We start from the raw sequence: 92,191 nt of genomic DNA on the forward strand, positions 1-92,191 counted from the left end.
GCCGTGGGCGAACTGGGTGAGCCGCGGGGCGGTGCTCCGGGCGGGGCCAGCGGGAACAGAGGTGGTCACGCCGCGAGTGTAGGGGCCGGCGTCGGCCCGGAGTGTCGCGAACGTGGCGCCCGATCACTCGACGTCCAGCACTGGCATACATTGGCGCGCAGGGAGGCGTCTGGGTTCCTGGTGGTCCCCCCGGTCTTCAACACCGGTGAGGTCGAGCAGCTCGATCTGGCGGGTTCGATTCCCGTCCGCCTCCGCCAACCAGCTCAGCGCGGTGTCAGCACACCGTGCGACAGCGGTGTCACACCGTGGGACACCGGCGCACACGTCAGGAGGTGCAGGTGAGCAGCTCGGCCGATCCGCGGCGCGAGATCCCGCGCACCGACCAGCTGCTCGCGCACCCGCAGCTGCGCGCGGCGGCCGCCGACCTCGGGGCCGACGCCGTCCGGCAGCTGGTGCACGCCGCCCAGCAGTCCGCCCGGCAGGGCCGGCTCGCCCCCGGCGCGGTGACCGACGCGGTGCTGAGCGCAGCGGGAGAGGCCATGGCGAACAAGGCTTCTCGCCCCGGAGGGCTGACGCCGGTGCTCAACGCTACCGGGGTGGTGGTGCACACCAACCTCGGCAGGGCTCCGCTGTCGGCCGCCGCGACAGCGGCACTGACAACGGCCGCCGGCTACGTCGACGTCGAGCTCGATCTGGACACCGGCACCCGTTCCGGGCGCGGCACCGCGGCCAGGCAGGCACTGCTTCACGCCTGCCCGGCGGCAGCGGCCGCGCTGGTGGTGAACAACGGCGCTGCCGCGCTGCTGCTGGCCACCACGGCGCTGGCCGCCGGCCGCGAGGTGGTGGTCAGCCGGGGTGAGCTGATCGAGATCGGGGCGGGTTTCCGGCTCCCCGACCTGATCGAGTCGACCGGAGCCAGGCTCCGCGAGGTGGGCACCGCCAACCGCACCCACCCGCGCGACTACGCCGCGGCCATCGGCCCCGACACCGGCTGCCTGCTCAAGATCCATCCGAGCAACTTCCGCGTCAACGGCTTCACGGCCGAGGCGACCATCGCCGACCTGAGGCCGTTGGCCACCGAGCGTGGCGTCCCGTTGATCGCCGATCTCGGCTCCGGGCTGCTGCGCCCTGATCCGCTGTTGCCGGACGAACCGGACGCCGACACCGCGCTGACCGCCGGTGCCGACCTGGTGATCGCCAGTGGTGACAAGCTGCTGGGCGGTCCGCAGGCCGGGCTGCTGCTGGGCCGCGCCGACCTGATCGACCGGCTGGCCCACCATCCCCTGGCCAGGGCGGTGCGCGCCGACAAGCTCGCCCTTGCCGCCCTGACCGCCACCCTCACCGACGGTGCCGGCACCCCGACCTGGCAGGCCCTGCACGCCGACCCCGAGGTGCTGCGCCGGCGCACCGAAGCCCTCGCTAAAGCCGTTGGCGCGCCGGTAGTTCCGCATGACGGCAGGGTCGGCGGGGGTGGCGCCCCCGGGGTGCCGCTGGCCGGTTGGGCGGTGCAACTGCCGCCAGCCGCCGCCCCGGCACTGCGCACCGCGCAGCCCGCCGTGCTGCCTCGAGTGCACCATGGCCGTTGCCTGATCGATCTGCGCTGCATCCCGGCGGCCGACGACGCCAGGTTGCTGGCCGCGGTCCGGTCCGCGGTGGCGGCCGCAGGCCACCCGGTGGCCGAGGCGGGTTTGCCCGTTGTCGCCGCGGACTCCGGCAGCACGGCGCCGGCCGAGGCGTGACCGGTCCGCTGACGCCGGCTGTGGTCGCCACCGCCGGGCATGTCGATCACGGCAAGAGCAGCCTGGTCAGGGCGCTCACCGGGATCGAGCCGGACCGCTTGGCCGAGGAGCACCGCCGCGGGCTCACCATCGACCTGGGTTTCGCCTGGACGGCGTTGCCGTCCGGCCGCTCGGTGGCGTTTGTCGATGTTCCTGGGCACCAACGCTTCATCGGCAACATGCTGGCCGGGCTCGGCCCCGCGCCGGTGGTGCTGTTCGTGGTGGCCGCCGACGAGGGCTGGCAGGCCCAGTCCACCGATCACCTGGACGCGGTGCGGGCGTTGGGCATCGCCGACGGGCTGCTGGTGATCAGCAAGGTGGATCGGGTGGACGACGGTGGCGCCGCGGCGCTGGCCCAGGCCCGCGGCGAGCTGGCCGGCTCACCGCTCGCCGACGTCGAGGCGGTCGCCGTCTCCGCCGTCACCGGAGCCGGTCTCGACGAGCTGCTGCGCGAGCTCGACACCGTGCTGGCCGGCACGAAGGCGCCACCACCCGACGCCCGCGTCCGACTGTGGGTGGACCGGGCATTCTCGTTGCGCGGGACCGGAACCGTCGTCACCGGAACACTGACGGACGGCACCGTGCGGACCGACGATCAGCTGTGGTTGTCCGGCGCGGGCGGCCGGCCACAGCGGGTCACCGTCCGTTCCCTGCAGAGCGGGCAACAGCGGTTCGCCGAGCTCACCGGCGTCCGCCGTGCCGCGGTCAACCTCCGCGGGACATCGGCCGACCACGTCACCAGGGGCGACGCGCTGGTCACCCCCGGCGCCTGGCCCAGTACCGGGCAGCTTGACGTCCGGCGCTCCAGCGGACCGCAGCTCACCGACTTGCCCGAACAACTCGTCGTGCATGTCGGCACCGCCGCGGTACCCGCCAGAATGCGCCCGTTCGACGACCAGCACGCCAGGGTGCGATTGGACCGCAGCCTGCCACTGGTGGTGAGCGACCGGGTCGTGCTGCGCGATCCGGGCACCCGGCGCATTGCCGGCGCGGTGGTACTGGACGCCGATCCCCCGGCGCTGCACCGCCGCGGCGCCGGGCAGCGGCGCTCGATCGCCCTGTCCGGCATGCCGATCGGCGGTGATGTCGGCACCGAGGTGGCACGGCGGGGCGCGGTACCGGTGGCCGCCCTGCGGCGGCTGGGCATCCACCTGCCACAGCGCCCCGACGGGGTGCCGTTGCCCGACGGGGTGCTGCAGCGCAATGGCTGGCTGCTGCACGTTGACGCCCACGCCGGCTGGCAACGGCGGCTGCGCACCGCGGTAACCGGGTTGATCGAGCGAGACCCGTTGTCGCCAGGGCTTTCTCGGGCTGCGGCCCGCCGCGTGCTGGCGGAGCCGTCAGCACCGTCCGGTCCCCCGATCGCCGCGCTGCCTGCGGATTTCCCCGATGTCCTGCTTGACCAGTTGGCCACCGACGCAGGCTTGAGCAGCTCGGACGGGCGGTTTCGTCTGCCCGGCACCGACGCCCTGCCGCCGGAGGTCGACGCCGCGGTAGCGGTTCTGCGGCAACGACTCTCGACCACACCGTTCGCCGCGCCGGACGCCGACGAGCTGGCCGGCCTCGGCTTGGGCAGCCGCGAGCTGGCCGTCGCCGAACGGCTGGGACGTGTGCTGCGGTTGCCCGATCCGAGCGGCGGGGTGGTGGTGTTGCTGCCGACGGCGCCGGCGCTGGCGATGCGGGAGCTTGCTGGCCTTCCGCAGCCGTTCACCGCCGCGCAGGCCCGCACCGCCCTGCACACCAGCCGTCGGGTGACCATCCCGCTGTTGGAGCACCTGGACCAGCGCGGGTGGACCAGGCGGGTGACCGACAACCTCCGCGAGGTGCGTGCCCGGTGATCCGGCGACCGCTGCTGTGCGGCGGGTTTGGCGGCGGCGGACGGGACTGTGGCGGACGGGGCGGCCGGGCTGCGGGGCTGCTGTTGCGACCACCAGAGCAAACTGTCATGGTGAACAGGAATCGATTCCGGCAGTTCCCCGGCTGCCGCCGCCGCTGGGCGCACGAGTAGCGTCGAGGTTGCGGTAACGGGCCGCCGGATCGTCCGGCGGAGCTGCTCGTGGAGCAAATCCGTTACCTGGCAACAGCTTTGCGATTGCAGTGCAGCAGGCCACCTGGTGGTTGCCTGTGTGAGGTGTGGTTGAGGTGCGGAGTCGCATCCGGGTCCAGCAATGGCACCCGCAGCCCGCGAGGAAGCGCCTCGGCCCGTAGACACCCGGTGAACAACCGGCTCAACGGAGGAAGGCGACGCGATGGCCAAGGCAGTCGGAATCGATCTGGGAACCACCAACTCCGCGGTGGCAGCCACCATGGAAGGTGGCAGGGCGGAAATCATTGCGAACGCCGAGGGCGGCAGGACCACCCCGTCGGTGGTTGCCTTCACCGACGACGGCCAGCGGCTGGTCGGGCAGGTGGCGCGTCGGCAGGCGATCCTGAACCCGGACGCCACGGTCTATTCGGCCAAGCGGTTCATCGGCCGCAAGTGGGGCGAGGTCGACGACGAGTCGAAGGCCGTCCCCTACGAGGTGGACAAGGGCAACGGCGACGCCGTCCGGTTCAAGGTCCGCGGCCGAGAGTACGCGCCGGAGGAGATCTCGGCGCTGGTGCTCCGCAAGTTGGCCGAGGACGCCAGCAAGTTCTTGGGCGAGAAAGTGACAGAGGCCGTCATCACCGTTCCGGCCTACTTCAACGACGCCCAGCGCCAGGCCACCAAGGACGCCGGCAAGATCGCCGGCCTCGAGGTGCTCCGCATCATCAACGAGCCGACCGCAGCGGCGCTGGCCTACGGACTGGAGAAGAAGGGCGCTGAGACCGTCCTGGTCTACGACCTCGGCGGTGGCACCTTCGACGTGTCCATCCTCGACGTCGGCGACGGCGTCGTCGAGGTCCGCTCCACCAGCGGCGACGGGCACCTTGGCGGCGACGACTTCGACAAGCGGATCGCCGACTGGCTGGCCGACGAGTTCAAGAAGGACACCGGCGTCGACCTGCGCAACGACCCGCAGGCGCTGCAGCGGCTGTACGAGGCGGCGGAGAAGGCGAAGGTGGAGCTGTCGCAGACCACCACCACCACCATCAACCTGCCGTTCATCACCGCGGACGCCTCCGGGCCCAAGCACCTGAACATCGAGCTGACCCGCAGCAAGTTCGACCAGCTCACCAAGGATCTGGTGGAGCGCACCCGCGGACCGGTCGAGCAGGCGCTGTCCGACGCCAAGATGACGGCCAACGACATCGACGAGGTGATCCTGGTCGGCGGCTCCACCCGCATTCCCGCGGTGCAGGAGCTGGTACGCCGGCTCACCGGCGGCAAAGACCCGAACATGTCGGTGAACCCGGACGAGGTGGTCGCCATCGGCGCCGCGCTGCAGGCCGGCGTCCTCAAGGGCGAGGTGGAAGACGTCGTGCTGCTCGACGTCACTCCGCTCTCGCTCGGCCTGGAGACCATGGGCGGCGTGATGACCAAGGTCATCGACCGCAACACCACCATCCCGGCCCGCCGCACCGAGACCTTCTCCACCGCTGAAGACAACCAGACCGCCGTCGATGTGGTGGTGCTGCAAGGTGAACGCGAGATGGCCGCGGACAACCGGCAGCTGGCCCGCTTCCGGCTGGAAGGCATCCGGCCGGCGCCGCGCGGCACCCCGCAGATCGAGGTCACCTTCGACACCGACGCCAACGGCATCCTGAACGTCTCGGCCAAGGACAAGGACACCGGCGCCGAGCAGAAGGTGGAGATCACCGAGTCGGCCAACCTGATGACCGACGAGATCGATCGGATGGTGAAGGACGCCCAGGACAACGCCGCCCAGGACAAGGAGCGGCGCGGCGAGATCGACGCCCGCAACGAGCTCGACTCGTTGGTGTACTCCGCCGACCAGCTGGTGAACCAGCTGTCCGACAGCCTGCCGGTGCACGAGAAAGCCCGTGCCGAGCAACAGATCTCGGACGCCCGCAAGGCCGTCGAGGACAAGGTCGGACTGGACAAGATCCGCCCGCTGACGGCTGATCTGCAGCAGCTGCTGCAGAGCCTGCCAGCGGCGGCCAGGTCGAACGCCGATGCCGGCGGCGCCGACGGCGCGGCGGGTGCTGCCGGCCAGCAGGGCGCCGGTGGCACCCGGGGCGGTGGCCAGGCTTCCGGTGACGATGACGAGGTCGTTGATGCCGATTTCACCAAGGAGTGACGCCGGCGGCGGTCAGCAGTCCGATCCCGGCAACGGCACCCAGGGCGCACCCAGCGCCCAGGGCGCCGCTGCCGACGGATCGGCTGCGTCCGCCGGACCGCAGAATCCCCAACCCACCGGCCGGCCGGGCACCGACGCTGCCGGCGCGGCCCAGCCGAATGGCGCGGCCCAGCCCGCGGCGGACCAGTCCGCCGAGATCGCCAAGCTGCGCACCGAGCTGGCCCAGACCAAAGATCGCTACCACCGGGCGCTGGCGGACCTGGACAACTACCGCAAGCGCACCCAGGGCGACGGCGACCGGCGCGCGGCGGCGGCCCGCGACGATCTGCTGCGGCAATGGCTGGACGCGCTGGACAGCGTGGAACGGGCATTGACCATGGAGCCCAACGATCCCGGGCTGACCGCCGTGCTTGCCCAGATGGACACCATCCTGGCTCGCAACGGGGTGCAGCGACTGCCGGGTGCCGGCCAGCCGTTCAACCCCGAGTACCACGAGGCGATCGCGGTGCAGCCGTCGGCGGAGGTGCCGGACCAGACCGTGCTGAACGTGGCCAGGTCCGGCTTCGCCGCCGACGACGGCAAAGTGCTGCGCACCGCGCAGGTTGTGGTGTCCAAGCGTCCGGCGGACGGGTCCTGATGGCAGTCGGTTACCGCGACTACTACGACATCCTCGGTGTCCCAAGGGATGCCAGCGCCGACGACATCCGCACCGCGTACCGCAAGCTGGCCCGCAAGAACCACCCCGACGTCAACAAGGATCCCGGCGCCGAAGACCGGTTCAAGGACATCTCCGAGGCGTACGAGGTGTTGCGCGACCCGGAGAAGCGTGAGCTGTACGACCGGCTCGGGCCGAACTGGCGGCAGGGGCAGGACGTCGCCGGTGCGCAGGGCTTCCGGGGCGGGCCTGGCGGTCAGGGCGGCACCTACTCCAGCCCGTACGGCGACGTGCAGTTCGACTTCGGCGGCGGCGGACCTGGCGGCGGCGCCGATTTCAGTGATTTCTTCGAGAGCCTGTTCGGTGGTGGCGGCGGCGGTCCGCGCGGCTTCGGCGGCGGGTTCGGCGGCGGCGCTGGTTACGCCAACCGGCCGCGGCGCGGCGCCGATCACGAGGCCGAGCTGGACGTCACGCTGCCGGAGGCGGCGGCCGGCGGCAAGCGCCGGTTCACCCTGTCGGACGGCAAGAGCTACAACGTCACCATCCCCAAGGGCGTCCGCGACGGGCAGCGCATCCGGCTGGCCGGCGAGGGCGGCCCAGGCATGGACGGCGGCCCGGCCGGCGACCTGTTCCTTCGGGTGCATCTGTTGCCGCACAAGGACTTCCACCTCGACGGCAAAAACCTGCGGGTGGACGTGCCGATCAGCCCGTCGCAGGCCGCGCTCGGCGCCCAGGTGACGGTGCCGACGCTGACCGGTTCGGCCAAGGTCCGGGTGCCGGCCGGCTCGTCCAGCGGACGTCAACTGCGATTGCGCGGAGAGGGCATGCCCACCACCAAAGGTGCCGCCGGCGACCTGCTGGCCCGGCTGCAGATCGTGGTGCCCAAGCACCTCAGCGACCGCGAACGCGAACTGTACGAACAACTCGCGGCGGCGTCCGGCGAGACCTCAGGGACCGGCGCCAGCGGTTCTGGTTCTGGTTCTGGGACAACGGGTTCGACCGGGACGGGAGGTCAGTGATGAGCCAGCCACCGCGTGTGCAACGGCACTACCGCCTGTCGATCCGTGATCTCAGCCCCGAGGGCCGGCCGCTGGTCACCATCGAGATGCTGGCAGTTGAGTCCGGCCTGCACCCCGAGTTGGTGCAGCGGCTGATTGCGCTCGGCGCCCTTGAACCCGTAGGCGGCACCAGCTCTCAGCCCCGCTACCCGCGGGACGCCGCCGCGATCCTTGCCCGGATTGTGCGGCTGCGCGGCGACCTCGGCCTCAACTACGCAGGGGCCCTGCTGGCCAACGAGTTGCTCTCGCGCATTCAGCTGCTGGAACGCCAGCTCCGGCTGCAGCCGCCCGACACCGATGCGCCCGACACCGAAGCGGAGGCCGGCGAGATCACCGACTCCGACGCCGACGCCCACCAGGGCGCTGCCCAACAAGATGCAGCCCAACAAGATTCAGCCCAACAAGATTCAGCCCAACAAGATTCAGCCCAACAAGAATCAGCCAAGCAAGGTTCTGCTCAGCCCGATCCTGAGAGGTGACGAGTCCGATGGCACCCAGCCAACTCACCGAGAAGAGTCAGCAGGCCATTCACGACGCGCAGACCATCGCGCTGCGCTACGGCGCGAGTGAGCTGACCGTTGAGCAGTTGCTGCTGGCGCTGCTGGACCAGCCGGACGGGCTGATCCCCCGGCTGCTGGAGCGCGACGGTGTCGATGTCTCGGGGTTGCGCCGCGGCCTTGAGTCCTACCTGCAGCGGCAGCCAAAGGTGAGCGGCGCGTCCGGCCAGATCGGCCCGTCCCGCCAGCTCTCCGAGGTGCTGGCCAATGCCGGCGAGCAGGCAGAACGCCTCAAGGATGAATACATCTCGGTCGAGCACCTGCTGCTGGCCATCATCGGCACCGGCAGCCGCACCGAGGCCGGGCGGCTGCTGTCGCAGGCCGGCGTCACCGCCGACAAGGTGCTGAACTCGCTCACCGAGGTGCGCGGGAATCAGCGGGTGACCAGCTCGAACCCTGAGGCCGGGTACGAGGCGTTGGAGAAGTACGGCCGCGACCTGGTCGCCGCCGCCCGCGAGGGCAAGATGGACCCGGTGATCGGCCGCGACGCCGAGATCCGCAGGGTGATCCAGATTCTGTCCCGCAAGACCAAGAACAACCCGGTGCTGATCGGCGAACCCGGCGTCGGTAAGACCGCCATCGTCGAGGGCCTTGCGCAGCGCATCGTCCGCGGCGATGTCCCAGAAGGCCTGCGCGACAAGACAATCTGGGCGCTGGACATGGGCGCGCTGGTGGCCGGCGCCAAGTACCGCGGCGAGTTCGAGGAGCGGCTGAAGGCCGTTCTGAACGAGGTGAAGAGCGCCGACGGCCGCATCCTGCTGTTCATCGACGAGCTGCACACCGTTGTCGGCGCCGGCGGCGGCGACGGCTCGATGGACGCCGGGAACATGCTCAAGCCGATGCTGGCCCGCGGCGAGCTGCACTGCATCGGTGCCACCACCCTGGACGAGTACCGCAAGTACATCGAGAAAGATCCGGCGCTGGAGCGCCGCTTCCAGCCGGTGATGGTGGACCAGCCGACCGTCGAAGACACCATCTCCATCCTGCGTGGGCTGCGGGAGCGGTTCGAGGTGCACCACGGCGTGCGCATCACCGACGCGGCCCTGGTGGCCGCCGCGATCCTGTCCGACAGGTACATCAGCGATCGATTCTTGCCGGACAAGGCCATCGACCTGGTGGACGAGGCCTGCGCCGTGGTGCGCACCGAGATCGACTCCATGCCAGCAGAACTCGACCAGACCACCCGCAGGGTGATGCAGCTGGAGATCGAAGAAGCGGCGCTGCAGAACGAGTCTGATCAGCCCAGCCAGGATCGGCTCAAGGCGCTGCGCAAGGAGCTGTCCGAGCTGCGCTCGCAGGCCGATGCCATGTCGGCGCAATGGGAATCGGAGCGACGCGGCATCCGCAAGCTGCAGGACCTGCGCACCGAGATCGAGCAGGTGCGGCATCAGATCGAGGAAGCCGAGCGCAACTACGACCTGAACAAGGCCGCCGAGCTGCGGCACGGCAAGCTCCCCGAGTTGGAGCGCCGACTCGACGGCGAGCAGGAGCGGCTGGACGAAAAGTCCGGCGACAGCAGGCTTTTGCGGGAAGAGGTGACGGCAGGCGAGATCACCGAAATCGTCGCAAGGTGGACCGGCATCCCGGTGGCCCGGCTGCAGGAGGGCGAGCGGCAGAAGCTGCTGCGGCTGGACGAGGTGCTGGCCGAGCGGGTGATCGGCCAGTACAACGCCGTGCACCTGGTGGCCGACGCGGTGATCCGGGCGCGTTCCGGGGTGAAAGATCCGCGGCGCCCGATCGGCTCGTTCCTGTTCCTCGGGCCGACCGGCGTCGGCAAGACCGAGCTGGCCAGGGCGCTCGCCGCCTCGTTGTTCGACTCGGAAGACAACATCATTCGGCTCGACATGAGCGAGTACCAGGAGCGGCACACCGTCAGCCGGCTGACCGGCGCTCCCCCCGGGTACGTCGGCTACGAGGAGGGCGGGCAACTCACCGAACAGGTGCGCCGCAAGCCGTACTCGGTGGTGCTCTTCGACGAGATCGAGAAGGCGCACCCGGATGTGTTCAACGCGCTGCTGCAGATTCTGGACGACGGCCGGCTCACCGATTCCCAGGGCCGCACCGTCGATTTCCGCAACTGCGTGATCATCATGACGTCGAACATCGGCGCCATGTACCTGCTGGAAGACGGCGTGAACTCCGAGGGTGAGATCACCGAGGAGGCCCGCGACAAGGTGATGGGCGACCTGCGCGCGCACTTCCGCCCTGAGTTCTTGAACCGGATCGACGACATCATCCTGTTCACCCCGCTGACGCTGCCGGAGATCGAGCGGATCGTCGACCTGCTGGTCTCCGACGTGCGAAAGCGGTTGTCGGAACGCAGGATCACCCTCGAGGTGACGCCCTCCGGACGCGAGTTCATCGCCCGCGAGGCCTACGACCCGGTCTACGGCGCCCGCCCGCTACGCCGCTACATCACCCACGAGGTGGAGACCAAGATCGGCCGGGCGCTGCTCGGCGGCGACATCGAGGATGGCTCCACCATCTACCTGGACGCCGCCGACGGCGAGCTGCAGGTGCGCTGGGAGGCACCATCCGGAGACTCCGACGACGGCGCGTCCAACGACTCCGACGGCCCCGACCGCGACAAGGACAAGCGCGACAAGCGCAAGGACAGCAAGGGCGACAAGGGCGCTGCCTGACGCTCCAGTGGTCCACATCCGCTGGCAGCAGGTGGCCGACCCCGAGGCGTACGTGCGCGCCGTACTGCGGAATGAGGCGCCCGACATCCCTGCGTCCAAGCTCGCCGGCCGGTGGCGACAGACCGAAATCGCCGACACCGCACTGGAAGTCGACTAGCGAATGATCGCCGAACACGACGCGAATCCGGTCCATCAGGCGCGCCGGGACACCTTCGTCGCACTCATCCTCGACGGCGGACCGATTCCACCGTTGATCGCGCTCGGGACCCGCCACTACCTCGTCGACGGATACGCCAGGCTCCGAGCCGCCCGCCGGTTGGGAGTGCCAACCGTCGATGTCATCGTGCAGCTCACCCACCCGGCGAGCACAACCGTTTCCGCACAGCACACCCGTTCCAGCTGACCGAAACGGTTGTGACGTACCAATAGGTGTGTGCTCGCGACGGCCGTCGTGACCACCGGCGTCCCGTGACACTCAGCTCAGGGTGCGCACCAGCGCTTGGTCACCGGCGTCGAGTATCTGGCTGATCCTCGCGTCGAAGGTGACCAGCCGTGCCGAGTGCCGGGCAGCGAGATTGACCAGATGCAAATCCGGCACCTGCCGATACCCGCGCAGCCCGACAAGGTCGATACGCGGGTCGGCAAGTGACGAGTCGTCGGGCAGGAAGATGGCGCGTGGGTGCTCCCGGAGCGACCGCAGCGACGCCAGCGCAGCTGCTGGGTTCGCTGCCGGCACCACGGCTGGGTTGAGAGCCACGCGCACCAGGCCGGATTCCGTCAGCGGCGTCGTCGCAAAACTGCTGACCTCGACACACCAGTGCTGCGCCGCCCGGTGGTGCACATGGTCCGGGTGCAAGGGTGCCACCAGCACATTGACGTCTGGCAACTCCGTCTCAGTCGTCGAGAGCGGCATCCATCACCATCTCGTCGGTGACGACGCGGCCTGAGACAGACGGCAACAGGACCAACCCGTGCGTCGACGCGGCCGATGGCGAGGCGAGACTACTAAGCCCCGCCAGAGCCATGGCCGACACCGCCTCGCCAAGACTGACGTGCGTGCCGGCGTGCACGCTGGCACGAGCCGCGGCGAGCACGCGCGGGTCGATATCCAGTGTTGTCCGCATGCTTTCCAGCCTACGGCGTCACGCATCACCTACCGCCGACACCGCTCGCGGCACGAATCCCGGCGGTGCCGTTGCGACAACCTACGCGGCCACCGCTCAGTCGCGGCTGCCCCGCAGCACGTCCAGCAGCACCTGAGCCTCGCTGATGGCTGGGTCTTTGGTGGCGGTGATCAGGGTGAGTGGCCCGCCGGAGGCCCACGCCCGCAACTGTGTCAACGCCTCGGCGCGCTCGGAGTCACCGGTCAGCTCGGCGCGGTACCGCTGGGCGAACTCGTCGAACTTGGCCGGATCGTGCCCGTACCACTCGCGCAATTCGGTGGACGGGGCAATCTGCTTGAGCCAGTCGCTCAGGTCGGCGCGCTGCTTGCTGACCCCACGCGGCCACAGCCGATCGACCAGCACCCTGCGGCCGTCACTGGGTTCGGCTTCGGCATAGGCACGCTTGATCTTGACGTCAAATCCGTTGGGCTGCGCTGTCATTGCCTCATTCTCACGCTCTGAACGTCAGGTGGCGATCGGAACCGGATCATCACCACCACCGCTGCGGCGCGGCGCTCGTCCCGTCACCAGCGTCAAGAGCAGCCCGCAGGTCGTCAGACCGGCCGCGACCAGAAAGATGGGTCGAGGGCCCGCGGCCGAGTCGGCGATCAGCCCACCGACCAGCCCGGCAAAGGCCGCGGCCAGTTGATAGCCGGACGCGTTCACCGCCATCGCCAGGGCTGGGGCACCCGCAGCGGCCGCCATCACCCGCGCCTGCATGCCCGGGATGATCGCAAAGCCGAGGAATCCCACCACCAACACCACCAGCACCGTCAAGGTGGCGGACGTGGCGACGAACCAACTGGCGGCCAGCGCGACAGCCAACAGCCCCAGCAGGAATGGCTGAAACAGCCGCGGGCTTCGGTCGTACAGCGCGCCACCAGCCAGGTTCCCGATCGTGGACGAGTAGCAGCATCGGCAGCCTGCTGCCAGGGTGCCCCGCCACGTCAGTGAGCAAGGGTGCCAGGTAGCTGAACACCATCAGCACCCCCACGTTGCCGACCGCGGTGACGGACAGCGCCAGCAGCACCGGACGGCGCCGCAACACCCGCAGTTCGGCCAGCGCGGTGGGCCGGCGTTCGCCGCGCGAGGACGGCAGCAGCAACCACACCAGCACCAGCCCGAGCAGGCAGGCCAGTGTGATCGCGGCGAAGGTGGCGCGCCAGCCCCAACTGCCGCCTATCACCGTGCCAATAGGAGCTCCTAAGACCATCGCAAGGTTCATCCCGAACGCCAGCCAGGCGACCATGGTCGCGGACCGCTCCGGCGGCGCCGAGCTCACCGCGACCACAATGGCCTGCGCAAAGAACGTCGAGGTGACCAGCGCGGCAAGCACCCGCGCCGCCAACAACACAGCAAAACTCGGGGCCACCGCAGAGATCGCGTTCCCGAGTACGGCAACGGCCAGCAGGCTAACCATCAGCCGCTTCCGGTCGACCCCAGCTGTTACCGCCGTGAGCACCGGGCCACCGATGATCATGCCGACGGCGTAGGCGGTGACCAGCAGCCCCGCAGTCCCGACGCTGACCTGCAGATCGCCGGCGACCTCCGGCAAGATCCCGGCCACCACGAACTCACCGGTGGTGATGCTGAAGACGCAGAACATGAGGACGACGAGCGGCACCATGTCCCGGACGCTAAAGTCTCACGTCAATGTCAGAGTCAAGGCCAGTCGGACTCCCGCCGGACGAAGCCGCCGCCATGAAGATCGGCAAGCTGGCGGCACGTAGCGGGGTAAGCGTGCGCGCGCTGCGCTACTACGAGGAGAGGGGCGTCCTGGTACCTGACCGAACGCCCAGCGGCTACCGGGTTTTCACCCCAGCCGACGTTCGGAGGGTGGCGCACATTCAGACCTTGCTGGCCGCCGGCCTTCGGATGCAGCTCATCCGCGAGATCCTGACCTGCCTGTCGGGCGAGTCGCTGTTGCTGGACGAATGCCGCGAGCGGCTCGCGGCAGAACGCCGTCGGATCAGCGGCGACATCGACCGGCTGATACGCACCCGATCGCTGCTGGACGACCTGCTGGCAGGTGGGCACTCAGGGACTTGATGCCGGACGGCTCCCTGCGCGCGTCAGTCGCCGGCTGGCTCAGCTGCGGCGCAGCAGCGCCAGGAACATGGCGTCGGTGCCGTGCCGGTGCGGCCACAACTGCACGGTGCCTGGCACCGGGCCGTCGAGCGGCGCGTCGGCGGCGGGATTACCGGGAACCAGTTCGGTGGCGTCGACGATCTCCAGGTCTTTCGGGCGGCGGTTCAGCACCGCAGCGGTCTCGACCAGGTGCGGCGAGCAGGTGACGTAGCCGATCAGCCCGCCGGGCCGCACCAACCCGGCCGCCGACTGCAGCAGGTCGCGTTGCAGCCGAGTCAGTTCGGCGACGTCGGCCGGTTGCCGGCGCCAGCGGGCTTCCGGGCGGCGACGCAGCGCCCCGAGCCCGGTGCAGGGCGCATCCAACAGCACCCTGTCGTAGCTGCCCGCCGGCAGCCCAGGGTCGCGTCCGTCGGCGGTGTGCACCGTCACCGGCAGCCCGGAGACGGTGCGGCGCACCAGGTCTGCGCGGTGCGGCGAGATCTCGACGGCGTCGACGGTGGCGCCGCGCCTGGCTGCCAACGCGCCGAGCAGACCGGCCTTGCCACCCGGTCCCGCGGCCAGATCGAGCCAACGCTCGTCGCTACCGTCCAGCGGCGCCTCCGCCAGTGTCAGGGCGACCAGCTGCGAGCCCTCGTCCTGCACGGCGGCGCGGCCGTCGGCGACGGCGGCCAGCGCACCGGGGTTTCCCGCAGGTAGGTACAGCCCGTACGGCGAGTAGCGCGCGGGGGTGCCGCCGCTCTCTGCGGTCAGCTCGTCCCGCGCGATGCGGCCAGGACGCGCCACCAGATGCACGGCGGGCGACTGATTGTCGGCGGCGAGGGCGTCGGCGAGCTCGTCGCGCCGCGGACCGAGCGCGTCACCGATCGCGTCCACGATCCAGCTGGGATGAGCGGTGGTGAGTGCGAGGTGACCGGTCGGATCGTCGTCGGACGCCGGTGCCAGCTCGGCCAGCCAACCGTCGAGATCGTGGGCAGACACCTTGCGCAGCAGCGCATTCACGAAGCCGGCGGCGCCGGGCCGGCCACCGGCGCGCACCAGGTCGACGGTCGCCGACACCGCGGCGTGCGGCGGGATGCGAGTACGCAGCAGCTGGTAGGCGCCCAACCGGAGCGCATCCAGCACCGGCGGGTCGATGCTGTCCAGTGGTCGGGTCGAACAGGCGGAAAGGATCGCGTCCAACTGACCCTTGGTGCGGCTGGTGCCGTACGACAGCTCGGTGGCCAGCGCCGCGTCCCGCCCGGAAAGGCCATGCGCGGCAAGCAGTTCCGGCAGCTTCAGGTTGGCGTAGGCGTCGTCGGCCCGGACCGCGGCGAGCAGCTCGGCGGCTACCTGCCGAGCCGGGTCCACCTGCGGTGGGCGGCCGCCGGACGGACCGGACGCGCGCCCGCGGCGCGGGTCGTTGGGTCGCCGGCCGCGCCGCGGTGGATGACTCATGTCTGCACATCCGTTGCGGCGGCGGCGCTCTGGCCCAACAGGTCGTCCGCGGTCGGGCGGGCGCCGCGGGCCCAGTCCGCGGCCGGCATGGGCTTCTTGCCCGGAGCGGTGACGGTGCCGAGCCGGACCGCTCCCGACCCGGTTCCGACGACAACCGCGCGTTTGCTGACCACCAGCTGCCCCGGCTGGACATCGGGCGGGGCGTCCATCGGCGTCACCGGCCCGAGGGTGAGGCGCCCCCACCGGCTGCCGGTGGTAGCGCCGGGATCCGGTGTCATGGCCCGGATCAGCCTGTCGATCTCCCCCGCGGGGCGGGTCCAGTCGACCACCGCGTCGGCCGCGGTGAGCTTGCCGACGGTGCTGACGCCTTCGTCCGGTTGCGAGACCGGATGGGCGGTGCCGGCGGCGAGCGCGTCCAAGGTTTCCAGCAGCAGCCCAGCACCGCGGTCGGCCAGCCGGCCGAGCAGGTCGCCGGTGGTGTCGGTGAGGCCGATCGGCTCGGTGAGGGTGCCGTACACCGGGCCGGTGTCCAGGCCGGCCTCCAGCCGGAAGGTGCTGGCGCCGGTGCGCTGCTCCCCCGCGCGGATCGCCGCCGCGACCGGGGCGGCGCCGCGCCACGCCGGCAGCAGCGAGAAGTGCAGGTTGGTCCAGCCGTGCGGCGGAATGTCGAGGATGCGCTGCGGCAGGATCGCACCGTAGGCCACCACGGCGCCGGCGTCGGGGGTGAGGTCGGCGATGGTGTCGGCAATCGCGTCGCCGCGCAGGTTGGCGGCCTTGATCACCGGAATCCCCGCCTCGTCGGCGACAGCGGCGACCGGTGACGGCTGCAGGGTGCGGCCACGGCCCACCTTGGCGTCCGGGCGGGTGATGACGGCAACCAACTGGTGCCGACCCTGCCGATGGGCGTCCAGCAGTGCCCGCAGCGATGGGACAGCGGCGTCGGGGGTGCCGGCGAACACGATGCGCAGGACGGGCTCCTTTGTCTGGGTCAGGCAGATTCCAACCGCTTCGATCCTAGTCAGCGGGAATGCTCGCCCGGCCGGCTGCGGCTGCGGCGGCGAACCGCCAGCAGCCGGCGCCTGCCACCATGGAGGGATGAGAGACGCCGTCATCGTCGAAGCCGTCCGCACTCCCGTCGGGAAGGGCAAGCCCGGCGGCGCCCTGTCTGCGGTGCACCCGGCGGATCTGCTGGCGCACAGCCTGCGAGCCGTGCTGGACCGCACCGGCATCGACCCGGAGCTGGTGGACGACGTGATCGCCGGCGCCGTGACGCAGGTCGGTGAGCAGTCGACCAACATCGCGCGCACCGCGTTGTTGTCGGCCGGGCTGCCGGAGAGTGTGCCGGGCACGACGGTGGACCGGCAGTGCGGCTCCAGCCAGCAGGCGGTGCATTTCGCGGCGCAGGCCGTGCTGTCCGGTGCGCAGGATGTGGTGATCGCGGCCGGTGTCGAGTCCATGTCGCGGGTACCGATGGGCTCGAACGTGACAGCGGATTCGCATCCGTTCCACGGCGCCGGGCTGGCCGAGCGGTACCCGGAAGGCCTTGTTCCGCAAGGTATCTCGGCGGAGTTGATCGCTGCGAAGTGGGGCATCACCCGGACGGCGATGGACGAGTTCGCCTCGGCCAGCCAACAACGCGCGGCGCAGGCCACCGCCGCCGGGCGGTTCGCCGGGCAGCTGGCACCGCTGGCCGGATTGACCGCCGACGAGGGCATCCGCCCCGGCACCACCGCCGAGAAACTCGCGGCGCTGGCACCGGCATTCGTCAGCGACACGTACAGCCGGCGTTTCCCGCAGATCGACTGGAGCGTGACCGCCGGGAACGCCTCGCAGCTGTCCGATGGCAGCGCCGCGCTGCTGATCACCACCAGCGCGAAGGCCACCGAGCTCGCCCTGACGCCGCTGGCTCGCATCCACACCATGACGGTGGTCGGCTCCGACCCGCTGTACATGCTCACCGGGGTGATCCCGGCGACCGAGAAGCTACTGGCCAAGGCCGGGGTGCGGCTGGACGACATCGACAGGTTCGAGGTGAACGAGGCGTTCGCCTCGGTGGTCCTTGCCTGGCTGCAGGAGACCGGCGCCGACCCGGCGCGCACCAATCCGGATGGCGGCGCCATCGCCCTCGGGCATCCGCTGGGCGCCAGCGGCGCCAGGATCATGACAACGCTGGTGCACGGTCTACGGTCCGGCGGCGGGCGTTATGGGCTGCAAACCATGTGCGAGGGCGGCGGTATGGCCAACGCCACGCTGCTGGAGCGGCTGGGTTAGCTGTCCGTCGGGACGTCCGAGTAGCCGGACAGCGCGTCCGGAATACCCAGCACGGCAAAGTGATCGGCGAAGTGTTGCTGACTCAACTGCAGGGTGCTGGCGTGCGAGCCGAGGTCGGACTCGACCTGCCGATCTCTGCGGACAAGCCGCGACATCCGTTGCAGCTCAGCCAATGCCTCAGCGTCACCGCCGACGGCCGCGTCGAAGGTCCGGTAATGCTGGACGAAGGCCGGGTCGGACATGGCCTCCCGTTTGCGGGCGATCCAGGTCGTCACCAGATCGGGCGCGACCACCAGCCAGAGCAACCAGGAGTCTCGTTCGAGCTGGACGGTACGTTCACTGATCCCGCACTGCCGCAACAGATCAAGGAAGTCGGCGACATCGTCGGGCAGGTAAATGCGGTCGCCGCTGCGCAGCTGCCGTAGCCGCTTCCGCCTGGCCTGCAGCGCTTTGACCTGCGCGGCCAACTCCGCGTCGATGCGGTCGATGTGGACGTCGAATTCCTCGGTCGGCGCGGTGAGCACCTGGCGCACCTTGGCCAGCGGGACACCGGCGTCGGACAGCGCCTTGATCCGCACCAGCTCTATCACCTCGGCGGCGCCGTAGCGCCGGTAACCGGAGGCGTCCCGTGCCGGCTCGGCGAGCAGGCCGATCCGGTGGTAGTGCCGCACCGCCCGCACGGTGACCCCGACATACTCGGCGACCTGACCGATGGTCAACATGGGCCCATGTGTGCAGGGTTGACCCTGCGTCATGGTCAACCGTTTCCGGGATCGCTGTTTTGACCTTGACCCTGGGGTAGTCCGTCAGCATCGCCGGCATGACAACCTCACAACAGCGCGACAACGCGCAAAGTCCCGCCGACAGTGACACTTTCGGTCGTTCCGGCGCCCGACGCTGGTGGGTGCTGGTGGTGATGTGCCTGGCCATGCTGGTGCTGCAGATGGATGCCATGGTGCTGAACGTTGCGCTGCCGACGCTGGCCACCGACCTCGGAGCCGACGACGGGCAACTGCAGCTGATCCTGACGGCCTACATGGTGCCGTTTGCCGGACTACTGCTGTTGGCCGGCAGTCTTTCCGACCGTTTCGGGCGCCGGCGGTTGCTGATCATCGGGCTGGTGGTGTTCGGCGTTGCCTCCGGTTTCGCGGCCTGGGCGGGCAACCCTGAGGTGTTGATCGCTACCCGGTTCGGCATGGGCGTCGGCGGCGCGTTGATGATGCCGAGCACCATGTCGATTCTGATCGTCAGCTTCCCGGACGAGACCGAACGCCGAAAGGCGATGTCGGCGTTCGCGGTGATGAGCGTTCTCGGTCTGGTCGGCGGTCCGCTGGTGGGAGGCTTTCTGCTGCAACATTTCTGGTGGGGTTCGGTGTTCTTGCTGAACGTGCCGCTGGTCGTGCTGGCGTTGATCGCTGCCGCTACCCTGCTCACCGAGTCGACCGGGCCCGCCCGCCGGTTCGATCCACTGGGCGCGGCGCTGTCCATGGTCTGGACGGCGACGCTGATCTGGGCGATCGTCGAGTTGCCGGACGGGCTCACGCCCCCGGTACTGATCGCTCTGATCGTCGCCGGCGTCAGCCTTGCCGTGTTCGTGGTGTGGGAATGGCGCAGTCGTCATCCGATGGTGCCGATCGGCCTGTTCGGCAACCGCGACTTCTCCGGCTCGTGCTTCTCGATCCTGTTGGTGATGTTCGCCTATGGCGGCTTCCTGCTGGTGTTGACGCAGTACCTGCAGTCGGTGCAGGGTCGCACCCCAACGGCGGCAGCGCTGGCCCTGCTGCCGGTGGTGATCGCGATGATCGTCATGCAACCGATCGCCACCGCCATCGGGCAGCGCACCGGGCAAAAGCCTTTGCTGTTGGCAGGTTTGCTGCTGCTGGCCGCCGCGTTCGTGTTGCTGGCGCTGTGTGACGAAGACACCGGCTGGTGGCAGCTGGCCGGGATATTGGCACTCTTCGGCGTCGGCGGCGGTGTCGCTCAACCGGCCGCGATGACGATCCTGACGGGCGCCATCCCACACGAGCACGCCGGCGTCGGTTCGGCATTGAACGACACCATGCTGCAGACCGGATCGGCGTTCGGGGTCGCGGTGCTCGGCAGCATCCTGGCCGGCGGGTACAGCGGCCGGCTGGGCGAGGCCCCCGGCCCCGCGCGGGAATCGCTGGCCGGGGCGCTCCAGTACGCGGCCGTTCGGCGCGACTCCGCACTGGCCCAGACGGCCCGCGACGCCTTCGTCGGGTCCATGCAGCTCACGTTGGCGGTGAGCGCGGCAGTGGTGGTGCTGGGCGCGGCGTTGGCCGCTGCGCTCGTGCGGCGCCGGCAGCTCACGCCGGCGGCCGGTTAACCCATGCCCGGCATGGTTCGCCCGGTCTCTACGAAGGTCTTGAGAGACGAGATCACCAGCGAGGCGCCGCCGTCCACCTGCTGCTCGGTCCGGGTACCGACCGGCACGTCGGTGTGGGTGACGGTCACCCTCGTCACGTCGGGCTGCAACTGCTGCAGCGCCCACTCGTAGTGCGAGGCGGGGTCGGCGGCGGTCTCCGCCGACCAGGTGGCGCGGAAGGTGTGGGCCAGCCGCACCTCGGGTTCGATGGCGGTGATCTCGCCGGCGATCAGCGATGCGCCGTCGGCGTCCAGCCATTCGATCGGCGCCCCGACCGACCAGTCGCTGCGCACCAGACCACCGAAGAACCAGCGGCGGGTCTGCTCCGGATCGGTGATCGCGGCCCAGACCTGTTGCGGTGGAGCGGAAATCACCACGGTCGCGACGAGAGTCCGGGTGGTGGGCTCGTTCGCGTTGGGCACGTTTGCGGTGCGCTCGGCGGTGCTGCTGGCAGCGTTGGGCACGGTGGTGTTGGGCACGGTGGTGTCGGGCATGGTTGCTCCTTGGTTGGCGAGATCGGATTCGACGTGGTCGCGGAGCCGGGACAGCGCGAGCCCAGCGACAGCGGCGTAGTCGTCGAGCCAGCGGCGCGCCAGGTCGACGATCGGGACCGGATTGAGCTGGACGTACCTGCTGCGCCCCACCTTGCGGGTGGTGACCAGCTCGGCGTCCGCCAGCACCCGCAGGTGCTTCAGCACGGCGTGCCGTCCGAGCTCGGGCAGCACACTTTCCAACTCGCGCACCGGCCGGCCGTCGGCCTCCCGGAGCGCGTCCAGCAGCGCCCTGCGGTGCGGGTCCGCGAGCGCGCGGATGGTCACCTCGGGGTCGTCGGCCGGCATGTCACCGACGTTAGGTGACCACTTGGTCACCTGTCAAGGCCGGGCCGCACGCACCGGGGCGATTTGCCCTCAACTCGCCTTCAACTTCTACGCTCCCCGGTATGACAGTTCCCCAGCCGACGACCGATTCGGTAGCGGACCTTCCACTGACATCGCCGTTGGGCGATGCCGGAGTCCAAGGGTTCGGGCTGATGCGGGTCAGGGACGAAGGCTGGGGCGACGCCGACCGCGACCCCGGCGCGCTGGTCCGGGCCGCGCTGGACGGCGGAGTGCGGGTACTGGACACCGCCGAGATGTACGGCAACGAGGATGTCGTCGGGCGGGCCATCGCCGGGGTGCGCTCAGAAGTGTTCCTGTGCACCAAGTTCGGCGTCTACTGGGGTGAGTCCGGGCGCTTCGACGACTGGAGCGTGCGGGCCGACCCGGCGACCGTGCACCGCGCCATCGACGGCAGCCTTGGCCGGTTGGGTACCGACACCATCGACCTGTACTACCTGCACCACCGCAGCGACGACACCCCCATCGAGGACACGGTCGGCGCCATGGCCGAGCTGCGCGCGGCCGGCAAGATCCGCCGGTTGGGGCTGTCGAACGTGACCGAGGACGACATCAAGCGGGCGCACGCGGTGCACCCGATCAGCGCCGTCCAACAACCGTGGTCGCTGGCCGAACGCAAGGTCGAGACCATGCTTCCGCTGCTGCGCGAGCTTGGCATCGCGCTGGTGGCCCACTCCCCGATGAACCACGGCGATGTCGGCGCGGCCGGCCGCAGCACCGCCGTTCAGCAGGCCGCAGCACGTCACGGCATCAGTACCGCCCAGCTGTCCCTGGCCTGGGTGCAGCAGCGGGCGAGAACGCTTGACCAGCAGGTGATTCCACTTCCGGGAACCACCAGGGTGTCGCATCTGCGGGACAACATCGCGATGAGCACACTGGAACTCGACGACGCCACCATGAGCGAGTTGAGCTGAGGGACTCCGCGCTGGGCTGACCGACCTCGCCGATCGCCCGATCGATGGATGGTTACAGCACCGCGGCGGGATCGACCTGAACCCGAGGTGGCGCAGCGTCTTTGCGGACGCCGAGCTCGACCACCATGGTGCGCACTGCGGCGGCCAGCGCCCGCCGGTCGGCCAGCGGTCCACGCAGCAACAGCCGGTAACGCTCTTCGGCCGGATCGCCTGTGCCAGGCCGGGTTTCGATCGGCACCGGCCCCAGCAGCTGGGCGCCGGCCGGTGCCGACAGCTCGGTCTCGGCATCGGTGACGGTGCGCTCGGATCCCTCCAGCGAGATCATCGCGGTGGCCGGTGGGAAGCCGAGCTGCCGGCGGTCGGCCAGCTCCCCGGCGGCGAACCACGCTGGGTCCCAACGGATCAGCGCCTGCGCCGCCGGCAGGGCCCCGTCCACCCCAATCACCAGCTGGCCGCCGTCGGCGGCGGGTCGCACCAGCGCGGCGGCGTTGAACCAACGCCGGGTGGCCTGCTGGGCGGCGTCCAGGCTCGGCAATGCCAGCAGCGCCGAGCCGTCCAGCAGCAGCGCCGCCCCGTACCCACCGTCGGCGACGGGTTCCGCCCCCGGCGTCGCCACCACAACGGCGGCGGCATCCGGCACCCGGTCGCGGATGGCGTCGCCGGCCGAGGTGATCAGTGGCACCCCGGGGAATGCCCTGCCCAGCTCCTCGGCGGTGCGGCCGGCGCCGATGCTGATCGCCCGCAACCGCCGGCCACCGCACGCGCCGCAGACAAAGTTGGCCTCCGGCACTCCACACCAGCCGCAGGTCGGGATCTGACCGCGATCGGGCTCACCGGCGACACCCTGCCGGGCCGGCGGAATGCCGAGCGGCCCGTGACAACGACGACAGCGGGCCGGCCGGCGGCACTGGGCACACGCCAGCGACGGCAGGTAACCGCGCCGCGGCACCTGCACCAACACCGGGGCGTCAGCGGCCAGCGCCGATCTGGCGGCGGCGAATGCGGCCGGTGACAGCCGCGCCCTGGCGGCGGCCGCGTCGGCACCGATCGCGTAGCTGTCGCCCTGCGCCTGCACCCGCGGCATCCGTTCCCGGACCGTGGCCCGTGACGCCGACATGTCTTTGGCCCAACCGGATTCCACCAACAACTGCGCTTCAACACTGCGGCCGAACGCACCGACCAGCAGCGCGGCGCCCTCGGACGCCGAACGCAGCATGAGTACCTCGCGGGCATGCGGGTACGGAGCCCGCGGCTCGGCGAACGACGCGTCCGCGTCGTCGAAGATCGCCAGCAGTCCCAGCCGCTGCACCGGGGCGAACGCCGCCGCCCTTGTCCCGATCACCACCCGCACCTCACCGCGCCGGATGCGCAGAAACCGCCGGTACCGTTCCGCCGGACCCAGATCGGCGGTCAGCGTGGTGAAGGCTGTGGGTGAAAGACGTTCCGCCACAGCGGCTTCCAGCCGAGCGACATCACGCGCGTCCGGCACCAGCAGCAACGAACCCCATCCGGCTGCCGTGCTGATGGCGGCCGCCTCGGCCAACCGCGCCGGCCAATCCTCGCCAGGCAGGGCCTGCCACACCGCGCGGGCGGGGCGCCCGTCCGACACCGCGGACAGGAACGCCGGGCCGGCGGCGTATTGCCGCCACTGTGCTGAAACGTCTTGGCTTGCACCGTTTGTGACGGTAGGGGTCGCGTCCTCACCGGACGTCGGGTCCGGCGCCGGACCGGACGTCACCGCGGCCTCCGCCCTGGCGTGCCGCGGCGGGACGGCGAGCCGCAGCACGTCAGCCATGCTGCCGACGTATCGGTCGGCGACCCGGCGGGCCAGCGCGGCGATCTCACCGGTGAGCACCGGCTCCGGCGAGATCACCCGCTCGAGGTAGCCGAGCCGACCGGGATGATCGCTGGCGGGTAGCCGCCGCAGCACGTACCCGTCGACCAGCCGCCCGGCGAACCGCACCCGCACCCGCGCGCCCGGCACCGCGTCGTCGGCGAGATCGGCCGGCACCAAATAGTCGAACGGCCGGTCCAGATGGGTGAGCGAGACGTCTACCGCCACCTCGGCCACCGGCAGCGTCGCGGCCGGCGACTTCGGGGTACCCGGCTTCTTGGCCGTGCCGGACCTGCCGCTCCCAGCGCCGCCATTGCCGGATCGGCCCGCACCCGACTTCTTCGCAGTGTCTTGGCGTTTCGCGCCGCCGGAGTCCGCACCGTCGCCGACGGCCGGGTGCATACCCGAGCGCATGGTCGGCGGTGTTGCGGTCATCCTTTGTGGATACCAGATGCGGCCGTCGGTGCCGCCGGTGATCCACCGGCCGACCCCGTCTCTGCAACTTCTGGCCCTACCGAACGCCGAAGCGCCCGGCCTCCGCGCGGAGGTCGGGCGCTCGGTCACCTCACGACCGCTGTCGAGGTGGCTGCTCGGGTCGGCTACAGGCCCAGAGCCGACTTCAGTTCCTGCGCCTTGTCGGTGGACTCCCAGGGCAGCTCGATGTCGGTGCGGCCGAAGTGACCGTAGGCGGCGGTCGGCGCGTAGATGGGGCGCTTGAGATCGAGATCGCGGATGATGCCGCCGGGGCGCAGGTCGAAGACCTCTTTGATGGCCTCGGCGATCTTGTCCGGATCCACCTGCTCGGTGCCGAAGGTCTCGACGAACAGACCGACAGGAGCGGCCACGCCGATGGCGTAGGCGACCTGAACCTCGATGCGCTCGGCCAGCCCGGCAGCCACCGCGTTCTTGGCTACCCAGCGCATCGCGTAGGCGGCGGACCGGTCGACCTTGGACGGGTCCTTGCCGGAGAACGCGCCGCCGCCGTGCCGCGCCATGCCGCCGTAGGTGTCGACGATGATCTTGCGGCCGGTCAGCCCGGCATCACCCATCGGTCCGCCGACGACGAACCGGCCGGTGGGGTTGATGTGCTTGGCGTAGTTGCGGGTGTCGATGTCGACGTCGGCGATCACCGGCTCGATGACGTTCTGCAGGATCTCAGGAGCGAGCTGCTTCTCCAGATCGATGTGCTCGGCGTGCTGGGTGGACAGCACCACCGTGTCCAGGCGCAGCGCCTTGTCGCCGACGTACTCGATGGTCACCTGGGTCTTGCCGTCCGGCCGCAGGTAGTCCATGGTGCCGTCCTTGCGGACCTCGGTGAGCCGGCGAGAAAGCCGGTGCGCCAACGCAATCGGCAGCGGCATCAGTTCCGGGGTGTCACTGCAGGCGTAGCCGAACATCAGACCCTGGTCGCCTGCACCCTGCTTGGCGATCGCGGCGTCGTCGGAGTCAGCACCCTCGGCGCCCGCACCGCCGGCGGAGCCGAGGCGGACCTCCTCGGAGGTGTCGACGCCCTGTGCGATGTCGGCGCTCTGCTGCCCGATCGCGATGTTGACGCCGCAGGACTCGCCGTCGAAGCCCATCTCGGACGAGGTGTAGCCGATGTCCATGATCTTTTCGCGGACCAGCTTGGGGATCTCGACGTAGGAGTTGGTGGTGACCTCGCCGGCGACGTGCACCTGGCCGGTGGTCACCATGGTCTCCACCGCGACGCGGCTGGCCGGATCCTGCGCCAGCATGGCGTCCAGGATGGTGTCGCTGATCGCGTCACAGATCTTGTCGGGGTGCCCCTCGGTGACCGACTCGGAAGTGAACAGGCGGGACGTCACGTTGCAAATCTCCTTGGGGTCGGCGCGGCTGCGCGCGGATGCTGACCGGCAACCATCAGTGCTGGCCGGCGGCTAACTCTGCAGATTAGTCGGAATGTGCGGTGGAACCGGCATCGGGGCGCAGCCGCTGAGCGATGAGATCGCACACAGCCGCGCCGATCAGGGCCTTGGGCCCGCGGGCCAGCTGCCGCTGCAGCGGCTCGCCGGGCGCGGTGGTGTCAGGGTTCTGCAGGACGACGGCGGCGTTGTCGGCCACCTCGAAGCCCTGCCCGCCGCTGACCTCGTTGACCACCAGCACGTCGCTGCCCTTGCGGGCCAGCTTGGCCCGCCCGAAGTCGAGCGCGGACGTCTGCTGGTCGCCGGTCTCAGCGGCGAACCCGACGATGACGCCGATGGTCAGCTCGCCGGCGGCCCTGGCCCGCACCAGGCCGCGCAGGATGTCCGGGTTCTCGGTGAGCGCGATGCTGCGCCCGGCCTCCGCCGGTTCGGTTCTCCCCGGCCCGGTCTCCGCCGGCTCGGCAGGCGCGGTCCCGGCAGCGGCGGGCTCGGTGCCTGCACCCGACACCTTTTTGATCTTGTGGTCGGCGACGATGCTCGGCCGGAAGTCGGCGACGGCGGCGTTCATCACCACCGCGTCGACCCCGGACCCGCCGGCGCCGGCCAGCTCGCCCAGCAGCGCATGTTGCAGCTCAAGGGCGCTGCCCACCCGCCGCACGGTGACGCCCGGCGGGTCGAGCAGATCGGTGTTGGCGGCGATCAACGTGACGTCGGCGCCGCGGGCGGCGGCCACCAGCGCCAGCGCATAACCCTGCCGGCCGGAACTGCGGTTGCCCAGGAAGCGCACCGGATCCAGTGGCTCGCGGGTGCCGCCCGCGGTCACCACGATCCGGCGTCCGGCCAGGTCGTACGGCAGGGCGTCAGGACGATGCAGCAGCAGTTGCGCCAGCTGGGCCAGCTGCTCCGGCTCCGGCAGCCGGCCGGGCCCGGAATCCGGCCCGGTGAGCCGACCGACGGCCGGCGGGACGACCACAACACCGCGGGAACGCAGGGTGGCGACGTTGGCCTGGGTGGCAGGGTGCAGCCACATTTCGGTGTGCATCGCGGGGGCGGCGAGCACCGGTGCCTTGCTGGCCAGCAGGGTCGAGGTGAGCAGGTCGTCGGCCATCCCGGCGGCCGCTCTGGCCAACAGGTCGGCGGTGGCCGGGGCCAACACGATCAGGTCGGCGTGCTGGCCGATGCGCACATGCCTGACCTCGTCGACCCCGGTGAAGACCGAGGTGGAGACCGGACGTCCGGACAGTGCCTCGAAGGTGGCTGCACCGACGAACTGCAGCGCGGCCTCGGTGGGGACGACGGTGACGGCCGGTGCCGGCGCGTCGGCGTCCGCCGGGCTGGACGGGTCGGCGGCGCCCGGCAGCGCACGCAACCTGCGGATCAGCTCACCGGCCTTGTAGGCGGCGATGCCGCCGCCGACGCCGACGACGATCTCGGCGCCGGACTCAGCGGGGATGGGCATCGTCGAGGGTCAGCGTGGAGCTGACATCAGGCCTTGGCGTTGTCTTCGGTCTCGACACCCTCGGTGTGCTCCAGCTTGCTGTCGTTGATCTCGCGCAACGCGATCGACAGCGGCTTCTCCTTGGGCAGCGGCTCCACCAGCGGCCCGACGTACTCCAGCAGCCCCTCGCCCAGCTGGGCGTAGTACTCGTTGATCTGCCTGGCCCGCTTGGCGGCGTAGATGGCCAGGCCGTACTTGCTCGAGGTCTTCTCCAGCAGCTCGTCGATCGGCGGGTAGGTGATGCCCTGGGCGGCGATCTCAGCCGGGGTGGCGGTGGTTTCGGTGGTCTCGGCGGTGGTCACGGAAGGTCAACTCCTACGGCAGGGCGTGCTACGGCGATCGAACATCGATCAGGTCTTGGACAGATCGGCTGACATGTCGGGCTGGGCCGAAGGGCCGGTGGGCGACACCCGGGGGTGTCAAGACGGCTGGTCAGCGCCGGATCTACTGGTCAATGCTACCAATTCCGCGGTGGCGGCTTCGACGTCGTGATTGACGATCGTCCGGTCGAACTCCGGCTCGGCCGCCAGCTCTGCTCGTGCCGCCGCGAGCCGGGCCGCGCGCACCGGCTCCGGTTCGGTGCCGCGGCCGACCAGCCGGCGGGCCAGCTCCTCGTACGACGGTGGTGCCAGGAAGATCAGCATCGGTCCGCCGGCGCCCAGCGGCCCGAGCTTCGCACGGACCTGCCGCGCACCCTGCACGTCGATCTCCAGCAGCACGTTCTGCCCGTCCGCCAGCCGCTGCGCGACCGGTCCGGCCGGGGTGCCATAGCAATTGCCGGCGAACTCGGCCCACTCCAGCATCTCGCCGCCGTCGACCAGCTCGGCGAACCGCTCGCGGCTGACGAAGAAGTAGGAAAAGCCGTCCCGCTCCCCCGGCCGCGGCGTCCTGGTGGTCGCCGACACCGACAGCCACAGCTCGGGTTCGAGCACGCGCAGCCGCGCCATCACCGTGCTCTTGCCGACCGCCGACGGACCGGACAGCACGAACAGCCGGCCGGGCGTCGGTACAGCGGCGCCGGCGGGCGGGTCGGGGGCGGGCGTCATGGGACAAGTATTGCCTGGCGCACACCAACCGAGCCGACCGGCCGCGGTTGTCGCGCCGGCCGGTCAAGTTCCGCAACCCACAACGCTCTACGACGAGGGCGTTTCAGCCCCGAGCCGCGTCCAGCGCTCCGAAACTTGAGTAAGGACCCGGCAACGTGACTGGTGCGGACACCGTGCGTGGACCGTGCCCGCCGGCAAAGCAGCGACCCCGGACCGAACGCCGGGCCAGGAGCCGGCAATCGCCGTAACTCTCGGGCCCGGAGTCGATCCGGGGTCGGCTGGTGGTGCTTGGCTGGTGCTGGGGCTGTGCTCGGAGCTGTGCTTAGAAGCCGAACTCGTCCAGCAGGGCCTTGCGCTGGCGCTCGCCGAGACCGCGCACGCGGCGGCTGGGGGCGATGTCGAACTGCTCCATCAGCTGGCCGGCGCGGACCTTGCCGACGCCCGGCAGCGCCTCCAGCAGGGCGGACACCTTCAGCTTCGCCAGTGCCTCATCGGTCTCGGCGTCGGCCAGCACCTGCTTCAGCGTGGTGCCACCCCGCTTGAGCCGTTCCTTCAGTTCGGCGCGGGCCTTACGGGCGGCCGCGGCCTTTTCCAGCGCGGCTGCGCGCTGCTCGTCGGTCAGTTGGGGCAGTGCCACTTCGTCCTCTTTCGCACGCAGTGGCCCGTGCGGGCCACTGAATTGATTGTTGTCTTTGGTCTGGTCGCTTCGGCCGGCTGGCCAGCTCCGGCGTCCGGGGCCTCCGCCGGAGGTGGCCCGGTCCGTCCGTTGCTGCTCGACAGACCGCCACACCGGGTGCCGGGGCTGTCTGCAGAGCCAGTAGCGAACCTACCCACGTGCCGTGAGCTCGGCAATCATGGCTCTGGCTGCGTCCCGATTCCGGCGCTGTGGTAAACGGCACAATGCGCATGGTTCGGGCGCCTGGTGCCGCGCGGGCGCGCCGGCGACGGGCGGGGCGGCAACACCGGCGCCCGGTCGGGCGGGCTGGTCAGGAGCGCATCCGCGCGATCAGCCCGGTGTCGTACTCGCCGGAGCCGAACTCCGGGTTGTCCAGCAACTCGGCGTGGAACGCCAGGTTCGATTTCGGGCCGACGACGGTGAACCCGGCGACCGCCTCGCGCAGCCGGGCCAGCGCCTCGTCCCGGTCGGCGCCGCGGGCGATCAGCTTCGCCATCAGCGAGTCGTAGGCGGGGGTGACGGTGGTTCCGGCGGCGTAGCCGGCGTCCACCCGGATGCCCTCGCCGCTCGGTTCCACCCACTCGGTGATGGCGCCAGGGCCGGGCAGGAAGCGCTTGGAGTCTTCGGCGTTGATCCGCAGTTCGATGGCGTGGCCGGCCGGACCGGCGGTGAGCGCCGAGTCGATGCCGGGGTCCTGGCCCGCGGCGATCAGCAGCTGGGCGCGCACCAGGTCGATGCCGAGCACCTCCTCGGTGATCGGGTGCTCCACCTGCAGCCGGGTGTTCATCTCCAGGAAGAAGAACTCGCCGGAGCTGCCGTCACCGGCCGGGGCGAAGAGGAACTCGACGGTGCCGGCACCGCGGTAGCCGACCGCCTCACCGGCCGCCTGCGCGGCCTGCAGCAGCCGCTGCCTTGTAGCCTCGCCGAGCACCGGGCACGGGGTCTCTTCGGCGACCTTCTGGTTCCGGCGTTGCACCGAGCAGTCCCGCTCACCCAGCGCCAACACCCGGCCGTCCGGCAACCCGAGGATCTGCACCTCGACGTGCCGCACGCTGGGGAAGTACCGCTCGACAAACACCGAATCGTCACCGAACAAGCGTCCGGCGAAGCCGGTGACCTTCTCGTACTCGGCAGCGAGCTGCTCGGGATCGGACACCACGGCCATGCCCATGCCGCCACCGCCCGCCGAGGCCTTGATCATCACCGGGTAGCCGATCTGCTCGGCCGCGGCCGCGGCAGCAGCGGCGTCGGCGAGCGGCTCCTCGGTGCCCGGTGCCACCGGGACACCGGCGGACTGCATCAGGTTGCGGGCGGCGATCTTGTCACCCATCGCGGCGATCGCCTCCGGGCTCGGACCGACCCAGACCAGCCCGGCGTCGGTGACCGCCCTGGCGAACTCGGCGTTCTCCGACAGGAAGCCGTACCCGGGGTGAATCGCCTGCGCCCCAGTACTTTTCGCCGCTTCGAGGATCTTCTCGGCGTTACGGTACGACTCCGCGGGAGCGGCAGCGCCGAGGGCGACCGCCTCGTCGGCCTCGGTGACGAACGGCAGGTCGGCGTCCACCTCGGAGTACACCGCGACGGTCCGCAGAGCCATCTGTTTCGCGGTGCGGATCACCCTGCGGGCGATCTCGCCGCGGTTGGCCACCAGTACCGAGTCGAACATGTCCGAGTTCTCCTTGGGGGATGTGTCGAAGTGGGTCGGGGAAGGGTCGAGCGAAGGGTGCAGCCGCGCCGGCCGCCCGCTGACTGTAGCGAGCAGGGCGGTACCAGGGGTGCGCAGCACCGCGGTTCGCACAGGGCGCACAGAGGCTGGGTCACTAGAATCTGCTCAGTTCAGCAGGGTCGACCCGTGCGGGGGCGCTTTCACCACGCCTCCGCCCGGTGCACCCACCGGCAACCGAGCAATCATCAGAGGGATGCGTGTCATCGACGAGCACCGAGCGCAAGACGCCGGGGCCCGGCGATGCCGCGCCCGGCTCCACCAAATCCGACACCTCGGACAACGGGGAACGCAGCGGGCACCGCGGAGACACCGACACCCGACAGCAGTGCCCGGCACCACCGGCGCTGACACGGCATCGACCGAACCGGGTGCCCCAGGGGTGACCCGCCGGCGCACCGGCGACCTGCTCGTCGTCTCCGCCGTCGTTGCCATGCTGCTGGCGCTGATCGCGGTGCGGCTCGGGCCATCGCTGCTCGGCTCCCGCACCTTCACCGGCACCGATCTGCTGCGCACCTTCGCCCCGTGGGCCAACCCCGCGCACCCGGTGCAGCCGCAAAACGGCTGGGTCGGCGACTCCGTCGACTTCTGGATCCCGGCCCTCATCAACGCCCAGCACCGGCTGTGGCAGGGCGACATTCCATTGTGGGTGGGGGCCGGCGGCCCTGGCTCGCCGCTGTTGGCGGTCACCAACCTTGGTCTTCTGACGCCGTTGTCGATCTGGCCGCTGCTGCTCCCCCCCGAGTGGGCGATGGGCCTGGTCAAGTTGCTGCAGCTGATCGCGGCTTTCACCGGGATGACGTTGTGGCTGCGCCGGGTCGGCCTGCGCACGGCACCGGCCGCGGCGGCAGGTCTGCTGTATCTCGGCACCGGGTTCTTCGTCTCGTTCGGAACCTGGGTACCGCAGGCCACAACGGCGGCTTTGCTGCCGGCGCTGCTGTGGACGGTCGAACGGCTGGTGCAGCGCCGCACCTTGACGTCGGCGCTGCCGGTGGCTGTGGTCACGGCCTTCTTGGTGTTCGCGGGATTCCCGGCGGTGGCTGGGCACGCGCTCTACGCCGGAGCCGCATACTTCATCGTCCGATTGCTGGCCGATCGCCGGCCGGCCGCCGGCTGGGCATCGACGGTGCGGACCGGGTTGCTCGGGGTCGGCGCGGTGCTGGTCGGTGTTGCCGTCACCGCATTCCAGTTGCTGGGGCTGGCGAACCTGCTCAGCCAGAGCGAAACCGACTACCGCGCAGCGTCTTTCTTCGACACGTTGCCGATGCGGTCGCTGGTGTCGACGGTGCTGCCGCGGGCATTTCTCGACGACGGCTTCGAGGGCACCAACCCGGTCGAGGCTTACGCCTACGTCGGCGCCGGCACCGTGCTGCTGTCGCTGGCGGCGATCGTCGTCGGGCGCCGGCTACCGATCCGCCGCGGAGTGCTGACGTACCTGGCCGTCGGCGCGCTGTTCTGCACGTCGGTGATCTGGTTCCAGGGCTTCTGGACCGACTGGCTCGGGCACGTGCCGGTGTTCGCCGGGAGCCTGCCCGGCCGATTGCGCGGGATGCTGGCCGTCTTCGTGTGCGCGCTCGCCGGGATCGGATTGGCCGGCATCCTGCAACGCGGCGGCACCCGCCGGCAGTACCGCAGCCGAGCCGCGGTGGTCAGCGGGCTGGCCGTCGTCGGCGTCGCGACGCTGGTGTACCTGGGCCTGCGGTACAGCGGACGCGGCCTGATCCGCACCGGGGAGCTGTGGGCCGATGTCGGCATCGGCATCGGCGTCCTGCTGCTGCTGGCCACCGCAGCCTGGCTGTCCCGGCGCACGTTGCTGGGTGGGCTGGCCGCGGCCATGGCCATCGTCCTCAGCGGGGTGCAGATCGTGCTGAGCACGGCGAACTTCTGGCCCACCAGCGCGCCGACCGACTTCTACCAGCGCAACGACTTCGTCACCGCCGTGCAGCAGCGGCAGGGCACCGACCGGGTCCTCGGTCTCGGCGCCTTCTTCGGCTCGACCGGACAGGCCTACGACATCCGGACGGTGTCCGGCCACACGTTCCAACCTGCGGAGTGGTCGGAGTACCTGACCAGCATCGACCCCACCGCCTACACCGGGCCGTGGACCAGCCCGACAAGTCCGCGACTGTCGTTGAATCTGAACGACCCGATGATGCACGGTTCGCTGCTGGACCGGCTCGGCGTTGCATTGGTGGCGCTGGCACCGGGCGAACGGATCCCCGGCATCGCGCTCGGCCCCGACGGCAAGCCGCCCACCGAATCACCGTGGACGGGCCGGCAGGTGACGCTCGACCCTGGCGAGTCGTTGTCGCGCCGCATCGCCGCGGTCGACCTGCAGGGGGTGCGGGTGAACATGCCGATCCCGCGCGAACGCGGTGAGCCACTTGAACTTCGGGCCGAGATCTTCGACGCCGACGGCACCCGCTTGACCTCCGGATGGTTGAAGCTGGACGGCTCCCCCGCCGGCTGGGTGACCATCCCGGTGACGGGTTGGGCGTTGAGCAACGCGAAGGGGCCGCTGCGCCTGAAGGTGACCTCGTTCGGCGATCCTGTCGGGCTTTCCGTCGCGAACGGCGCCCCGGCCGTGCAGCTGATTAGCCCTGATCCCCAGGATCAGCTGCGGCTGATCCATTCCGACGAGTACGGCACGCTGTGGCAGCGGCTGACGGCCCTGCCCCGGATTCGCTGGGCCGCCGACACCGAAGTGATCGCCGATCCGCAGCAGCGCCTGCAGCGGTTGGCCTCGCCGCAGTTGTCCCGCTCGACGGTGGTGCTGTCGGCCCCTGGCCCGGCAGCCGCCGGCCGACCGGCGGAAGTCACCGTGACCCTGGACTCGGACGACCGGATGATCAACAAGGTGCGGGCCAAGGGTGCCGGATATCTGGTGGTCGCCGATCCGCTGGACCCGGAGGACTGGGAAGCGCGGGTCGACGGCACCATCGTCCCGCTGGTCCGCGCCGACCACGCCTTCGTCGCGGTCGCCGTTCCGGCCGGTGAGCACACCGTCGAGATTCGGTTCGTTGGGCGCAATTCGACGCTCGGCCTTGCCATCTCCGGCTCGGCAGTGCTCGTCTTGCTCGCCGCGGGCGTCACCGGATGGGTGCTGCGCCGGCGCCGGCGGGTGCGGACGGCCGGCGCGCCCCCCGGCTGACGCGGCACCGGCCGCTGCTGCCCGGCAGGGCGCTGTGCTTGCCGCACACCGGCAATCGTGGTCGGATGAGTTCGGAGCCCGGTTACAGCCCGTCGGTGGCCAGGAAAACCGTTGCGGCGCCGGTGATCCGCACGCCGGACTCATCGGCGGGGATCCATGCGGTGCGGCCCTTGGGAACCGTCAACGGGGCAGCGGCGGCGCCGTGCAGCTGCGCCGTTCCCGCGGTCACCAGCACCACCTGCGGCCCCGAGTGATCCAGCAGCACCCCGTCGGGAGCGTCGTCCGGAAGCAGCTTGGACAGCGCAAACTCCTTGGCGGGCGTGGGATACCGCCACACCCCCGGCCCGTCCGGCACCGGGTTGATCACCGGCACCGGGCCGACCGAGAAGTCGAGCACCCGCATCAGCTCGGGCACGTCGACGTGCTTGGGGGTGAGCCCGCCGCGCAGCACGTTGTCGGAGTTGGCCATGATCTCGACGCCGGTCCCGGACAGGTAGGCGTGCAGGTTTCCGGCGCCCAGGTACAGCGCCTGGTCCGGTTGCAGGGTGACGCGGTTCATCAGCAGCGCGGCCAGCACCCCTGGATCACCCGGGTAGCGCTCCCCCAGTTCCAGCGTGGTGCGGTACTCGGCGGAAAACTCCGACCCGTCCTTGACCCGCCGGACGCACGCGGCCAGCACCGCGTCCAGCAGCGGGTCGAGGGCCGCGGACGGCATCGAGATGATCGACGAGAACAGCGCCCTTGTCCCGTTCTCGTCGGGTTGTCCTGACAATAGTCCGAGGTAGCGTTCGAGTTCGGGGCAGCCGAGTTCGGCGAGCAACTGCACGGTCTGCTGCGGGTCGCGGAATCCGCACAACGCATGGAACTCGGTGAGCGCACAGATCAACTCGGGTTTGTGTGACGCGTCCTTGTAGTTGCGCCCGGCGGCGTTGATGTCGATGCCGGCCCGCTCCTCGGCAGCGAACCCGGCCTTCGCCTGTTCCATGGTCGGATGTGCTTGCAGCGACAGCGGTTCGGCAGCGGCCAGTACCTTCAGCAGAAACGGCAGCCGCGTGCCGAACTGGTCCACCGCCTCGCTACCGAGCTGCCCGGCGGGATCGCCGGCGATGCGGTCAACCAGCGACTGCGGCGCCGAGCCCGCGGACGATCCGGAACCGACCAGCCGCGACGGATCACCGGGATGCGCGCCGATCCATAACTCGGCCTGCGGATGCGCAGACGGAGTCGGTTCGCCGAGCAGTTCGGCCAACGCGGTGCGCGATCCCCAGGCGTACGGGCGTATGCGGTTCGACATCAACTCCACCGCCCCACGGTAGCCGTCGGCGGCGATCGGAGCGGGCACCGGTGGCGGTCCGGCAGTGTCGGCGCCGGGCGCCGGCGGGCGTCAGCGCAGGTCGCCGAACGTGGCGTCGCGGCTGAACGGATCGTCGCCGTCGAACGGGTCGGCGCTCGACCGGGCCTGACCCCAGCCGAAGCTGTCGGCCCGTACCGCACCCATCGCGGTTCCGGCCGGCCCCAAGCCGTCCGGCAGGTCGGTCGGCACCTGCTGACCGGCACCGTCGACCAGGCCGAGGTAGACGGCGGTGAAGGTCCAGCGCACCAGCTCGACCGCCGCCGCCAGCAGCGGATCTGCCGGGCTGTCGGCGTTCTGCACGGTGACCACCGGGGCGCCGGGCAGCGCCGCGGCCAGCGCACCGACGGCGGCAGCCGGCTCGCTGCGCCCGAGGACGATGGTGGCGGCCGCCGGCGCGTCGTCGACGGGGTCGTGGAAGATGTCGGTGGACGCGGCAGCGGCCGCACGCAACGCTCCCGGCGCCTGCCGCGGGGCCAACGCGGGCAGCAGCCCGACCGGCCGCCCGGCGAGACGCTGCAGCAGGTCGGCCGCGACCTGCCCGATCGCGACGCCGACCGGGTCGGCCGCCACCAGCAGCGGCGCCCCGGACGCGAGCCGCTCGGCGCGGCGGATCGCCGGATTGGCAAAGGGTTCCGCACCGGGGTGGCAGGCCAGCGCCACCTGATCGAGCGTGTCCGCCCAGCCGGAAAGGTCGCCGCCGGCCGGCAATAGCCCGCACGCTCTGGCCACCGCGGTGATCAACGCGAATCTGGTGGCAGCGGCGAAATCTTCGCCGACGGCCAGCGCCGGGCTCAGCAGCAGCGCGTCCGCGCCCCGCGCGGCATCGCCGACCGGTGCCACGTCGGCCGCCCTGACCACCAGCGATACCCCTCGCCGCCGGGCCGTCGCGGCAACCTCGGCGGCGGCCTCGTCGTCGCGGGTGGAGGCCAGCACCAGCACCAGGTCGAGCGGGCCGACGAAGGCCGGCAGCTCGGCCCCGACGACGATCGGCGCCGACGCGCCGGCGGCCGCAAAAGCCTTGACCAGCAGCGGCTCCGCGCGCCCAGCGGTGTCGACGATCACCAGGGCCCTTGGCCGTTCGGCCGGCAGCCGAACCTGCTCCAGCTGGGCGCCCAGCGCGCGCACCTGCGCGCCGGCGGTACCGGCCGCCGGCAGCAGCGCGGCACCGTCCGCCGCGGGCAGGGCGGCCTGGTCGTACAGCAGCTCTGGGCTCGGGGTGCTCACCGTTGTTCGCTCACCGTTGTTCGCTCACCGTTGTTCGCTCACCGGGAGCCGGCGGGTCCGGCGTCGGTTGCCCCACGGGCCGGCGATCCTGGATCGGTGGCTTCGTCCAGCAGCAGCACCGGAATGCCGTCGCGGATCGGGAACACTCGGCCACATTCGGTGCAGCGCAACGTGTCTGCCACCTGCTCCAGCGGTGCGTGGTGCTCTGCCGGGCAGGCCAACACGTCGAGCAGCTGCGGGTCGAGAGTGTCGGTCATGCGATCAGCCTGCCAGTTGTGGCAGGTTGCGCCAAGCGCGGGCGGCGGCATTCAACGCCGAATGATCGCCAGCACCTCGTCCCGCAACGCGGCCAGCGCTTCGGGGTCGGCCGCCTCCGCGTTCAGCCGCAGCAGCGGCTCGGTGTTGCTGGGCCGGACGTTGACCCAGCTGCCGTCCGGCAGGGTGACGGTGAGCCCGTCCAGCTCGTCGACGTCGGCGCCGCGCTCGGCGGCCCATGCCCGAATCCGCTCGAGCACCGCAGCGGTGTCGGTGACGGTGGAGTTGATCTCGCCGGAGGCGCTGTAGCGCTCGTACTCGGCGGCCAGTTCGGACAGCGGTCGGTCTTGTGAGCCAAGAGCGGCCAGCACGTGCATGGCGGCCAGCATGCCGGTGTCGGCCCTGAAGAAGTCGGCGAAGTAGTAGTGCGCGGAGTGCTCGCCGCCGAAAACCGCTCCGGTGCGGGCCATTTCGGCCTTGATGTACGAGTGCCCGACCCTGGTGCGCACCGCCGCGCCGCCGTGTTCGGTGACAATCTCGGGCACCGCCCTCGACGTGATCAGGTTGTGCAGAATGCTTGCGCCCGGCGCTTTTTCCAGCTCCCGCACCGCCACCAGCGCGGTGATCGCGCTGGGTGAGACCGGGTCGCCGTTCTCGTCGACGACGAAGCAGCGGTCGGCGTCGCCGTCGAAGGCCAGGCCGAGGTCGGCGCCGACCTCCCGCACCCTGGCCTGCAGGTCGACAAGGTTGGCCGGGTCGAGCGGGTTGGCCTCGTGGTTGGGGAAACTGCCGTCAAGGTCGAAGTACAGCGGATCGATCCGCAGCGGCAGCCCGTCGAGCACCGCAGGGACGGTGTAGCCGGCCATGCCATTGCCGGCGTCGATCACCAGGTGCAGCGGGCGGATGCCGGACAGATCGACCAGCTTCCGGAGGAAGGTGGCATAGTCGCCGCGCAGGTCGCGTTCGCTGACCGAGCCAGGGACCTCGGCGACGGCAGGGCCGGTGCCGGTGAGCGTCGCGATGGCCTCGTCCCTGATGCCGGCAAGGCCGGTGTCGAGGCTGATCGGCACCGCGCCGGCCAGGCAGGTCTTGATGCCGTTGTAACTGGCCGGGTTGTGCGAGGCGGTGAACATCGCACCGGGCAGATTCAGCTCACCTGAGGCGAAATACAGCATGTCGGTGGACGCCAGCCCGGCCGCGACCACGTCGACACCGGCGGCGGTGACGCCCTCGGCGAAGGCGCCGGACAACTCCGGTGACGACTCCCGCATGTCGTGCGCGATCACCACCGAGGTGGCGGGGGCGATGCCGTCCGGCAACGGGGCGGCCTGCCCTGAGACGAACCGGCCGAACGCCAGCCCGAGCGCCCGGCAGGTGTCGGCGGTGAGCTGGCTGCCCACCAGGCCGCGGATGTCGTAGGCCTTGACGATCTCGCGAAGGGGATGGTCGGCGCCGGCCTGCGGCGCTGGGTCGGGCCTGGACATGGCATCCTTCCGGGCCGGCAGCAAACCGCCGGCCGATTAGCTCGCGGTGCTCAGTGGGCTTGTTCGGTCGGGAACCGCAACACCCGCAGATGCCCGCGGCGGCCGGTGACCTGCGGCGGCTCCACCGGGCGCTCGACCCGGCCGGCCTCGCGGACGGCGTCGGCCAGCGCCTCCAGATCGTCAACCCCCGGACCCGAGGGCAACAGCTCACCGTCGGCCCTGACCACTTCCCAGCCCTTGGGCGCGGTCAGCCCGATGGCGTGTTCGGTGCACAGATCGTAGGAGTGCGGCTCGGCGGCCGTGGCGAGCGGCCCGACCACCGCGGTGGAATCGGCGTAGGCATAGGTCAACGTGGCGACTGCCGGATTCGTGCAGCCGGTGCGTGAGCAACGCCGAACTCGAGACACGCTCAGAAGGCTAATGGATGCCGAGCGGCATCCGATTTGCGCCGCGCCGGACGGGGCCGGTGGGGGCCTCGCCGGACGGCAGTTGCGGCCTTGCCGGGCGGGCCATTGGGGCCTTGCCGGACGGGCCGTTGGGGCCTCGCCGGCGCCGGTCCGCCCGGCCGCGCCCGGTCCCGTGGTGGCCGCCGGAAACCGGTGCTCCGCCGATACACTCCGGCTTGATGAGCAAGCCCCCAAGGAGCGCCCGGCGAGCGCCGGTGCGCCGCAGTGAGCGCCTCTCGAAGCTCCGTGAGCGCCGCGATGAGTGAGCCGGGTCAGCAGCCGAACGCTGCGCGGCCACGGCCAACTCAGGCTCGGCCCAGTCGGGCTCGTCCGGGTCGGCACGGCCGGGATCGGCACGGCCGGGGTCTGCGCGGGACGCTGTTGAGTTCTGAGGTTCCGGCCGGCAAGTCCCGCGCCGCGCAGTTCGATGCGGCGGTGCTGGTCGCGGTCAGCGAGGTCGAGGGGCTGTGGGGTGAGCGGGTTGCGGCCATCGAGTTCGCCGTCGACGAGGTGCCGCCGCTGCCGCGCGGCGCGGTGGCGCCGTCCGCCGACGTGGTGCTGGACGGCGCGGTGCCGCTCGCCCGGTTCGTTCCGCCGGGGGTGGACCGGCGCGGCCGGGCCACCAAGGCAAGAGTGGTGGTCTATCGCCGCCCGGTGGAATCCCGGGCGGTCGACTCCGCCGAGCTGGCCGAGTTGGTCACCGAAATACTCACCGAGCAACTCAACGCCGTCCTCGGCGAGCCGGACGAGCCGGCGTAAGCGGGACTCCCGGCAGCCGCTCGTCCCAGTCCGGGCGTGCGGCGAGCCGTGTCATGAGGCGAGGCCCTGGTTATGAGGCTGTGCCCGGGTTCCAGGGCACTGTTGGCCGGGTCCCCGGGCGCTATTGCTCGGCTCGACGTCGGTGGCCGGGCGGCACCGGGCGGTCAGACGGCGCGGCGCTTGAGCCGACGACGCTCCCGCTCGGACAGGCCGCCCCAGATCCCGAAGCGCTCGTCGTTGGCCAGGGCGTAGCTCAGGCACTCCGAGCGCACCTCGCAGCCGGTGCAGATGCGCTTGGCCTCGCGGGTCGAGCCGCCCTTCTCCGGGAAGAACGCCTCGGGGTCGGTCTGCGCGCAGAGCGCCTGGTCGTGCCACTGCTGATCCTCGGCGCCGGCCGCAGAGATCGGCAGATCCATGAGGCTGAACTCTGGGTTCGTCATGGTGGGTGTCCTCTCGGGTGCCATTCCGGTCGGTCTGCTTGGCGGTCGCATCTGGATGTCGGTGTCGGTGGTCGGTGGTGTGCTGGAGACTCGACGATGCTGGCCCTCTTCACGCCGGGCCCCGATGATGCTGGACCTGGTACAGCGCGTTGCGGATCGAACCCGAGTGGACCGCACCGCCGAATCACACTGTTGTGATTACACCCGTGTGTTGCGCTCACGTCAAGCCGTGATCGGTGCTATAGGAGCGCGAATCGTCCCCTTTTGGTGGTCCGCAGGGGTGGTCGCGTCCCCGTTTTTGCCGCTGTTCGGGTTCCGGACGATGGTCCGACCGGGTGAGAACCGACAGACCGGCGCGGCAAACGGGTGGCAGGCACGGAGCGGCGTCCGGCAAGAACAGTGCTTGACAGGCGGCGGCTGGCCAAGAACAGTGCCTGGCGAGACAGCGTCCGGCGAGGACAGTGCCTGGCACGAACAGTGCCTGGCAAGAACCGCGGGACCCCCAGCGCGAACACAACCCTTTCCGCACGTCACAACCGTTCCAGTCGGCTGAAACGGTTGTGACGTACCAGAACCTTTGTGCTCGCGACCGGCAGCAGCGCCCGCACCCGACGCAGCTCTCACGCCCGTCGGCAGCGGTTCGAGCGGCAGCGGCGGCTCCACCAGACCAGCGCCCAGGGGCTCCCAGCGCGAACACAACCCTTTCCGCACATCACAACCGTTCCAGTCAGCTGAAACGGTTGTGACGTACCAGAACCTTTGTGCTCGCGCCCGGGCGGTATCCCATGCTCGCGCCGACAGCGCAGGCCAGCCGTGCGCCACCCGGCGCGCCCGGCGCTGCCGCGGCAGGCTGCGTCGGCAACACTGGTCGGCATGACCATGAGGCCCTTGGCGACCCGCGGCGGCTCGTACGTCTTCCCGCTCATTTTGGCGATCACCGCGGCAGCCGCGGTGGCCTGTGCCTTGGACGCCGGGCCGGTGAACGTCTGGATCTTCGTGGTGGTGATCGGCGGCTGGCTGATCACGCTCAGCCTGCACGAGTTCGCGCACGCCGCGGTGTCGCTGGCCGGCGGCGACACCTCGGTGCGCGAGCGGGGCTACCTGACCCTGAACCTGTTGCGTTACTCCGACCCGGCCAACACCTTCCTGATTCCGCTGATCCTGCTGGCCATCGGCGGTATTCCGCTGCCGGGCGGCGCCGTGCTGGTGGAGCCGTGGCGGTTGCGGCACCGCTGGTGGTCGTCGCTGGTGTCGGCGGCCGGCCCGGTGACCAACATGCTGTGCGGTGTGGTGCTGGCCTGGATCTCCGCCGGCATCGACAATCCGCTCGGCTATGCGCTGGCGGCGCTGGCGCTGCTGCAGTTCGTCGCCGGCATCCTGAACATCCTGCCGATTCCCGGGTTCGACGGTTTCGGGATTCTCGAGCCGTACCTGCCGCGCGAGCTGCTGGAGCGGCTGCGCCCGATCCGGCCGTGGCTACCGCTGGTGGTGTTCGCCATCCTGTGGTCGGTGGACGGCGCCAGCGCCTGGCTGTTCAACCTCGGCGCCGACCTGATGGAAACCTTCGGCGGCAATGTCGCGCAGGCGGCCGTGGGACTGGCGCGCTTCCGGTTCTGGAACGTCTGAGAAAGCACTCCCCCGTCGCCGCCTGCCGGGCCGCGGCTGGCAGGATCGGCGGACGTGAAGATCACCGTGCTGGCCGGCGGCGTCGGCGGAGCGAAGTTCCTGCTCGGGGTGAAGCGGCAGCTCGGCTGGGACCCGTTCGGCCCCGCGCCGGCAGCCCGGCAAGCGGCGGCAGACGCCGTGACCGCGATCGTCAACACCGGTGACGACATCCGGCTGCACGGCCTGCAGGTCTGCCCCGACCTCGACTCCTGTCTGTACACGCTGTCCGGCGAGGCCGACACCGAGCGCGGCTGGGGGCGCCGGGACGAGACCTGGACGGTGCAGTCCGAGTTGCGCGGGTACGGGGCCGAGGCGCCGTGGTTCTCGTTGGGCGACAAGGACATCGCCACTCATCTGATGCGCACGCGCATGTTGGACGCCGGCTACCGGCTCTCCGACGTGACCGCCGCCCTCAGCGACCGCTGGGGTCCTGGGGTGAAACTGCTGCCGATGACCGACGACCGGGTGGAGACCCACGTCGTTGTCGACAACCCAGCCGCGAACACCTCCGCGGACGACACTCCCGCCGGCACCGAGCCCACCGCTGGGGAGGCCGACTTCTCCGAGCCGGTGGCCGCCGGCTCCACCCCGGCGGCCGCGCAACCGGAGCAGGTGGCGCTGCACTTCCAGGAATGGTGGGTGCGGTACCGCGCCGAGCTGCCGCCGCACGCGATCACGCCGATCGGCGCCGACGCGGCCACCCCTGCACCCGGCGTGCTCGAGGCGATCGCCGACGCCGACCTGATCCTCATCGCCCCGTCCAACCCGGTGGTCAGCGTGGGGATCGTGCTGGCGGTACCGGGCATCGCCGACGCCATCCGCGTCGCGGCGGCTCCGGTGGTCGCGGTGTCGCCGCTGATCGGCGGCGCCCCGGTGCGCGGCTACGCCGACAAGTGCTTGCAGGCCATCGGGGTGCCGGCCACCGCGGAGGGCGTCGGCCGGCACTACGGCTCCCGCTCCGGCGCCGGCGGCACCGGTCTGCTGGACGGCTACCTGATCGCCGAGGGCGACAGCGCCGACGTCCCCGGGGTGCGGGTGGGTACCGCGCCGTTGCTGATGAGCGACCCGGATGCGACCGCCGAGATGGTCGCCGCCTGCCGCAAGCTGGTGGGCGTATGACCGCCGCCGGCTCTTCCACCGAATCGACGCCCGCCGCGGCCCGGCCGGCTCCGGGGGTGGGCGCTGCTCCGGCCCCCGACGGGCTGAGCATTCTGCCGGTCACCGGGCTGCCCGACTTCCGCCCCGGCGACGATCTGGCCGCGGCGATCGCCGGCGCCGCCGACTGGATCGCCGACGGCGACGTGGTGGTGGTGACGTCCAAGGTGATCTCGAAGGTCGAGGGCCGGCTGGTCGCGGCCCCCACCGACCCCGCGGAGCGCGACAGCTTCCGCCGCGAGCTGGTGGCGCAGCAGACCGTCCGGCTGGTGGCGCGGATGGGCAGGTTCGTCATCGTGGAGAACCCGCTGGGCATCATCGCGGCCGCGGCCGGGATCGATGCCAGCAACGTGCACCGCGACGAGATCGCTTTGCTGCCAACAGATCCGGATGCCTCGGCCGCCGCGCTGGTGGCGGCGTTCGCCGAGCGCGGGCGCCGGGTTGGGGTGGTGATCACCGACACCATGGGCCGGGCCTGGCGGGCCGGTGTGATCGATGCGGCCATCGGTGCCGCCGGCCTGCCGGTGCTGGACGATCACCGCGGCGGCGTCGACGACTACGGCAACGAGCTGGTGGTGACGCAGGTGGCCGTCGGCGACGAGATCGCGGCGGCGGCCGATCTGGTGAAGGGCAAGCTGTCCGGGGTGCCGGTCGCCGTGGTGCGCGGGCTGGACGCACCCGGCGGCGCGCAGCACCCCGGTGGCGGCCGCAGCCTGGTGCGCCCTTTCGAGCAGGATCTGTTCCGGCTCGGCACCGACCTGGCGCTGGCCGAGGGTCGCCGCGACGCCACCCGGCTTGCCGCCGCCGAGCTGGATTTCGTCGATGTCGACGACCGGCACCTCGGCGGGACCAGCGGAACCGGCAGTGCCAGCGAGACCAGCGGTGCCGGCGGAACCGGCGGAACGGGCGGGGCCGGCAGGACCGAACCCGGTGCCACGCTGCTGACCGGCGAGATTCTGGATGCCACCCACCGCGCTGTCAACGAATTGGACGAGGTGTTGCCGCCGTCGCTGGCCGGTGTGCAACTCACCGTGAGCGCGACGGCGACCGGGCCGGTGCTGGTGACGGCCAGCGTTCCCGGCGCCAGGGACGACGACCCGAACGGCATGCCGCCGCTGGTGCGGGTCGGCGCGGTGCTGCAGACGCTGCGTGGACTGTTGTCGGCCGATGGGCTTGCCGCGCAATGGGTTCAACCGCCCGCGCACGGCGCCGAGCCCGCCGCTGCCGCACCGGACGCTGTCGCTCCGGACGCTGCCGCTCCGGACGGAACCGCATCGAAGAACACCGCACCGGACGGCACCGCTCCGAGCGCCGACCTGCCCGAGGTCGAGCGCCCGCCAGGCACAGTGGCCGGACTGCTCGTCGGGCGCCGGCGCCGCGCCGACGAACCGACCAATGCGCTGGCCGGACCTGGGCCGCAGCTGCCATGATCGCGCAACTGCCATGACGCACGCCGACCTGCGCGCCGACGCTGCGGCCCGGCTGCAGCGGCCGCTCCCCGGTGAGGACCCCGGTGCCGCCGCCCTGCGCCAGGCCTTCCTGAGCTACCTGCAGGCTGTACCGAATCCCACCGAAAGGGCCTGCGCGGCAGGGCATCTCACCGCCAGCGCGGTGCTGCTGGACGCCACCGGCGAGCGCACCCTGCTCACCCTGCACCCGCGGGTGGGCGCCTGGTTGCAGCTCGGCGGCCACTGTGAGAACGCCGACACCACGCTGGCCGGCGCCGCGCTGCGCGAGGCCGCCGAGGAGTCCGGCATCGACGGCCTGACGATCGATCCGGATCCGATTCAGCTGGATGTGCACCCGGTGACCTGCTCGCTGGGACTTCCCACCCGGCACTTCGACGTCCGGTTTCTGGTCACCGCGCCGCCGGGCGCGACGCCGGTGCGTTCGGCCGAATCTGAGCAGCTGGCATGGTGGCCGGTCGATGCCCTGCCCGAGCCGCTCGGCACCGGAGTGCCGGCCGCGTTGCTGGCCGCACTGGGGCGCTACTCGGCGGCCGCGGGAATCGACGGCTCACCGGCGGCTGCGGACCGGTGAGCGCGCTGCCGGCTCAGACCATCTGGCGATTCACGAAGTACGGCACCATGTTCCACAGCACTGCGCCCTGCAACAGCACCACCGCGGCCAGCATCGGGGCCGGCAGCCGGCGCAGCAGCGGGACCGCCAGCACCACGAACGCCTCGGACCGGTAGGTGCTGGCCTGGCCGCCGGCCACCAGCGGTACCAGCCAGGCCCCGAACGCCAGCAGCGCAAGCAGCAGATCCATCGCGTCCACCCGCGCGGCCAGCCAACGCGAGCAGCCGCCCAGCCAGAACCGTTGCGGCCCAGCCTGATCAGCACCGTCACGCCCGCCACCAGGGTCGCTGCCGCCCCTGGTCGGGAGCGGGCGCCCGAGCCCGGCGAGCTGGGCCAGCACGATGCCGAGCACCAGCACAATCACCCCGAAGGTCAGCAGGGTCTGCCAGGCCGCGGCGGTGCGGAACTCGGAGGCGTTGTGCCACAGCGGTTTGAGCCGATCGGCAAAGGTGTGCAGCGGGTTGCCAGGGTCGATCTGATAGCGCTGGGTGAAGCGGAAGTAGCCGTCCCACATGCCGGCCGGCCACTGCATCTGCAGCAGCACCAGCCCGAATCCGGCGGCCGCTCCCCCGGCCGCGGCCAGCGCCGAGCGGCGGCGTCGTCCGGTCAATACCAGCACCGCCACCGCCAGCATCGCCGGAACTGCCACCACCGACGTCAGGTAGGCGTTGCCGGCGACCAGCGCGCAGCCGAAAGCGGCCGGCGTCGCCCAGCGCCAGCGCGAGCGGATCACGAAGTACACCGACCACAGCAGCCCGGCCAGCGCCAGGCTCAACGGGAAGGCGGCAGCGAAGTACACCGCGCCGGTCACCGTGCCACCGGCGGCAAGCGTCAGCCAGCGCCGGGCCGGCCCGGCGCCGGTGGTGAGCCGCCAGAGCGCACACAGCAGCAGGTACCAGGCGATCCAGCCGATCCAGAGCTGCCCGGTGTAGCTGGACACGCCGGTGACCCGGCTCAGCAGCCGGCCAAGGGTCGGGTAACCGGGGAACCAACCGACGTTGCCGGCGAACCAGTCCTGCGGTGCGATCCAGCCGGGTCGCGGCCTGGCATCGCCGGGCGGGCCCACCCAGTACCCGTGGTCGGCGATGTCGTTGTACCAGTTGGAATCCCAGCGGGCCCAGCTCTCGACCGCGAACCAGCGCGGCAGCCGGTATCCGGCTCGGACGGCGAGGAACCCGAAGCTGGCCAGCAACGCCAGCAGCGGCGGCAGCCAGTTGTTGGCGGTGAGCCACCGCAGCCATGCCGGTCCGGCACCTACGGCACCGGTCCCGCGGCGAGCTGCGCCGGTTCCGCGGCGAGCGGGTCCGGCGCCGCGGCGGGAGGCGCCCGCCCCCGGGCGCCAGGCGCGGCTCCCGCTGCGGGCGCTGGCGGAGCGCCGTGACCGGGCGGGCTTGGCCGTGGATTCGGCCTGGGATCCGGCCCGGGACTCGCCCCGGGAAGCGTCCGGGGAGGACGCAGCGGAAGCGGCCGAGCGCTGCCGAGCAGGAGGCACCCGCCCACCCCCATCCGATCGCCGGGCCGCACCGAACTTCTTCCGGTGAACTTCCGTCGGTGGCGTGACGACGGTCGCCCTCGCCCGTCCCAGTATCGCGACACGCCACCGGACGCGGCGCCCCGCCCCGTCCGCGACGTATGGTCGCTGTGACCAATGTGACAGTTGTGACAACAGTGACTCCGCCGCGACCGTGACAACGCGCGACCACACCCGTCAAACCACCCGACACCCGCACGCGACGACCGCACAGGAAAGGCCTTCCGATGAAGCCGATGGCCAGAGCCGCCGTCATCTTTCACTGGGCGCATGCACGCCAGCCGATGGCCGTGCTGCCCGACCAGGTGCTCTCACCGATGGACGCCCAGCGCACCGTCACCATCAGCCGCAAGGTGATCGACGAGTGCGACCGCCGGGCCGCCTCGTCCCGCCCCAGCGCCAGCTGACCCGCCCCAGCGCCAGCCGACCCGGCCCAGCACCAACTGATCCGCATCAAGCACCAGCTGACCACCCCAAGCACCAGCGTGACGCGCGGCAACCCTCACCTACCGCCCGGCAGTTAGGCGAGCCGGCCGCCCTCCGCGGATCGGATCGGATCGGCTGCCCGGTGCGCTGCGCTGGGCGGATGAGCGACGGGATCGGGGCCATCGGTGGGCGGGACGGTGAACTGCGAGCCGGTCGGCGCCGGAACCGCCGGCGCCGAACCTGCAGGCGCCGGCACTGTCGACGCCGGCGCGTCATCCGTCGATCGCCAAGGGCGCGGGGCGGGTTCCGTCGGCATCTGCGCCACCACGATGACCAAGCCGACCGCGAAGGCCACCATCAGCGCCATCACGATCGGCACCGGAACACCACCGGCCGTGTTCTGATTCAACGACCAGCCGAATCCCCACTGGTAGCGGTAGAGCCACTGCACGCCGGGCAGCAGCGCCGCCACCAGCAGCAGGGCAAGGCCCCACCGGCGCCAGCGCACCGGGAGGGCCATCAGGCCGCACGCCACCAACAGCGCGAAACCCAGCAGGGCGGGAAGAAAATAACGGGCGGCGCTACCGCCGGTCCCGGTCCGGTAGAGCACGAACATGGCGTAGGTGCCGACGAACTGGGCGGCGACGACGCCGACCACCGCGATCAGCTGCCAGGTGACCGCTCGCCGCCGCAGCGCTCGCACCAACAGCACCGCAGCGCCGATCACACCGGCGGCCATTGCAACGGCGGCGGCGCCCCTGCCGATCTCGAAATAGGGGTGGAACACCCTGGCCGAGGCATGGGTGAACCACTGCGGCTGCCACAGTCCGAGGGACGGGTCGGTGCGGATGATGTGCCAGACGGACAGCTGGTGCCTTCCCAGGTTTTCCGCGGCCCAGTCCGGATGGCCACCGGTCCAGCCGCCGGTCAGTCTGATGTTGCGCAGATAGAACCAGCCGGCGCCGGCGGCCGCGGCCAGCGCCGGGACCGCCCCGGCCAACCCGGCCGCCAACCACCGTCGCGCCTGGCCACCCTGGGCGCCGCGCCAACCGGCGATGGCCACCGCAAGCACCAGCAGGGCAACCATGATGACGGTGTTCGCCCTGGTCAGCAGCAATCCCACCGCGACGACGGCGGCAGCCGTCAGCCGCCGGGCGGTCAGCCCGGCCCACAGCACCGTTGCGGCGATGCCGGAGCCCAGCGCGATGAAGACCACCGCCAGCTCGTCGTTGTAGAAGGCGGCGACCCTGATCAGCGGACTCACCGCCGCCGCCACGGCGGTACCGATGTACGTCCAGCTTCGCGCCCGTTGTCCAGGGGCGATGCGGGAGATCGCCCAGGCGATCGCGATCAGTGCCACCACTGCGATGACGGTGTTGAGGCTGCGCCCCACCAGGTTCGCTGTCTCCGGATGACCAGCGGCCAGCAGCGGCCCGACGAACGGCGCGGCGAGCAGGTAGAACAACGGCGGGTGTTGGGCGGTCCACTGCACCGGAGGCGACTTCTCGACCTGCAGCAGCAGGCCGTTCTCGAACACCGGCAGGCGCCCGTTCCACACCTGGCAGGCGTAGTCGAGGTGCGCGACCTCGTGGCTGTTGGGCAGCTGGACCTGGGTGAATCCGGTCGCCAACGCAATCGCGGCGAACATCAGCAGGATGGGGGCGACCAGGCGCGTCACCGTCAACAGCGGCAGGAACCGCACCGGGTCGGTGACCCGCTGCTGTCCGGCCGGCGGCCGCCCCCCTGGCAGCGTCACGGCAGCTGCCCGCGCCCTGCCGGGTCGCCTGCCACCGGGTCGCCTGCCACCGAGTCACCGGGCTTGACGCTGCCGATGGACCGGGTCGGCTGGTCGAGGCTGTGGCTGTCCGCCGAGCCGCCGGGACGGGCATCGCCGAGACCGTCACCGAAACCGTCGCCCCGCTCGCCATCGGCGCCGGCAACACCGGGGCCGTCCGTGCGCTGCTCCCGCCGGCCGCGGCGTCATCGTCAGCGCCGGCAGCGCTGACCGCAGCGCCGGCATCAACTGGCTGGGGCCCCTGGGGTTCCGAGCCGGGCCGGCCACGATCGGTCGACCCGGACAGCATCGCGTGCTCGTCCACCGGATAACGGACGATGAACAGCACCAGCCCAACGGCGAACACCACCCAGAGCAGCCACAGCGTCCACACCGGCAGCGTCGCGCCGGTGGTCGAACCCCACCCCCAGCCGTACTTCTTCTGGTAGCCGACGATCGCCTGCGCCCCGGGGAACCACACCAGCAGCACCGCGACGGCGGCCGCGACCTTGCGCGCTCTTGGCGGGATGACCATCAGCAGGCAGGCACCGAGCATGGCCATCGGCAACACCGCTGGAAGGAAGTAGCGGGCGCCGGTTCCGCCGCTGTTCATCCGGAAAACCACATACATGGCGAAGGTTCCCAGGAACTGGGCAAGCAGGCCGAGCGCGATCAACACCTGTTGGACTCGCAGGCGACCGGCGGAGAACCGCCGTGCCATCAGGCCGAGCGCGGCCAACGGCCCGGCCACCAGCATCACCCCTGCGGTCCAGCGGCCCACCTGGAACCCGGGCCGGTAGAACCCCGAGCCGGAGTAGGCGTACCAGTGCGCTTGCAGCAGCCGCAGCGATTGATCGGTTCTGAATACTTCACCGGCGGTCAGGTACTTCCGGTGCAGGTTCTTGATCGCCCAGTCGGCGTCGCCGCCCGTCCAGCTGCCGGTGAGCCGGATGTTGCGGAGATAGAACCAGCCGGCAAAGACCACAACGGCGATGACGGGAACCAGCGCCGAGAGCACCGCCCGGCCGAGCCGGGCCGGCCAGGCCAGCTCGGTGCGATGGATCAGCACCGCTACCCCGATACCTGCCACCAGCAGCGCGACGGTGACGATGCTGTTCGATCGGGTCAGCATCGCCATCGCCGCGACCGCCGCGGACGCGATCAGCCGCCGCGTGGTGACTCCGGCGTTGAGCACCGTTGCGGCGACCCCGATGGTCAGCGCGGTGGACAGCACCGCGAGGTTGTCGTTGTAGAAGCTGCCGCCGGTGCGGATCAACGGGCTGATCGCCGAGGCGAACAGCATGGTGCTGGCCGCCCAGCCGCGCGCCCTGCGCCCCGGCAACACCCGCGACGCTGCCCAGCCGATGGCAAAGACCGCTGCCACCGTGACGACGGCGTTGAAGCCGCGTCCGAACATGTCCGCGTACCAGGCGTGATCGGCGTCGATCAACGGCCCGACAAACCACGCGGTCAGCACGTAGAACAGCGGCGGGTGCTGGGAGACCCACTGCACCGCGGGCGGTGAATAGGCCGGATCCCGCCAGAGCAGGCCGTCATGAAACACCGGCAGCTGGCCGTGCCAGATCTGGTACGCGTAGTCCAGATGGGCAAGCTCGTCGGCGCTGAAAATGGGCTTCAGAATGATCGCCAGCATCAGTTGAGCGGCCATCATGGTCAGCGCTATCGGCCAACCGAGCCGAAGAATCTCGCGCCAGCGCAGAAACACCATCGGCACCGATCCGGCGCCGCCGTCCGTCCGCCGCGCCGCCGACCCGGCCTGCTGGTAGCGGCCCTGGTCGGTCAGCTCCTTGTCAGGTGAGGTCCACACGGCCGGTCGCTTTCAGCTCGTCGACCAGCCGTTTGACGTCCTGGGCTCGTTCCACCGTGGTGACCAGCAGCGCGTCGGGGGTGTCCACCACGACGACGTTCTCGGTGCCGATGGTCGCCACCAGCCGTCCCGTCCCCGGGATCACGACGCCGGCGCCGTCGGCCATCACCATGGCCTGGTCACCGAGCACCGCGGTGCCGGCCGCTGTCCTGGGCAGCCAGCGAGCCAGCGACCCGAAACTTCCGATGTCGTCCCACTGGAAATCGCCCGGGACGACGGCCATCCGGCCGGCGGCCGCCGCCGGTTCGGCAACAGCGTGGTCAATGGTGATCTTGGTGAGCTGCGGCCAGCGCTCGGGCATCGACGCCGGGTCGGCGGCGATCTCGCGGAGCGCGGTGGCCATCGCCGGCAGCTGCTCGGCCAACAGGTCCAACAGAACCCCGGCCTTGACCACGTACATGCCGGCGTTCCAGCGGTACTCACCGGATTCCAGATAACCGGCCGCGGTGGGTCCGTCCGGCTTCTCGACGAACGAGGCGACCGCCCTGGCCGCCGGGGCGTCCGGCAGCGCCATCGACTCGCCCGCCCTGATGTACCCGAACTCGGTCGCCGGATAACTCGGTTCGATGCCGATGGTCACCACGAACCCTTGGCGGGCGACCGAGATGGCTTGCCCCACTTCACGTTCGAAGGTCTCGGAGTCCCCCACCACATGATCGGCGGCGAACGACCCGATGACGGCCTCCGGATCGATCCGCTCGATCAGCGCCGCTGCCAGGCCGATCGCCGGCATCGAATCACGGCCGGACGGTTCGGTCACCAGTTGGTCGCGCGGGATGTCCGGCAGCTGCTCGCGAACCGCGGCGATGTGTGATTCGCCGGTCACCACCATGATCTGGTCGCCGCACAGCGGCCGAAGCCGGTCGACGGTTTGCTGCAGCAGGGTGCGGCCGGTGCCGAGCAGATCGAGCAAGAACTTCGGTCGGGTCGATCGCGACAGCGGCCAGAGCCGCGTCCCCGAACCTCCGGCTGGGATGACGGCCCAGAACCCACTGTGAGAAATAACGTCCTCCTGACCCATCGTCGCGACAACCCCGACGCGCCCCGAGCGCGGCCGGAACTCATCATAGGACCGCGAAAAGGAGATTCCGGCCATCCACGCGTCCGGCGTACCCGGGCCGGAAACCGCTCCGGCGGTGAGCTCAAAAAGTGCGGTCCGAACCGGCCGGCACCGACGCCGACACCGGCATCGACCGCGGTAGGTCCGACCGGGCCAACGCCACCGTCGACGCTATGGCACCACCGGCAGCCAGCAACGCCACCAGCCCAACAACCACCGTGAAGGACGGGGCGAAAGCAAAGTGCCTGTTGAAGGTTTGGGCGGCACTCGCCAGCGTCCCGAAGGTCAAGTTCTGGCCGCGCGGCAACCAGGTGTAGCCGGCGGAGATCCACAGCGCCCACCCGCACACCAGCAGCCCGTAGAGACACAGAACGGTGGCCGTCCAGCGCCGGAACCGACCCAGCCCGAATGCCGCAGCAATGGCAATGGGCAGTAACAGTCCCAGCATGGCGGGATAGGCATAGCGGCCTTGAATCCCGGTGAGCGCGGTGTACTTGGAATATTGCGCGTAGGCGTTGTAGAGCACCGCGACGATCATTCCCACCCCGAGCAACCACGGCAGCACGATCATCAAGCGGCGGCCGGGCACCACCCACACACTGACAACAACGCTGGCCAGGGCGATCAGCGTCATCACCCACAACAATCCGCCCGGCAGCTGGGGCGGCTCGTGCAGTCCGAGCGAACCCCAGAACCGGGAAGCCAGGGTGTCGCCGAGCGTTTGCCAGTACTTGGCGGAGTCCATCGGGTTGGCCGCGGTGCGCAGGTCGCCAGTGACCCGGGCGAAGCGCGATCCCCAGGCTTGTTCGGCCGGCAGCACCGCGCCGAATTGGATCAGGTTGCGGATCGGCCAGGCCGCGGTCAGCGCTGCGCCGGTCACCAACGCCGCTGCCACCGCCGGCCGTGGCCACCGGCGCCACCGCAGCCACTGGTACAGGTAGGCCACCGGTATCGCTGCGGCCACCAGAATCACCGTCACCTTGGTCAGCGCCGCGGCAATCGCCAGCACCGACAGCTGCACCGCCGTTCGCACGCTTCGGTCGCCGCGCATCACCCCGAGCGCCAGCGCCAGGATGGCCGTGCCGATGCTGATCGCCAGAGCGTCGTTGGTGATGGTGGCCACCAGCCGGGGCAGCCCGGGGATCAGCGCGGGCAGGAACGGTGCTGCCGCCACCGCGGCGGGGGCGAAAGCGAGCTTGCCGGCCCGGCCGGAGAAGATCGTCCTCGCGGCACGGTGGAACAGCCATGGCAGCGGCAGGATCAGCAGCAGGTTGGCCGCCCTGAGCCAGAAGACCAACTGATCAACGGGCAGGTCGTCGGCGCCCGGCATCAGCCACATGACGCCACCGAGTACCGCGTAGTACAGCGGGGGGTGCTGGGTCAGATAGTTGGTGGCGTCCTGCGGATCGCGGGCATTGCCACCGAGGTCGTTCAGCGAGGGACGATCGCCGCGGGGGGTGGCGACGTAGTCAGCCCAGCTCGGGCTGTTTCGCTTCATCTGGGTCTTCGCATACTCGGCCTCGGCCCCGCGCACCCCGGTGGACCGATGCAGGTTCCCAGGGTTGAGCGCGAGATCGCCGTGTGCAGCCGCCACCACGCGATCGAAGTGGAACGGCTCGTCCGGGCCGATGAGTGTTGGCGAATGCAGCAGAAACCCGAGACACACCGCGAGCAGCGTCAGGGTCCCGCCGAGCACCGCAAGCCGGCCGGAGCGCCGGTGCCGCCACCGCGCCGCGCCGGCGGCACCCTCAGTTGGCCCTGGCCGGCCAGCGGTGTCGGCGGCAGGCACTTTCGGAAGCGGCCGGGTCAACCGGCGGCTCCGGCGGCCCGTGCCACGTCCATCACGTACTGGCCGTACGGCGACTTCGCCAGCGCCCGACCGAGGGCAAGGCACTGATCGGCGGTGATGAAACCGTTGCGCAGGGCGATCTCCTCAAGACACGAGACCCGCACGCCCTGCCGGTGTTCGAGCACCTGGACGAACTGCCCGGCCTCCAGCAGCGAGTCGTGGGTGCCGGTGTCCAGCCAGGCGAATCCCCGTCCCAGATCAACCAACTGCGCCTTGCCGTCGGCCAGGTACAGGTTGTTCAGGTCGGTGATCTCCAGCTCGCCGCGGGCCGACGGCTGCAGGTTCTTGGCGTACTCGAGCACCTTGTTGTCGTAGACGTACAACCCGGTGATCGCCAGGTTCGATTTCGGCTGCGCCGGCTTCTCCTCGATGGAGATCAACCGGCCGGACTCGTCGGCCTCGCCGACGCCGTACCGCTCCGGATCGGACACCCGGTAGCCGAACAGCACACAGCCGTCGACGTCGGCGGTCACCTGCTTGAGGGTCTGCGAGAACCCGTGGCCGTAAAAGATGTTGTCGCCCAACACCAATGCCACGCTGTCGTCGCCGACGTGATCGGCGCCGATGATGAAAGCCTCCGCCAGCCCGTTCGGCTGCGGCTGTTCGGCGTAGGTGATCGTCAGGCCCCACTCCGAGCCGTCGCCGAGCAACCGCCGGAACGCCGCGTTGTCCTCAGGGGTGGTGATCACCAACACCTCGGTGATCCCGGCGAGCATCAGCACCGACAGCGGGTAGTAGATCATCGGCTTGTCGTACACCGGCAGCAGCTGCTTGGACGCGGCCTTGGTGATCGGATGCAGACGGGTGCCGGCGCCGCCGGCCAGAATGATGCCCTTCATCGCCTTCCTCGCGCAGGGGGCGGCTCGCTCGCTGCCGGTGATCGACGGGCGCCCGCGTTCCGGCCGCGGCCGGGACGCCGACGCGAACCCGTCGGTCCGCCTGCTGTTTCTTTGGTTGTCTGTCGGGTGGACGGATGCTCTGGCGGTGCGTGGTGAGCATGACGGACCCTACCGGAGGCGCCGCCCCGGCCCGGCGTCATCGGGGCGAATCGCCGCCGCTGCTAGCGTCTGCTGCGTGGGGCAGCCGCGGGAGACTGTGCGGGACGCACCTCGTCCGCGGCCGGCGGGGCGCTCGCGCGCCGGTCACCGGGCCGGGACGGGCGCGTTGCGCAGTGCTGCTGCGCTGCCGGTGATCGGTGGCACGCTGCTCTTCTTCGGGGTCTGCCTCGGTTTCCTGCTCAGTACCCCGACGCTCAACGGTGCCGACGAAGAGTTCCATGTCGACCGGGTGGTGGCCGCCGCCCACGGCGCGTTGCTGCCCGGCCCCGGCTCGCTGCCGGAATCCACAGCGGTGCAGCGCGGCGCCGACCTCTACGTGCGCTCCACCATGATCCGCAACGGGCCGTCGTTGGCGGAGTTTGCCCCGCTGCCGCGGGACGAGCGGCCCTCACTCGACCAGCTGGGCGGCGCGGCCCGCCCACCGGACGGCTCCACCGAAGACGCCGTGTCGAACTACCAGACCCAGCATCCCCCGCTGTACTACGACCTGATGGGCGCGGCGATGTGGCTGATGCCCGGCGCCGACTCGATCCCGTTGGACCAGTTGGTGTTCTGGCTGCGGTTGTTCAACGTGCTGCTGATGCTGCCGGTGCCGGCGCTGCTGTGGGCCGGGGCGAAGGCGCTGTTCGGGCCGGGGCCGCAGGCCGTGGCGGCGGCTTTCCTGCCGGCGTTCGTCCCCGGGCTCCCGCGGATCGCGGCGACCGTCACCAACGACACCTTGGCGGTGCTGATCGGGGCGGCGCTGATCTGGCTGGCGCTGAAGGTGATGGGCGGCGACCTGACGCGGCGCACCGCCGTGCTGATCGCTGCGGTGGCGGTCGCCGGGTCGCTGACCAAGCTGACGGTGATGATCCTGACCCCGCTGATCGTGCTGGCCTACCTGATCGGTTGGCGGCGCTCCGGGCGGCCACCTCCGCCGGCCACCATCGCGACGCTTGCGATCGGGGCATTGCTGGCCGCGCTGTGGTGGGTGGTCAGTCTGATCAGGTTCGGCAGCCTGTTCGCCGCACCGCAGGCCTGGGGCAGCAGGTATCTCAAGCAGCTCGGGGCGCCGCGGGCGGCCGACGACCCTGCCGATTTCGGGTTCTTCCTGCGCCAGATGGTCAAGCAGGTCCCGCTCCGGCTGTTCGGGTCGCTCGGCCTGCACGAGCCACCGCAGCTGCCGTGGCCACTGCTGATCGCCTTGTGCGCCTCACTGCCGATCACCCTGATCGCCGCCGTCATCGCCTACCGCAGGGTCCGCTGGGACCTGCTGATCATCTGGGGATTCGCGGCCGGCCTGATGGTGCTGATGGTGCGCGAGTCGTGGGCCACCTACTCGCAGTTCCGGGCGCTGGCCGGCATTCAGGGCCGGTACGTCTACCCCGCAGTGGCCGGCCTGCTGATCCCGTTCGCGGCCGGACTTGTGGTGTTTCTCGGCCGGGCGCGGCGGTGGACGCCGGCGGTGGCTGCGGCGCTGGCGACCCTGATCTCGGGTTGGGCGCTTTACCTGTCGTTCGGCTTCACCTGGCTGCACCGATTCGAGACGCTCACCCCGGGGAATCTGCGGCGGGCCGTCGCCACCATGGCCGGGCATTTCCCGTTCGGCAAGCCGGTCCCGCAGCTGATCGCGCTCCTCGGTGTCGCCGCGGTGATCGGCGGGCTGGTGATCGCGGTCCGCTGCGTGCCGCGGGGGCGGTCAGGACGGCCGGCGGTCCGGCAGCTCAGCCCCGCCGGCGACCTTCGCGGACCGGGAGGCGGCAGCGGCCCTGACGGCCAGGGCTAGCCGCAGCGCCCAGCGCACCGGCGCCTGCCACGGCCGCGCATACCGTCCGGACAGGTACCGGTAGGCGCTGGCGTGGTGGGCCCTTGACATCGCGGTGCGGTCACGGCTGGCGGCGTGGCCGCCGAGGTGCGTGACGCTCGCGCTCGGCACGTACATGCTGACCCAGCCGGCCCTGGCCAGCCGGTCGCCGAGGTCGACATCCTCGAAATACATGAAGTAGTCATCGTCGAAACCGCCGATCTCGGCAAAAGCGTTGCGCCGCACCAACAAGCAGGATCCGCTGAGCCAACCGGCCTTGCGCTCGACAGGTTCGGCGTGGTCCTGGCGGTACGTCTTGGTCCACGGGTTGCCCGGCCAGCACCAACCGAGCAGGGCGTGGCCGGCACCGGCACCGAGAGACGGCAGCTGCCGCGCGGACGGATACACCACCCCGTCCGCCGTGGTGATCAGCGGACCGACGGCGCCGGCCTCCGGATGCCGGCGCAGCCCTGCCAGCAACTCGTCCAGCGCACCCGGGCCGAGCACCACGTCAGGGTTGACGATCAGCACCGGGTCGGCCCCGGCCGGCAGCGCGCCGACACCGGCGTTGACCCCGCCGCCGTAGCCGAGGTTGCGCCCGTTGTGCACGACGGTGACGTCCGGACGCCGCTCCGCGGCCTCGACACTGCCGTCGTCCGAGCCGTTGTCGGAGATCACAACGGCGAGCGGCACCGTGCTGGCGGCCGACAGCGAGTCCAGCAGCGCCGCCAGCGTTTCCCCCGGCGAGTACGTCACCGTGACAACGCCAACCCGCCGCGTCGCGGCCGACTCGGCGAGCTCGGCCGCCTCGGCCGGCGCGGCAGGCTCGGCAGGCGCGGCCGGCCCGGCGGGTTCGGCGGGTTCGGCGGACTCGGCCGGCAACGGTGGTGTGCCGGGCGCCGGGTCGGTCATGGTCTCCATCCCTTTCCCTGCGCGGCGGCCCGCCGATAGGCGCGCAGATGCTTTGCCGCACAAGCGGTCCAGCTGAACTCGGCGCTGCGACGCAGACCGGCGGCGGCCAGCGTCGCGCGGCGCTCTGGCTGATCGATCAGCTCGGTGAGCGCGGCGCCGATGGCGCCGGCGTCGACCTCGGTGTAGGCCACCGCATCGCCGCCGATCTCCGGCATCGGCACCCTGGCGGTGGTGAGCGTCGCAGCGCCGCACGCCATCGCCTCGAGCACCGGCAGCCCGAATCCCTCCCCGAGCGACGGGTAGCAGGCCACCTCGGCGCCGCCGAGAAACGCCGCGAGCAGCTCGCCGGGCAGCCGCCCAACCTTGCGCACCTGGAGTGACGCCGGCACCGCCGCCAGCGCCGGTTCGACACCATCATCCCAGCCGTCGGCACCGGCCAGCAGCAACGCCGGCACCGGCCCGCCGGCCGCGGCTCGCGGCTGGAACGCCGTGACGAACCCGTCGATCAGCGCCGGCACATTCTTGCGCGGCTCCAAGGTGCCGAGAAAGGCGACCCAACCGGCCTCTTCCGAAACGCCCAGCTGCTCCCGCAGCCGGGTCAGCTCACCGTCGGTGGGCGGGTGGAACTGCCCGCTGTCCACCCCGAGATGCGCCACCATCAGCTGCTGGGGGCGCGCCCCCGCGTATCGCGCCAACGCTGCGGCGGTGCCGTGAGTCGGCACGACGCAGGCTGCGGCGCGGCGCAGCGACATCGCGGTCCAGCGGCGGAAGAAGCGGCCCTTGACGCCGAGGTGCAACTCACGGTCGGAGAAGAAGGTGGCGTCGTGCAGCGTCACCACAACGGGAACCGGGCTGGCCAGCGGCATCGTGTAGTGCGGCGAGTGCAGCACATCGACGTTCAGCGACCGCACCAGCAGCGGCAGCCGGCTCTGTTCCCAGACCAGCCGGGCCGGCACCGGCTCCCAGCGCCGGGGAATCGGGACGATGTCGGCCTGCGGCGCCAGCGCGCCGAACCGGTCGGCGTCCCGCGCCTGACACAGCACCGTCAACGCGCCGCCGGCACCGGCCAGCTGCGGCGCCGCGGCCGCAGCCAGCTGCTGCACATAGCGCCCGACGCCGCCGACGGCGGCCGGAATGGCGGTCGCGTCCAGCGCCACTCTCGGCGCTGGAAGCTCCACCACTGCCAACTCCTCGCTACGGTCGGTCGGTGCGCTGGCGGCCGTGCCGCACCGGCGTTGGGCAGCGTAATGCAATGTGGCAGCGTTGCTTCCGGTGGCCAACCGGCGGCCGCGCGGCGGTCGAGCACGGCCGTGTCCGCTCCGCACACCCAGGCCGCTGTCTTAGGGTGCCGGTGTCCGTTCCATCCGGGGCCAGAACCCTGCGACGCCGCCGGTGCCCGGTCCGACAGACGGTCCGACAGAAAATCCGACAGCAGGTCCGACAGAAAGGCTGCCACGTGGCCGACTCGCCCGCCCGCGCCGTCGATACCGGCGCAGATCCCGGCGACGATCCGGCTACCTCCGAGTCCGCCGCCGGCCGGCCGGCCCGGACGGCAGCGCCGGGCGGCAGGTGGGCGCTGCCTCGGTCACCCGAGCTGTTGATCCCGGCGACGGTGCTGGTGATGTTCGCGCTGTACATCATCATCAGGCTGGCCGGTTCGCTGCTCGGCTTCGAGGTTTTCGCCGGGGCCGACCTGCTGGCGGCTCGGCCGCCGTGGAACCACGGCGGCACCCCGGTGGTCAGCGTCAACCCGCTGGTCGGCGACACCATCGACTCGCTGATCCCCAGCTACCTGGAGACGCACACCCGGCTGTGGGACGGCGATTTCGCCTGGTGGTCGGGTGATTCCGGCCCGGGAACGCCGCTGCTGGCCTCGACCAACCTCGGCATGGCAACACCGCTCACGGCGTGGCTGGCGATCTTCCCGCCGAGCTGGTCGCTCGGCCTGGTGAAGCTGCTGCAGCTGGTGACGGCGTTCGCCGGGATGACGCTGTGGCTGCGCCGGGTGGATGTGGCCCGTGGGCCCGCCATGGTCGGCGCGTTCGCCTACTGCGGCACCGGGTTCTTCGTCGGCTGGTCGAACTGGGTGCCGCAGGCCACCACCGCAGCGATGATCCCTGCGCTGTTCTGGGTGACCGAACGGTTCCTGCAGCGGCGCACCCTCGGCTCCGCCATCCCGATCGCGCTGGTGATCGGCTTTCTGCTGCTGGCCGGTTTCCCGGCAGCGGCAGGGCACGCCATCTATGCGGCGACGGCGTACTTCGTCATCCGACTGCTGGTGGAGCACCGCTCGTCCGGGCTGAGCTGGGGCCAGGAGCTGAAGAGCTTCGGCCTTGCCATCGTCGCCGTCGTTGTCGGTGTTGCGCTGTCGGCCTTCCAACTACTGGCCCTGGCGGCGCAACTCGCCGGTACCGATCTGAGCTACCGGGCCAACCAGTTCTTCGGCGACCTGTCGCTGCGTTCGATGCTGTCGACGGTGCTGCCGCGGGCCTTCACCAGGGCCGGCTACCCGGCGTCCAACCCGATCGAGTCGTACGCCTATCTCGGCGCCGGTACCGTGCTGCTCGGCGCGGTGGCGATCTTCGCGGCGCGCTACTCCACCGTGCGCCGCGGTGTGGTTCCGCTGCTCACCACCGGCCTGGTGGTGTGTGTTGCCATCGTCTGGTGGCAGGGCTGGTGGACCGACTGGTTGTCGTCGGTGCCGGTGCTGGCCAACAACGCGCCGGGCCGGCTGCGGGACCTTGTCGGCTTCTTTGCCGCCGGTCTCGCCGCGATCGGCCTCGACAGCATCCTGCGCGGCGGGCTGAACAGATTCCAGGCCCGCAGCCGCTCCGCCGTTGTTGTCACCTTCGGTGTGATCGCCGTGCTGGTGCTGGGCGGACTGTGGTGGCACTACCGGCCGCAGCTGCCGGACACCAGCGCGTTGACCTGGGACGTGCTGCTTGGTGTCGTCACGGTGCTGGCGCTGGTCGCGGCCGCCGTGCTGTGGCGGCGCCGGCTGGCGAGCCTGATCGCGGTGGCCGTTGCCGTTGTGGTGGCCGGCGTACAGCTGATCACCAACTCGGCGTTCTACTGGCCGACCGCAGACAAGTCGGAGTTCTACCAGGAGAACCCGCTGATCGCCGCCGCCCAACAACATCAGGGCAACGACCGTTCGCTGCTGCTGGGGACCTTCCTCGGTTCCACCGGGCAGGCCTACAACCTGCGCACCGTCACCGGCCACACCTTCCAGCCCCAACCGTGGCAGCACCTGCTGATGACCATCGACCCGACCGTGTACTCCGGCCCGGGCAAAACCCCGACCAACCCGATGCTGTCGATCGGTCTGAACGACCCGAAGATGGCCAACCGGTTGCTGGACCGGCTGGGGGCGCGCTGGGTGATCGCCCAGCCAGGCGCCGCGCTGCCGGGCCGAGCGTTGTCGCTGCAGGGCCAACCCCTGGCGGGTGACCCGCCGCCAGGGCCGTCGACAGCACTGGCCGATGGTGCCACCGTGGCGATTCCGGCGACCGGCACGACGGTGCGCGGCGTCCAACTCCGGCTGACCGCACCCGTCGAACGCGGCACCAAGGTCGCCGTCCGGATCCGGGTACTCGGCGCCGACGGCACCGAACTGGCCACCGGTGGGCTCACCAGCAACGGTGCCGCGCCCGGCTGGTTGACGGTGCCGGTGGCCGGCGCCGCCATCCCGGCGCAGGCGCCGGTGCGGATCGAGGTGCGCAACGAGGGTGCGCCGCTGACGCTGCTCCGCGGTCAGGGTCAACAGCCGTACGCGCGGTGGGTGGTCCCCGACCCGGCCAAGCCGGACAATCTGGTGCTGGTGTTCTCCGACACCCACGGCACGCTGTGGGAGCGCACCAGTGCGCTGCCGCGGATCCGCTGGGCCGGATCGGCCGAGGTGCTGCCGGACGAGAAGACCAGGCTGGAGCGGCTGCAGTCACCAGAGTTGCCGGCCGGGACCGCCGTGTTCAACGCGCCACCACCGGGCGCGTCCAGCGGCGCCACCGCACAGCTGGATGTCGTCGAGGACAGCGGTGATCGGATCGCGGTCAGGGTGAACGCCCGCGGGGCCGGCCACCTGGTGGTTGCCGACAGCATGCCGTCCGGCTGGACCGCAACGGTGGACGGCACCGAGGTCCCGATCGCGTTGGTGGATCAGGCTTTTGCCGCTGTGCCGGTGCCGGCCGGCGAGCATCTGGTCGAGTTCGACTACACCGGGTCGCACCGCACCTTGGGCATCGCGGTCAGCGCCGGCGCCGTGCTGCTGTTGCTGGCCGCCGGTGCGCTGGTGTGGTGGCGCCGCCGGCGCACCGGCTGAGCGGGCGGTTCAGCCGGGCAGCAGGCTGCGGTGCACCGCCCAGGTGCGTTCGGCAGCCGTTGTCCAGCTGAATTCTGCGGCCCGCCGCCGGCCCGCCGCGGCGCGCTGCTGGGCGGCGTCGGCGTCGTCGAGGACGCCGGCGAGCGCCTGCGCCAGCGCGGCATGGTCACCGACCGGGACGGCAACGCCGGCGCCGGCGGCGACCTCGTTGAGCACCTCGATGTCGCTGTGCACCACCGGTTTTCCGGCGCCCATCGCCTCCAGCACCGGCAGCCCGAAGCCCTCGGCGCGGCTCGGTACGGCGACGGCGGCGGCACCGTGGACGGCCACCGCAAGGTCGGCGTCGCTCACCCTGCCGAGCACCCTGATCCGCTCCGGCGGCACCCCGGCCTGCTCGGCCAGCCGCGGGATCGACAGTTCGCCCCAGCCGGCTTGGCCGGCCAGCACCAGCACCGGCCCGGCGGCGCCGTCGCCCGGCCGGGCCAGCGGGGCCTGCGCGAATGCCCGCACCAGCACGTCAAGGCCCTTGCGCGGCTCCAGGGTGGCGACGCTGAGGACGTACCGCTCCGGCAGCCCCAGCCGGGCACGGGCGGCGTCCAGCTCGGCCGGGTCAGGCAGCGGCAGCCCGGTGTACCCGTGCGGTATCACGTGCAGCCGCTCCCCCAGGGTGAACAACTCGTCGAGCACCCCGGCCACCGCCTGGCTCGGGGCCAGAATGGCGTCGGCGTCCCGCACCAGCCGGCCGACGGCGCGGCGGTGCCAGCTGACGCCGCGCGGGGTCAGCGTCTCGGGATGAGTCCACGGCACCGCGTCGTGCACCATCGCCACCAGCGGTGCGCCGCGCCGCGCCGGCGCCAGCGGGGTGGGTGCGTGCACGCTGCCGTCCGGGCTGACCCTTGGCGGTAGTCCGCGCGACCATAGCTCGGCCAGCGCGCGCCGGTCGACCGGGAGTCGCCGCGGGCCGGCGACGCCGTCGATGCGGGCCGGTGCGGTGTCGCGGTGCCAGGCCGTCACCGCATCCAGCCGCCACCCGTCCGGCGCGGTCGCGGCCAGTGCCCGGCCGATCTCGGCGGTGTAGCGCCCGGTGCCGCCGGGAACGGGCCCCAGCAGTTGCTCGGCGATCAGGGTGAGGGTCGGCACCGGCTCAGCCAATCACAGCGCGCGGCCGGATCCGTCCCACCGGGCGGCGCACCCGCTCGCACCCGTCCGGCAGACTGGCCGGATGCACGCGGAACCTCCTGCAGCCGGCGCCGCGAGCCGGAGCGGCGGCGACGTCACCGTTGTGGTGGTGACCTACGCTGGCCGGGCCTGGCTCGAGCGGTGCCTTGATTCGCTGGCGGCGCAGCGTCTTCCGCATCGATTGTTGGTGGTGGACAACGGTTCCAGCGACGGGACCGCCGAATTGCTGCATGATCGGCTGGCACCGGAGCAGGTGTTGCGGCTGCCGGAGAACCGCGGCTTCGCCGGCGGCATGGCCGCGGCCCTGACGCAGGTGCGCACCCGTTGGACGGCGCTGTTGAACGACGACGCCGTGGCCGACCCCGACTGGTTGAGCAACCTGGTGGCCGCGGCGGAGCAGCAACCGGACACGGCGGCCTGGACCGCGGTGTTGCTGGAAACCGAACGCCCGCAACGGATTCAGAACGCCGGCGTCGGGTTGTTGCCGTCCGGCCACGGCTACGACCTCGGCGCCGGCGACGACGCTCGCAGCGACCCCGGTTCCGCGGTACCGGCGGTGGCTGCTGGCGAGGTGTTCGGGTTCTCCGGCGGTGCTGCGCTGCTGCGCACCGACGCGGTCGCAGCGGTTGGCGGTTTTCCCGCCGAGTTCTTCCTCTATTACGAAGACGTCGACACCTCGTGGCGGTTGCGGGCGGCCGGCTGGCAGATCCGGCTGGTGCCGGACGCGACCGTGCGGCACGCCCACTCCGCCACCGCCGACCAACGCTCCAGCAGCTTTCACTTCCACAACGAGCGGAACCGGTTGTGGTTCCTAATCCGCAACGCCCCCGCCGCCGTCGCGGCGCGCGGGGTGGCCCGGTTCGGGGTCACCACCGGTTCGCTGGCCGCCAAGCGGTTGCTGCGCCGCCCGGTGCCGGACGCCGCGAACTTCTCGGTCGCGCTGCGGCTGCGGGTGCTCGGTGCCACGGCGCTGGCGCTGCCGGCGCTGTGCCGGCAACGCTGGTTGCTCGGCCGGGCGGCATCGGTGCCCAGCAGGCAGCTCTGGCGGCGCTGGGCGCGCGGAAAGCGGTGACCAGCTCGCACCGGGTTTGCATCACACTTTGCGCAGTAGCACCACGATGCCCAGACCCCGGTAGCTCAGGCTGTCGGGGTCTTCGCATATCAGGACGAGATCAGCTGGTTGGCTCGTTGGCGAGAGACGCCCAGCACCCGGCCGATCTCGGTCGAGCCGAGCCCCTCATCGTGCAACGCCTTGGCTGCCAGGCGGTACTCGGCAGCCCCTTCCTCCTGAGCCGCGGCAGCCGCCTTGGCAAGCTCGCGCGACCGCTCAAGATGTCGCTCGGCATTCTCGGGTAGTTGCCACCTGACCACGGTGTCGAAGCTGTCCTGATCCGCATCAGTCATCGCTTCGATCAGATCGCGGGCCATGCCCTCGACCTCGGATGCCCAGCGGGCTTGTGTCAATCGGTTCAGCTCAGGGACGCGCACATGCCATGCCGTGCCCGCGCGTTCAGCGGTCACGGTGTAGGTCTTCATCGTGGCTGGTCCTTTCCGTCGATCACGTCCTGCGCGGACTGGCTCAGCGCACGGGCTCAGCCGGTCACGGCGGCCCTGGCCAGCTCCGGATCGTGCCGCCAGTGCGGATCGACCAGCAACTGGTGGTCCCAGCGGGCCCGCAGCGCATGCACCTCTGGCGCGGCGACGCTGCGCTCGCGGGATTTGCTCTCGAAGTGGTACAGCTCGGCGAACGGGGTCTGCACGATCCGGTAGCCGGCGCCGGTGATCTTCAGGCTCAGGTCGACATCGTTGAAGTTGACCGGCAGCTCAAGGCTCATCCCGCCGACAGCGTCGAACACCTCACGGCGGAGCAGCGCGCAGGCGGCCGTCACGCCGGAGACGTCGCGGTCGACCAACAGGTCGGCGAACGGGCCCGGCCAGTCCCTCGGCACTCCTGGTGCCACGTGGGTGACATCACCCCGCTCGTACAGGTGCCCGTGGTGCTGGACGGTGCCGTCCTCGTAGAGCAGCTTGGCGCCGACCATGCCGACGTCACCGGCTGACAGCGCCACCATGGTCTCCAGCCAGTCCGGGGTGATCACCTCGACGTCGTCGTTGAGCAGCAGCAGCTGGTCGCCTCGCGCCTGCCACACGCCGAGGTTGATCTTGGCGGAGAAGTTGAACGGACCGTCGAACGGCACGACGGTGAGCCGATCACCGGCCAGCTCGGCGACGTCGTCCAGCACCGCAGGCGGGGTGGCGGTGTCGGCCACCAGCACGATCTCATAGTTCTGATACGTGCTGCGCTCCACGATGGAGCGCACCGCATCGGTCACCAGTACCCGCTCGGCGCCGCGGACAAAACCGCGAGATCCCCTGGTAGGTATGACGATCGAGATCAGCGGCTGCTCGGCGAGGCGACGCCGCACCCGGTAGACGCCAACCTCGTGCACCTGCTCGACCTCGCCGTCGATACCGACCCGGCGCAGGTGGTCGGTGAGTGCGCGGCGAGCGGCGTCGAACACCGCGGCGTTGTCCTCGCGGTGCGACACCGAGCCGGTGTAAATCCGCCAGTGGTAAGCGATCTCGGGGATGTGCACCACCTCGCGCGCCCGTTCGGTGGCGCGCAGCGCAAGGTCGTAGTCCTGGCTGCCGTCGTACCCCGGCCGGAAGCCGCCGAGCTCGTCAAGCAACGACCGCCGGTAGCTGACCAGGTGCCCGAGATACATCTGGCCACGCAGCCGCTCGGCGGAGAAGTCCGGTTTGCGGAAGGCCGCCGTCAGCACTCCGCCGTCGTGCAGTTGGTCCTCGTCGGTGTAGAGCACATCGGCGGCCGGGTGCTGCTCCACCGCCGCCCGCACCCACTCAAGTGCTTGCGGGGCAAGCACATCGTCGTGGTCGAGCAGACAGACGAATTCACCGCGAGCCTGCGCCAACCCTGCGGCGGTGGCGGCGATGATCCCGGAGTTGCGCTCCAGCGCGTTGACCTTGATGCGCTGGTCGGCGGCGGCCGCGGCGGCGAGGTCGGCGGTGAGCCTGGCGTCGTCGGATCCGTCGTCCACCAGCAGCAGTTCCCAGCTCGGCTCGGTCTGCGCCACCACCGAATCGACCATCTCGCGCAGGTGGTCGGAGCGGGTCCGGTACACCGGCACCAGCACCGAGAACAGCGGTCCGCCGGCAGCTGCCGGGTCGGCACCGGATCTCCGCTCAGCGGATGGCTGCCCGGTATCGGCCGTCGGCGCAGCGTCCGTCGTCGGGACAGTGTCCGTCATCGGCACAGCGTCCGTCATCGGCACAGCGTCCGTCATCGGCGCAGCGCCCTGCGGGCGAGCCGGAGCGGCGCGGTCGCCAGCCGGCCGGCCCGCCAGGTGGTTGAGGTACGGGCGGCGCTGGCATCCGCCTCGGCCGCCTCGGCCCGTCCGCGCTGCACCGCCAGCTCGGCGTGCAACCGTTGCAGCTCAGCATCTTTCGAGTCGACGACGGCGCGCAACCGCACCGCCTCGGCGCCGGCGTTGCGCACCGCGGTGTCCGCCTGCACCTTCTGCTGAGCCAGTTCGGCTCTGGCACCGAGCAGCTCGTCGACCAGTGCCCAGCGGGCCTGGGTGGCCTCGGGCCCGTTGAACCTGGCCAGTTCGGCTGCGGCATCGTCCCGCTCGGTGATCAGCGCGTCGCGTTCGGCCGCGATGGTGTTGCGCTGGTGCACGACGTCGTTGTACTGCTCCTGCAGTTCGTCCCTTGCCACCATCGCGGGGGCACTGGCCTCGTCCAGCTGGCGCCGCAAATCCAGCAGCGCCTGCCGCTTCTCGTACACCTCCCTGGTGGTGGACTCGAGGACGGACTCGTAGCGGTGCGCCAGCGTCGGCAGCGTCACCTGCTGCTTGGCGAACACCACCGCCCACGGCGAGAGAAAGGTGCCGTCGATGTCGGTGCGGCGGAAAAAGCCGTTGGAGGCAAAGGCTTGTGCCCAGTCGCCGGCCTGGTGGATGTTGACGTGCGTCGGCTCCCTGAAGTCGTCAGGGGTGGTGGACAGCAGCACAACGTCGGACATCGCGCAGAGATTGTCGACGGCGCGCCTTGCGTGTTCGGGAGCCATGTGCTCCAGCACTTCGATGCAGGTGACCAGGTCGTAGCGCCGGTCGGATTCCAGTGGCCGGCTGAGATCGACGACGGCCAGCCGCTCCCGCAGGCCGGGCGGCGCGCCCTCGATCGCCTCCTGCGAGATGTCGCCGCCGTAGGCGTCGACGCCGCGTTCCAGCAGGGCCCGCACCAGAAAACCCTTGGCGCAACCGGCGTCGTAGGCCGACGCCGGCGCGAACAACTGGATGATCTGGTCGGCGATCCCGCCGAAGAAGTTCTTCCAGTGCGGTTCTTCGTAGGTGTAGGGCGGGCCCGAGTAGTCGTGGTAGTACAGCGCCGAGTAGTCGGCCGAGTCGGTGGCCGTCTCGGCCGGGCTGCTGGGGCTGGTACTCAACGGGTCAGAACTCCATCACATCGGGTCGGGGCATCACGGGCAGCCGGTCCAGCGGATTGAGCACCCTGTCGTGATGCATGATGACGCGCCAGCGCCGCTCCATCTGGGCGACTTCTTTGGGATCGATTCTGGCCTGCCGGGTTTGGGATTCGTAGTGATCGAGCACGGCGTGTGGCGTGTAGAGGATGCGGAACCCGGCGTCGACGATCTTCAAGCAGAGGTCGACGTCGTTGAAGTTCAGCGGGAACAGCTCGGAAAGACCGCCGAGCTCGAGGTAGTCCGCCCTGCGCATCAGCAGGCAGGCGCCGGTGACGCCCATCCGCTCGCCGGTCAGCTGCGCCAGCCCTGCCATGTCGATGGTGTCGCCGGGGGCGTTGAACAGCAGGTGCCCGGCCGAACCGCCGTTGTAGACGTGGCCGGCATGCTGCAGCGAACCGTCGGCGAACAGCAGCTTGGGCCCGACGGCTCCGACCTCGGGATCGTCCAGCAGCGACACCATCTCGTGCAGCCAGTCCGGTGTCACCACCCGCATGTCGTCGTTCAGCAGACACAGGTAGTCGCCGGTGGCCTCGATCGCGCCGATGTTGCACTTGCGGGAGTAGTGGAACTCCCCGTGGAACGGGACCAGCACCACCTCGCCGTCGGTCAGCTCGCGCAGCTGTTGCAGCACCTCGGCCGGGGTCTCGTCGTCGTAGACGATCACCAGCTCAAGGTTGGGGTACCTGTCGTCGGTCCACATCGACTCGACCAGCTCGACCACATGGCAGCGGCGCAGCCCGTAGATCACCGAGCTGCCGCCCCGGGTGGGGATCACCACACTGACCCTCGGGGTCTGCGTCAACCGCCGGTGCAGCCGCTGACCGAGCTCACGGCCGCGGACGGTGACCGGTGACACCTGCGTCACCGCAATGCCGGTGGCGTCGCAGTGCCTGGCCAGCACCCGGCACCGGTCTTCCGGGGTGCCGTCCAGCCACGGCGCCGGCTGCGGCTCGGCTTCGGCGGCCCGCAGGTAGTAGGGCCCGGTGATGTGCACGGCGGGGCCGAGTTCGTCGGCAACGCGCAGCACCAGGTCGTACCACTGGGCGCTGGCGCCGGCCGCGCTGAGGCCACCCAGCCGGCGGACGACGGCCGTGGGCAGGATGGCGGTGCGCACCAGGTAGGGCTGTGAGCGCAGCAGCTCGGGGCAGAAGTCCGGTTTGAACCAGCGCAACATGCCGGTGCCGTCGGCGTAGGGCAGGCCCTCGTCGGTGTAGCCCCAGCTCTCGGCGTCCAGTTCGCGCACCCGGCCGACCAGCCCCGGATCCAGGAAGTCGCCGGCGTCCAGCCGCAGCAGGAAGTCGGCATGCGCCACGTCCAGCGCAGCCATCGCGGCCTGCGCCCGCGACAGCGTGCTGCCGTCGATCACCTCGATGCGTGGCTCGGTCGCCGTGGCCGCGGCCACCTCGTCGAACAGCGCACGGTCGCCGACGGTGACGATCAACCATTGCCAGCTCGGGTCGCCCTGGGCGAGCAGCGCCTGCCTGGTGTGCTCCAGGTCGGCGGTTCCGTCCAGCACGGTGATGGCGGCCAGCAGTGCCGGCGGCCGCGCCGCGGTGTCGGCAGCCGCGGCGTCGGCAGCCGCGGTGTCGGCAGCCGCGGCCGGCTCGGCGGGAGACCCCGCCGCCACCTCGGCTGTCATCGCAGGGCCCGGCGCGCGACACCGGCGGCCCGGCGGGCCAGCGAGGCACCGGCACCGTGACCGGCCGCCCTGAGCCGGTCGCACTCGGCCTGCAGCTCATCGACCCGGCCCTGCAGGCCGGCCGCATGCAGCCGGAGCCTGGCAATGTCGGACTCGAGGGCGGCCCGCACCTCACGCACCTCGGCGCGGGCGTCACCGGCCTCCGCCTCAAGGCCGCGCAGCAGGTCTCGGAAGTACAGCGCCAGCTGCGGAGGCAGCGCGGCCAGCTGCTGGTCAAGGGTGTGATCGGGGGCCGAACGCTCGGTGTCCTCCGCCTCCGGTGTCGACGAGCTGTGGTCGCCGGAATGATGCGGCGGCAACAGGTCAGCTGCCCCGTTGGTCGGCACTGCCGCGCCGGATGCGCCGTCGGTGGCAGCATCAGCGGAGTGGACGGAACTGCCGGAAACAGCCGGCATGGTGGGCATATCGCTCCTCGAGTCGCGCGTGAGTCGGGAATGAATCGGGACGGAGCATCGGCGGGACCGGCCGGACGAGTCTCAACGACCCGCGCGGGCAGCATCCTCACGAGTATCGCGGTGTCGAGCGAACATCATAAGGCGGCTGGGGATGCGGTGGTGGCCGTAGCCGTGCCGCCGGCCGCACCGACCGGACTCGCCCATGCCGATCGACACGTATTCTGTCGCCTGGCAACTGCCTCCTGAGAAGGGTTCACCCGCTGTTGACAACCACAACGAATTCGCCGGGCGCCGGGGACACCACATCCGGCCCGCGGGCACCTCGGCTCGGCGTCGCCGATTCCCGGTCGCGATCGATCGAGCTGCTGGGCAGCCTGACCATGCGGGAGATCCGCGGCCAGTACAAGCGGACAACGCTCGGCCGGCTGTGGTCGTTCATCAATCCGCTGGCCACCATCGGCATCTTCACCGCGGTGTTCTCCACCATCATGAAGATCACTCCGCCGGTCGGCACCAACTCGGGGATTCACGCCTTCGCCCTGTTTCTCGGTGCTGCGCTGTTGCCCTGGAACTTCATCAACAACGCGGTGATGGGCGGCATGAACGCCCTGGTCGGCAACGCCGGACTGCTGCAGAAGGTGTATTTCCCGCGGTGGATTCCGGTGATCGCGACGGTGTTGTCGCTGGCCGTCACACTCTGCTTCGAGTTGCTGGTGCTGGTACTGATCGTTGCCATTGTCGGCGGGCCTTCGGTACTGCTGTACCTGCCGGGGTTGATTCCGTTGATCCTGCTGACAACGGTGTTCGTGTCCGGCATCGCGTTGACGTTGTCGGTGCTGCTTGTCTATTTCCGTGACACGCAGCACTTCATGGCGCTGCTGATGCAGGTGTGGTTCTACCTGACGCCGATCGTCTATCCGATCAGCCTGGTCGCCGAGCAGGAGCAGCGGCTGGCCGACGGCGGCCATTCGGTGCCGCTGGAGACGCTGTGGAAGCTGAACCCGGCGTTCCGGATCACCGACGCCTTCCGCGAGGTGCTGTACGACTTCAGCTGGCCGTCGTGGGGCAATCTGCTCGGTATCGCGTTGTGGGCCGCGGCCAGCCTGCTGATGGGAGTGTTGGTGTTCCGGACGTTCTCCGGACGGGTGGTGGAGGAACTGTGAGCGTGCTGGACCTGATGGGCAGCCGGCGCCCCGCCTCCGGCCACACCGCGGTCGAGGTGGAGAACGTCTCCAAGTCGTTCCGGGTCTATGCCGAGCGCAACCAGTCTCTCAAGGCTGCGGTGTTGCGCCGCAAGCGCGGCAGCTTCGAGGAGTTCTGGGCGCTGCGCGATGTTTCCCTGCAAATCCCTGAGGGCCGGACGTTCGGTTTGATGGGCCACAACGGCTCGGGCAAGTCGACACTGTTGAAATGCATCGCGCGGATTCTCGAGCCGAACAGCGGCAGTATCCGCACCCGCGGCAGTGTCGCGGCCATGCTGGAGCTGGGTTCGGGCTTCCACCCCGACCTCACCGGGCGCGAGAACATCTACCTGAACGGCTCGATCCTCGGCATGAGCCGCAAGGAGATCGACAGAAAGCTGGACGAGATCATTGATTTCGCCGGCGTCGGCGAGTTCATCGACCAGCCGGTGAAGAACTATTCATCCGGAATGTATGTGCGTTTGGGTTTCTCGGTGTCGATCCACGTCGATCCGGACATCCTGCTGGTCGACGAGATCCTGGCGGTCGGCGACATGCAGTTCCAGGAGCGCTGCCGGGAGAAGTTCGCGCAGTTCAAGGACGACGGCAAGACCGTCGTTGTGGTCAGTCACGGCGTCGAAGAGATGCGGACCTTCTGCGACGAGGCGGCCTGGCTCGATCACGGCAAGCTGGTCGAGGTGGGCCCGGCCGCGGCCATCGTCGACCGGTACATCGAGGCCGGCCACAACGCCAGGGCGGTGGAGACCGGCGGGACCAGGCACGGATCCGGCGAGATCCTGGTGGAACGCGTCGAGTTGCTGGACGCGGCGGGCACCGACGAGCGCACCTTCCGCACCGGCGACGAGCTCACCATCCGGCTGCACTACCGCGCGGAGAAGCCGGTGGACCGCCCGGTGTTCGCGGTGTCGGTGAACTCGATCGAGGGCGTGCACGTGTGGTCGCACCACACCTGGGACGCCGAGTACATCCCGGCCCAACTGCGCGGTTCCGGCTCGGTCGACGTGCGCATCCCGGCGCTGCGGCTGCAGCCGGGCACCTTCGATCTCAACACCTCCGTCGTCGACGACGAGCTGTCGCACTCGTTCGACCAGTGGGTCAAGGCGGTCCGCTTCGCGGTGGTGCCGGGCAGCCCACGGGAATCCGGCGGGCTGGTGGTGATGGGCAGCACCTGGGGCAACCTGCAGCCGCCGTCGCCGCTGGCGATCTCCGGCGCCTCAGCGCAAGCCGCCGAGGCCCGCGAGGACGCCGACCTCGCCTCCCGAGCCTCCGGAACCCCGTAGGCCACCGGGATGCAGGCCACCACCACGAAGCCCCAGCGCATCTTGGTCGTCACCGACGACGCGGTCGGCAGCACCATGGCCGGCCCGGCGATCAGGGCGTGGAACATCGCCAAGGTGCTGGCCGACGCCGGGCACGACGTGCGGCTGGCGTCCACGCTGCGGGCCGAGGGGTCGTCCCCCGATTTCGCGATCTGCGACGGCTCGCCGGAGTTCTTGCCCGGCCTTGCCCGCGGCATGGACGTGATCGTGACGCAGGGCTTCACCCTGAAGTACCGGCCGTGGCTGGCCGACATGGGCGCCAAGATGGTGGTCGATCTGTACGACCCGATCCATCTGGAAACCCTTGAGGGCGAGGGCGACGACGGCGTCGACATCCACCAGAGCCGGGTGGACAACTGCCTCGACGCGCTGCAGGTGCAGATGCTGGCCGGCGACTTCTTCCTGTGCGCCTCACCGGCGCAGCGGCAGCTGTGGCTCGGCCACCTGTCGGCGCTCGGCCGGATCAACGTGCGCACCTACGCGCAGGACTCGTCGCTGGAGAAGCTGATCGCGATCGCCCCTTTCGGGATCTCCGAGACGCCGCCGCAGCCGCTGTTGCCGGACGGCCGGCACGCCATCAAGGGCACCGTTGCCGGCATCGAGCCGGACGACACGCTGCTGCTGTGGGCCGGCGGGGTCTACAACTGGTTCGACCCGGTGACGCTGGTGCGCGCGGTCGCCGCGCTGGCTCCCGAGCATCCGCGGCTGAAGCTGATGTTCATGGGCACCAAACATCCGTCTCTCGACGACCTTTCGACCACGGTGCTGCGGCAGGCGGTCGCCACCGCCGAGCAGCTCGGTCTGTTGGCCAGCCGGGTGTTCTTCCGTGAGGGTTGGGTGCCGTACGAGCAGCGCGGTGCGTACCTGTCGGACGCCGACATCGGTGTCTCCACGCACTTTCTGCACGCCGAGACAGCGTTCTCGTTCCGCACCAGGATGCTCGACTACCTGTGGGCGGGGCTGCCGATGGTCGGTACCGAGGGTGACGAGTTCGCCAGGCTGATCGCGGCGGATGGGCTCGGCGCGGTGGTGCCGGCCACCGACGTGCCGGCGTTGACCGCGGCGCTGCGGCGACTGCTCGACGATCCGGCCGCGCTGGCCGCCGCGGCCGAGCAGGTGCGCCGGTTGGCGCCGGACTACTACTGGCGCAAGGCATTGGCGCCGCTGGTGGAGTACTGCGCCGATCCGTACTTCGCCGCCGACCGCGGGCACCCCAGCGGCGTGATGGGCACCGCCCAGCGGCTGGGCGCCGGTATCGACAAGCGCACCGCACATCTGCAGGAGTACCTGCGGGTGAACGGTGCGGGGATGCTGCTGCGGCGGGCGCCAAGGCTGGCGGCGCGCCGGGTGGCGGCCATCGGTCGCCGGCTGGGCGGGAGCTGACCGGTGCGGATCGCGGTTGTCGCCTCGCACTATCCGCCGAACTTCACCTCGGGCGGAACGCTGATACCGCAACGCATTGCGGCTGAGCTCGCGGCCCGTGGCGACGAGGTTTTCGTCTTCGCCGGCGCACTGGACGTTGACCGCCCTGACCTGACGCAGTGGGTGGACGCCGCCGCGGACAACGACGGCGTCGAGGTGACCTGGACCGTCATCAACTCGATGATCGACTGGGACAGCGAGGACAACTACCGCAACCCGCGGGTGGACGCCGCGTTCGCGGATTTCCTGGCGAGGGTGCGCCCGGATGTGGTGCACCTGCACGGGTTGCAGGGTTTCGGCGCCGGACCGGTGTCGCTGGCCAAGGCCGCCGGCGCCGCGGTGGTGGTCACCATGCACGACATGTGGTGGTTCTGCGCCAGGCAGTTCCTGGTGCAGAAGGACATGAAGCCGTGCTGCCCCGTGGTGAACTGCGGGGTGTGCCCGTGCGAGCGGGACAACCAGTGGCTGAACCACCGCAATCGCCGGTTGGCCGCGCAGCTGGGCAACGCCGACCTGGTGCTGGCGCCGTCGTCGACGATGCTGGAGTTGTTGCGCGCCAACGGTGTTGACGACCGCGTGCTCAAACTTGATGAAAACGCAGCGAACCCAGCGGATACCGCAAACGCTGCGAATGCGGTGAACGCTGCGGGCCCGGCGACCGGTGCTCACCGGGTGCACCCGGCACTCCCCGCGGCACCGAGCGGCGTTGAACCCGGCGCGGTGACGTCGGGTGATCCGGCCGCATTGGTCGCGCCCACCCTCGCCGCACGCAGCGGCGACCCGGAACGGCGCCGGGTGCGGTTCGTGTACGCCGGCGGATGGCACCCCCTCAAGGGTTCGGCCGTGACGCTGACGGCTGCCAGGTTGCTCGCCGGGGTGCCCGGCTGGGAGCTGGATCTGTACGGCTGGCAGCCCACCCCGGACGACGGGCCGTTGCCGGCCCAGGTGCAGAGCAAACCCGCCTACCCTGCCGGTCAGGTGCGGCAGGTGCTGAGCCAGTACGACGTGCTGCTGATGCCGAGCGTCGCCACCGAGTCGTACTCGCTGATCACCAGGGAGGCCCTCGATGCCGGTATCCCGGTGATCTCCGGCGACAACCCGGGCCCCACCGAGGTGGTGCACGACGGCAGCAACGGTCTGGTGGTGCCGCGCGGTGACGCGGCCGCGCTGGCCGCGGCGATGCGCACCCTGATCTCCGACCGGGAGTTGCTCACTCGGCTCACCCCGGCGCCCGGCCAGGTGGAACTGCGCAGCCTCACCGAGCAGGTGGACGAGTTGCAGCGGCAGTACCGCCGGCTCACCGGCCGCCCGGCGGACCGGGCCGCTGAAACCAACATCGAAAACACCGCTGGGGGCCCGGAGAACCCCGCCGCCGCAACGGTTTCGCCAGCGCACGGCGCAGCGCAGCTGCCGTCGGCCGGCGATCCCATCGACCTCACGCTGGCCGGGCCGAGCACGGTCGGCGAGGTGCTGCTGGTGACCGGGATCGACCGGGCACCGTTGCGCTACCGGGGCCGGTTGCCGCAGGAAGCACTGGCCGATCTCGGCGTGCGAATGCACGTGCGGCACTACCGCGACGCCAGCGTCCCGGAGCTGGCACGCCGGGTCGATGCCGTTGTGCTGTACCGGGTTCCGGCCACCGACCAGCTGCTGGACGTGGTCAGCACGGTGCGCGCCCGGCCGGAACCGGTTCCGGTGCTGTTCGACGTCGACGACCTGGTCTTCGACCCGTCCGAGGCGGTCAGGGCCGAGCTGGCTGACCGGCTGGCGCATCTGCCGCAGGCCGACCGCGACCTGTACTGGCGGGGCGTGCAGCGCTACCGCACCACGCTGGAACTCGCCGACGGCTACATCGGCTCAACGCCGGCGCTGTGCCGCGCGGTGGACGAGCTCACCGGCATGCCCAGCTATCTGTTCCCGAACGGCGTCGGCAAGCAGCTGGCCAGGGCCAGCGACCGGGCACTGCGGGCCGGGCGGGTCGACGGCCCGCCCACCATCGGCTATCTGTCCGGCACCAGCACCCACAACGAGGACTGGGCCTTCATCGAGCCGGCGGTCCTTGCGGTGCTGCGCCGAAACCCGAAAGCGCGCTTGGTGATCGGCGGGTTGCTGGAGCCGTCACCGGCGTTGGCCGAGGTGGCGGACCGGATCGTTCGGCTGCCGCTGCTGGACTGGCGCGCGCTGCCCGCCGTGCTGCGTGACCTGACGGTGAACCTGGCTCCGCTGGCCCCGGCCGACACCGCAGGGTCGGACCGGTTCAACCAGGCCAAGAGCGCCATCAAGTACCTGGAGGCGGCGCTGGTGCAGACGCCGACGGTGGCCAGCCCCACCGAACCGTTCCGAGCCGACATCGACAGCGGCCGCAACGGTCTGCTCGCGCAGAGCCCGGCCGAGTGGGAAGCGGCCATCGAGCAACTGGTCGCCGATCCGGCAGCGGCGCTACGGATGGGGGTGGCCGCGCAGCATCAGGTCTTGCTGACCTATCCCCCGGCCGTGCAGGGCCGCCGGTACCTGCAGATCCTGCAACAGGCCCGCAAAACCGTTGCGCTGCACGGGCATCGCCAGATCCTCACGGACTGGCAACCGGTGACAGACTCCGAGGTGTACGCCGCGGTGGCGGCGGAGCCCTACGACGACGATCCGGAACCGGTCGGCGGGGTGGCGCTGGGCCGCCGGCTCCGGGACTACCGCGTCAACGCGGTGTCCCACCTGCGCAGCGAGGGTCTCGGTCCGACGCTGCGGAAGGCCGCCAGCGTCGGCCGGCGGATCACCGTCAACACGGCACGGCGAGCGCCCGATGCCGTGCTGCGCCGGGTGCGGCGAGGCAACGGCGGATGAGCTCACCGGTCGAGCCCGCCGAGCTGTCGGTGCGGCTGGACGCCACCCCACTGCTCGGGCAGCGCACCGGGATCGGCCGGTACACCGAGCAGCTGATCGCCGGCCTGGCGGCGCTGGCGCCGCGGGAACGGCTGCGGGTCGGCGCCACCGCGTTCACCCTGCGCGGTGCCGGCCAGCTTGCCGCCGCGCTCCCACCGGGGGTGTCGGCGCGTTCGCTGCCGGTACCGGCGCGGGGGCTGCGCACCGCATGGACGTACACCAACCTGCCGCCGGTGTCACTGTTGGCCGGCCGCTCGGAGGTGTTCCACGGCACCAACTTTGTGCTTCCGCCGACCGGCCGGTCCGCCGGTGTGGTGACCATCCACGACCTGGCCTATCTGGTGCTGCCCGACACGGTGGACGCCACCAGCAGGGCGCTGCGCGAGCTGGTGCCGATCTCGCTGCGCCGGGCCGCGATGGTGGTGGTGCCGTCGCTGGCCACCGCCGCTGCCGTGCAGGACGCCTACCGGGTGCCGGACGACAAGCTGGCGGTCACCCCGCTGGGGGTGGACGGGCGCTGGCTCGCCGCGACCCCGGCGGCAGCCGGTGAGCTGCGCCGCTGGGGGCTGCCCGAGCGGTTCGTACTGTTCGTCGGTACCCGCGAGCCACGCAAGGATCTGCGCACCCTGCTGGCCGCGCACGCCGCCGCCGAACACGCCGATCCGGACACCCCGCCGCTGGTGTTGATCGGGCAGGACGGGTGGGGCGACGAGCTGCGGCCGGCGTCGTCGGTGCTGCTGGCCGGCTATCAGCCGCAGGCGCGGTTGCCCGGCATCGTCGCGGCGGCCCAGGCGCTGGTGATGCCCAGCCGTTACGAGGGTTTCGGCATTCCGGCGATCGAGGCGCTGGCCACCGGCACCAGGACCGTGGTGTCGGACCTTCCGGTGCTGGCCGAGGTGACCGGCGGGCATGCCGACGTCTTCGGCGTTGGTGACGCCGACGCCCTGGCCGAGCTGTTGATCACCACCAAAGACCAAGCGCCGCAACAGGTTCGAGACGCTCGACGCGAGTGGGCGGCGCGTTGGCGCTGGGAGATGACCGCCAGCAGCACGCTGGCCGCGTACCGACGGGCGGCCGGCCGGGACTAACCCTGGGGACGGTAGGCGGCACCGTCCTGAGCGAATGCCTCGGCCAGTGCCGGGCGCCAGTCGCGCAGCGGGGTGAGCCCGGCGGCGGCCCAGGCGTCCGGAGAGAGCACCGAGTAGGCCGGCCGCGCGGCCGGGGTCGGGTAGTCGGCCGTGCTGATCGGTTTGACCCGTTCCGGGTCGGCGCCGACCTCGGTGAAGATCGCCTGCGCGAAGCCGTGCCAGCTGGTCTGCCCGCCGCCGGTGGCATGCAGGATGCCGCCGGGCACCGTCCCGGCGGCGTCGGCCGTTGCGAGTTCCAGCAGGCCGGTGGCCAGGTCGACGGTCCAGGTCGGCGAGCCGATCTGGTCGGCCACCACGGTGATTTCGGGATGGCTGCCGGACAGCCGCACCATGGTTTTGACGAAGTTCTTGCCACCGGCGCCGTACACCCAGGCGGTGCGCACCACGTGGGCGTCGGGGTCGGCGGCCAGCACGGCCTGCTCGCCGGCCAGCTTGGAGGCGCCGTACACACCCTTCGGCCCGGTGGCGTCGGCGGGGGTGTACGGGGTGTCGGCGTCGCCGGGGAACACGTAGTCGGTGGAGACGTGGATCAGCCCGAGCCCGTTGGCGGCGGCGGCACCCGCCAGATTCTCCGGGCCGGTGCGGTTGACGGCGTAGGCCCGCTCCGAGTCGGTCTCGGCGGCATCGACGGCGGTGTAGGCGGCACAGTTGACGATCACGCCGCGGGCCCCGGCAGCGGCGGCAGCGGCCGCGAGCTCTGCGGCAGCCGCGTCCACCGCGGCAGCATCGGTGATGTCCAGCTCGGCCGACGTCCTGCCGGTGACGGGAACGTCGGCCGCCTCAGCCAGCCGCACCAGGTCGACGCCGAGTTGCCCGGCCGCTCCGGTGACCAGCAGCTGCAGCGCAGGTGATTCGCTCATGAGCGTCGATTCTGCTGCATGACCGCGAGCCGCTGACAGCCGCCCGCTCCGCCGACTGGTCACCGCCGCCCGCTCCGCCGACTGCACACAGCCGCCAACTCACCCGCGCCGCCGCCCGCCGGCCGCGCCGACACGGCGGGCGACGAACTGCCGTGCTGGTGCCGGACCCGCGGATATTCTGGCCCCGCGCCACCGGCCGGGCAGCGCGGCATCGACCTGTGGCATTGCCGACAGCAACCCCTGCGCCGACGCGGGCGTCTGACGGTGTGCCCGGTAGGTGTGCCGGGTCGGTGTGCATCGTCGGTGGGCCCGGCACTCACCCGGCGCACATGGCTGGGCGGTACAACCAACGCGGCACCACCAACCGCGGCACCACCAACCGCGGTACCAACAACGGCGGCACACCCGGCAAGCAACAGGCAACAAGCAACAGATTCGGTGGCGAGCAGCACGACCCGCCACCACTCGTCCCGGCCGAACGGCCGGAACTGGAAGGCGGCAGATGTCCAGACCCACCGGCAACGATCGCGGCCCGCGCAGGTTCGGGCCCAGTTCGCAGGCCGACGGATCCGGTGCCCCTCCCGCCCGACCGGCTCCGTCCGACCGCGACCCGGCGACGCAACGCCCGACCTTCGATCTGCGCGGCCCCGACCGCGGCTCGCTGCGTCCGGGGCAGCAGCCGCGCGGCCAGGCCGGCCAGCCGGCGGACCAGCGGGGCCAGGTCGGCCGGCCGGCGGATCAGCGCGGCCCATCGGCAGACCCGAGGAACCGCCAGCAGCCGGGCGGGGCGCGTCCCGCGCTTCCGCCACGGGCCGAGGGGGCCGCTGCCGGGCGCCGTCCTGACAGCCCGGTCGCCCGCCGCGAGCAGCGTCCCAACGCCACCCAGCGGGCCTGGTCCGAGCTGGACCAGCCACGCACCTCGATGATGCCCGCCGGCGCCGCGGCCGGTGCCGCGGCCCAGGGGAACGATGCCGGCGCGGGTCGGCCGCCAGGTCCACCGGTACCGCCGCGGCGGGTGCCGCCGGGCGGACCAGGGGGAACCGGGAGCGGCGGCTCGGGCCCACGGCGCAACCGCGGGGGAGTGCTGGCCGGGCGGATCGTGGCGACGGTCGCCGCGGTCGCCCTGCTGCTGGTGTGCGGTGTCGCCTTCATCGCCAACCCGCAGGGCACCTCACAGGCGCAGGAGAAGGCCAAGCAGGCGGGAAAGTCGTTCCCCGGCATGACGATTCTGCTGATCGGCTCAGACGCCAGGTCGGACGCCAACGGCAACCCGCTGACACCCGAGCAGCTGGCGCAGGTGTCGACCACCCTCGACGGTGGTGCCACCAATACCGACACCATGATGTTGCTGCACATCCCCGAGGGCGGCGGCCGCGCCACCGCGGTCAGCATCCCGCGGGACACCTGGATTCCGCAGTCGGTGATCGAGGGCATCGACGGGCCGTACAGCGACGGCTCCACCGGCCCGTATAAGCCGAACAAGATCAATGCCTACTACGGCACCGCCATGGCCTACACCCAGCAGGCGCTGGCCAAGCAGGGCGTGAACGGCGCCGAGCGGCAGCGGCGGTCGCAGGAGGCCGGCCGGCAGATGTTGATCGAGGTGCTGAGCAAGTTCACCGGTGTGTACATCGACCACTTCGCCGAGGTGAACCTCATTGCCTTCTACGACATCTCGAAGGCGCTCGGCGGCGTGCCGGTGTGTTTGAAGAAGCCGGTCGACGACCCGTACTCCGGCGCCAAGTTCGATGCCGGCCTGCAGACCGTCGAAGGCAGCTCGGCGCTGTCGTTCGTCCGGCAGCGGCACGGCCTGCCCGGCGGCGACCTCGACCGCGAGCGCCGCCAGCAGGTCTTCCTGGCCAGCGCGTTGAAGACCGCGCAGTCCAGCCCCGGCAAGCTGCCGGGGCTGCTGGACGTGGCCAACAAGGACCTGGTGATGGACGCCGGTCTTGACCTGCTAACGCTGGCCGAGCAGATGAAGGCGATCTCGGCAGGGCAGGTCGACTTCATGACCATGCCGACCCAGGGCGCGGCCAAGGGCGTCGGCACCGACGCGTTGGCCGCCGATCCCGACACCACCCAGCAGTTCTTCGACAAGACCATGGGTGACGGCGGCGCCACCACCGACCCCGGCACCGGCACCACCGGCACCGGCACCGGCACCGGCACCGGTGACCCGACCACCGGCAGCACCAGCGATTCCAACCGGCTCGAGGTGGACGTCGAGTCCGGTGTGATGACCTCCGGCGTCGGGCGCCAGGTGGCGAACACCTTGTCGGAGGCCGGTTTTCAGGTCGGCGCCCCCACCGACATGGAGGGGAAGAGCGACAACAACCAGGTCAGCGTCACGCAGATCCACTACGCGCCGTCGCAAAAGGACGCGGCGCAGAAGATCCGCGACGCGCTCGGTTTCGGTGAGCTGCGCGCCAACTCGGACATCTCGGCAGGGCGGGTGCTGGTGATCGCCGGTCAGGACGCCGTCGGGCAGGGCCTGCGCACCCCTGGTGCCGCGTTCACCGTGCCGGCCGTCCAGCCGCTCACCCAGCCCGCTGCCCTGGCCGCGCCCGCCGCAGGGTCGATGCAGCCCGCCGAACTGGCGGTGCAGCCACGGTTGGCGGCGGCGGTGCCGGACTCCATAGACGGGGTGCCCTGCGTCAACTGACACCTGCCGGACGTCTGGCTGACGTGCCCGTTGATGTGGACACCGATGTGGAAGTGCCGCGCGACGACCCGCGCGGCGCCCCTTGCGAGTGAGGAGCAGCGATGCCGACCCCGACCCTGACCCAGCGACTGCTTGAACCTCTTGCCGCCGACCCGCACCTGCCGCGGCTGGTGCACTACGGGCCCGGTGGCCGGGCCGAGCTGTCCACCGCGACGCTGACCAATTGGTCGGCCAAGGTGGCCGGGCTGCTCACCGATGAGTTGGGACTCGATCCCGGCGACCGGGCGCTGCTACGGCCGATGCCTGGGTGGCTGCCCGCGCCCATCCTGCTGGGCTGCTGGTGGGCCGGCGTCACCGTGCGGATCGACGACAGCCCCGAACCTGCCGGCCCGTTCGCCATCGCCTTCCTCCCCGACCCTGCCGGTGCTGCTGCCGGGGGTGACGCCGAGACCGACGGCGATGCCGACGAGGTGCTGGTGGTCTCGGCGCACCCGCTCGCGCTGCCGAGCCAGCAGCTGCTCCCCCACCAGCGCGACTTCTCCACCGCGGTGCTGGCGCAGTCGGATCAGTACCGCCCGTTCCGGCTGCCCGACCCAGCCGAGGTGCTGCTGGAGACGGGCTCGGCCGGCCTGACCGCCGATCACCTGCTCGCCGCCGCGCCGCACTGGGACGCGCCGCCGCGGGTGCTCACCACGTCCGGCTGGGACGCGGCCGCGGCGAACTCTCCGGTGGAGCTGTTGATCGGGGTGTTGGCCTCATCCGGGACGCTGGTGCAGGCCACCGACCCGGCACTGACCTCGGATCCGGCCGCGCTGGATCGCATCGCCGACGACGAGAACATCACCGATCGCGCCTGAGCGCTGTGTGCGCTCTGCCTGCGTGCCGGCGATCTGCCGCGCCCGCTCCGCTGGCGAAGCGCGGACGCTGACCGCCCGATCAGCGCAGCAGGCTGCGCGCCATCACCAACCGCTGGATCTGATTGGTGCCCTCGTAGATTTGGGTGATCTTCGCGTCCCGCATCATCCGCTCCACCGGGAAGTCGCGGGTGTACCCGGCACCGCCGAGCAACTGCACAGCGTCGGTGGTCACTCGCATCGCGGTGTCGGAGGCGAGGGTTTTCGCGGCGGAGGCCAGGAAGCCCTTGTTGGCGTCGCCGCGTTCGGTGGCGGCCGCGGCCTGGTACACCAGGGTGCGGGCCGCTTCGATGTCCATCGCCATGTCGGCGATCATGAACTGCAGCGCCTGGAACTCGGCCAGCTGCTTGCCGAACTGCTTGCGCTCCTTGACATATCCGATCGCCACGTCCAGCGCGCCCTGTGCGATGCCGACGGCCTGGGCACCGATGGTTGGCCTGGTGTGGTCGAGGGTGGCGAGCGCGGTCTTGAAGCCGGTTCCGGGTTCGCCGATGATCCGGTCGCCGGGGATGCGGCAATTCTCGAAGTGCAGTTCGCGGGTGGGTGAGCCCTTGATGCCGAGCTTGCGTTCTTTGCTGCCCACCGAGAAGCCGGGATCGTCGCGATGCACCACGAACGCGGAGATGCCGTTGGACTTGGCGTCCGGGTCGGTCACTGCCATCACCGTGTACCAGTCGGAGACGCCGGCGTTGGTGATCCACGCCTTGGTGCCGTTGAGCACCCAGTCGTCGCCGTCGCGCACCGCCTTGGTGCGCATGGAGGCGGCGTCGGAGCCGGCCTCACGCTCGGACAGGGCGTAGCTGATCATCGACTCGCCGGACGCGATCGACGGCAGCACCTGCTGCTTCAATTCTTCGGACGCCGACAAAATGATCGGCATCGAGCCGAGCTTGTTGACCGCAGGGATCAGCGAGCTGGACGCGCAGACCCGCGCCACCTCCTCGATCACGATGACGGTGGCGATCGCGTCGGCACCGGCGCCGTCGTACTGCTCGGGAATGTGGATGGCCTGAAAACCGCTGTCGGTCAACGCTTTCTGCGCCTCGACCGGGTAACGCTCGTTCTCGTCGCAGTCGGCGGCGAACGGCTGGATCTGCTTCTCCGAGATTTCCCGCACGGTCTCCCTGACGGCCTGGTGATCGTCGGTGAGCGCGAACAACGGCCCGGTGGCGGGCGGGGCAGCAGTGCCGCCGGTCACAGCAGTTCCAGAAGTTTCAGAAGTTTCAGAAGTTTCAGAAGTTTCAGAAGTCACAGCAGTCGCAGCAGTTTCAGCAGTTGCAGCAGTCGCGGGGGTCACAGCAGTCACGGCGGGAACCTTTCGGCATCGGCGCAGGCACTCAGCCCGATGAGATCGCTCGGCACCGGTCGTTAAGTTACTGACCGGTAACTTAATGATAGCCCGGCCGGTCGGCGACGCGGAAGCAGCAGCCACGAAAGGCGCCGGTGCAACTTAGCCAGTGCCCGGAGGCGACGGTGCAGCTGGCCAGTGCCGGGAGGCGCCGGGAGCTATCGGTGACCCCGGAAGGCGCGGCCCCCGGACCCGCCCCACGAACACAACCGTTCCAGTACGTCACACACCTTCCAGCGCGCTGAAACGGTTGTGACGTACAAATCGGCATGTGATCGCCGCCGAACGACGCCAACCGGTCAGCCGCTTCACGCCGGACTCGCCGCTCGGTCCGCCTCACGCCGGACACCGGAGTCCAGGCCTGTTACCCGACCGAACAAGAATCCAGCCGCCCGGAAGGCGCGGCCCCCGGCCCCTCCCCACGAGCACAACCGTTCCAGTACGTCGCACACCTTCCAGCGCGCTGAAACGGTTGTGACGTACAAATCGGCATGTGATCGCCGCCGAACGACGACGGCGGGTGGTAGCGGGAATCGAACCCGCGCTCCCCTGCAGTGGCGCTGGGCGACGGGACTTGAACCCGCGCCCACCCCCGGCCCGCCCACTGCCAACCGGTTGCCGACCGACCCGTGTCTACTTGCCGTTGTCTATTACTGGCCGTTCTCCGCGGCGTTCTGGGCACCGAGCTTGTCGTGCTTGGCCTGCACCATGGCGGCAAGATCGTCGGCGTAGGCGGCGAGTTCGGCGGCCAGCGCCCGGCCATCGGCGTCGGGGGCGCTGGCCAGCATGCGCAACGCCAGCAGTGCCGCGTTCGCCGCGCCGCCCACCGAGACGGTGGCCACCGGAATGCCGGCAGGCATCTGCACGATCGACAGCAGCGAATCGAGCCCGTCCAGGTGTTTCAGCGGAACGGGCACCCCAATCACCGGCAGTGTTGTCGCGGAGGCGATCATGCCGGGCAGGTGGGCGGCCCCGCCGGCGCCGGCGATGATCACCCTAAATCCCTGTCCTGCAGCGCTTTTGGCGAAGTCGAGCATGCGCTGCGGAGTGCGGTGCGCCGAGTAGACGCCGGCGTGGTACCCGATGCCGAAGTCGTCGAGGACGTCGGCGGCGGCCTTCATCACCGGCCAGTCGGAGTCGCTGCCCATCACCAGCGCGACCGGTTTCGTGGTCGCCGGGCCGGCCCCCGGGTGCCCCTGCTGACCATCGCCCCGGCGCTCCGGACGGGCAGGCTTCGCGGACGTCACTGGACGCGCTCCGTCTCGGCGCGCCGCTGCGCCGGCCCCGCCCCGGCGGGCCCACCGCCGGCCCGGCCGGCCGCGTCCGACGCGTCCGGCCCGTCGGAGGCAACCGAACCCACCGCCCGCCCGGCCCCGCCCGCATCAGCGGCGCCCGCACCAGCGGCACCAGAGCCAGCGACATCGGCGCCGCCCGTACCAGCACCAGCACCAGCAGCACCGGCACCATCGGATGACGGGTGCTCCGGCGACCACCCGTCCGGCCAGACCCCGGTGCCGAGGTAAGCGGCGGCCAGCTCGGCAATGCGGCGCAGCTCGGCGGTGTCGGTGCCGCTGACGTTGACGTGACCGACCTTGCGTCCGGGCCGAAACTCCTTGCCGTACAGGTGAATCTTCAGCTGCGGGAAGCGGGCGGACAGGTGATGCACCCGCTCGTCCACCCCCGGAACCCCGGGGGCGTTGCCAGCGTTGCCAGCGGCGCCGTCTCCCGGGCCGGCCAGCACGTTGCCCATCACCGTCACCGGCGCCGTCATCGCCGTGCTGCCCAGCGGATAGTCGAGCACCGCCCGCAGGTGCTGCTCGAACTGTCCGGTGACGGCGCCGTCCATGCTCCAGTGCCCGGAGTTGTGCGGCCGCATCGCCAACTCGTTCACCACGATGCCGTCCGGGTACTGCTCCGACACTGGCACCTGGAACAGTTCGACGGCCAGCACCCCGACGACGCCGAGTTCGTGTGCGATCCGCAGCGCCAGCCGGGTCGCGGCGAGTGCCCTGTCCTCGTCCAACTCCGGCGCCGGCGCCACCACCTGCACGCAAATCCCTTGCTGCTGAACGGTTTCCACCACCGGCCAGGCGGCCGCCTGGCCGAACGGGGAACGCGCCAGCACCGCGGCCAACTCACGCTGCATCGGTACCAGTTGCTCGATCACCAGTTGCCGCGGCACGTCAGGGGCGGTGTCGGCAGGTGGCAGGCCGACCAGCTCGCCGGCCAGTTCGGCAAGCGCGGCCGGACCGTCGAGAACCCAGACGCCCTTGCCGTCGTATCCGCCGGACGCCGTCTTCACCACCACCGGCCAGCCGTGCTCGCCGGCGAACCCGATCGCGGCGGACTCGACGTCGGCCGCGGCGCAAATCTGGAAGGTCGGGACCGGAGCGCCCAGCTGCTGCAGACGCTGCCGCATGGCGGCCTTGTCCTGGGCGAACCGCAGCGCATCCGGGCCGGGATGAACCGTGTGGCCCGCCGCGATCAACTCCCGCAGCAGCGGCCCGGGGACGTGCTCGTGATCGAAAGTGACGACATCGCAACCGGTGGCCAGACGCAGCAGCGCGGCCCGATCGGTGTGTTCACCGAGCTCGACGTCGGCGGCCACCAGCGCGGCGGACTCGTCGGGCGAGGTGGCCAGCACCCGCAGGCTCTGGCCGAGCGCGATCGCTGCCTGATGCGTCATCCTGGCCAGCTGGCCGCCACCGACCATGCCGACGCGAGGGAGGCCAGTGCGGGAATCCACCCGTCCAGCCTATCTGCCGGGCCGCGTCCGGCTCGCTGCCGGCGGCCGCAGCGCATCCCGGCCCGGCAGGCGATATCGGCCGCCGCGAACGGCCCTGGCACGAAATTCAGTGAGCACCTCAGGGCAACGACCCGGCCGGCGACTCAGCGGCTCAGATCGGTGAGCAGCGCCCTGGCCAACTCGACGGTGGCCGGCAGCGACTCCGTCCATGAGTGCACCGCGGCGCCGGGCACCTGCTCGTCCCTTTCGATGCGCTGCTGAGCCTGCCGGTGCGCGATCCTGATCCGCCTGGCCAACGGCAGGGTGCGCCGGGCCAGCACCACCACCGTCGAATCGCCGAGCAGCGCGAGGGTCTCACCGGCGTCGAAGATGGCCCGGACGGCGTCCGCGACCAGCACCATCGGCAGCCGACGGGCCAAGCCGGCGGTGGGCACGCTGATCCGGAAGACCACGAGCGCGAAGCTGTCGTTGGCCGGCTCCCCACCGGCGTCCGCGGCGCGGTAGACCTCGCCCAGCCGCTCCTGCAGGTAGGCATGGCAGGCCAGGCCGGTCAGTGGGTCGACGATCGCCGCGGCCGGCGCCGTCGCCCGCTCCGACCAGCCCAGCGAAACGGCCCGGCGCAGCGGTTCGGCATGCTCGTCGGCGATCAACTCGGTGAGGATGTCGACGTCGGCGAGCGTCTCGGCGAGCCCGACGGCGGCGCTGGCACGATCCTGTCCCAGCCGCACCCCGGGTTCCCAGATGTCGGCCTGGTCGCTGACCGCCTCGCACAGCGCGTCGACGGCTTCGCAATGCCAGTCGGAGGGGTAGGCCCAGCTGGCTCGCTCGGTGCGCGCCCGCCAATGTTCACGCAGCGTTGTCGCGGGCATCGCCCGTGGTGAGGGGGGTTGCCACGTCATCGCCCGCTCCTTGTCCATCGGCACGCGCTTTGACTGAACGTGCCACATTCGTCTGCCCGACCTATCACCCCATCGGGTGACACTGCGTTTCATGATGCGGTTCTTGCAGGTGAGACGCTTGCCGGTGCGCCTCATTGCGGAGCTGAGACGGTAATCACACTCTAGAGTGAAGCGGGTCAGCATTTCAGCGTGACAGGGGCAAGCTGAACAGGTCTCCTCGGAGAACTACATGGTGCTACCCACACCGTGCATACGGTGCGTGACCGCCGCGGCAGCGAACGTTGCCGAGCGGGTGAGTGAGGAGAGTCGATGACGGAGTTGCCGGCCGGATCCGGCCGTCACCGCGCCGGAGGCAGCGTCGAGGATGTGCTCGGCGACGCCGAGCTGATCACGGCCGTGCGCGGGGGCGACCGCGAGGCGTTCGCCGAGTTGTACCGTCGGCACGCTCCCGCCGCGACCAACCTGGCTCGACAGTTCACGAAGGGTAACGCCGAGGTCGACGACCTGGTCTCGGAGTCGTTCGCCAAGGTGCTGGACGGATTGAACGCCGGCAAGGGCCCCGATACCGCGTTCCGCGCCTACCTGTTCACCACGCTGCGGCACACCGCCTACGACCGCACCCGAAAGGACGCCCGGCTCAGCTTCTCCGACGACGACGCCGACTTCGACCAGCCCACCTCCGACCCCGACCGGGTGCTGGCCAACGCCGAGAACGCCTTCATCGGCCAGGCCTACAAGGCGCTGCCGGAACGGTGGCAGGCGGTGCTGTGGTACCTGACCGTCGAGGGTTACTCGCCGGCGCAGACCGGAGAGTTGCTCGGCCTGACGCCGAACGCGGTGACGTCTTTGGCTTTCCGGGCAAGGGAGGGTCTGCGGGAGCAGTACCTGCAGGCGCATCTGGTGCAGACCGACGCCGCCCAGTGCCGCGAAACCGTCAACCGGCTGGGCGCCTGGACCCGTGGCGGGTTGTCCCGCCGGGAACGCGCCGCGGTTGACGCCCACCTTGCCGGCTGCGACGACTGCCGTGCGCTCGCCGCGGAACTGGCCGAGGTCAACTCCGGGCTACGTGGCCTGTTGGCGCCGATCCTGCTCGGCGGCGCTGCGGCCGGATATCTCGCGCTGGCCGGTCCGGCAACACTGTTGGTGCCGATCGGGACGCTAGCCGGCAAAGCCGTCGCCGGTACCGCTGCAGGTGGTGGTGCCGCTGCCGGCGCCGGGGCCGCGGGTGCTGGCGCTGGTGTCGGCGGGGTCGCTGCCGGCGCCGGCGGCGGTGGTGCCGCAGGTGGCGCGGCCGCGGTCGGTGCCGGTGCTGGCTCCGGCGGGGGCGCCTCTGGCCCCTTTGCCCTGATCGGCCGGGTGCCGCGGAGCTGGGCGGTAGCCGCCGGCGCCGTCGTTGCCGCCGCGGTGGTGGCGGTGGCCGCGATCGCGTTGGTGAACAACCGCAACAATGACGTGGCCGACCCTGGCGGACCCGCCGCCCCGGCGACGGCAACCGCGAACACCGCACAGCAGCCGGGCGCCGACAACGCGGGCGGAAACGCGGGCGGCAATGCCGGCGGAGATCAGCCGGCCAACCCGAACCCTCCTGCCGTCAATCCGCCCGCCCCGAATCCGGCAGCCCCCAATCCGGCGCCGAACCCCGCAGCACCGAATCCGGCAGCGCAGAACCCGGCCCAAAACCCGGCGCAGAACAATGCTGCCGATCCGTTCGGGCCGCTCCAGTCGGCCATCGACAATGCGAACCGGGCCCGGAACGATGTGCCACCTTTGCCGCCGATCCCGGCGCCGGCCGACCCGCCGTCGGTGCCATCGCCCCCGGTGGCGCCGAACCCGCCGAACCCCTTGGGGCAGAACCCTTCCGACGGCCCGACCAACCAGGCGTCGGCAACCCCACCGGCGACGCAAAGCCAGAACCCGCCGCCCAGCGCCAGCTCCACTGCGCCGATCACTACTGCGCCAACTACGACTGCCACGCCGCCAGCACCCGCCCCGGCCGTTGAGTTTGTCGGCACCCCCGACACCGGGTCCGTTGACGGTCCTTCGATGATCAGCACCATCCGGATACCGGTGCGCAATACCGGCGAGCAGGGCACTACGCCAACGCCTATGACCATCGCCGTCGATAACGGCGTGGCTCAACCACTCAGCCTGACCCCCGAAGCTCAACGATTGCGTTCCGGTTCCGCTTTCGCGGCGGCGCCCGGCGGGTCGGGACCTGGACAGTGCACCGCCGACGGATGCACGATCCCCTCGCTCGGCGCGAAGGCGGCGGAGACGCTGGAGCTCAAGTTGGCGATCAAGCAGGACGCCCGCACCATTGAGGCGGTCGGAACTCAGGACCATCAGGTCACCGTCAAGGTGGACGCTAAAACCACGACCGCCAAGCTGGGCCGAGTATCGCTGCCAACACTGACGGGAACCCCGAGATGGACGTCGGTGCACCCGGAAAAGCGCACCATGACCGCAGAGGTAACTGTCACCAACGCAGGCACGAGCGACTCAGCGCCGAGCGTCCTAGAGACCGTGTCGGGCGCCGACTACACCGCATTGCCCATCACCAGCCAGGACTCGACCTTCGTACCCGCCGGCCGATCGGCTACTCGCGAAGTGACTTTCCAGCTGCCTCCCAGCGACGCCGAGGTCGCCGGCTACGAAGGCAATCCGGTGCAACTCCAGTTGAACGACTCCGCCGGTGACTTGCCGATGCCGCGGCTGTTGCCTACACCCGAATTGCCAGAGGAGTCCGCGCGCAGCATCGATCTGACAGCCATGACCCTGACCGCAGACATCAGGCTGGCTGTTCCAGGCGGAGGCGTACCGACATTGAGCGACGCGCAGATCGTGGCCTCCGATCTGCGCGCCGCAACGCTTATCAACGCCGACGGTAAACGGCAGACCGCTCTCGCCTGCAATAATGATTCGTGTGTACTACCAAGCCTCACGGACGCCGCGACACTTCGCGTGACAGTGGGCATCACGGCGGAACATCTCGCCTCGGATGCACCTCATCCCACCATTGACCTCACGATTACGGGCGAAACCCTCAAGCTGTCCGTGCCCCAGTTGACCAGGCAGGCCACTTTCGACCCCGCCGGACCTCTGACCATCCAGGCCGGCGCGACAAGTGAGGTCGCGGCAAGCGTGGCCTACACCGCCGACGGCGCAGCCGTCACCGGCTCATCCGAGATCAGTTTCACAGCCACCAAAGCCGCGGTTTCAAATAGCTCCGCTGGCTGCAAGCCGAGCGGCAGCGGGATTGTGTGTGATGCACTGCTCACCGTGGGCGCTCCACTCAACACCGCTGGCCAGCCGGATACAGTTACGGCCCACGATGACTTCGGCAATGTGCCAGGTGCACTGACCATCCAGACCACCACGTTCACGCCGGGAGCCGAGTTCACCGTCAACGGCATGCTCGAGGGTGCCAACTCTGTGTCGCCCGTGAGACTCAGCGATTGCTTGATCCTCTGCAAGGTTCCGGATACCTCTGTGCCTGGGCCTGATCCCGAGACCACTCAGTGGGCCAGGCTGAGTTTCACCACAACGGAAACGACTCTCAGGCAGCACTTTCTCGTAACCGTTAGAGTCAACGGCAAACCCGTGCCGGCGCGATCCTGGCAGCCGCCGACCACAATCTCGGATCCGAGCAGACCAGATAGCAAACCAATCATCTGGCACCATGCCGACATCCCTGTTGACATGCTAAGGGCTGATGGAAATAACACGATCACCGCGACTAGCTTCAGGATCCCGCGTCCGGTTCTCGACACGTTACAGGGCTACTGGTCGTTGGCCACCATTTCCGGGTCGGAAGTTCAGCGCAAGATCACTGTCAAGGCACCTGAGACCGCAGCAGGTGGACCCGTGATCAAGAACGACCCCAAGTAGCGAGAACCGCAGGCGCTTCCGCGGAAGCGCCGAGAGCGTGCGGCGACACCGGGCTATCGAGGCACTCACCGAGGACTGGCCGGATATTCATCACCTGCTGCACCAGTGGCCTGAAACCGGCCAAGGCAGCCGACATCTGCGCACTCGTGCAGCAGATGATGAATCTGGCGCGCCCGGTGAACCAGCGCGGGCCCACTGCACGGCCTGCGCGGGTACCCGGCGCTCCCCACGCTTGCAGGGCCGGCACCAAGCGCTTCCGCGGAAGCGCTCTGGGACGGGTCAGCTGCGCGAACTGCCAGCAGCCTCGGTCCCCAGAGCTGCACCGAGCACCGTCACGAGCATTCTTCACCTGCAGCAGCATCGGCCCGAAACGGGGCCGCCGGAGCCGAATCCGCGCTCTGATGCACCGGATGATGAATCGCCGGACCGCACAGCGCTTCCGCGGAAGCGCCCCACCGGGGAGCGCGCCACCGGCTCCGCGGTGGCCGAGGGCGCCCAGGCTCAGCCGTAGACTCGCCCGGTGAAGTTAATCGACACCGTCCGGGAGCGGCTGCCGCACAAGTACCGCGAGATGGCCAAGTTCCTGGTGGTGGGGGGTACGGCCTGGATCATCGACACCGGGCTCTTCACGTTCCTGTCGCACACGATCTTGAACGAGAAGGTCATCACCTCGAAGATCATCTCGATCCTGGTGAGCACCGTGGTCTCGTACGTGCTGAACCGGGAGTGGTCGTTCAACACCCGCGGCGGGCGGGAACGCCGCCACGAGGCGCTGCTCTTCTTCGTGATCAACGGCTTGGCTCTGGGACTCAACCTGGTGCCGCTGGCCATCTCGCACTACGTGCTCGGGTTCAACATCGACAACTACTCGCAGTCGACGGTGTCGATCGCCGACTTCATCTCGGCGAACATCATCGGCACCCTGGTCGGGATGGTGTTCCGCTACTGGGCCTACCGCAAGTACGTCTTCCCCGACGAGCTGGGCCACCTGGGCGACCCCGACTCCGAGCTCACCCCGGGCTCGGAAGAGGCCGAGCTGCGCGGACTCGACGCCGACCGTCGCGACCGCCGCTGAGCCACGGCACCACCCGGATCACGGCACCACCCGGATCACGGCACCACCCGGATCACGGCACCACCCGCACCCCGGCAGCACCCCGACACCACAGCAGCACCCGTCAGGGAGCTACACCGGCGTCACCGGGTGTCGGCGGCGGGAGAACGAGCGGTCCTTGCCCCGGGCGGCGGCCAGCCGGGCGATCAGCTGCTCGCGCAGCTCGTCCGGCTGCACCAGCGCGTCCACCACCAGTTCCGAACCGAGCCGGACAATGTCGATGTCCCGCTCGTACTCGGCGCGCAGCCGCGCGACGTAGGCGGCCCGCTCGTCGTCGTCATCGATGGCGGCGATCTTGTTGGCGTACACCGCATTCACCGCGGCTTCGGCGCCCATCACGGCGATCTTTGCGGTGGGCAGCGCCAGGGTGGCATCAGGGTCGAAACCCGGCCCGGCCATCGCATAGAGCCCGGCGCCGTAGGCCTTGCGCACTACCACGCAGAACTTCGGGACGGTGGCCTCGGAGATCGCGGAGATCATCTTGGCGCCGTGCCGGATGATGCCCTGCCGTTCCACCGCGCTGCCCACCATGAAGCCGGGCACGTCGGCCAGAAAGATCAGCGGGATCGAGAACGCGTCGCACAGCTGCACAAAGTGGCTCTTGGACGTTGAGCGGGGCGGCAGCCTGAGGTAGGGCTCGTGGCCGCGCATGCTGTTGGTCTCTCACAACGTCCAGCAGCGAGGCCACGAGCATGGTTCAGGGTAGCGGGGCTGCCGT

General features: G+C 70.5%; 75 protein-coding genes, 1 tRNA gene and 3 pseudogenes (1 of these 79 cut by a window edge). 37 read left to right on the forward strand and 42 right to left on the reverse strand.

The window, feature by feature from the left end:
• Window positions 1-69, reverse strand: partial view of a selenide, water dikinase SelD gene (selD, locus tag HKD39_RS10965; RefSeq protein WP_171199899.1) — the start only. It extends 963 nt beyond the left edge of the window; only the first 69 of its 1,032 coding nucleotides appear in the window; it begins with the start codon at window positions 67-69; its stop codon lies beyond the left edge, outside the window.
• A 92-nt stretch (window positions 70-161) separates the two neighbouring features.
• Between selD and HKD39_RS10970 the strand changes: the two genes are divergently transcribed.
• The 10 genes from HKD39_RS10970 to HKD39_RS11010 all read left to right on the forward strand — a co-directional run bounded on the left by HKD39_RS10970 (window position 162) and on the right by HKD39_RS11010 (window position 11,274).
• A tRNA-Sec gene (locus HKD39_RS10970) sits at window positions 162-257 on the forward strand.
• Between the two features lie 81 nt (window positions 258-338).
• Window positions 339-1,739, forward strand: coding sequence for an L-seryl-tRNA(Sec) selenium transferase (gene selA, locus HKD39_RS10975; RefSeq protein WP_171199900.1), 1,401 nt, complete (start codon window positions 339-341; stop codon window positions 1,737-1,739).
• The gene (selB, locus tag HKD39_RS10980; protein WP_343074676.1) at window positions 1,736-3,616 is read left to right on the forward strand and encodes a selenocysteine-specific translation elongation factor; all 1,881 of its coding nucleotides are present in this window, start codon (window positions 1,736-1,738) and stop codon (window positions 3,614-3,616) included. Before selA ends, selB begins: the two co-directional genes overlap by 4 nt.
• Before the next feature lie 411 nt (window positions 3,617-4,027).
• Complete coding sequence (dnaK, locus tag HKD39_RS10985; protein ID WP_171199901.1) at window positions 4,028-5,959, forward strand: molecular chaperone DnaK; 1,932 nt, start codon at window positions 4,028-4,030, stop codon at window positions 5,957-5,959.
• Window positions 5,937-6,596, forward strand: coding sequence for a nucleotide exchange factor GrpE (locus HKD39_RS10990; protein ID WP_171199902.1), 660 nt, complete (start codon window positions 5,937-5,939; stop codon window positions 6,594-6,596). The genes dnaK and HKD39_RS10990 overlap by 23 nt, the downstream gene beginning before the upstream one ends.
• Window positions 6,596-7,633: a DnaJ C-terminal domain-containing protein gene (locus HKD39_RS10995; protein ID WP_171199903.1), complete on the forward strand. Its 1,038-nt coding sequence runs from the start codon at window positions 6,596-6,598 to the stop codon at window positions 7,631-7,633. The genes HKD39_RS10990 and HKD39_RS10995 overlap by 1 nt, the downstream gene beginning before the upstream one ends.
• The gene (locus HKD39_RS11000) at window positions 7,633-8,151 is read left to right on the forward strand and encodes a chaperone modulator CbpM (protein WP_171199904.1); all 519 of its coding nucleotides are present in this window, start codon (window positions 7,633-7,635) and stop codon (window positions 8,149-8,151) included. The genes HKD39_RS10995 and HKD39_RS11000 overlap by 1 nt, the downstream gene beginning before the upstream one ends.
• Window positions 8,152-8,159: 8 nt before the next feature.
• Entirely contained in the window at window positions 8,160-10,871 is a 2,712-nt protein-coding gene (clpB, locus tag HKD39_RS11005; protein WP_171199905.1) for an ATP-dependent chaperone ClpB, read from the forward strand.
• 31 nt (window positions 10,872-10,902) lie between these two features.
• Entirely contained in the window at window positions 10,903-11,028 is a 126-nt protein-coding gene (locus HKD39_RS20065) for a hypothetical protein (protein WP_281361883.1), read from the forward strand.
• 3 nt (window positions 11,029-11,031) lie between these two features.
• Window positions 11,032-11,274: a ParB N-terminal domain-containing protein gene (locus HKD39_RS11010; protein ID WP_171199906.1), complete on the forward strand. Its 243-nt coding sequence runs from the start codon at window positions 11,032-11,034 to the stop codon at window positions 11,272-11,274.
• Between the two features lie 72 nt (window positions 11,275-11,346).
• Here HKD39_RS11010 and HKD39_RS11015 read toward each other — a convergent pair whose 3' ends face one another.
• From HKD39_RS11015 to HKD39_RS20520, 5 genes and pseudogenes are all read right to left on the reverse strand, one after another.
• A complete protein-coding gene (locus HKD39_RS11015; protein ID WP_171199907.1) occupies window positions 11,347-11,784 on the reverse strand; it encodes a TA system VapC family ribonuclease toxin in 438 nt (145 codons plus the stop codon).
• On the reverse strand, window positions 11,765-11,995 hold the full coding sequence (locus HKD39_RS11020) for a hypothetical protein (RefSeq protein ID WP_171199908.1): 231 nt from the start codon (window positions 11,993-11,995) through the stop codon (window positions 11,765-11,767). The genes HKD39_RS11015 and HKD39_RS11020 overlap by 20 nt, the downstream gene beginning before the upstream one ends.
• A gap of 96 nt (window positions 11,996-12,091) precedes the next feature.
• Window positions 12,092-12,475: a DUF488 domain-containing protein gene (locus tag HKD39_RS11025; RefSeq protein ID WP_171199909.1), complete on the reverse strand. Its 384-nt coding sequence runs from the start codon at window positions 12,473-12,475 to the stop codon at window positions 12,092-12,094.
• A gap of 24 nt (window positions 12,476-12,499) precedes the next feature.
• Window positions 12,500-12,985, reverse strand: coding sequence for an MFS transporter (locus HKD39_RS18805; RefSeq protein WP_212754448.1), 486 nt, complete (start codon window positions 12,983-12,985; stop codon window positions 12,500-12,502).
• Window positions 12,986-13,022: 37 nt separating this feature from the next.
• Window positions 13,023-13,661 (reverse strand): annotated as a pseudogene (locus HKD39_RS20520) (MFS transporter); the annotation flags it as partial.
• A 74-nt stretch (window positions 13,662-13,735) separates the two neighbouring features.
• Between HKD39_RS20520 and HKD39_RS11035 the strand changes: the two are divergent.
• The gene (locus tag HKD39_RS11035; RefSeq protein WP_171199910.1) at window positions 13,736-14,083 is read left to right on the forward strand and encodes a MerR family transcriptional regulator; all 348 of its coding nucleotides are present in this window, start codon (window positions 13,736-13,738) and stop codon (window positions 14,081-14,083) included.
• Between the two features lie 39 nt (window positions 14,084-14,122).
• Here HKD39_RS11035 and HKD39_RS11040 read toward each other — a convergent pair whose 3' ends face one another.
• Together HKD39_RS11040 and HKD39_RS11045 are read right to left on the reverse strand one after the other, a co-directional pair.
• Entirely contained in the window at window positions 14,123-15,556 is a 1,434-nt protein-coding gene (locus HKD39_RS11040; protein WP_171199911.1) for an RsmB/NOP family class I SAM-dependent RNA methyltransferase, read from the reverse strand.
• Window positions 15,553-16,524: a methionyl-tRNA formyltransferase gene (locus HKD39_RS11045; protein ID WP_171199990.1), complete on the reverse strand. Its 972-nt coding sequence runs from the start codon at window positions 16,522-16,524 to the stop codon at window positions 15,553-15,555. Before HKD39_RS11045 ends, HKD39_RS11040 begins: the two co-directional genes overlap by 4 nt.
• Before the next feature lie 127 nt (window positions 16,525-16,651).
• On the opposite strand from HKD39_RS11045, the gene HKD39_RS11050 reads away from it, so the two are divergent.
• On the forward strand, window positions 16,652-17,827 hold the full coding sequence (locus HKD39_RS11050) for an acetyl-CoA C-acyltransferase (RefSeq protein WP_171199912.1): 1,176 nt from the start codon (window positions 16,652-16,654) through the stop codon (window positions 17,825-17,827).
• Here the strand turns inward: HKD39_RS11050 and HKD39_RS11055 are convergent.
• Complete coding sequence (locus tag HKD39_RS11055) at window positions 17,824-18,549, reverse strand: MerR family transcriptional regulator (RefSeq protein ID WP_171199913.1); 726 nt, start codon at window positions 18,547-18,549, stop codon at window positions 17,824-17,826. The genes HKD39_RS11050 and HKD39_RS11055 overlap by 4 nt on opposite strands.
• A 98-nt stretch (window positions 18,550-18,647) precedes the next feature.
• On the opposite strand from HKD39_RS11055, the gene HKD39_RS11060 reads away from it, so the two are divergent.
• Window positions 18,648-20,174 carry an MFS transporter gene (locus HKD39_RS11060; protein ID WP_171199914.1) on the forward strand — a complete coding sequence of 509 codons (1,527 nt, stop codon included), beginning with the start codon at window positions 18,648-18,650 and terminating at the stop codon, window positions 20,172-20,174.
• Here the strand turns inward: HKD39_RS11060 and HKD39_RS11065 are convergent.
• The gene (locus tag HKD39_RS11065; protein ID WP_212754429.1) at window positions 20,171-21,052 is read right to left on the reverse strand and encodes an ArsR/SmtB family transcription factor; all 882 of its coding nucleotides are present in this window, start codon (window positions 21,050-21,052) and stop codon (window positions 20,171-20,173) included. The two genes, HKD39_RS11060 and HKD39_RS11065, sit on opposite strands and share 4 nt — an antisense overlap.
• 101 nt (window positions 21,053-21,153) lie before the next feature.
• Here HKD39_RS11065 and HKD39_RS11070 point away from each other — a divergent pair, with 101 nt between their 5' ends.
• Complete coding sequence (locus HKD39_RS11070) at window positions 21,154-22,023, forward strand: aldo/keto reductase (RefSeq protein ID WP_212754430.1); 870 nt, start codon at window positions 21,154-21,156, stop codon at window positions 22,021-22,023.
• A gap of 52 nt (window positions 22,024-22,075) precedes the next feature.
• Here HKD39_RS11070 and HKD39_RS11075 read toward each other — a convergent pair whose 3' ends face one another.
• The 7 genes from HKD39_RS11075 to HKD39_RS11105 form a co-directional block, all read right to left on the reverse strand.
• Window positions 22,076-24,292: a primosomal protein N' gene (locus HKD39_RS11075; protein WP_246232419.1), complete on the reverse strand. Its 2,217-nt coding sequence runs from the start codon at window positions 24,290-24,292 to the stop codon at window positions 22,076-22,078.
• A 164-nt stretch (window positions 24,293-24,456) separates the two neighbouring features.
• Window positions 24,457-25,683 (reverse strand): methionine adenosyltransferase, encoded by a 1,227-nt coding sequence (gene metK, locus HKD39_RS11080; protein ID WP_171199916.1) that lies wholly within the window; start codon window positions 25,681-25,683, stop codon window positions 24,457-24,459.
• 85 nt (window positions 25,684-25,768) lie between these two features.
• Window positions 25,769-27,199: a bifunctional phosphopantothenoylcysteine decarboxylase/phosphopantothenate--cysteine ligase CoaBC gene (coaBC, locus tag HKD39_RS11085; protein ID WP_171199917.1), complete on the reverse strand. Its 1,431-nt coding sequence runs from the start codon at window positions 27,197-27,199 to the stop codon at window positions 25,769-25,771.
• Between the two features lie 26 nt (window positions 27,200-27,225).
• Window positions 27,226-27,540, reverse strand: coding sequence for a DNA-directed RNA polymerase subunit omega (rpoZ, locus tag HKD39_RS11090; protein ID WP_171199918.1), 315 nt, complete (start codon window positions 27,538-27,540; stop codon window positions 27,226-27,228).
• 117 nt (window positions 27,541-27,657) lie between these two features.
• A complete protein-coding gene (gene gmk, locus HKD39_RS11095; protein WP_171199919.1) occupies window positions 27,658-28,284 on the reverse strand; it encodes a guanylate kinase in 627 nt (208 codons plus the stop codon).
• A gap of 322 nt (window positions 28,285-28,606) precedes the next feature.
• Window positions 28,607-28,921 carry an integration host factor, actinobacterial type gene (gene mihF, locus HKD39_RS11100; protein WP_171199920.1) on the reverse strand — a complete coding sequence of 105 codons (315 nt, stop codon included), beginning with the start codon at window positions 28,919-28,921 and terminating at the stop codon, window positions 28,607-28,609.
• A 349-nt stretch (window positions 28,922-29,270) separates the two neighbouring features.
• Window positions 29,271-30,626: an acetyl-CoA carboxylase biotin carboxylase subunit gene (locus HKD39_RS11105; RefSeq protein ID WP_171199993.1), complete on the reverse strand. Its 1,356-nt coding sequence runs from the start codon at window positions 30,624-30,626 to the stop codon at window positions 29,271-29,273.
• A gap of 385 nt (window positions 30,627-31,011) precedes the next feature.
• Here HKD39_RS11105 and HKD39_RS11110 point away from each other — a divergent pair, with 385 nt between their 5' ends.
• Window positions 31,012-33,834, forward strand: a complete 2,823-nt coding sequence (locus HKD39_RS11110) for a glycosyltransferase family protein (protein ID WP_171199921.1) — start codon at window positions 31,012-31,014, stop codon at window positions 33,832-33,834.
• An 82-nt stretch (window positions 33,835-33,916) separates the two neighbouring features.
• On the opposite strand, the gene manA is transcribed toward HKD39_RS11110, so the two are convergent.
• From manA to HKD39_RS11135, 5 genes are all read right to left on the reverse strand, one after another.
• On the reverse strand, window positions 33,917-35,128 hold the full coding sequence (manA, locus tag HKD39_RS11115) for a mannose-6-phosphate isomerase, class I (protein WP_171199994.1): 1,212 nt from the start codon (window positions 35,126-35,128) through the stop codon (window positions 33,917-33,919).
• A 90-nt stretch (window positions 35,129-35,218) separates the two neighbouring features.
• Complete coding sequence (locus HKD39_RS11120) at window positions 35,219-36,412, reverse strand: hypothetical protein (protein WP_171199922.1); 1,194 nt, start codon at window positions 36,410-36,412, stop codon at window positions 35,219-35,221.
• A 38-nt stretch (window positions 36,413-36,450) separates the two neighbouring features.
• Window positions 36,451-36,669: a Trm112 family protein gene (locus tag HKD39_RS11125; protein WP_171199923.1), complete on the reverse strand. Its 219-nt coding sequence runs from the start codon at window positions 36,667-36,669 to the stop codon at window positions 36,451-36,453.
• A 51-nt stretch (window positions 36,670-36,720) separates the two neighbouring features.
• Window positions 36,721-38,151: a phosphomannomutase/phosphoglucomutase gene (locus HKD39_RS11130; RefSeq protein WP_171199924.1), complete on the reverse strand. Its 1,431-nt coding sequence runs from the start codon at window positions 38,149-38,151 to the stop codon at window positions 36,721-36,723.
• 50 nt (window positions 38,152-38,201) lie between these two features.
• A complete protein-coding gene (locus HKD39_RS11135) occupies window positions 38,202-38,558 on the reverse strand; it encodes a DUF3499 family protein (RefSeq protein ID WP_171199925.1) in 357 nt (118 codons plus the stop codon).
• 297 nt (window positions 38,559-38,855) lie between these two features.
• Between HKD39_RS11135 and HKD39_RS11140 the strand changes: the two genes are divergently transcribed.
• Entirely contained in the window at window positions 38,856-39,356 is a 501-nt protein-coding gene (locus HKD39_RS11140) for a metallopeptidase family protein (RefSeq protein ID WP_171199926.1), read from the forward strand.
• Window positions 39,357-39,520: 164 nt separating this feature from the next.
• On the opposite strand, the gene HKD39_RS11145 is transcribed toward HKD39_RS11140, so the two are convergent.
• Complete coding sequence (locus HKD39_RS11145; RefSeq protein WP_171199995.1) at window positions 39,521-39,772, reverse strand: WhiB family transcriptional regulator; 252 nt, start codon at window positions 39,770-39,772, stop codon at window positions 39,521-39,523.
• Window positions 39,773-40,669: 897 nt separating this feature from the next.
• Here HKD39_RS11145 and HKD39_RS11150 point away from each other — a divergent pair.
• The 4 genes from HKD39_RS11150 to HKD39_RS11165 are packed head-to-tail and all read left to right on the forward strand — an operon-like array spanning window position 40,670 to window position 44,656.
• Window positions 40,670-41,422 (forward strand): site-2 protease family protein, encoded by a 753-nt coding sequence (locus tag HKD39_RS11150; protein WP_246232423.1) that lies wholly within the window; start codon window positions 40,670-40,672, stop codon window positions 41,420-41,422.
• 54 nt (window positions 41,423-41,476) lie between these two features.
• Complete coding sequence (locus HKD39_RS11155; RefSeq protein ID WP_171199927.1) at window positions 41,477-42,580, forward strand: 2-phospho-L-lactate transferase CofD family protein; 1,104 nt, start codon at window positions 41,477-41,479, stop codon at window positions 42,578-42,580.
• Entirely contained in the window at window positions 42,577-44,046 is a 1,470-nt protein-coding gene (locus tag HKD39_RS18815) for a coenzyme F420-0:L-glutamate ligase (RefSeq protein WP_212754431.1), read from the forward strand. Before HKD39_RS11155 ends, HKD39_RS18815 begins: the two co-directional genes overlap by 4 nt.
• A gap of 13 nt (window positions 44,047-44,059) precedes the next feature.
• The gene (locus HKD39_RS11165; protein WP_171199928.1) at window positions 44,060-44,656 is read left to right on the forward strand and encodes an NUDIX hydrolase; all 597 of its coding nucleotides are present in this window, start codon (window positions 44,060-44,062) and stop codon (window positions 44,654-44,656) included.
• A gap of 13 nt (window positions 44,657-44,669) precedes the next feature.
• On the opposite strand, the gene HKD39_RS11170 is transcribed toward HKD39_RS11165, so the two are convergent.
• On the reverse strand, window positions 44,670-45,887 hold the full coding sequence (locus tag HKD39_RS11170; RefSeq protein ID WP_171199929.1) for a hypothetical protein: 1,218 nt from the start codon (window positions 45,885-45,887) through the stop codon (window positions 44,670-44,672).
• A 575-nt stretch (window positions 45,888-46,462) separates the two neighbouring features.
• On the opposite strand from HKD39_RS11170, the gene HKD39_RS11175 reads away from it, so the two are divergent.
• Window positions 46,463-46,633 carry a hypothetical protein gene (locus tag HKD39_RS11175; protein WP_171199930.1) on the forward strand — a complete coding sequence of 57 codons (171 nt, stop codon included), beginning with the start codon at window positions 46,463-46,465 and terminating at the stop codon, window positions 46,631-46,633.
• A 113-nt stretch (window positions 46,634-46,746) separates the two neighbouring features.
• Here the strand turns inward: HKD39_RS11175 and HKD39_RS11180 are convergent, their stop codons facing one another.
• Entirely contained in the window at window positions 46,747-48,408 is a 1,662-nt protein-coding gene (locus HKD39_RS11180) for a hypothetical protein (RefSeq protein ID WP_171199931.1), read from the reverse strand.
• A 101-nt stretch (window positions 48,409-48,509) separates the two neighbouring features.
• On the opposite strand from HKD39_RS11180, the gene HKD39_RS11185 reads away from it, so the two are divergent.
• From HKD39_RS11185 to HKD39_RS11200, 4 genes are all read left to right on the forward strand, one after another.
• Entirely contained in the window at window positions 48,510-48,758 is a 249-nt protein-coding gene (locus HKD39_RS11185) for a hypothetical protein (protein WP_171199932.1), read from the forward strand.
• A 660-nt stretch (window positions 48,759-49,418) separates the two neighbouring features.
• Window positions 49,419-49,679, forward strand: a complete 261-nt coding sequence (locus HKD39_RS11190; protein WP_171199933.1) for a hypothetical protein — start codon at window positions 49,419-49,421, stop codon at window positions 49,677-49,679.
• 12 nt (window positions 49,680-49,691) lie between these two features.
• Window positions 49,692-49,862, forward strand: coding sequence for a hypothetical protein (locus tag HKD39_RS11195; protein ID WP_171199934.1), 171 nt, complete (start codon window positions 49,692-49,694; stop codon window positions 49,860-49,862).
• A 119-nt stretch (window positions 49,863-49,981) separates the two neighbouring features.
• Entirely contained in the window at window positions 49,982-50,245 is a 264-nt protein-coding gene (locus tag HKD39_RS11200; protein WP_171199935.1) for a hypothetical protein, read from the forward strand.
• Here the strand turns inward: HKD39_RS11200 and HKD39_RS11205 are convergent.
• The 3 genes from HKD39_RS11205 to rfbA form a co-directional block, all read right to left on the reverse strand.
• Window positions 50,238-51,335 carry a mannose-1-phosphate guanylyltransferase gene (locus HKD39_RS11205; protein WP_171199936.1) on the reverse strand — a complete coding sequence of 366 codons (1,098 nt, stop codon included), beginning with the start codon at window positions 51,333-51,335 and terminating at the stop codon, window positions 50,238-50,240. The genes HKD39_RS11200 and HKD39_RS11205 overlap by 8 nt on opposite strands.
• 121 nt (window positions 51,336-51,456) lie before the next feature.
• Entirely contained in the window at window positions 51,457-53,184 is a 1,728-nt protein-coding gene (locus HKD39_RS11210; protein ID WP_171199937.1) for a DUF2142 domain-containing protein, read from the reverse strand.
• Window positions 53,181-54,062, reverse strand: a complete 882-nt coding sequence (gene rfbA / locus HKD39_RS11215; RefSeq protein WP_171199938.1) for a glucose-1-phosphate thymidylyltransferase RfbA — start codon at window positions 54,060-54,062, stop codon at window positions 53,181-53,183. Before rfbA ends, HKD39_RS11210 begins: the two co-directional genes overlap by 4 nt.
• A gap of 325 nt (window positions 54,063-54,387) precedes the next feature.
• On the opposite strand from rfbA, the gene HKD39_RS11220 reads away from it, so the two are divergent.
• Entirely contained in the window at window positions 54,388-56,046 is a 1,659-nt protein-coding gene (locus tag HKD39_RS11220; protein WP_171199939.1) for a DUF2142 domain-containing protein, read from the forward strand.
• On the opposite strand, the gene HKD39_RS11225 is transcribed toward HKD39_RS11220, so the two are convergent.
• Window positions 55,960-56,985, reverse strand: a complete 1,026-nt coding sequence (locus tag HKD39_RS11225; RefSeq protein WP_246232425.1) for a glycosyltransferase family 2 protein — start codon at window positions 56,983-56,985, stop codon at window positions 55,960-55,962. The two genes, HKD39_RS11220 and HKD39_RS11225, sit on opposite strands and share 87 nt — an antisense overlap.
• The gene (locus tag HKD39_RS11230) at window positions 56,973-58,157 is read right to left on the reverse strand and encodes a glycosyltransferase family 4 protein (protein WP_343074677.1); all 1,185 of its coding nucleotides are present in this window, start codon (window positions 58,155-58,157) and stop codon (window positions 56,973-56,975) included. The genes HKD39_RS11225 and HKD39_RS11230 overlap by 13 nt, the downstream gene beginning before the upstream one ends.
• Before the next feature lie 275 nt (window positions 58,158-58,432).
• On the opposite strand from HKD39_RS11230, the gene HKD39_RS20525 reads away from it, so the two are divergent.
• Window positions 58,433-61,294, forward strand: coding sequence for a YfhO family protein (locus HKD39_RS20525; protein ID WP_171199940.1), 2,862 nt, complete (start codon window positions 58,433-58,435; stop codon window positions 61,292-61,294).
• Between the two features lie 9 nt (window positions 61,295-61,303).
• On the opposite strand, the gene HKD39_RS11240 is transcribed toward HKD39_RS20525, so the two are convergent.
• Window positions 61,304-62,434 (reverse strand): glycosyltransferase, encoded by a 1,131-nt coding sequence (locus HKD39_RS11240; protein WP_171199941.1) that lies wholly within the window; start codon window positions 62,432-62,434, stop codon window positions 61,304-61,306.
• Window positions 62,435-62,516: 82 nt separating this feature from the next.
• Between HKD39_RS11240 and HKD39_RS11245 the strand changes: the two genes are divergently transcribed.
• Window positions 62,517-63,545, forward strand: a complete 1,029-nt coding sequence (locus tag HKD39_RS11245) for a glycosyltransferase family 2 protein (RefSeq protein WP_171199942.1) — start codon at window positions 62,517-62,519, stop codon at window positions 63,543-63,545.
• Between the two features lie 89 nt (window positions 63,546-63,634).
• Here the strand turns inward: HKD39_RS11245 and HKD39_RS11250 are convergent, their stop codons facing one another.
• The 5 genes from HKD39_RS11250 to HKD39_RS11270 are packed head-to-tail and all read right to left on the reverse strand — an operon-like array spanning window position 63,635 to window position 69,083.
• The gene (locus HKD39_RS11250; RefSeq protein WP_171199943.1) at window positions 63,635-64,009 is read right to left on the reverse strand and encodes a hypothetical protein; all 375 of its coding nucleotides are present in this window, start codon (window positions 64,007-64,009) and stop codon (window positions 63,635-63,637) included.
• A 56-nt stretch (window positions 64,010-64,065) separates the two neighbouring features.
• On the reverse strand, window positions 64,066-65,742 hold the full coding sequence (locus HKD39_RS11255) for a glycosyltransferase family 2 protein (protein ID WP_171199944.1): 1,677 nt from the start codon (window positions 65,740-65,742) through the stop codon (window positions 64,066-64,068).
• A 32-nt stretch (window positions 65,743-65,774) separates the two neighbouring features.
• The gene (locus tag HKD39_RS11260) at window positions 65,775-66,941 is read right to left on the reverse strand and encodes a class I SAM-dependent methyltransferase (protein ID WP_171199945.1); all 1,167 of its coding nucleotides are present in this window, start codon (window positions 66,939-66,941) and stop codon (window positions 65,775-65,777) included.
• 4 nt (window positions 66,942-66,945) lie between these two features.
• Entirely contained in the window at window positions 66,946-68,619 is a 1,674-nt protein-coding gene (locus HKD39_RS11265; RefSeq protein WP_171199946.1) for a glycosyltransferase, read from the reverse strand.
• Window positions 68,616-69,083 carry a hypothetical protein gene (locus HKD39_RS11270; RefSeq protein WP_171199947.1) on the reverse strand — a complete coding sequence of 156 codons (468 nt, stop codon included), beginning with the start codon at window positions 69,081-69,083 and terminating at the stop codon, window positions 68,616-68,618. The genes HKD39_RS11265 and HKD39_RS11270 overlap by 4 nt, the downstream gene beginning before the upstream one ends.
• A 254-nt stretch (window positions 69,084-69,337) precedes the next feature.
• Here HKD39_RS11270 and HKD39_RS11275 point away from each other — a divergent pair, with 254 nt between their 5' ends.
• Genes HKD39_RS11275 through HKD39_RS11295 form a run of 5 tightly spaced genes read left to right on the forward strand, consistent with a single transcriptional unit; the run spans window position 69,338 to window position 76,982 of the window.
• Window positions 69,338-70,237: an ABC transporter permease gene (locus tag HKD39_RS11275; protein ID WP_171199948.1), complete on the forward strand. Its 900-nt coding sequence runs from the start codon at window positions 69,338-69,340 to the stop codon at window positions 70,235-70,237.
• Between the two features lie 14 nt (window positions 70,238-70,251).
• Window positions 70,252-71,556 carry an ABC transporter ATP-binding protein gene (locus tag HKD39_RS11280; protein WP_171199999.1) on the forward strand — a complete coding sequence of 435 codons (1,305 nt, stop codon included), beginning with the start codon at window positions 70,252-70,254 and terminating at the stop codon, window positions 71,554-71,556.
• Between the two features lie 9 nt (window positions 71,557-71,565).
• Window positions 71,566-72,978 (forward strand): glycosyltransferase family 4 protein, encoded by a 1,413-nt coding sequence (locus HKD39_RS11285; RefSeq protein WP_171199949.1) that lies wholly within the window; start codon window positions 71,566-71,568, stop codon window positions 72,976-72,978.
• Between the two features lie 3 nt (window positions 72,979-72,981).
• Window positions 72,982-75,855 (forward strand): glycosyltransferase, encoded by a 2,874-nt coding sequence (locus HKD39_RS11290; RefSeq protein WP_171199950.1) that lies wholly within the window; start codon window positions 72,982-72,984, stop codon window positions 75,853-75,855.
• Window positions 75,852-76,982, forward strand: a complete 1,131-nt coding sequence (locus tag HKD39_RS11295) for a glycosyltransferase family 4 protein (RefSeq protein ID WP_171199951.1) — start codon at window positions 75,852-75,854, stop codon at window positions 76,980-76,982. The genes HKD39_RS11290 and HKD39_RS11295 overlap by 4 nt, the downstream gene beginning before the upstream one ends.
• Here HKD39_RS11295 and rfbD read toward each other — a convergent pair.
• Entirely contained in the window at window positions 76,979-77,902 is a 924-nt protein-coding gene (rfbD, locus tag HKD39_RS11300) for a dTDP-4-dehydrorhamnose reductase (protein ID WP_171199952.1), read from the reverse strand. The genes HKD39_RS11295 and rfbD overlap by 4 nt on opposite strands.
• 502 nt (window positions 77,903-78,404) lie before the next feature.
• Here rfbD and HKD39_RS11305 point away from each other — a divergent pair.
• Complete coding sequence (locus HKD39_RS11305; protein WP_171199953.1) at window positions 78,405-80,564, forward strand: LCP family protein; 2,160 nt, start codon at window positions 78,405-78,407, stop codon at window positions 80,562-80,564.
• A gap of 101 nt (window positions 80,565-80,665) precedes the next feature.
• Window positions 80,666-81,421: a TIGR03089 family protein gene (locus HKD39_RS11310; RefSeq protein WP_171199954.1), complete on the forward strand. Its 756-nt coding sequence runs from the start codon at window positions 80,666-80,668 to the stop codon at window positions 81,419-81,421.
• Between the two features lie 79 nt (window positions 81,422-81,500).
• On the opposite strand, the gene HKD39_RS11315 is transcribed toward HKD39_RS11310, so the two are convergent.
• From HKD39_RS11315 to HKD39_RS11330, 4 genes and pseudogenes are all read right to left on the reverse strand, one after another.
• Complete coding sequence (locus HKD39_RS11315; protein WP_171200000.1) at window positions 81,501-82,637, reverse strand: acyl-CoA dehydrogenase; 1,137 nt, start codon at window positions 82,635-82,637, stop codon at window positions 81,501-81,503.
• A gap of 839 nt (window positions 82,638-83,476) precedes the next feature.
• Window positions 83,477-83,974 carry a 5-(carboxyamino)imidazole ribonucleotide mutase gene (purE, locus tag HKD39_RS11320; protein WP_171200001.1) on the reverse strand — a complete coding sequence of 166 codons (498 nt, stop codon included), beginning with the start codon at window positions 83,972-83,974 and terminating at the stop codon, window positions 83,477-83,479.
• 287 nt (window positions 83,975-84,261) lie between these two features.
• Window positions 84,262-85,572: pseudogene (locus HKD39_RS11325) on the reverse strand (5-(carboxyamino)imidazole ribonucleotide synthase); the annotation flags it as partial.
• A 143-nt stretch (window positions 85,573-85,715) separates the two neighbouring features.
• Entirely contained in the window at window positions 85,716-86,471 is a 756-nt protein-coding gene (locus HKD39_RS11330; RefSeq protein WP_171199955.1) for a hypothetical protein, read from the reverse strand.
• 309 nt (window positions 86,472-86,780) lie between these two features.
• On the opposite strand from HKD39_RS11330, the gene HKD39_RS11335 reads away from it, so the two are divergent.
• Both HKD39_RS11335 and HKD39_RS11340 read left to right on the forward strand, forming a co-directional pair.
• The gene (locus tag HKD39_RS11335; RefSeq protein WP_171199956.1) at window positions 86,781-90,359 is read left to right on the forward strand and encodes a sigma-70 family RNA polymerase sigma factor; all 3,579 of its coding nucleotides are present in this window, start codon (window positions 86,781-86,783) and stop codon (window positions 90,357-90,359) included.
• Between the two features lie 520 nt (window positions 90,360-90,879).
• Complete coding sequence (locus HKD39_RS11340) at window positions 90,880-91,434, forward strand: GtrA family protein (protein ID WP_343074678.1); 555 nt, start codon at window positions 90,880-90,882, stop codon at window positions 91,432-91,434.
• Between the two features lie 111 nt (window positions 91,435-91,545).
• Here HKD39_RS11340 and HKD39_RS11345 read toward each other — a convergent pair.
• Window positions 91,546-92,073, reverse strand: a pseudogene (locus tag HKD39_RS11345) (carboxyl transferase domain-containing protein); the annotation flags it as partial.
• Window positions 92,074-92,191: the final 118 nt, after the last annotated feature.

It is taken from the genome of Nakamurella aerolata, from assembly GCF_013002705.1.
Lineage (GTDB): Bacteria > Actinomycetota > Actinomycetes > Mycobacteriales > Nakamurellaceae > Nakamurella > Nakamurella aerolata.

Excerpts from the sequence above, each read along its gene's own strand:
- HKD39_RS11245 (WP_171199942.1), top strand. The coding sequence starts at position 62,517 with ATGCACGCGGAACCTCCTGCAGCCGGCGCCGCGAGCCGGAGCGGCGGC.
- HKD39_RS11285 (WP_171199949.1), top strand. The coding sequence starts at position 71,566 with ATGCAGGCCACCACCACGAAGCCCCAGCGCATCTTGGTCGTCACCGAC.
- gmk (WP_171199919.1), bottom strand. The coding sequence starts at position 28,284 with ATGACGCCCGCCCCCGACCCGCCCGCCGGCGCCGCTGTACCGACGCCC.
- HKD39_RS11130 (WP_171199924.1), bottom strand. The coding sequence starts at position 38,151 with ATGTCCAGGCCCGACCCAGCGCCGCAGGCCGGCGCCGACCATCCCCTT.
- HKD39_RS11145 (WP_171199995.1), bottom strand. The coding sequence starts at position 39,772 with ATGGATCTGCCGATCTCTGCGGCCGGCGCCGAGGATCAGCAGTGGCAC.
- HKD39_RS11020 (WP_171199908.1), bottom strand. The coding sequence starts at position 11,995 with ATGCGGACAACACTGGATATCGACCCGCGCGTGCTCGCCGCGGCTCGT.
- HKD39_RS11205 (WP_171199936.1), bottom strand. The coding sequence starts at position 51,335 with ATGGGTCAGGAGGACGTTATTTCTCACAGTGGGTTCTGGGCCGTCATC.
- HKD39_RS11065 (WP_212754429.1), bottom strand. The coding sequence starts at position 21,052 with ATGCCGGCCGACGACCCCGAGGTGACCATCCGCGCGCTCGCGGACCCG.
- HKD39_RS11280 (WP_171199999.1), top strand. The coding sequence starts at position 70,252 with ATGGGCAGCCGGCGCCCCGCCTCCGGCCACACCGCGGTCGAGGTGGAG.
- HKD39_RS11335 (WP_171199956.1), top strand. The coding sequence starts at position 86,781 with ATGACGGAGTTGCCGGCCGGATCCGGCCGTCACCGCGCCGGAGGCAGC.
- HKD39_RS10990 (WP_171199902.1), top strand. The coding sequence starts at position 5,937 with ATGCCGATTTCACCAAGGAGTGACGCCGGCGGCGGTCAGCAGTCCGAT.
- HKD39_RS11025 (WP_171199909.1), bottom strand. The coding sequence starts at position 12,475 with ATGACAGCGCAGCCCAACGGATTTGACGTCAAGATCAAGCGTGCCTAT.
- rfbD (WP_171199952.1), bottom strand. The coding sequence starts at position 77,902 with ATGAGCGAATCACCTGCGCTGCAGCTGCTGGTCACCGGAGCGGCCGGG.
- HKD39_RS11250 (WP_171199943.1), bottom strand. The coding sequence starts at position 64,009 with ATGAAGACCTACACCGTGACCGCTGAACGCGCGGGCACGGCATGGCAT.
- rfbA (WP_171199938.1), bottom strand. The coding sequence starts at position 54,062 with ATGAAGGGCATCATTCTGGCCGGCGGCGCCGGCACCCGTCTGCATCCG.
- HKD39_RS11075 (WP_246232419.1), bottom strand. The coding sequence starts at position 24,292 with ATGACCGCAACACCGCCGACCATGCGCTCGGGTATGCACCCGGCCGTC.
- HKD39_RS11050 (WP_171199912.1), top strand. The coding sequence starts at position 16,652 with ATGAGAGACGCCGTCATCGTCGAAGCCGTCCGCACTCCCGTCGGGAAG.
- HKD39_RS11015 (WP_171199907.1), bottom strand. The coding sequence starts at position 11,784 with ATGCCGCTCTCGACGACTGAGACGGAGTTGCCAGACGTCAATGTGCTG.
- HKD39_RS11295 (WP_171199951.1), top strand. The coding sequence starts at position 75,852 with ATGAGCTCACCGGTCGAGCCCGCCGAGCTGTCGGTGCGGCTGGACGCC.
- HKD39_RS11035 (WP_171199910.1), top strand. The coding sequence starts at position 13,736 with ATGAAGATCGGCAAGCTGGCGGCACGTAGCGGGGTAAGCGTGCGCGCG.
- manA (WP_171199994.1), bottom strand. The coding sequence starts at position 35,128 with ATGTCGAACCGCATACGCCCGTACGCCTGGGGATCGCGCACCGCGTTG.
- HKD39_RS11255 (WP_171199944.1), bottom strand. The coding sequence starts at position 65,742 with ATGACGGACACTGTCCCGACGACGGACGCTGCGCCGACGGCCGATACC.
- HKD39_RS11140 (WP_171199926.1), top strand. The coding sequence starts at position 38,856 with ATGAGTGAGCCGGGTCAGCAGCCGAACGCTGCGCGGCCACGGCCAACT.
- HKD39_RS11310 (WP_171199954.1), top strand. The coding sequence starts at position 80,666 with ATGCCGACCCCGACCCTGACCCAGCGACTGCTTGAACCTCTTGCCGCC.
- HKD39_RS11190 (WP_171199933.1), top strand. The coding sequence starts at position 49,419 with ATGACGGGAACCAGCGCCGAGAGCACCGCCCGGCCGAGCCGGGCCGGC.
- HKD39_RS11265 (WP_171199946.1), bottom strand. The coding sequence starts at position 68,619 with ATGACAGCCGAGGTGGCGGCGGGGTCTCCCGCCGAGCCGGCCGCGGCT.
- HKD39_RS11175 (WP_171199930.1), top strand. The coding sequence starts at position 46,463 with ATGGCCAGAGCCGCCGTCATCTTTCACTGGGCGCATGCACGCCAGCCG.
- HKD39_RS11330 (WP_171199955.1), bottom strand. The coding sequence starts at position 86,471 with ATGACGTGGCAACCCCCCTCACCACGGGCGATGCCCGCGACAACGCTG.
- HKD39_RS10995 (WP_171199903.1), top strand. The coding sequence starts at position 6,596 with ATGGCAGTCGGTTACCGCGACTACTACGACATCCTCGGTGTCCCAAGG.
- HKD39_RS11270 (WP_171199947.1), bottom strand. The coding sequence starts at position 69,083 with ATGCCCACCATGCCGGCTGTTTCCGGCAGTTCCGTCCACTCCGCTGAT.
- HKD39_RS11070 (WP_212754430.1), top strand. The coding sequence starts at position 21,154 with ATGACAGTTCCCCAGCCGACGACCGATTCGGTAGCGGACCTTCCACTG.
- HKD39_RS11150 (WP_246232423.1), top strand. The coding sequence starts at position 40,670 with ATGACCATGAGGCCCTTGGCGACCCGCGGCGGCTCGTACGTCTTCCCG.
- coaBC (WP_171199917.1), bottom strand. The coding sequence starts at position 27,199 with ATGCCCATCCCCGCTGAGTCCGGCGCCGAGATCGTCGTCGGCGTCGGC.
- HKD39_RS11105 (WP_171199993.1), bottom strand. The coding sequence starts at position 30,626 with ATGTTCGACTCGGTACTGGTGGCCAACCGCGGCGAGATCGCCCGCAGG.
- HKD39_RS11000 (WP_171199904.1), top strand. The coding sequence starts at position 7,633 with ATGAGCCAGCCACCGCGTGTGCAACGGCACTACCGCCTGTCGATCCGT.
- dnaK (WP_171199901.1), top strand. The coding sequence starts at position 4,028 with ATGGCCAAGGCAGTCGGAATCGATCTGGGAACCACCAACTCCGCGGTG.
- HKD39_RS11125 (WP_171199923.1), bottom strand. The coding sequence starts at position 36,669 with ATGACCGACACTCTCGACCCGCAGCTGCTCGACGTGTTGGCCTGCCCG.
- clpB (WP_171199905.1), top strand. The coding sequence starts at position 8,160 with ATGGCACCCAGCCAACTCACCGAGAAGAGTCAGCAGGCCATTCACGAC.
- HKD39_RS18815 (WP_212754431.1), top strand. The coding sequence starts at position 42,577 with ATGACCGCCGCCGGCTCTTCCACCGAATCGACGCCCGCCGCGGCCCGG.
- HKD39_RS11225 (WP_246232425.1), bottom strand. The coding sequence starts at position 56,985 with ATGGAGACCATGACCGACCCGGCGCCCGGCACACCACCGTTGCCGGCC.
- HKD39_RS11060 (WP_171199914.1), top strand. The coding sequence starts at position 18,648 with ATGACAACCTCACAACAGCGCGACAACGCGCAAAGTCCCGCCGACAGT.
- purE (WP_171200001.1), bottom strand. The coding sequence starts at position 83,974 with ATGGGCAGCGACTCCGACTGGCCGGTGATGAAGGCCGCCGCCGACGTC.
- HKD39_RS11040 (WP_171199911.1), bottom strand. The coding sequence starts at position 15,556 with ATGAGTCATCCACCGCGGCGCGGCCGGCGACCCAACGACCCGCGCCGC.
- HKD39_RS11055 (WP_171199913.1), bottom strand. The coding sequence starts at position 18,549 with ATGTTGACCATCGGTCAGGTCGCCGAGTATGTCGGGGTCACCGTGCGG.
- HKD39_RS11010 (WP_171199906.1), top strand. The coding sequence starts at position 11,032 with ATGATCGCCGAACACGACGCGAATCCGGTCCATCAGGCGCGCCGGGAC.
- HKD39_RS11200 (WP_171199935.1), top strand. The coding sequence starts at position 49,982 with ATGAAACACCGGCAGCTGGCCGTGCCAGATCTGGTACGCGTAGTCCAG.
- HKD39_RS11165 (WP_171199928.1), top strand. The coding sequence starts at position 44,060 with ATGACGCACGCCGACCTGCGCGCCGACGCTGCGGCCCGGCTGCAGCGG.
- HKD39_RS11305 (WP_171199953.1), top strand. The coding sequence starts at position 78,405 with ATGTCCAGACCCACCGGCAACGATCGCGGCCCGCGCAGGTTCGGGCCC.